Source organism: Salinigranum marinum, from assembly GCF_024228675.1.
Classification (GTDB): Archaea; Halobacteriota; Halobacteria; order Halobacteriales; family Haloferacaceae; genus Salinigranum; species Salinigranum marinum.
In genome coordinates this window covers 1,015,567-1,127,891 of the sequence record NZ_CP100461.1, presented here as the reverse complement: position 1 = coordinate 1,127,891, position 112,325 = coordinate 1,015,567, and the positions used below count along the sequence as shown (strand labels likewise).

The following is a 112,325-nucleotide window of genomic DNA, read 5'->3' as shown; positions in this document are numbered from 1 at the left end:
CGGGCGTCACACGCGATGTCGTGTCACCGCGGATCCCCGCGGTACCGAACAGCTCCATACCGGACCCCACTCGGGGGCTGCACTTATACTGTCGGTCATCGATCACCGGCCCGAGGAGGGGCAGGCACGGGTCGGGCCACGAGGGTTCATTACGCACCGCGCACGAACGAGGGGTATGAGCGAAGCCGACGCGGACGACGACCGGGTTCGCGCACACGTGTTCGTCTCCGGCCGCGTACAGGGCGTCTACTACCGTGCCAGCACCCGCGAGGCGGCGGGTGAACGCGACGTCGACGGCTGGGTCCGAAACCTCGACGACGGGCGGGTCGAGGCGGTGTTCGAGGGACGAGAGGCGGACGTTGAGGCGCTCGTCGAGTGGTGTCACACCGGGAGCGCCGCGGCCGTCGTCGAGGACGTCGACGTGCGCTACGACCCGCCCGAGGGGGAGTCGGGCTTTCGGGTCCGCTGGTGACGGTGAGTCAGTACGCCGCGGCTAGGTACGCGTCGATCTCGTCGACGAGGTCGGGTGCGTACGTCAGAAAGCCCGAGAACCGGCCGTCGTCGCGCTCCTCGGCGAGGAGCGTACACTTGTACTCGTTCGCCCCGTCGCCGCCGTCGTAGACGACGAACCAGGAGCGTTCGATCTCCGGCGCGGCGTCGAGGTGGACGATCGCGGAGCCCACGTCGGGTGGGTGACGGCGACCGTCGGGGGCGGCGTACGCGTGCACGTCGAGCACCAGCGAGAGCCGTGCGTAGACCGCGCGCTGGTCGACGAGCGCACGGACGTGTTGGAAGCCGGCGCGGAGGCGGCCGCGGCGGACGCGCCAGGCACGGTCTTCGATCTCCCGGGTCGCGGCGACCATCCCCCGGCGGTCGGCGGAGGCGAACGTCGTGCACTCCGGCGTCGACAGCGCGGACGTCAGTGCGTCGGTCGCCGATTCGAGCCCCGCGTCGCTCTCGTCGAGCGGGACGACCGAGACGACATCCGTGCCGTCGTGAACCATCGCGGTCGGCCGGTCCGTCCCCTCCTCGACGTCGACGCGGACCCACAGCGGAGCGAAGGCCCGCTCGACCCGATCCACGACCGCCCGCGACGGGGGCGACACGAGCGTCAGGCGACGCTGGGACCGTTCGACCCGGTCGATGATGGCTCCCAGCGACATTCGGTTCGGCTACGGTGAACTGGGAGATAACCGTTCGCGTGCGGGCCGTGGCGGGACGTTACGCGTGGTCCGGGGGGCGTGTACCCGGGTCGTCCTCGCTCACGACGCCGAGTTCGTCGAGCGCGCGGAGGACGACGCGCGCTTGGACCGCCGCTTGCGGTTCGGCGTCAGGGTCGTCGACGACCGACCGACTCCGGTCGACCACTCGACGTTCGAGCGCCGTCTGATCGGGTTCGTCCCGCGTCTCGTTCAACAGCGCCTCGAAGTCCTCGCGGAGCGAGAACGACGCGCGCGCGACGTTACACCGCGACAGCGGTTGCATTCCCATGTCGAGAACGAGTTCGCGGACGAGTTCCCAGTCGCTCTCGCAGAAGTGGATCGAGACCTCCCCGACGATGTCCCGCCACGCGATGGGACCGGAGTTCCGCATCAGCGTCACGGCTCGTGGGGGCAGGTCGAGTCTGGCGACGGTGTCGACGTCGTCGCAGAGACAGCAGGGTTGTTCCGTCCGGCCGGTGTACATACCGGCCCTGAGGACGGAACGGATTAGTGACTTTCGCGGCGAAGGGGAGCGGTAATGGCAGGGTGATGGCGCTCCCGCGGTCGCTCGGGAAGACTGTGGCGCAACGACGTGGCAGGTACTGAGACACACGGTGGGTTGCGGTGGGTCGATGCGTCGTTCACGCCAACTCTTCGTAGTGGGTTATACAATAAAAGCCTTTCGCGAGTTCATATATGAACATTATATATCGTATATACTGTTTTAATCGGCTAAAATTCCCGGCATCACGTGTCGAACGCGTGGTCGGCCAGGTACCGAATCTCCATCGGGAGCCCGACGGCGTCGCGGGGGACCTGCTCGTCCGGGACGGCGGGGACGCGAGCGAGCGGCCCCGCGGCGCTGACGGCGAGCACGAGCGCGTCGAGGACGTCGTCCCGCGCCACGTCCTTCCGCAGGGTCGCGTCGAGCCAGGCCTCGTACGTCCTGTCGACGTCGGGAAGCACGGCGCGGAGACGGTCGAGCCGTTCCGTCCGACCGGCCGCCGTCGCCTTCGACGCCGAGACGGGTCCGTCACCTAGCGTGGCGAAACACAGTTCCGGGTGTGCCTCGACCACGGGCGGGATCGCCCGCGAGGACCGGAGGGTCGCGTCGACCTCCCGGATGCGGGGGACGAGATGCCACGCCTGGATGGAGAGCCCGTAGCCCGTCCGGTCGCGGTTCACCGCCGACGCCGCCTCGTGGTCCCGGGCGTCGAGGACGGCGCGACACGGCGCGAAGAAGACGGTCGACGCGCGAGACCCCAGTCGCTCCCGGGCGGCCTCGTCACACGCCCGGCGGCCGCGCTCGGGGAGGCCGATCGGCATGTCGACGAGCAGTCGGTCGGCCGTCGGGACGGCGTCGACGACGGCCGCGAAGTCCGAGCGGAGCGCGTAGTCGAGCCCCTCGTCGGGGTCGCACGTGACCGCGAACCACCCGCTCGAACAGCCGTCGACGCCGACGTAGCGGGACACAGTGGTTCGGACGAAAGGGGACCGAAAGAGTCTTTGGACGGCCCACGGCTGGACGCGGAACGAGCGGTCGACCGAACGGCCTTTGAGCCGCGACCGAGAGCCTCGCCCATGACACTCCTCGACTCCGATGCCGACGCGCTCGTCGTCGGTATGGTCCACCTCCAGCCCTTGCCCGGTGCGCCCGGCTTCGACGGTGACCGCGACCGGATCCGCGAGCGCGCCGTTTCTGACGCCCGCGCGCTCGCCGCCGGCGGCGTCGACGGCGTGATGGTCGAGAACTTCGGGGACGTCCCGTTCTACCCCGAGTCGGTCCCCACACACGTCGTCGCGTCGATGACCGACGCGGTCGGCCGGGTGGTCGAGGCCGTCGACGTCCCCGTCGGCGTGAACGTGCTCCGGAACGACGCCGACGCCGCCCTCTCGGTCGCGGCCGCAACCGGGGCGTCGTTCATCCGCGTCAACGTCCACGCCGGCGCGCGCGTGACTGACCAGGGCCTGATCGAGGGTCGCGCCCACGAGACCGTCCGACTCCGTTCACGGCTGGCGGCCGACATCGAGATCATGGCAGACGTCGGGGTCAAACACTCCGCGCCGCTGGGCGAGCGGCGGTCGCTCGACGAGTCGGTCGACGACGTCGTGACGCGCGGCCTCGCCGACGCAGTCGTCGTCTCGGGCCGGGGGACCGGCCACGCGGTCGACCCGGCGCGGCTCGAACGCGCCGCGGCCGCCTGTGCCCGCCACGACGCCCCGCTGTTCGTCGGGAGCGGCGTCACCGCCGAGGCGGTCGGCGACTGTCTCGCGCACGCCGACGGCGTCGTGGTCGGGACGGCGCTCAAAGCGGGCGGCGAGACGACGAACGTCGTCGCCGAAGACCGCGTCCGGGCGGTCGTCGACGCCGCTCACGAAGGGTAGTCGCTCCGAAGATCACGCGGCAGCCGTCGGCCGTCAGCCGCGGTCCGTCGGCCGGCCCGCGACGCCGCTACGCCGCGTCGTCTTCCTCGTCCGCGTCGTCCGTCGCATCCTCGTCGTCGACGGGGATCTCGATCTCGATCGGATCCGTCGGTTCGCTCCCGGTCTCGGGGTGGACCCCGTCGACGGCGGGGACGGCGTCGTCGAGCGCCGCCTCGGCCTCGGCGGCGTGGTCGCGTCGCACGCTCCGGGGGCCGAGTTCTGTCTCGACGAGTTCGGCGGCCTGCCGGACCGCCCCGACCGAGGAGAGGTGGCTCGCGCCGACGGTCGCTTTCATCGCCCGTGCCGCACCCCCGCGGAGCACCGTCGGGCCGACCTGCGCGACGGTGCCGTCGCCGACCGAGACGATCCACCCCGGCACCTCGAAGCGGTACTGCTGGAGGTGCGGGCGGAACTCGTCCGGGTCGGCGTCGCGGTCGTGGCGGACGAGCGTGAGGAGGTTGTCGGCGACGACGCGCGCCTCGCGGAGCGCCGCGGAGGCCGACGCCGGCACGGCCTCTCCGTCGGCGTCGACGACCCGGGCGGCGTCGCCCACGACGAACGTCCGGTCGTCGAGTCGGAGATCGCTCCGGACGGGCGGGCGCTCGCCGTCCATCGCGGCGGGACCGCTGATGCCGCCGGTCCACACCAGCGTGTCGTACGCGATCGACCCGGCATCGGTCTCGACGGCGTCGGCGGTCGCCCGTTCGACCGTGGTCCCGGTCCGGACGTCGACGCCCTGTCGCTCCAGTTCGTCGTGGACGGCGCGCTGGAAGTTCTCGGGGAACGACGGGGCGACCGCGCCCAACTGTTCGAGCAGGACCACGTCCACGTCGGCGGCCGCCTCGTCGGCCACCGCCGCGAGTTCGCCCGCGACCTGTACGCCCGACAGGCCCGCGCCGCCGACGACCGCCATCCCGTCGGCGTCGCACGTCTCCGAGAACGACTCGCGGATCGCGCGGGCGTCTTCGACGCGTTTCAGCGGAATCGCGTGCGATTCGAGCCCGGGCAGATCGTAGAACGCCGTCTCCGCGCCGAGACAGACGGCCGCGTAGTCGTAGTCGAGTTCGCCGCCGTCCTCGCCGGAGAGATGGACCACGCCGGCGTCGCGGTCGATCGACTCGACCCGTGCGGTCCGGACCGTGGCGCGATCGAACAGGTCCAGAAGCGGGACCTGGATCACGTCTTCGAGATCGGGGTAGCGGACCAGTCGGTGGAGTTCGTGCTGGACGAGGTGGGTGGGACGCTCGTCGACGACGACGAGTTCGACTTCGGGGGGGAGTCTGGCGTCGAGACGGCGGGCGACGGTGACGCCCGCGTAGCCGGCGCCGAGGACGGCGACACGCATGGGCGAGTAGAGGGACGCGAGGGCAAAGAACGTTTCACGATGGCGGCAGTCCGACTCTCGTTCGAGCGCGTCGTGGGCCGGACGGGAGCGTTTATGTGCCTGCACCGACAGCTACCGGTCATGACCCGAACTGGTCCCCTCCCTCCCTCCGTGAGCGACACGTGGAAGTACGCCCTCGTCGGCGGCCTGGTTTCGATCCCACTCACGACCGTCGGCTACTGGCAGTCAGGGTCGGAGCTGTCGCTGTCGCCGGTGCTTCTCGGCGGGCTCGTCGCCGGCTACCTCGCCAGGCGCGCGACGGGCACCGCCGACGGCGTCGGGGTCCGGGCGGGGCTCGTAGGCGCGCTCCCGGCGCTCTGGATACTGGCCGACGTCCTCGGGGCCGCGTCCGCGCTCTCCGGGCCGGCCTGGTTCGTGGCTGTCGGGGTCGGCTTCACCGGCGCGATCCTCCTCGTCGTCGCCGTCGTCGGCTTCGGTCTCAGCGCGCTCGCGGGCGCGCTCGGCGCGCGAGCCGGGAGTTGGCTCGCCGGGCGCACGGGCCGACGGAGTCCGCCCGCCGCCGGAAACTAACCTCGCCGGCCCTCCGCCCTGCCGCCCGTTAGAACAGCGCCTCCGACTCGTCCAAGACGCGCGCCGGCCCTCCGCCCCACCGCCCGTTAGAACAGCGCCTCCGACTCGTCCAAGACGCGCGCCGGGCCGCCCACCTCCCACACCTCGGTATCGACGCCGCAGTCGGCAACGGCCTCCTCGACGCGGTCGACGTGTTCTTCGGTCGTGTTGACGTACACCGACGCCCCGGTGTCGGTCGAGAAGTAGACCGGGACGTCTGCCGACCGGAGCTCGCGCACCGCGTTGAAGATGGCGATCGTCCGGGGCTGCCAGTACACCCACCCGGCCGGTCCGGTCATCGTCGTCGCCGCCAGCGACAGCGAGTCGTGCTCGGCGAGTTCGAAGGCGCGGTCGAACGCTGCCTCTCGAAGGGCATCGCGCATCTCCGCGATCTGGCCGTGAATGTGTGCCATCCGCGCCTGGAACATGTGCGAGTCGGCGGCCTCCTCGTGGGCCTGTTCGGTCTCCTTGTACGCGGGGACCAGCCCTGTGACGATCCTGAGTTCGGATTCGAGTTCCGTCTCGATGCGCTCGGAGCGACAGTCCTCGTCGTTCAGGCCCGTGTACAGCTGTGAGAACGCCCCGGTGACGGCGCGGGCGGCCGACGACGACCCGCGGCGGGCGACCGTCGAGACCTCCGGACGGCTCAGATCGAGCCCGGCGGCCTCGCAGGCGGCCATCGCGAGCGCGGCGAACCCCGACGACGACGAGCCGAAGCCGACGTTCGACGGGAAGGAGTTCTCCGACTCGACCCGGACCCGGTGGTCGAAGCCGGCGAGGTCGCGGACGTGGTCGACGACGTGTTCGATCCGCTCGGCCCCACGCCCGGCGACGACCTCGCCGTCGATCCGGTACTCGTCCCCGTCGGCGTCGGGGTCGAAGGCGACCGTGGTGCGCGTGTGCGACGGTGCGGTGCAGACGCTGATGCTGTCGTGGTACGGCAGCCGCAACTCGGCGTCCCGCATCCCGTGGTACTTCACGAGCCCCTGGATCGGGTGCGCTCTGGCGGTGGCTTTCATGTATGGGAAGGGATCCGACGCCGGGTTAAACGTCCCGGAACCGCACCGAAGGCTGTCGCTTGACGGGAGAGACGGTCGGAAAACCGGGGCTCAGTCGTCCGCGGGCGTCGGTGTCTCCGCGGTCGATTCGGCTCGGCCTCGCTGCCAGACGTTCGTGACCGAGTCGCCCTCCGGGGGTGTGTGGCTGACGTCTTTCATCCGTGGCGTGGTATATTCTGTCATTGTGCGTCCGAGGTAAGCAGGCAGCTTAATCCTTTCCCGAGTGAACGTATAAGGAATCGATATCATGCCCGGGGATACATACTCACACGCCGTCGGGGTCGAGCGGACACCGGAGGGGCGACGGATCACGGTGTCGCGCGTCGTCGACGCGCCCGCGGACGCAGTATGGGCGCTACTCACGGACACGACCCGGTGGCCAGAGTGGGGTCCGAGCGTCGCCGCCGTCGACTGTCCGACGCGGTTCATCGACGCGGGAACCACGGGGCGGGTGAAGCTCGCCGGCGTCGGGCTCTGGGTGCCGTTCGAGATCGAGTCGTACGCCGACGGGGCGGAGAGACGGTGGACGTGGTCGGTCGCGCGCCTCCCGGCGACCGGCCACCGCGTCGACGCCCTCGGCGACCAGTGTCGCGTGACGTTCGAGATCCCAGCGCTCGCGGCGGGTTACGCGGTCGTCTGTCGGCGGGCGCTCGACCGCATCGCTTCGGTCGCCACGACGCTGGACGACGACTGACCCGAGCTACCGTCAGGTCGGGAGGCGAACGCCACTCTCCGGGGCCTCGGACGGAGAAGGCCACCCGCCAGCGGGCTCACGCCTCAGGGACGAGGACAATGGCGACGATCCCGCCGACCGCGAGCAGGCCGCCGAACCCGAACGCTGCCATCCACGAGACGCTCTCGACGAGCCACCCAGCGGCGACCGGAGCGACGAGCGAGCCCGCGACCGAGAGCGTCAGCAACACCGCGAGGCTCGTCCCGCCCGATTCTGCCGGAGACAACTCCTCGACGTAGACGTAGAAGACGCCCGTCCCCAACTGCGAGCCGACGCCGGCGAAAAGCAGTGCCGCCGCGAACCCAACCACGGACGTGGTGATGGCCGCGAAGACGAGTGCCGGTATCACCACCAGAAACGCCGCGACGATCACCGGACGGCGGCGACCGTCGATCCGGTCGGAGAGCCAGCCACCACCCGGTCGTGCCGCCAGGCCCATCGCGGGCAGGAGTGCCGCGAGCGTCCCCGCGGTGCCGGCGTCGACGCCGATGACCTCGGTGGCGTACGTCGGCATCCACGAGTTGAAGAAGACGAAGAGCGAGTACGCACAGAAGCTGCTCAGGGCGACCGCCAGCACCCGCCGGTCGCCCAGTGCGGCGGCGAACGTCTCCACCGAGAGGGCCGACTCGTTCCTGATGGGCGCGTCGAGCGCCCCGACGAACGGTGGTACTCCACAGACGGCGATGACGGCGTATGCGGCCACGACCCCGCGCCAGCCGATGACGGCTTCGAGCGTCGGACCGGCGGCCTGTGCGAGCGTCACCCCGGCGGGTGCGCTGGCGACGAAGAGGCTCGTCCCGACGGCTCGTCGTGCCGAGGGGAACGACCGACCGACGATGTTGGCGTTCGCCGTCCAGAGGAACACCGCCGTGGCACCACCGACGAACCGTGTCGCCAGAAACGCCGGATACGTCGGTGCGAACAGTCCCGCGACGGCGGCCGCGAGGAACACGAGCACGCCACCCCACACCAGCCGTCGGTTGTCGTACCGGTCCATCAGAAGACCGCCGGGGACTTGCAGCAGCACCCACGCGAAGAAGACGACGCTGATCGACAGCCCCGCCGCGGGCTTGTCGATGTCGAACGCCGCGACGAACGGCGGCATGATGCTCGCGGGGGCGAAGACGTAGGCGTTGAACCCGGTGGCGATCAGGAAACAGCCCGCGAGTACCAGCCACGGGCGCGTCTCCGACGCCGACCCGGTACTCATACAACCGCTCGTCCAGCCGCCGGCAAAACCCCACCGATAACGGCAGACCGTCAGGGCGGCCGTTCGAGGTGGTACCGGTCGCGGGTCGACGCGTAGTAGCCGCCGGCGAGCCGGCCGACAGCGTCGAGTTTCGTCACGTCGAGTTTGCCGTCGACGAGGAGGTCGTCGTCGACGTGGGCGTGGACGACCTCGCCGAACAGCAGGGTCGACCCGCCCAGTTCCATCGACTCGGACAGCGTGCACTCGAACGAGACGTGCGCCTCGGCGACGCGCGGAGCGTCGACGGCCGTCGCCTCGACCGCCGTCACGCCCGCGCGCTCGAACTCGCTCTCGCCGGGGGCGAGCGTCGCCGCCGTCTCGTTCATCGCCTCGACCAGATCGCCCGTGACGACGTTGACGGCGAACGCCTCGGTCGCGAGGACGTTCTCGGGGGTGTCTTTCCTGTCCTCGCCGACGCCGACCGGCGCGACCATGACGATCGGGGGATCGATGGCGACGACGTTGAAGAAGCTAAAGGGAGCGAGGTTCTCGCCGCGCGGCCCGCGCGAGGAGACCCACGCGATCGGTCGCGGGACGACCGCCGCCGACAACAGCCGGTAGGGAGAGCCGAACGTCTCCGGTGGGCCGTCCATCAGTGTTCTCCACCGTCGTCGGCGTACCCCTCGTCGTACGGGTCGATGGCGTCCGAGCCGAGGACCGCTTCGTCGACCGCGAAGCCTGGCCCCATCGTGGCGAGCTCGAAGACGAGGCCGTCGGGGTCGCTGAAGTAGATGCTCTTGAAGTACGTCCGGTCTTTCACCTCGGAGACGCGGATGTCGTGCGCCTGGAGGTGGGCACGCCACTCCTCCAGGGTGGCCTCGTCCTCGACGCCGAAGGCGAAGTGGTGGCTCGCGCCTGGCCCCGGCTGGCCCCGTCCGTGGGGGTACTCGAAGTACGTCACGTTCGTCCCCGGATCGCCCGCCGACGTCGGCGAGAAGTAGTAGTGCGGCGTCCCGGGGTCGTCGTAGTTCTGCGTTCGTTTCACCGTGTGCCACCCGAGGACATCCTCGTAGAACGAACGGGTATCTGACATGTCCGTACAGATGTTCGTCACGTGGTGCAGTCCGGTCGTCGGGGGTGCGTCGGTCATGGGTGTCGTATGGGGGAGGGGTGCAAAAGCGTCGTTCGGTTACAGGCCGATGCCGACCGCGAGGGGCCACTGCGTCCCGCTCACGGCGAGGAAGCCCAGCGCCGTGCCGAGCAGCGCGACGTTCTTGAGGAACTGCGTCATCTCCGTCATCCGTTCCTCCTCGGGGGCGGCCCAGAAGTCGTGCATCTTCGGCGTCGCCACGACGAGGAAGACGACGACGGCACCGGCGGCCAGCGCGGTGAACGCACCGAGGAGGAGGCCGAGGCCACCGAAGAGCAGCATCCCACCGGTGAAGGGCACGGCGAGGTCGGGCGCGGGGATGCCTTTCGCTCCCGCGTACCCCGCCATCGTCTCGGCGTTGACGAAGTGGTTCAGTCCCGTGAAGGCGATGACGGCTCCGAAGAGGACGCGCGCGCCGAGGAAGACGAGCTCCGCGCCGGGCGAGCCGAACAGCTGAGTGCTCTGCAGGACGACATCGGTACTCACAGGGGGTGTGCCTCCGAGTTGGCCGGTTGTTGCGTCACAGGTTAGTCGACGAGCCGGCCAAATATATAAGTTCCCTGACATTGGTGTCACCGGGTAACGCCGATGCCACTGGCACGCTGGGTGAGGCGTCCACCGGCGACTGCTCGTTCGACGCGCCGGGGTTACGAGTTGTCCTCCTCGATCTCGCGCGCCTCTTCGGCTTTCGACGCCGCGATGTCTGCGAGGTCGGTCGCGAGGTCGCTGATCGAGGTCCCGCCGTCAGGAAGCCCGGTCGCGAACTCTTCGAGCTCCGTCGCGAGCGTCTCGAACGCCTCGGCCGCCTCTTGGGCCCGCGTCCGGGCGTTCCGCTCGCTCTCGACCCGGTCGAACCGCTCGGCGTCGTTGAGGTCGACGACGGCCGCCTGTAGCCTGTCGAAGAAGTCGGCGAGCGACTCAAATCCACCGATCTCGGCGTCGAACTGCCCGACCTTGGCCTCGTAGTCCGCGGCGGGAATCGCGGGGACCACGGAGACGTTCTCGGCGCTCGTCTCGTCCTGGATGGTCTGGAGCGGCTGGGCGGCCCGACGACGTCCGTCACGGAGGTCCCTGGCCGCGTTCTCGATCTCCCCCTCTTGTTCGCCGTCGACGGCGTCGCGTGCGCGCTCGGCCTCGTCGAACGCCGCGATGACGCGGCTCTGTGTGTCGACGCTGAGCGAGAGGAACCGCCTCGCCTCCACGATAGCGGCGAGCCGTGGCTGTTGCCGCTCGCTCGCGGACGCGCGGGCGTCCTCGATGTAGTCGTCGGCGTCCGAGAGGTCCCCGATGATCGAAACGCGGGGGAACGACCCGTCCGCGGCGGACACGTCGAGAAGCGAGCCGTCCTCGCTCCCGGCGTACGTGTAGACGGCCTGGTTCAACTCCCTGATGGCCCGATCGAACGCCAGCGCGGCGTTCTCCTCGCGTGCGCTCAGCTCCGGCGTCTCGGTTTCGGTCGGAGCGTCGGTCGCGGTTTCGGTCTCTGTCGCCGTCGGGGTCTCGGTTTCAGTCGGGGTGTCTGTCGCGGGTTCTGTCGTCGTCGTCGCCGTCGTCGTCGTCGTCGCCGTCGGCGTCGCCGTCGAGTCGTTGGAGGGTAGTTGACCGCACCCGGCGAGAAACGCCGCCGAGACGGTGAGGAACGAGCGTCGATCCATGTCCACCCCTCCTGTCGGTGTGCAAATAAGTATACCGCACACGAACGACTCGCGACCGATACTGTCACTGACAGTTCGTCGGGACGACCGTCCCGCGAGGCGTCGACGACGACAGCCGAACGCCCGGCAGCGGCCGGCGTGCCCGTTCGAGCCGTGTTTCCTTCGATAGATACCACACGAAAATACTATACGAGGGCGTCGGAAGAACAACAAACTGAGAGACGATCACGAATGACTGACACATGGGACGCGGCGGGCTACGTCGCGAGTTCGCGCTACCGGCTCTCCGTCTGCGAGTACCTCTCCGAATACGGTCCCGGGTTGCCGTCGGAGATCTCGTCGGACACCGACCTCGCCCAGCCGCACGTCTCCCGGGCGCTGTCGGAACTCCGCGAGCACGACGTGGTCGAACTCCTCGTCCCCGAGTCACAACAGAAAGGACGCCTCTACGATCTCACGGAGACCGGCCGGGTCGCGCTCGACCGACTGACGCGTGGACGAGACGCGGTCGACCTCCGGATCGTCTCCCGCGAGGGGTTTCCGTGCGGCGGGCTCGTCGAGTTCCTCGAGGAGCGCCACGCCGCCGTCGCGCAGGCGGTGGCGACGTACGACGGTGACGTGGCCTACGTTCACTTCCTGGATGGGGAGCCGGCCGACGACCGAACGGCCCCGATCACGCGACTGTGGGAGCACTCGCGTGGAGCCGACGGGCTGAGTTCCGGATCGACGGGCCGACACGAGTTCACCGTCTACGGGCTGGAACACGTCACGCTGGTCGATCTCGTCGTCGACGACCTGCGTGTCGGGATCTCGCTCGACGACGATGCCGACGTCGCGGTGCGGAGCTTCGTCGCGGACGTCGAAGCGCAGCTCCGCAACTGACACCGGCCCGTCTCGGATCCTCGACTCCTCTGGACCGACGGGACTCAAAACCGGAGGTTCACCATGACGAAGACGATCGCGAGCTGCATGAGTCCCTGGAGGCCGCCGAGTTTGGCGTTCCGCATCCCGATCGCTCCGATCAGATCGATGTCGGGTTCGGCGGAGGTCAGCTGCCGGTAGATGCGGATCTCCCCAGGGAGGATGACGCCGAACCCGACGATCGTAAGCAGCGTGACGATCGCCAGCGCGGCGAGGATCCACGGGTCGGCCATCGTGAGCGAGGGCAGGGTGACGAACAGCCCCGCCCCGGACGCGACGATCACGGTGCCGAGAACCGCGAGGGTTCGCGGGTCGGCGAGCGCGTCGAACTGGTAGCCGACGAGGACGACCACCGGAACGAGCGTCGCGGCGCTCATGATCGCGAGCCAGGGATCGGCGTTCGGGAAGTGTCCCAATCGGCGTGCGAGCACGATCCCGCCGACGATCGTGACGGTCGCCAGCACGGGCATCAGGAACGTCATCTTCGGGGTAAACCGACGGAAGAAGCCCGCCCGTCTCTCGGGGTCCATCCCGCCGATCACGGGGCCGACGATCAGCCCGATGAACAGATCGATCCCGGTCCACAGCACGCCCGTCATCACGTGGACGTAGGTGAGATGTCGGACGTCGTTCGAGACGAGCGCCGCGGCGAGCGCGACGATCGGCACCGCGACGGCCCCGCCGGCGAAGGCCGGGTTCGCCTGCCCCGCGAGCCCCCTGATACCTCGAACCGGTCGGTGAGAGACCTCGGCGTCTGCCATAGCGGACGCACGACAGCAAGGGTCTAAATAGTACGGAAGGGCGACGGGTCGCCGTGCGGCCCGGCGTGCGGTGACGACCGGCCCCGGTCGATTCGTGGCCGTGTGCTTTTATACCCCCGAGCGATAGAAGCCTCCATGACTGCCCTGTCGTTCGACGAACACGGTGTCGACGTCGTCTACCAGGGAACCGATTTCCGGCTCGAACGAACGCTCATCGAGGAGGCGACCGGCAAATCCTACCCGGACGTGACCGACCACGAGGTGCTGAAGATGGTCGAAAAGAACCCCGCGCTGTCGGGCGAACCGCGCCGCATCCAGGACATCCTGCGGCGGTAGGTCGACGATCGACGTCTTCCCGTCGGCTCGGCGACGAGCTACGCCGACCGGGTCGACGCGCGGCCCGTGTCCGGCGAGAGCCGACGCAGCCACTCCTCGCCCGCGACGCGGACGATCGAACCGGCGATTTCGGCCCCTCCGGACAGCGGATCGAGCGTCGTCTCCCCGCGTCGCTCGCGGTAGTCGATCGTCAGTTCCCGGACGCGGTAGCCGCGCATCACGGGTCTGAGGAGCAACTCCGCCGAGAGACCCGTGTTCTCCGTCCAGGTCACGTCCTCGATCACTTCCTTGCGGTAGGCCCGCATGCCGGTCGTCGTGTCGCGCAGCCGACGGCCCACGAGCGCGGACGCACAGAGCGCGAACGCCTGGTTGCCCAGACGGTTGAACCGCGGCATCGTCTCCGCGCCGCGCGAGAGGCGGTCGCCGGAGACGACGTCGTACCCCTCGTTGATCGCGTCGAGGAAGTCCGGGAGGCGCTCCATCGGGTAGGTGTCGTCGCAGTCGGTCGTGACGACGACGGGGCGATCCGGCGCGAGCACGGCCTCGCGGACCGCAACGCCGTACCCCTGTGGCTCCTGTTTGATCACGCGCGCGCCGTGGTCGCGGGCAACCGCCGCCGTCCGGTCCGAGGAGCCGTCGACGCAGACGACCTCCGCACGGCCGTCGGTGACGCGGTCGATGTCTTCGAGTACGTGTTCGATAGCGGCTTCTTCGTTGTACGTCCCCATCACCACGGCGACGTCGTCGAAGGTGTACGCGGTCATCGTCCACCGCTTACGCGTGGAGTGATTTGAACTTTTAGGTTCGCCAAAAACAGCTGTCAGCCGTACGACCGGTACCCCTGGCAACACCGCTTTCGAGGGAGTCGGCTCGTTTAATAGTGTGCGAAATAAGCTATATTATATCGAAGGGAAAATCTGAATTATGCTGACTTGACGCTTTTGAGCTGAGAATTTCGTAGCTGATAGTCAGGGAGATCCGGGTGTAACTGCGAGTAGTATTGCTTCCTAGAAGGCTTATCACGTCATACGTCCTCCGTCCGAGACGAGACCTTCGGACGTGACGACTCGCGTCGGGCGCGCGCGAGTGAGTGACGCGGTCGCCACGGGTGCCAGGAGGCCGCACACATGAGTTCAACTGCAACGAAACTACAGGTCCTCGCACTCACGACGCTGCTCGTCAGCTCCGTCTTCGCGGGAAGTATCACCTTCGCTGGGACGGCGAGCGCGCTCGTCACGGGCGCCGTCACGGCCGAGAGCGCGAGCGACGTCCAGGCGTACAGAACGGCGAGCACACAGACGGTCGTGGGGACGGTCACGGTGACCAACGGGAGTTCGGGCAACACCGTCGCCGTCGACGTCCCCGACGGGAACATCGTGAGCGCGACCGGCGTCTCGGTCGACAACGCCGACGTGAGCGCGTCGGACCTCTCGGTCGACAGCCCCACCCGCGTCACGGTCGGCCTCGCCGACACGAACGCGGGCGACGGTGCCGACGAGACGGTCCGGGTGACGGTCACGGTGACGCACAACCTGGCGAACGTCGGCCCCACCGCGGGGCTCGACGCGACCATCTCGGCCGGTGGCCGCTCGGACACGACTCAGTTCGACGTCGTCAGGTACGTCGGCCCCACCGGGCCCGTGGGACGCGTCTTCCTGGGGGACCGCGGTGTCGACCTGACGGGGATTGACGACATCCCGGACGCCGGGGGCGTGACGCTGTTCGGCGTCGCGGGCGACGCCGACGGCGGGATCGCCAACGTCGGCGACGTTCGACGGGCCGACATCACGGAGGCGAACGACTTCCAGCCCGGCGGCTACAGCTTTACGGAACCGGACGGTTCGGTCGGCCTCTCGGTCGTCGAACCGCGCATCACCGAGGCGACGCTCTACCGCGGCAACGGGACGAGCGGCGCCGACGTCACCGGCGGTTCGATCCCCATCACGATCGACGCCCTGACGCTGGCCGTCGAGTTCAACTTCGCCGACGCCGAGGACGTCGAAGTCACCGTCACCGACGAGGACGGCATCGACGTCACGCGACAGCTCACCAGCACGAACCGGATCAGCCAGTCCGGCGGGACCCTGGTGCTCACGGGTGTCGGCGAACTGGACCCCGGCGATTACACCATCGAGGTCGAGGGAGCGGACGACCTCGACGACGTGCGGCTGACCGTCGGGGCCGGGGTCCGTGACGAGGCACAGACCATCTCGCTGGACGAGTCCGCGGTGACCCAGGGCGAGACCGTCGTCGCGACGGTTCGGGGCTCACCCGGCGAGTACGGGCTGGTCCGGATCGACGCCGCCGACCTCGACGCGCTGGCGGCGACCGACGAGAACGCCGAGCGAGTGTTCGCGGCGACGGGCGACGTCCAGTCGCTCGTCGGAACGGACACGCTCGGCGGCACGACCGAGGTCGCCGTCGGTGCGGTGGTCGACCTCGACGACGAGGGCAAGGCGCAGGTCCGCATCGACACCGCGTTCCTCGGCGCGACGACCGTCGACGTCGAGTTCGTGGAGCTCGACGCACCGAACACGGACCCTGGGACCCTCAGAGCCGGCTTCGACGCGAGCGCGGACGACAGCGTCGAACTCGACGTCGACGAGCGGGAGCTCGTCTTCACCGACGACCTCGGCATCGTCCAGATCGGCGAGGAGTTCGTCCTCGAAGGGACGGCTCCCGAGTCCGACGACGTGAAGGCGTACGCCCGCATCGACGACGAGTGGGTGCCGCTCCGCGACGACGACGGCAGCCTCGCCGAGGACGCGGTCGACAGCCAGGGCCGGTTCAGCGTCGAGATCGACTCCGGACAGGTGATCGACATCCCGGACACCTACCGGATCGCGATCGTCGCGGACCCGGTCGCCGACGGCACAAACTACATCGGGAGCGACGAGTCGATCTCGACCGACGTCTACAGCGAGTTCGACACGGCGACCACGACGACGGTTCGGACGGCCGAGGGTGAACTCACGTCCAACGTGTCGTCGTCGTCGATCGCCGCGGACGTCGGCGACGAGGTCGTCCTCTCGGGGACGGCGTTCGGACAGGGCGACTCCGTCCGCGTCTATCTCGTCGGTCCGCGCGGACAGTTCCTCACCGCCGACGGCGGCTTCGGCGCCGAGACCGTTTCCGTGGACGACAACGAGTTCGAAGAGGAGTACGCCACGTTCGAGCAACGCGGCCAGTACACCTTCTTCGTCGTCGGGCAGGGACGGGACGGCGAGTACGGCTCCGACATCGGCTTCGGCGGGGAACTCCGCCGTGGCCTGACGCCCCAGCAGGCGGTCGAGATCGTCAGGGACGAGTACTCGGGTGCGGGCGTCGACGATCCCGTCGTCGAACACTCCGTCGTGGCGGAGAACCCGTCGATCTCGATCGACGAATTCGGCGAGAACGGACAGGTGCTCGCCGAGGAGCTCACGGTGTCGGGGGCCTCGAACCGCGAGGACGGAACGCTCGTCTTCGTCGAAGTGGTCGACGCGGACGACGAGGTCGTCGCCACGGGCGAGGCCGAGGTCGACGGCTCGACGAACCAGTGGGAGACGACGGTCGAACTCTCCGGCGTCGAGACGGGGACCTACACGCTCCGCGCGAGCGACGACGAGACCGACGCCTCCGTCGAGTTCGAGGTGGTCGACGAACTGACCACGCCGGCGGAGACGCCGGCCGACACCTCGACCGAGACGGAAACCGCCGCGCCGACCGACACGCCGACCGACACTGGAACCGATACCCCCACCACGACGGAGTCGCCCACGACGTCGACTGAGTTCCCCGGCTTCGGGGTGGTCGTAGCGCTCGCGGCGCTGCTCGTCGCCTTCCTGCTCGCGCTCCGTCGCGACTGACGGCTGACGGTCGGCGGGTGAGGGCCGATGGTTGGACGGCTTGACGACTGACGAACGACGGGTCGAAGTGGGACCGGGGTCGGGTTAGCTCAGCCCACGGTCGTCCGAGCGGTCCTCCAGCCGTTGCGCCTGGCCGACGAGGTAGTCCATGAGCCCCCGTGCGGCGTCTTCGGCCGCGTCGAGGTCGTCCGTCGACTGGCCGCTGACCCGGACCGAGAGGTCGTACAGGTCCAGTTCGACCGCGGGGACCGTCTCGGTGCCGTTGCCCTCGTCGCCGTCGGTCGCGTGCGCCGGGGGGTCGTGTTCTCGACGGTGCCGAGTCGTCGCTCGTCGTCTCCCTCCTCGTCGTCGACGGCGGCCTCCGGTTCCGTGTCGGTCGTCGCGCCGGAGTCGGTCCCCGCGTGCGCACTCTGATCAGACATACCGCCACCACCGCCGGACGAGGTAAAAATCACTCGGCGGATGCGCCGTCGTCGCCGAAGGCCTGCTCGTCGAGGCGCGCGGTGACGTGGTCCGCGAGCGTCGCGAGGTTCACCGTGTCCTCGCGGTTGTACGAGACGAGCGTGTCGAGCGCACCGTCGTCGCCGCGTTCGTACTGCCGCCAGAGGCGGACGGCGTCCCTCCCCGAGAGGTCCGGTCGGTCTCGGTCGATGCCGATCTCGTTTTCGATGGCTTTGAGCCCGCCCGTCAACCCAACCGAGCGACAGGCGTACATCAGGTCGAGATGTGGGTAGTCGAGATCGACGTCGAACGACGTCTCGAGGAACGGCACGTCGAACCGCGCGCCGTTGAACGTCACGAGCAAGCCGGTGTCGGCGAAGGTCTCTTCGAGCGCCTCGGCGGTGAGGTCGTCGCCACGGACGAGCGTGATTGTCTCGCCGTCGCGGTGGAGCGAGACGGTCGTGACCGCGTCGCGAGCGTGGTTCAGTCCCGTCGTCTCGATGTCGAAGAAGCAGGCGTCGTCGCGGAACGTCTCGTAGAGCCGCCACCGCTCCCCGTCGGGGAACGTCCGGGCGAAGTACGCCGAATCGCGGTCCGACAGGCGGGGGCGTGCCTCCTCGATGAACGCCTCGATGCGCTCGGCGGTCGTCGGTCCCACGCCGTCGACGCCAGCGTGGAAGTCTCCCCACTCCCGGACGCCCTGTCGCCACAGCCGCCGTTCGGTCGTCTCGCCCACGCCGCGAACCGGGATGAAAGAGTTCTCCACGCGCATGCTCGGGAGAAGGGGAGCCGACGGTGGTAAACCCCTCGCTCGGCCGGGAGACGGAACCCGGCCGACGGGCCCAATCCGGTGTCGCCGTGAGGAGAACCCATCGGCCCGCCTCCGGGAACCGATCCGTATCGTGGTCTCCCGTTTATCCGGTGGTGAGCGGTCAGCCACTCGTCGGAGCCGTCGTCGACGCCGCGGTGGCTGATAGATCCGGCTTCGGTGTCGCGACCCACAGTATATGTCCGGTCGCCCCGTTCGACGTCGTATGTGCGGTCGATACACCCTCTTCGCCTCACAGTCGGCGATCGAAGACCGCTTCGACGCCTCGTTCGCCCGGCGGGTCGAGCCACGGTACAACTGTGCGCCCGGACAGCACCTCCCCGTGCTGACGAGCGACGACCCCGACCAGTTTTCCTTCAAGAAGTGGGGGTTGATCCCCTCGTGGGCCGACGACGACTCCAAGTCGTTCATCAACGCACGCGCCGAGACGGTGCGTGAAAAGCGGAGCTTCGCCGAACCCTTCGAGTCCCGGCGCTGTCTGGTGCCCGCCGACGGGTTCTACGAGTGGACCGACCGCGGCGGGAGCAAACAGCCGTACCGCGTCGCGTACGACGACGACCGCCTCTTCGCGATGGCGGGGCTGTGGGAGCGGTGGACGCCACGCGTGCGGCAGACCGGACTCGGGGAGTTCGGCGGTGGTGTCGAAGGCGAAGCCGAGACCGTCGAGACGTTCACCGTCGTCACGACCGAACCGAACGCGGTCGTCTCCGACCTCCACCACCGGATGGCGGTCGTGCTCGATCCGGCGGAGGAGTCGACCTGGCTCCACGGCGACCCCGACGCAGTCGTCGAACTACTCGATCCCGCGCCCGCCGACGACTGGGAGGCGTACCCGGTGTCGACCGCGGTGAACAGCCCGGCGAACGACGGCCCCGAACTCCTCGAAGCGGTCGAGTGAGCCGGTTCTCGTCGGTGTTCTCGGTGGGGAGCGGAGCGGCGCGAGATCGAGCCAATTCGATATAGCGAGATACGATTTACACGTCCGAGGGACGACCGTCGTTCAGGTGAGGAACATGTCGATCTCATAATATAAAACGCGACTGGTCAAAAACTCCCCGTGCTGACCGCCACCCGGCCTCTCGCTCGGCGAATGAGTGCCGCGTGCGGTCGGTCCGGCGATGGGACACTCCCGACGAGTCACGCCCGCTGCCGGAGTGTGTGCGCGCCCACGGTGATCGCGCCCGAATCAGTCCTGGAAGGGTCGATGAGAGCGTCTGTCGAAGGCCAGCATCGCTCCCTCAGGCGCCGCGATGGGACCGCTGCTCGACTCCGTCGCCCGACGGTACAAACGGGTGGATGAGACGCTCTCACGTCGTGTCGTCCTCCGTGGACCTGTTCGCGCTCGCCTGTTCCAGAGCGAGTCACGTCGGACGTGGTTCCCGTTACCCGTAGACGACGAGGGGACGCCGGATAACGGGGTCCGCGCGGTCGGATCCGGACAGGAAGGTCGGCACGCCAGCAGGTGTCGCGCTCGGTTGAACGACCGGAGTTGGTCCGAACGGTCGGCGCTTGGACAGCCCGTTGGCCGCGTGAAGACGGAGGATATCCCCTGGAACACTGGCGAGTCGCTCCTCGAGACGACAGAGGTCACGGCCACGCAGGCAAGCGGACACCAGGCCGTGATGGCACGCGACGGGAACGACGCTCGGTTCGAACCGTTCACGCGAATTCGACACTGTTTCCTACGTTCGACCGGTCGTCTGCTCGTTCGTCTCGGCGTGCGGACGGCAGTTCACGGGGAGAGCAGTGACCCGCGTCCCGGTCAGCCCGTCCGAGTCGTACTTCCCCTCCTGCTCCACACGCCGCCGATTACGGTGGTGTGACGGCTACGCTCGGTCCGCGTTCTCGCAATCGCGCACGGTTCGTGCAGCACGGAGTGACGACCGGCAGGTCGTGTCGGTACACGAGACGCAGACAGACAGCGCTCTGTATCCCCGGCAGGGAGTTCGCGCGTCCCATGAGTGAGAGTCGGTCCCCCGACGGCTCCCAACCCGGATCACTGCTCGGTCCGTGTTGTCCTGCAGTCACTCGTTGACGAACTCGGCCGTACCGAGACACGCTCTCGAGATACCAGCCAGCGGGACGTGGTAACTGCCGAGACCCCCTTTGTCTCCGTCGACCGTCGCGATACGCGCCCGGTTGGCCCGTCTGACTCGGGGGACGAGGCGACCGGATTGTCGGATCAGAGAACTGACCGGAGTCGAGTCGGCTCGGACCGTCTCCCTTGACTCCGGTCGCTTCGAGTGGAGTCGTCGAGTATGAAGTATATCACTGATTAAATCACGTGACAGCCAATTTTTGGGTATTCAAAAAGAGATAACAAGCCCATTCCGCCGCCACAGTAGGTAGTATATCGGAGATAAGATCCCTTATCGCTGTTTGAGGGGGTACTTTGATATCACGCCGGTCCGATGGCCGAACCGTGACCGGAGAAGCCGACTCGGAACGAACCCGTGTGCAGACGTACGTACCGAGGTATCAAAAAGACGTCTGGCAGGACCACGCGGATGACCTCGGCATGACGCAGAGCGAGTTTGTCCGGACGATGGTCCAGGCCGGCCGGCGAGGGTTCCTCTCGAGTGGGGGCCGCGACGGCCAAACACCTGGAGAGGTGTCTTCAGGCCCTGACCCCGGGGGTAAACACATCGAAGAGGCGGTGACAGATCTCCTCGGCCGCGAGGGGCCGCTCGACTGGGACCAGTTGGTCGAGCACCTCACGGCCGACGTGGAGGATCGGCTCGACGACGCGCTCGCCGCGCTGCAGGACGCGAACCGGCTCCGGTACAGCGGACGCGACGGCGGCTACGTCCTGACCGATGAGTGAGACGGCATCGGAACGGCCGATCGACTACTTCCTCCAGGACATGGAGTACTACGGTCGGTCGGATCGGACGCAAGAGGCGTACCGACGGGTCCTCGAGGACTTCGAGGCGTTCCTCGACGGGCGGTCGACGGCGCTCGACGAGGCGACGAACCGCGACTGCATGGCGTGGATCCACCGCCAGCGGGGGAGTGCGGCCGAGAGTACCATCGCGACGTACGCGGCGTACCTCCACCGGTTTTACACGTACATGAACTCGGTCGAGGCGTTCGAGTCGAACCCCATGACGCTGGTGATGGAGGAACTCGACGAACGGATCGAGACGAACCCGACGCGGCGGGACGTGTCGGTGCCCGAGATGCGGTCGTTCGTCGGTAGTATCACTCACCCGCTCGACCGGGCCGTCGTCGTGACGCTTCTGAAGAGTGGCGTCCGGGTCGGAGAGCTCTGCAACCTCGACGTTCGTGACCTCCGACTGTCTGACACCGCCGCGGCAGACGAGTACAGCCTCGGCGGACGACCCCAGCTCGACGGCCGCGGCGACTCGCTGTTCGTCTCGTCGAAACCGACACGCGGGGAGACCACGAACGGCGAGCGCCGAACCGACTCGAACAAACGGGAACGATCGACGGTCGTCCCAGTGGACGACGAACTCGCCACCGTGCTCACGGAGTGGCTCGCGATCCGTCCGGACGTCCGCTCGCCGGCCGAACCACTCTTTGTCCGCACCCGGGACCACTGGGGGACGCGCCTGTCGGCGAAGGCCGCCCGACGGATCGTCGTCAACCACGCCGAGGCGGCGGGGTGGCACCGCACGGGCGGCGGGAGCGACGAGAACGTCACGCCACACTACTTCCGTCACTTCTTCACCACCCATCTCCGCGACCGCACGGGCGACAGGGGCATCGTGAAGTATCTCCGCGGCGACGTCGCGGGCGACATCGTCGACACGTACACTCACAACTGGGGCGACCGCGTCCGGAAGACGTACGAACACCACATCTACTCGCTGTGTTGAGGTCTCGAACTGGCACGCTCTCCCCCCGTCCGTTCCGGTCTGGTAGTCGAACCCTACCGGCACAAATGTCTAAACACCGAACTGTTCGGCGTCCGGCTCCCGACTCGTAAATTGTATATCGCTATATCAATTTGTGGGTCTGAAGTCAGGCACGTCAAGAATAACCGGTTGGATTGACCAGCTCAGAGGAATCTGAGGACGAGATGCCTGCGTCGGAGATTCTGTAGGAACTCTGAGGCCGAGACAAGGAGTGCAGCTAGTACCGCTGCGAAGCCCGCCATTTCAATCCCGCCGCTGCAGCACCCAGCACTATTGGGATGATTACATCCCAGACCGAACTTGGTGGCAGATACTTCGTTTGGAGATACGTGACCAGAATGGGGATGAATGTCTCGACCGTGAAATGGCCAGACGGAGGTCCTGCATCAATCGCTCGGAGGATTGCGTAGAACCCACCACCATACTTGAAGAAGTTCACTGGGCGAGCGAACGGAGCGTTCACCATGTATTTCAGCATTCCCCAGTTCTTACCCATAGACAGAACACCCGTACATTCGGACTAAATCATTCCCCCTCCCCGAAAATGAGTCTCGAATAGGATGCGGGTGAGTCGGAAGAACTGTTCGTGTGGTGATTTTTCAGAAACTTACTACTGATTGGGCTTATACTGAGGTCATATCCCGGACCATGAGTGAAGCAGATATCCACTTCGACTTCTACGCCCACCTCAAGAGCGCAATCAACGAACAACCCAATCGAGGGGCAATCACGTACGGCGACGTACGCGCTGAATACAGCGACGGTATCTCAGGTCGCGCCGACATCGTCGTATTCGACAACAAGGACGACCCCGTCTTCGTCGTCGAAGCCAAGCGTCCCGAGGGCGACGGCTCCCGTGAAACAGACCCGTACGCAGCCGACGTAGTCCGCCAAGCGTTCGGATACGCAGGAGACCTCGGAGCTCCCTTCTTCTGTACCTACAACCAGAAGCGGATGGTCGTCTTCGACGCCTTCGAGGAGGGCGTCCCCCTGCTGGAACGGTCACAGAAGTCCTACATCATCTCCGACCCAGAGGAGTTCGCAGGAACGCTCCTCGACGAAATCGCGCGGCTCTCGGAGGGAGCGCAAAAATGGGACGCCGTAGACGACGTGTTCATCGAGCGAGTGAACACGCTTCACGAGTTCATGGCCCCGCGCGTAGAGGACGAACTCGAAGACCACCTCGAAGAAGACGATAGTTTCCAAGAGGATTTTAGCCAGTGGACGGCGGCACAGGGTATCGAGTACGACCCGAGTGACGAAGACGAGAGCCAAGAAGTTCGACGTGAATTCGCTGAGCAAGCAGCGTACCTGATAATCAACAAGGTCATCTTCTACAAGATACTGGAAGACTCTCCGACGTACTCGCAGGATATCGACCCGCTCGCTCCACGACCGAACCACGTGCAGGATGACCTCGAAGAATACTTCACGCATCTCGTAGAGGAAGTCGATTTCGAGGCCATCTACGAGCATGACGACATATACAGCGAGATACCGCTCGATTCTGTAGAAAGCAAACTCCGTGCGTTCATCAATGAGCTTGATGACTACGACCTTAGCCAGTTCAACAGCGACGTTATCGGGCGCATCTACGAGGGCGTCATCCCCGCTGAGCGGCGGCGAGCCATGGGCGAATACTACACGCCTCCAGCCATCTGTGACTTGATTACGCGGCTAACCATCCAATCATCAGATGATGATGTTCTGGACCCGGCTTGTGGCAGTGGCGGCTTCCTTGTGAGCGCGTATCACCGGCTCCGAAACAACCTTCCTGAATCCACGGGAAGCCACGACCACGTCCTGAGTCACCTCTCTGGTGTCGAAATCAACCGATTCCCCGCGCATCTCACAGCGATTAACCTCGCTATTCAGGACCTCTCCGCATACACAGATGAGGTCGACATCGAAATCAAGGACTTCTTCGACGTGAAGAAGTACCAGCTCCTCGGTGAACGTGAGATGGCAGGGGCGAGCGGGTCGGAAAGCGAAGGCGGTCTCGGAGAGCAACGCGGCGGCTACGACGCTGTCGTTGGAAACCCACCGTACATCCCACAGGACAGCATCGATGACAAGGACAAAGTCCGTGACCACCTCACTAACGCGGAAATCGACGCGGATTACATCTCAAGCTATGCGGACATCTACGCGTATTTCATCACGCATAGCACGGAGTTCCTCTCCGAAGGCGGTGACTTCGGCTTCATCACGAGTGACCGCTGGCTCGACACGCAGTACGGCGAGGACGTTCAACAGTTCATTCTCGACCACTACGAGGTTCGCGCCGTCATCAAATTCGACCGGCAACTGTTCGACGACGCACTGGTCGATAGTAGCATCCTCATCCTCCGCAAACAGAGCGACGAGAGCGAACGAGACTCCAACGTAGCGAAATTCCTACGGATTAAGCAGGAGCTCAGTCTGGACGAAATCGCAGCGGTCGTGGAGCAGGACGAGGAACCGAACAAACTCATCACGAACGACGACTATCGGCTCGTGACTCGGAAGCAAGCGGCCCTCCACCACGAGGCGAAGTGGAACGTCTTCTTCTTCGCGCCTCCGCTCTACTTCGACCTTGACGCTCACGAGAACGTGGTTGACCTCGGTGACATTGCCGAAGTAAGCCGCGGCATCACTACCGGGGCAAACCCCTTCTATTTCGACCATACTGAGGACTTCCACGAACTCGGGTTAGAGCCGTACACCTCTCACGCACTGAAGGCCACTGGTCAGGTAGACACAATCAAAGTCACCGACGAGGACGCCAGTGAATGGAGTATTCTCGACGTTCACGAGTACGTCGACGAGGCAACCGAAGACGACGCTGAATTCGGCACGACAGGCGAGCAACAGGTGAAGGGATGGTTAGAAGAGAATGACCACTCAGCGTTGCTGGAGTATATCGAGTGGGGAGAGGATAATGGATATCACGACCGCCCCACCACGCGAACAAGGGACATCTGGTTCGACCTCGGTAATCTCCCTCGTCCAAAGATTCTCTCGACGATGTTCACGTGGACGACGCATCGAGTCTTCTGGAACAACGCGGACGCGCCGACGAGTGACCAGTTCTACTACGTGGCTCCGCATGGCGACGTAGACCAGAAACTGCTTGGTGGATTGCTGAACTCCCGGGTCGTCTGGCTCTCGAACGAACTGAAGGGCAGACGTGCTGGAGGGCAGGGGATGACGCGGTTGCAGACTAAGGTGTACGAAACTGAACTCTGGAAGGTGCCGAATCCTCGTGAATTTGATGACGAGACGACGGAACGAATCAAATCCGCGTTCGACGACCTCATGGAGGCCGAATTAGCACACGAGGAGCCCACACACAAGGACACGGAGGAGGAAAGGGACAAGTTGGACCAAGCTGTAATGGAAACGTTGGGGATGGGTGACCGCCTCGACGAGCTCAAAGCATCTATTGACGCAATGCTCCAGATGCGTGAAGAGGGTGCTGGAGAATTGACGACGGTTCTTGTCGGTCGGGAAGCGCGGCGCGAGGCAGATTCGAACGTGGTAGAACTCCCCGGTGTCGCAGAGGCCCGCGAGAGTACGACTTTAGACGACTTCTGACTTCGTCGTTCGCCACGGCCTCCTAAGCGTCAGTTCATCTGTGAGGTCGAAGGAAGGGCAATAGGCTCGCTACGAGTCAACTGTCACATGAAACCCCCGTCCGACGGCCCCGAACACGAAGCCAGACAGATTATCGACTCTAAGCTTGCTGACGCCGGATGGGACCGAATAGACGACACAGACACTGATGACACAGGGTATCGAACTGAAGTCATCACAGAGAGCGGAATTCGCTGCGACTACGTATTCTATCTACAGGGCATCGAGGCCATGACTCTCGAAGCGAAACCGCTCGACGAAAGTGCATACGCGCCACTTGAGCAATCTGAAGAGTACGCACTTGACCTTCCCGGACCTGCTGAATTCGGACACGTTCCCTTTGCGGCAGCCACGAACGGGTCGGAAATCCGGTTCCGCGACCTCCGTCCGAACACGTTTCGCGAACGAGAACTCTCACAGTTCTTCTCTCCCGACGAGCTTGAACGGCTCCTATCGAAGGACTACACGAAGGGGCTCGAATGGCTCTCAGACAATCCCGTGGAGACGACAGACTCTGGTCTCCGATATTATCAGAAAGACGCTGTAGAGGCAATTGAAGCGCAACTTGCGGACGGTCGGATGGCAGCACTAATTCACATGGCCACCGGGACGGGGAAGACCAGAACAGCAATCGCCTCTGTTTATCGGTTGCTTCGAAGCGGTCTCGCGACACGCGTCCTCTTTATTCCAGACACGCGAGCGTTGGCAAACCAAGCACACGGGTCGTTCTGCTCGTATAAGACCCCCTCGGGCCAGACCCTTGCCGATGAGTTCGTCGTGACGAATCTTGAGGAGGATGATTCAGACCTTCGAAAAGCCGATGTAGTCGTCACGACGCTCCAGAAAATGTACACGCTCACCGAACGCGACGATTTCGAGCTTCGGATTGGCGATTTCGATGTCATTGTGACTGACGAGTGCCACCGGTCGATTTACAAGAACGATGGCTACGGTGCAGTTCTCAACCTCTTCGATGCGTTCGAAATCGGACTGACAGCAACCCCGACGAAGCGAACTGTTGCCCGCTTCGAAGGGAAGGTCGCGGCACGATATGGATACGAACGTGGTGTGGAAGATGGGTACGTTGCTCCGTTCGATATGCACCGTATTCGAACACGAATCACAATGGAGGGTATCGAGGACAAAGATGGAGTTTTCCACTCAGCGGACACGCTCGGACGGTCATTTCACCCGAAGGACACTCATAGAAAAGTTGCAGAGATATATAAACAGAATTCTGGACCGAAGGACTTGGCACTGGTGTTCGCAGTCAGTCAAGCCCATGCAGAAGAGGTTGTCAAGGACTTCCGAACCGTATTCAACAAGGACGAGGTTGACTGGTTAACTTCGAAACGCCGCAATCAGGACACGGTACTGCAGAACTTCCGCGACCGTCACACCAACCCTCGGATTCTCGTCACGGTCGATATGCTCACCACCGGTGTCGATATCCGCGCACTCAACAATATCATTCTCCTCCGTCCCGTCCAGACCCCCGTTCTCTACAATCAGATGATGGGCCGGGGGACGCGCCAGTACGATGGAAAGACCCACTTCACTATATACGATTGCGTCGGTGCAAGCGAATACTTCGCGGCAGTTCCACCGTTCAATACTGAGACGTGGCCTCCGAATGACCCGACAGACGGTGACCCGACTGAAGGCGGTGGAAACCCACCCGAGTCGGAGTTGGTCATTGTCAACGATTTGGACGAGGTCGTTGAGAACACTCGATTCATTCGCACCCGGAAAGAGATTCTCCCGTATGAGGCCTACCAACTCCGATTCATGGATTTCGTTCAGGATGCTCTCAACGACGATACCGTTATAGCAGCGATTGCGGATACGACACGACCAACGACTGAGGAACAGATAGCTGATGCAGAGGAAGTGCTTGAGGCGCAGGAAGAGAAGTTTTCACTGGACCGCCTCCGGCGCGTGTTCGGTAGCGAGCAGTCCGAACTCATCGATTTCATCTATTGGGGGGTCTCACCCCGCAAGGTCATCTCCACGCCGGAAGACCGCGAGGAGGCAGCTGTAGAACGATTGACGGAACAAGAGTCGGTTTCCGACGAGGAACGTTGGTGGCTACGCATACTCGTCAAGCGAACATCGGTCGAAGAGACGGCACTAACGCGGATTCACTTCACGCATCCCCAGCTTGTGGATGCTGGTGGGTGGCAGTCGGCCGCAGATGCCTTCGGTTCTGACGAGGCTTTGGTTGACGTGTTAGAACGGATTCGTGGCGAGTTGCTCCAACCGGCGTATTGAGGAAATGGGTTTAATCGGATTCTTTGACTGCGGAACTAATGAGTACAGCAGATGAGCGGGAGGCACGTGAAGCGTTTTGGAAAGCGTGTGACCCGCTGAAGGACGATGGTGTCTTCATCGGGGACTATATCGAACAGCTCACAGCACTCCTCTTCCTCAAATCGGTCAAAGAGAGTGACCGCCTGACAGACCTCCAGTCGGAACTACCGCGGGGGACTCGATGGGATGATATTCTTTCGAACGTTGAGTCACTTGACCGTACGTTCCGAATCGACAGTAATGCTCTCGATTATGAGGAAGGACACGAGTACGAGGAGGTATTTGAATATTATAATGACGTTCTTGTTGCGTTGAGGAACGATGGGGATTTTTTCTCGGAAGCATATGAAGGAGTGACGAACAAGTTTCAGAGTTCTTCGAATTTCAAGCGCGTTGTTTACGAAATTGAGGCGATGCCCTTCTGGGAGGGAAACACGCTCGACCCCGATACACTAGGAGCGGCATATGAGGAACTTCTTGGCCGATACGCAAAGGAATCCAAGAGTGGGTTGGGTCAATACTTCACACCGAGGCCGCTCATCCGCACGATGGTCCAAGCGATTGACCCGGATTTTGGTGAGACGATTCATGACCCTGCGTCGGGGACATGCGGGTTCATTACAACCGCGTTTCGACACGTCTACGAGGAGACTGACTCGTTCGCGGACTATTCCTTCGACGAGGTGGCGGACTTCTCCAGTGGTGTAACTGGCGTAGAGCTGGTTCCCCAGACGCGTAGACTGGGCTTGATGAACATGATTCTCCACGACATCCGACCTACTACAATCAAACAGGCAGACTCGCTCAAGCCGACCACGTACGATGACGAGGATATCGATAACGAGTTCGACGTAATCATCGCAAATCCGCCGTTCGGCCCGGGGTACAACAAAAACCTCGATAGCAACGAACAGATTCGCTTCAAGAATCCTCGGGCGATTGAATTCCTCTTCCTTCAACACATAATGGGTCGACTAAATGATGAAGGGCGTGCGGCGGTCATCGTTCCAGAAGGCGTACTGTTCAATGACGATGCTGAGCAACATCGGAAGTTCTTATTGGAGAATTACAACCTCCATACGATTCTTGTCCTGCCACAGAACACGTTCGCCCCGTATACACCTGTTGACACAAATGTTCTGTTCTTCAACCGAGACTCAGGTGGAACGGAGAATGTGTGGTACTACGACCTCCGAAGCACTGAAGAACCTATCAATAAAGCAAATCCGCTGACAGAGGACCACTTCAGGAGATTTGAAGAATTCTATCATTCGGCCTCGCGAGAGGAAAGCGAGTGGGCGTTTCAGGTATCAATAGATGATGTCAAATCCGAAAACTACGCTCTTAATTATTCCTCATACACGGATGCCCCTCCGAGCGTTCCTCGTCCTCCAGATAGTGTGGTCGACGACCTTCAACGACACGTTGACGGGTTACAAAATAACGTCAGCGAACTTGTTCGTGCAATCTCGCACTTCCAAACAGGTGATATAGCGACTCCAGATGACTGGGGGGCGTGCGAATTGAGGGAAGCGGTTGAGTACAAATCGAACCTAACGACACCAAGCGACACGCCAGATAAAGAGTTCACTCTTCTTGACCTCGAAGATGTAGAGTCTCACACGGGGCGTATCATTGGAACAAAGCAGGTGGTCGGGTCAGAAATTGGTTCAAGTAAGCGGCAGTTCGGACCCGGTGACATCCTTTACTGCAAACTTCGACCATATCTCAACAAAGTGGTGTGCCCCGACTTCGAGGGAGTTGCATCAAGCGAACTTCTAGTTCTGGAACCGAAGGAAGGGTTCCTTAAGCAATACATTGCGTACTTTCTTCGGTCTCCAACCGTCTGGAGACAGGCAGAATCACTGATGAAAGGGGCTAATCAGCCGCGCATTAGCAAATCAGACTTGCTCTCATTCACGATTCCAAAGCCACCTCTGGATGAACAGGAGCATATCGTGAACTTGCTGGACCGAGCGACCGGTCATACAGAAGGCTCAGAGACGAATGCAGTACAGGTAAGAGACTACACTGAAGAACTCCGTGAATCCCTCATACATCACGCAGTAAATGGACAATTGCTACGCGACTGAGTGATAAGTGCGCCCGCGGTTCTGGCCCTCAGCGCGAACGAGATTGTACCGCTCCATCTTCCTGAGGTAGTTCCGAACCATCCTATCTGACTTCGGGTCGTCAACGCGGTTACGGTACTCCGCATACAGGTCGCTTGGTTGGATTTCTCCGTAGTCCGTGATGATTTCGTAGAGCACTCGCTGATGCTCAGTCAGAACGTCGACGTTTCGCTTCCGGATTTCCGATTCTGCTTCCGGTACCGCCTCACGAATCACCTCGTCGGGAATTGTATCGAGACCTTGGTGCTCGGCCTGACGTGCCGCCACTCGCAAGACTTCAAGTCCGACTCGTGCATCACCTGCCGCAGTTTCAGCAATCAGTTTCAATTGCGCGTGCGTTATCGCGTCTTCGTGTAGCCCCCAACGAACACGAGGTTCAAGAATACCGATGAGTTCGTCGGTGCCGTACCGTGCAAATTCAATTCGGCTTGCTGCCCTCAGTCGGCTGGAAACACGGGGAGACAGCGGTTCGAAGAGTTCTTGTTCCTGATTAGCGATGAGAATCAGCGTAAGATTCGGTGTCCGGTTCAGTTCATAGAGGACGCTCTTGTCTTCCAGTTGGTCGACTTCGTCGAGGATGACGACATAGGGCGCATCGTTGTATTCTCGTAGACGTTCGAGGAGCTCGTCTTTCGGCGTGGACTGACGATGCACGTTCATGGTCCGACCAATCCCATCGAGTATCCGGTAGAGCGTCTTGAAGCGTGAGTAGTCCTCCCAGCAGTTGACGTACTGGGTGGTGAGGTCAATGACGCTCTCGTGGAGTTTCTCGGTGAGGTACCGGGCAATGCAGGTCTTTCCGGTCCCCGATGGGCCGTACAAGAGTGACGTTTCCCCTTGTTCCCCGTCGGTAACGGGGTCGAGAGCCGCGGAAAGCGTGTTGACCTGATGGGTTCGATGCACGATGTCCTTGGGGACAAACTCCGGCTGGAGCACCCGTGCATCTTGAATCATATTGTCGGTATTCTGATTCCAACGTAATAAGTGGAAGTGGGTGGTTTCCAATTCTTCCAATTGTCTCCGACTCGCTCTGTGGGAGGGTAGTGGCCGTGCTATCGAAGGATTTCCAATTCACCGCCGAACCCTTCCAACTCGGAAAGAATCCGGTCGACAGTGGTCTCCGGACCATCGAATTCAATAGGCGTTCGTTCACCTGTATCGACAGAGACACCCATAGCTGCCTCGTGAATCAGTTCGGCTATTTTCTGACACCCAACGGTCTCCCAGTCATTATCGTACTTGGAGAGGAGACACTCGAACGCCTTTGACTCACCTGCCGCCTCAAAGAGATATCCAACAACAACGGTCTCCCCAGCGTTCGGGGTCGATACAGGGACATGGAAGACGCGAGGTCGCCTGATGTCGGGTCGTTCAGGTCCGATACGAACGAGAGTCTGTTCATCCGAGGGCGTGATTTCGTGTAGCCGGAGAGCAATCGCTGGGGAGATTTCCACAAGATTTCCCATACCTACACCTCACTACATCGCGCTAAAAGAGTTGCTTCAGCGGGGTACGGACGAGGATTTCTGGACCGTGGCGAGGGGCTCAGACGCTCTATTGGAAGTGTGGAAATGACACGCCTTTGCTTACTATCGGATTCGTTCTGGATACTCGTATGGGTAATCTCAGTCCCATTGCGTTCGACATCGAGACCTCGGGATTAGAACCGGGGTCGGTCGTCACAGTCGCAGGCCTGACCACAGATATGGGCTCGTGGCTCGCACTAAACACCACTGGGCGTGAAGCCGACGCCACTCGACTCTCAACCGAGGTTGAGCATGAATCCGGCTCGAACGTCCGTGTGTCCGTCTTTCAAGACGAAGAGCACCTCTTGACCGGGTTGGAGGACTTCGCAACCCGAACCATCGACGGAGACCGCCATTACCTCACTGCGTACAATGGCGAGCGGTGGCGGGGCGGCTTCGACCTTCCGTTCATCCGGAGTGCGTGCCTCCGCCGAGACGTATCATGGCCGTTCCCTGACGTAGCGTACGCGGACACGATGGACATGGTGGACCGGTTCGACACGGGCGATGTCAGCGACCTCGTAGGCGTGTACGACGCGCTAATCGGGAAGGACGACTGTGACCCGTTCGACGACAGCGCAAGTGCCGTGCAAACGCACCGAGACGGCGATTGGGTTCCGTTGTTGTTGCACAACCTCGCCGACATCGAGCGGACACGTGAGCTCGCCGTCCTCGCTGGGCGGTACGTTCCGAAATCAGACTTCCGAATGAAGAATCTCAGTCCCCCCGATGGCTGAATCGGCGACGTAAAGGTCAGTGCGGCAAGTGTTTGTCTGTCATTTCTCGTCGTCTGTTTCTTCGACCTGTTTGTAACGGTCGAGAAGACGCTCTAAGCTGTTCTCGTTTGCCTCTGCGTTTTCTAGTCCTTCGAGATTCTCGAAGATTCTGTGGCGGGCCTGCCCGACGTGTTTTTCATACCGTGCTTTCGCAGATTTGTAGTCTTTGTAGGCCCCTGTCGTACCCATATCTTCCAGTACCAGCCGAAGCGTTGCTCCCTTCGGCGTAAACCGCCACCCCAATTGACCCTCTGGCCCTGTTATTGCGTATTGTTCGAGGAGACCCAGCATTCGCCCCTGCCCCAGTACCTCACTAATCGTGCTTCTCGATGTTGGACACCTTTCGTCGAGTTCGTCCAAGCGGGACCCTTCCGGGTCAAGTTCGCATAGAACGTTGATTGCGGAGTCTTTGAAGAGGTAATCCTCGATAGAGAGGGACATCAACTGGGAATCGCTCGCCCGAGGTTGATAAGATATGAACTTAGGTTCTAATCAAACTCAGATTCTATACATACTGTAACTTGCTGTTACAGCGGGTTCTGGTCGAACTCAGGTTCTGGCTTCCTACCTATCAATCGTGCCGGTCATAGTGGTATCTGAAGTGGAAGAAGTGGAAGCCACACGCCGAAGATTAGGTTTGAATCAAACCTAGCCTCGGCAAGCCAGAAAGCCAATGTCAGACGACGCCTCGGACCCACCAACCACCGCCCCCTCCGATGAGAGCCAGCACTGGGTGGGGCTTTCTCGTGGGGCCGATATTTGGCGTCACCAACTCCCTGATTACCCGTTTGATATTGCCCACGATATCTACATATCAATAGGCGAAACCCCTTCACCTCTCCGAGCCAGCCTGTGGTACGGTAAGCACGAGGAGGAGAACGACAGTGTCAAAGACCTCGTAGCGGCCCTTGAGTTCAGTTCTGCGGTGCCTGATACCCGCGCAAGGTGGCATTACAACTACACGGGGCTACCACCCTTACTACGGGCACATATCCTGCGTGAAGTGATGGGGTGGCGAGAGACGCGTCTTGAACGGTACTTCCAGCAACACCCTGAGATGGCAGTCCAATACGGGTTTGTTGAAACGACCGATAGCGATGTGATTCAGCCAGCCCCGCCAAAACAATCTCGACTCTGGGAGTTGTGGACAGATTCGTTCCCTGAGACGACGAAGGCGTTCTGTCGTGTAGTTGCTAAAGAGGTGGTGCGTGTCGCACGTGAGAACAACATCCCTGCTCCAGACGAGGTGTTCCAACCGGAGGCGACCGCCGCGACAAGCAAGCGGTCGGAAACCCGTCTCATCACAGAGAAAACGGAAGAGGTCTGGCAACAGGCCAAACCGTTCGTCACAGATACGTTCTACTTGAAGCGGGCTGAGAATACGTCGATTCACGAGAATGCGTTCTGGGAGCAGCATGCCTACATGGGGATGCGGGAGAATATGTACGCCCAGAGTGGTCAGCACTCCTTCTTCATCGATTCTCAACGTGACCGAACGCCCAGTGCGTCGAATCACCGTTACCAGATGGGGAAGCTCACTGTCGAAGAAATTCGCTCAATGCTCCACGAAGCCACGCGGATGCTCATCGCCCGCGCTCGGCATAATGCAGAGCTCGTCGGAAAACTCTGGGCGGCCATCGACATCACGAAAGGAAACCCGTGGACTGGCCAAATTGAGCGCGGCGAGGACAACCGCATCACCGAAGACTGGCTTCTCGGCTACAAGGATGGCGAGGTGTATTATCAGTGGGCGACTATCCAGATTGTAGGCTATGATATCCCACTTGTTCTTGATGCGGTTCCGGTCAAGCGTGGGATGAAGCGAGCTGATATCGTGGACAGTCTGCTGGACAACGCACTCGACCTCGTGGACGATATCGAACTCGTGATGATGGACAGAGAGTTCGACAAGAAGGGTGTGAAGGACGCGTGTGAGAAGCATGGTGTCTACTACCTGAACGGCGCACGGAAGTTCCAGTCCGAGAGAGCGACGTGTACGCGGCTTCGTCGGGCAGGGAAGACGGTTCATATCGAAGAGAACCGCGTTGAGGATGGCCCGAACCGTAAGCAAATGTTTCTCCCGTCCAGCAAGGACACCACTCCCGAGACAGAGGACACGGAAGAGCCCCGAGAATCCGATGAGGAGAGGCCGAGTATCCGGGAGGAGATGCGCGAAGAACTCGCCGACCTCGGTATCGGCCTTGAGGAAGACGACGACCGGCATGGGTTCGGGTCAGTCGTAGATGAAGTTCGGGATGACGAGGCGAACAAGCCAACCCCCGGGAACGACGAAGACGTACAGGCGTACGTGCTGTTCGAAACTAACCATCCCAGCGTGACGATAGATGAGGGAGATAGCGAGAAAGAGCGCATCCACATGGTGGAGCGGATGGTTCGCCGGTACCGCCACCGCTGGGGTATCGAGAACGGCTATAAGCAAATCAAGACGTTTCGTGTCCGTACGACGAGCAAACGCCACACGTATCGGTTCTTCAATTTCGCGTTCGCGTGCGTCTTGTACAATGTCTGGCGTCTTGTGGACTTGTTGGTAAAGCTCGCTATCGAGGGCGAGAATGCGACGTATTCGCCGCGTGTGGACGCGAATCAGTTCTTGACGGTGGCGAAGAAGTTCTACGGTCTTGACCCGCCCGACTAGCTCACGTCTCCCCGTGCCCGCTGACTACTGAGCGGCGGCACTGTTCTGTACCCCTTGTTTTCGGCTGAGTTACGCTGGCTTCCTGTACTGGCTGTTCCATTTGCTCTCTCGGGGGTTTAGCACAGTGTGATTTTAGTCGATAGAAACCGCCAGCCAACCGATTATTTGGCCACGTGCCTGCCTTCAGGTGGGTCGCGCGCGCACTCGGGAGTCCGGCATCGAGACCGGGACACGCCGTCGGAGACGGCGGATCGCCCGCTCTTTGCCGAGTAGTCGGGGTCGAGCCGGCGTGACGGCTGGTCGGATCGTGGCATGCTCGTGCCACCCATGCCAAACTTATTTGAGCGCCGTTGCCGACAAATCGCGTATGACAGCCGGACCACCGATCCAGGACCTGCACTTCGCCGACGCACCCTCCGTGACGACGCCGATCCCGGGCCCGAACTCCGAGGCGCTGCTCGCGCGACAGCGCGAGGTCGACTCGAGCGCGGTCGCGTACCCGCGAAGCGTCCCGATCGCGCTCGAGGAGGCGCGAGGGGCGACCATCCGCGACGTCGACGGCAACGTCTTTCTCGACTTCTTCGCCGGCATCGGCGTCCTCAACGTCGGCCACTCGAACCCTTACGTTCTCGACGCGGTCCACGAGCAAACCGAGAAGATCGTCCACACGATCGACTTCCCGACCGAGGCGCGACTGGAGTTCATCGAACGACTGAACGACATCGCCCCTGACGGCCTGAAGGATCACAACAAGATCGTCTTCGGCGGTCCCAGCGGGAGCGACGCGATCGAGGGGTCGATCAAACTCGCCAAACACAACACCGGTCGCACCGCGATGATGGCGTTCGAGGGGTCGTACCACGGTGCCACGGCGGGCGCGTTGAGCCTCACTGGCGGACGGAGCTACACGGAGGGGTACGACCCGATGCTGCCCGACGTGACCCACATGCCGTACCCGTACCCGCTCCGCGAGCGCGGAAACGCCGACGCGGAGAACGCGCGTGCGGTCTGTCCCGCGGCCGACTGCTGTGGCGACCTCTCGTGTGGCCGGGCGCTCGAACGGGTGCAGGTCGCGGTCGAAGACCCCTACGCGGGCCAGGAGAAGCCCGCGGCCATCTGGGTCGAACCGATCCAGGGCGAAGGTGGCGTCGTCGTTCCACCGGCCGGCTTCCTCCAGGGCTTGCGCGACATCGCCGACGACAACGACGTCATGCTGATCTTCGACGAGATCCAGTCGGGCTTCGGGCGGACCGGCGAGTGGTGGGCCGCCGAGTGGCACGGAGTCACCCCCGACGCGATGACGATGGCGAAGGGGATCGGCGGTGCCGGCCTCCCGATCGGCGCGATGATGTATCACGAGGAGTACGATACCTGGGGTCCGGGCGGCCACATCGGGACCTTCCGCGGGAACGTGCCGGCGATGCGCGGCGGCGTCGCGGCGATCGACTACATCGAGTCCCACGACCTGCTCGCCCACGCCGGGGAACTCGGCGACTACATCAGAGGCCGACTCCGCGAAGCCGGCAACGACCACCTCGCCGAAGTCAGGGGGCGAGGGCTGTTCATCGGCGCGGAGTTCCTCGACGGCGAGGGCGAACCGTCGAAAGCAGCGAAGGGAATGGTCGAAGACATTCAGACGTACTGTTACGAGCGCGGCGTCCTCGTCTGGACTGCGGGCCGCCACGGTAACGTCCTCCGGCTGTTGCCCTCGCTCGTCATGACGCACGAACAGGCCGAAGCGGGACTCGACGTCGTCGTCGAGGCCATCGAGGCGCAGGTCGACTGAACCGGGCGACGCTCATCGGCCGGCCGCCGTTCATCCGCGTCGGGAGATCGCCGTTCATCGGCGTCGGGGGACCACCGATGATAAACTCCCGACTCCGATACGAACGAGGACACCCGGCAGTGGTACCGACCCGACTCACTCCCCTTCGAGGTCTTCGGGCTGTGTCCCGATCCCATCGGGCCACCCCGTCGGTCGCGCGGGCGAGGGCCGGGCGTGCTCGCGCTTGAGCACCATCGGCGTCCGTTCGAGGGAGAGCACTTTCGTGTCGTCTTGATTGTACGCCCGCAGTTCGGTGGTGACGATGCCGACGTGGTCGCGCGAGGAGGACTCGCGTTTCTCCAGCACCTCGCTTTCGGCGAACAGCGTGTCGCCGTGGTACACCGGCGCGTGGTGGCGGACGTCGTCGTACCCCAGGTTCGCGGTGGCGTTCGCGGAGACGTCGATGACGCTCATTCCCACGACGAGCGCGATGACGAACGTGCCGTCGACGAGTCGCTCGCCGAACTCGGTCTCGGCGGCGTACGCCTCGTTGAAGTGCATCGGGTTGAGGTTCATCGTCACGTTCGTGAACCAGACGTTGTCGGTCTCGGTCACGGTGCGTCCGTAGGGGTGTTTGTACACGTCGCCGACGGCGAAGTCCTCGTAGAACCGGCCCTGCCAGCCGCTCACCAGTCGGCGTCCCTGCCCGCCCGCGTCGTCCGTCTCGTGGTCTGTCATCGGTAGCCGAGGCCACGACGCCGACCAATACCAAGGTTTGGATGCGCACGGTCGTCCGACCGACTCTCCAGCGTCGACCGGCACGGTACCGAGCGCGCTGTCGGGGCAACAGTGGCGTTCGAGGTCGGACACGCGGGAGCCATACGTTTATCGCCCGGACCCACATACTGGACCTGTATGGCCGCGTTAGCTGCTGATCTCGTCGAGCTGTCGGACCAACAACGCCTCGTCCGCGACAGCGTCCGCGAGATCTGTGACGGATACGACGACGAGTACTGGCGACGGAAGGACACGGCGGGCGAGTACCCCACGGAGTTCGTCGAGGAACTCGGTGCACACGGCTGGTTCGGCGTCCTCGTCCCCGAGGAGTACGGTGGTGCGGGGATGGGAACGCCGGAGACGGTCGTCATGATGGAAGAGATCGCGCGGGCGGGCGGCGGGTTCGCGGCCGCCCAGGCCGTCCACGGCGGCATCTACAATTCGGTGCCGCTCGTCCGGTACGGGAGCGAGGAGCTGAAAGAGGAGATCCTCCCGGCGGTCGCACGCGGGGAGCACGCGATCCAGGCGTTCGGGCTGACGGAGCCGAACGCCGGGTCGAACTCGACCGCCATCGAGACGTTCGCCGAGCGCGACGGCGACGACTACGTGATCAACGGCCAGAAGATCTGGACCTCGCGGGTCGATGCGAGCGACTCCCTGCTCGTGGTCGCCCGGACGACGCCGCTCGACGAGGTCGACAAGCGAACCCGGGGGATATCCATGTTCCTCGTCGACATCGAGGCGGCCGTCGAGGCAGGGAGTCTGGAGTCGAGGGAGATCCCGAAGTCGGCGAGCAACGCGGTCCACGCGTTCGAGCTCTGGTTCGAGGACCTCTGCGTCCCAGCCGAGCGGCTCGTCGGCGAGGAGGGGAACGGCTTCTACCAGGTGCTCGACGGCCTCAACGAGGAGCGGCTCGTCATCGCCGCCGAGTGTATCGGGCTCGGCGAACTCGCCCTCGAGCGGGGCGTCGACTACGCGAACGACCGGGAGGTTTTCGGCCGCCCGATCGGGCAGAACCAGGCGATCCAGCACCCACTGGCCCGTGCGTTCGCGCAGATACAGGCCGCGAAACAGCTCACCTACGCCGCCGCCGACGTCGTCGATAGCCAGCGCGGAACGGCGGTCGGCGCGCGCGCGAACACGGCGAAGTACCTCGCGAGCGAGGCCGCGTTCGCCGCGGCCGACGCCGCGGTCCAGACGCACGGGGGGTTCGGCGTCGCCACCGAGTACGACGTCGAGCGCTACTTCCGCGAGGCGCGACTGACCAGGCTCGTCCCGATCACCCAGGAACTCGCCCTCAACTACCTCGGCGAGAACGTGCTCGGCCTCCCGCGCTCGTACTGATCGCCGCGTCCACGGCCGAAGACGGACGAGAACGCAGGTGCTTCCCGGTGGACGGCAAGCCGTCGAATCCGAGCGAGCGATCGGGAGAGCCGAACGGTGTCGGCGATAATCCGCTCGGCGGACGAGCCCAGAACAGTACAGAGACTCCCGTTCACCCCGGCTTCCGTGCTCCGATGGCTGGGGCCGTCAGCGTTTCCCAAGGCCGAACGGTGTGCGGCCGACCCCGAGCGCGTGTTCCGTGACCGACCCCGCGGCACGGAGTGGGGCCAGGCTTAAGAACCAGGCATCGGTATAGGGACCATCAGATGGTGACGATAGACCACTCGGACGACAACATCCGGTCGGTGGAGCTCTCGTTCGGCATCATCGAACTCGTCCGCGAACACGGGAGGACGACGCTCGCGGAGCTGACGGCCGAGACCGGGCTCGCAAAGAGCACTGTCCACGCTCACCTCGCGACACTCACCGACCTCGGGTTCGTCGTCCGTGACGAGAACGACTACCGGCTCGGGCTGCGGTTCCTCGAACTCGGTGAGGAGGCCCGGAACCACCGGTCGGAGTACCTGCTCGTCCACGACCACGTGAAGACGCTCGCGGAGCGGTTCGACGAACGGGCGCAGTTCATCGTCGAAGAGAACGGCGAGGGGGTGTACGTCTACCGGGAGACGGGGAGCCACGCGGTCCAGACCGACTCGGGCGTCGGTCGTCGCGTCCACCTCCACTCGACCGCGGCCGGCAAGGCGATCCTGGCGAGCCTCCCCACCGAGCGCGTCCGCGAGATCGTCGACGAACGCGGACTGACCGCGGTGACGAAGCGGACGATCACCGACGAGGAGGCCCTGTTCGACGAACTCGACGCGGTCCGCGACCGCGGCTTCGCGTTCAACCGTGAGGAGAACCTCGCCGGCCTCAACGCGGTCGGCGTGCCGGTCCGTGGCGCGAGCGGCGAGGTGTTCGGCGCACTGAGCGTCTCCGGTCCCTCTCACCGGATGAGGGGGGAGGCGCTCGAACGGGAGATCCCCGACCTGATGCTCGGGATGGTGAACGAGATCGAACTCAACCTCGCGTATCCGCAGTGACGACAGCGACGGGTCGTGTCTCACGTTCGTTACACCGATACGCGTGTAATATACCGCCCGGGTCGAGCCGAACGATTTTTTGCGTCGATCCGACGTAAGTCATTGTATAGATCGCTTTTGATCTATCAATCGAAACTTTATATTTAATTTATTTTAGTGAATTTTATTTCTGAGCTTCGACTGAGAACAGCTATTCAATTTATACGACGATAAGCTGATTATATGTAATTCAACCGAAAACGCCGACTCTATAGACTTCTATAGTATTTTATGAAAGAGATCGGGCAGGCGTTCGCTCGGTGGACCGTCTCGGGACTCGGGTGAGGCCACCGGAGGACGGTGGGTCGGCGGCCGTGGTCAGTACCCTTAACCCCCACGCCGCCTTTCGCTGTAGCGTGTCACGCCGCACGACGGCAGGTGTCGACCGACCGCGGGGACTCCGCGTCGCCCTCCGGTCGTACTGGCGGTTCGTGGTCGTACTGTGGTCGTTCCTCCCGCTACTCGTTGCGTACGCGCGCGACTCGCGACGGTTCGTACTGTTCGGTGGTCCACGGCGCGTTACGGACGCCGACCGGCGGCGGCGGGCCGAACAGCTCTTAGAGACGCTTGTGGACCTCGGGCCGACGTTCATCAAGATCGGACAGATCCTCTCGACTCGTCCCGACGTTCTCCCGCGGGTGTACGTCCAGGTGCTCTCGCGGTTGCAAGACCGCGTCCCTCCGGATCCGTGGACGGAGGTCGAACCGCTCGTCAAGGCCGACGTGGGGGCGGTCGCGGAGGCCTTCGACGAGTTCGACACCGAGCCGATCAGCGGCGCGTCGCTCGGACAGGTGTACACGGCGGTGGCCGACGGCGAGCGGGTCGCGGTCAAGGTTCGGCGGCCGGGTATCGTGCGACGGGTGGAGGCGGACCTGCGGGTCATCCGGACGCTGCTGCCGCCGATCGTCCGGTTCGCCCCGCCCGGGCAGGCGTTCACCATGGAGAACCTCGCCGATGAGTTCGAGACGACCATCCGCGAGGAACTCGATTACGGACACGAGGCGGCGATGCTGACGGCGGTCCGGGAGAACTTCGCCGACGACCCCATGGTGCGGATCCCCCGGGCGATCCCGGCGTACTCGACGGACCGAGTGTTGACGATGGAGTACGTCGACGGGACGAAGATCAACGACGTCGACGCGATCGACGAGATGGGGCTCGACAGGGAGGCGCTCGTCCGGCGGCTAGAGGAGACGTACATCGAGATGATCATCGAGCACGGGCAGTTCCAGGCCGACCCCCATCCCGGGAACATCGCCGTCCAGCCCGACGGGACGCTGGTGTTCTACGACTTCGGGGTGACGGGAACCCTCGACGCGCGCACGCAGGAGACGCTGTTCGACTTCTACGTCGCCGTCGCCAGCGACGACATCGAGGCGGTCATCGACGCGTTCATCGACCTCGGCGCGCTCGACCCGACCGTCGACCGACGCTGGATGCATGAGGTGTTCGAGATCGTCTTCGAGAGCCTCCGCGGCGGGGGCGTCGAGGCGTACGAGGTCCGCGAGATCGTCACGCAGTTCCAGGGGACCCTGTACGAGTTCCCGCTCCGGTTGCCCCAGAACCTCGCGCTCATCGTCCGGGTGTCGACGGTGCTCGAAGGCGTCTGTCGCACCCTCGACGACGACTTCGACTTCATCGCCGTCGTCAGCGACTACGTCCGCGAACGCGGCGGGACCGAAGAGAACGTGCGGACGCTCGTCGATCGGTTCGGGGACGACGCCGACGAGATCGTCCGCGGCTTCTTGGGCGCTCCGACCGGGATCGACGACGTCCTCACCGACGTCGACCGCGAGGCCGTCACCGTCGAGATCGACCTCACGGCGCGCAACGTCGCGCTCGACCACCTCGCCAGCCGGGTCGTCTGGGGGGCGCTGTTCGCCGCGGGAGCCCTCTCGACGACCGTACTGTACGTCTTCTCGGACATCCTCGCCGCCGAAGTGACCGCCGTCGGCACGGCGCTTGTCGGCCTCTTCTTCGCCCGCGCGATCCGCCGTGGGCCGGGGGGACTCAGCGTCCAGCCTAGTTTCACGCGGTACAACATGCGCCGCCGTCAGGAGTAGTCGTCGGCGACCCGGACCACCTGTTTGCCCACGTTCTCGCCCTCGAACAGCCCGCGGAAGGCGTCGGGCGCGTTCTCGAGTCCGTCGGTGACCGTCTCCCGGTAGTCGATCTCGCCGGCCTCGACCCACCGCCGGAGGTCCGCGGTGGCGGCCTCGAAGCGCGGAGCGAAGTCACTCACCAGAAAGCCCTCGACGCGGGCGCGGCTCGCGATGAGGCTCCCGAGCTTTCGCGGCCCGACCGGTCGTTCCTCGGCGTTGTAGAGCGCGATCTGCCCACAGACGGCCACGCGGGCGTCGACGTTCAGGCGATCGAACACCGCGTCGGTGAGCGGTCCGCCGACGTTGTCGAAGTAGACGTCGACGCCGTTGGGGGCGGCCTCGGCGAGCGCGGCGTCGTAGTCGTCGGCGGCGCGGTAGTTGACGGCCGCGTCGAACCCGATCTCGTGGAGCCACTCGAGCTTGCGTTCGGAGCCCGCAGTGCCGACGACGCGCGCCCCGGCCATCGACGCGAGCTGTCCCACGACGGAGCCGACCGCGCCCGCCGCCGCGCTCACGACGACGGTGTCGCCAGGCCGCGGTTCGGCGACCTCGCGGGTGCCGAAGTAGGCGGTCCGGCCGGGCATCCCGAGCACGCCGAGCGCGGTCGACGCCGGCAGGTCACCGACGTCGACAGGGGTGAGCGCGTGGGCGGGCGCGGTCGCGTAGTCGGCCCACCGGAGGTTGCCGACGACGAGATCGCCACGGTCGAAGGGCGTCCCGTTCGACGTGACGACCTCACCGACGACGCCGCCTTCGAGCGGCGCGCCGACGTCCCACGGCTCCGCGTACGACTCTCCCGCGCGCATCCGCCCGCGCATGTACGGGTCGACAGAGAGAAACAGCGTCCGAACCAGCGCCTCGCCGGAGCCGGGCTCCGGCAGCGGACGGGACTCGAACGCGAAGCAGTCGTCGGTCGGTGTCCCGCTCGGGCGACGAGCGAGCGTCCACACGCGGTTGTGGTCTGCGGGATCGGACATACCGTCGGATGGACCGACCGGCCCGAGGCTCTTTCGGTCGCGTCTGCCTCGGGAGCCGAATCGAGCGAGGAGTCGGCTCAGACGACCAGCTGGGTCTCGTCTCGTGGTGCCGACAGGAGCCGCTTCGCCTCGCTCGCGGACGGGCGTACCTCGGCCTCGTTCTCCATCAGGACGGTCTCGCTCGGGAAGAGGTGATCGCCGAGCACCAGCCCGTGGTCGCGTGCGGTCGAACCCGTGACGGTGAGGTAGACCCCGAGCCCCGTCTCGGCGATTGCGGCCTCCTCTTCGGCCGGGTCGGCGGGGTAGACGAAGTCGACGTCCTCGATCGCACCCGTCCCGAGGACCGCCTCGACCAGCCGTTCGTACCGCGGGGAGATACAGAGCGGCCCCTCGTACCCGTGGACGAACTCCCGATCGAGGTCGGCACCCGGCGGCAGGATTTCGGGCGTCGCCATCAGGGTGTGGTACACCGTGTCTCCGAGCCCCGAGACGACGCGCACGTCGGACTCCATCGGATCGATTCGGGCGTTCACGTCCGCGAGGTCGGCGATCCCGGTCTCGCCGAGCGCGACGACCTCTTCGAGGACGAGATCCGCGCTTTCGAACCCCAAGGCGAACTCGTGGGTCCGGAGGGCGCGGAACGGTTCCTCGCGTCCGATCAGCTGGAGGCGTACGTCGCCGGCGTCGACGTCGACCGAATCGAAGACGATTCGGCGGGGCATCCCGTCCCTGTCGTCGCGCAGGAGCGTGTACTCCGGGCGCGTGGGATCGGCGAGGTCGCTGTAGTCGGCCAGCCGCTCGTACACGTCACGGTCCGGCTCCGCACGACCCTTCGTGACGCTCTTCTCGTAGCGGAGCGTCGACGAGATCTCGTCAACGATCTCGTCGATGCCGGCGTTCGTGGCGAGGCGTTCGAGCACCGCCTCGAGCGGCCGTCCCTTGCGGGGGACGGCGACGCGCACCGTCGCTGTCATTGTCGGAGTGAGGAGAACCGGTGATAAACCGGTTGTGTTTCCCGACCGCGGGCGCGGAGCGGATCGGTTACGTCCCGTCCGCGGCAGCTTCGCCGGAACCGTCGGAACCGTCGGAGTCGTCGGTCTCGCCGGTCCCGTCCGCGTCGCTCGTCCCGTCCGCGCCGTCGCCCGCCGAGTCACCGCCGGCGATCGTCCCCAGGGCGCTGCCCAGGCTGTCACGGAACGCCCGGAACTCCGCGACCGTCTCGCCCAGGTCGTCCAGGTCATCCTCGAGCGCGGCCACGTCGTCACGCACGGCCACGACGTCCTCGTCGAGCGCCTCGCGCGTCTCCGCGAGGTCGTCGGTGAGCTGTTCCCGCGTCTCGGTGAGATCGTCGGTGAACTGTTCTCGCGTCTCGGTGAGCTCTTCGCCGAGCGTCTCCCGCACCTCGGTGACGTCGCCGTCGAGCGCCGCGAGGTCCTCTCGCACCTCGCCCATCTCGTCGTCGAGGCGCTCGGCCGTCTCTTCGGCCGCCGTCGCGCGTGCGTCGACGTCGTCGAGCCGGTCGTCGACCGCGGCCAGGTGGTCGTCGACGCCGTCGAGTCGGTCGTCGACGCCGCCCAGCCGTTCCGTGATCCCGTCGAGTCGGTCGTCGACCCCGTCGAGACGGTCGTCCTGTTCCGAGACGTCCGCGCGGAGGTCGGTGACGTCTTCCTGGAGGTGGCTCCGGTCGTCGGCGGCCTCGTCCGCGCGCGTCGAGAGCTCTTCGAGTCCCTCCTCGACCGACTCGACGTCCGCGCGGAACCCCTCGATGAGCTCCTCCGCCGTCCCCTCGTCGTCGAGGAACTCTCGGATCCCCTCGGCGTACGCCGCGAGGTCTTCGACCTGGGTCTGGAGCCGGCCGATCCGGAGGTCGAGGCTCCGCGGGATCTCGGCCGGGTCGTCGTTGACGCCGAGGGCATCCCTGAGCGCCGCCACGTCTTCCTCGTCCGCGTCGCCGCGGCGAACCTCCGCGGCGAGCGTCGAGACGACGCTCCCGCCGGCAACGCGGTGGCCGTCGTCACCCTCGGCCGACCCCGAATCCGCGACCGGAGCGCCCTCGTCGTCACCCTCGTCCAGTTCCAGGTCCAGTTCGCCCGTCTCGAGGTCGTCCGTGCCGGCGTCGTCCGTCTCGACTGCGCTCACCGCCGTCGTCTCGACGTCGTCCGTCGACGAGTCGCCCGACCCGTCGAACGGGTGTGGGCTCGACGCGTCCGGATCGCCGGGGGCTTCGTCGTCGGTCGGTGCCGCGTCGTCCGCGTCGTCGCCCTCGTCCTCGTCGAAGTTCAGTTCGATGTCCTCGGGGGGTAGATCCTCAGCGTCGTCATCTGTCGTCGCCTCGGCGTGGTCCGTCGACGAGTCGGCCGCCGTCATCTCGGCGTCGACCGCCGCATCGGGCGTGAGGTCCGGTGCGTCGACGCCGTCGTCCTCGCCCAGTCCCGGGAGCGAGTCACGCTCGCCGGAGAGGACGTCGCGGACGATCTGGTTCGAGTCCTCGCCGAGGACGTCGTCGACGGCACCGCGGGCGTCGGGTCCGGCGTCCGCCTCGGGGAACGACAGCGTCGGTTCGGTCAGGAACGTCGCGGGGTCCGTCCCGTCGAGACGGACGCCGTAGACGGTCGTCGTCGACGCTTCCGGGTCGAGGGTCCGTTCGTACTCGACCCGGTGGCTCTTGTACGCGGTCCAGTTGTCCTTCTCGAAGTCGGGGTGAAACCCGACGTTCTCCATCGGAAACGCCTCCGGAACGGCGTCCGTCAGGCGGATACGGACCGGCTCCGTCGCGGTCGACTCCAGCACGAACTTGATCGCCGGCACCGGAAACTCGTTGGGTTCGAACGACTTCGTCACCGTGACCGGCCCCTCCGTGACCGAGAGCGCGGCGTCGAGGTCGGGATCGGAACTCATGAGACTCAGTTCCGTTAGCTATCACATAAAGTACGTGGGGGCAGGTATCACAGTTGAGACTGCCGGTGCGAGGGGAACGTAACGGGCCGAGCGACGGCCGCGGCGAGCGCTCGGGGCGGACCGGGGCCCTCAGAGGTCGACGCGGTCGCCGATCTCGACGATCTCCAGTTGTTCGGGGTAGGCGAACGAGGCAGTGTGGTGGTGCAACACCGTCGGGTCGGCGGTCATGCCCTTCCACATGTCCCAGTGCGAGGGGAGACAGCGGGTGAGCCGGAGATCCTTCGCGGCGCGGGCGAGTTCGTTCTCGTCGGCGTACCACTTCGTGTGGACGGGTTCGCCGGTCTCTTTGTCGGGGATGTTGCCTTCGGCACCGAACGCGAGGACGCCGAGGTCGATGTCGTACCGTTCGCCGACGTCGACGAACTCCTCGGCCGGCTTGGTGTCGCCGCCGTGGAAGGACGTTCCCCCCGGGTGTTCGATGACGTAGCTCACGGGGTGCGTGGAGTCGGGGTCGTACGACGGCTCGACACTGACGGTGAACTCGCCGACCTCGAACGTGTCCCCCTCCGTGACCTCCGAGAACTGGTCGTCGGTGACGTCCCAGTGTTCGGTCCAGGCTTCCGTCTCGCGGGCGACCGCGAGCGCGTCGTCCGGCCCGTACAGGGTCGCGCCCGTGTTCGCCAGGATGGGTGCCTGGCTCGGGCCGTGGACGTGATCGGTGTGTTCGTGGGTCGCCAAGACGGCGTCCATCTCCGCGACGTCGTCGGGATCGAACGGGACGGGGATCATCCTAACCGTCCGCGGCGGGTCGCCGAGTCCGACGTACGGGTCGATTGCGAGCGTCGTCCCCTCGCTGCCTTTCAGGAAGAAGCCGTTACAGCCGAGATACCAGACGGCGACCGTGTCGGGCGTCGCCTCGCTGACCGCGCGCGGGAGCCAGTCCCCCCAGTCGGATGTGGACATACGCGGGGGTTCGACGGGGGTCCGTCTAAGCGTTGTGGATGCGGAGTCGGTCGGTCGGTGCGGGCGATGTACGTTCCGACCGTGAACGGTGCGAGGCCACCGGTACCGAGCAACCGGTAGGGACGAGAACGAGACCGGAGCCGGCGTGCGACGTACGAGATCAGTCACCGAAGTGGCCCCGCCACTTCGAGCCCCCGCGCGCCTCGTTCGCGAGTGACCGAGCGCCGAGGTCGCTCCGGTGGCGCGGCCGGTCCGACGTCGGTCGGACCGCCGCGCGAGGGATGAGTGAGCGAGCGAACGGAGGTGAGCGAGTGAGCGAATCGGCTGGGGAGGGCGTGGCTCATCGCCGCCCTGGCGACAGCACTCGCTCTGCCTGTCGTTCACGCTTGAACACCGACGATCCGTTCGACCGACACCGATCAGCACGCATCACGAGTTACGTCACCGTTCGATGGCGCGCGTCGCGGTCGCCTTGAACGAGACGACCACGTCGTCGCCCTCCGCGAACGCCATCCGGTCGAGGCTGTTCGTCGTGAGCAGCGCCCGCAGGGGTGTCTCGGTGCCGACGTCGACCGCGACGCGCCCGATGGCCTCGCCGCGCGTCACCGCCGCGACCCGCCCCTCGAACCGGTTCCGGGCGCTCGTCGCGTCGGGTGCGGGTGCCTCGCCGGGGAGTTCGACCGTGACCGCGTCGGCCCGGACCGACACGTCGACCGTCGCTCCGACGACCACGCCTTTCGGCACCAGCGCGAGAACGCGGCCGGGTTCGGTGTCGACCGTCGCCAGTTCACCGTCGCGCGCTCGCACCGCCCCGGTGAACACCGAGAGCGTCGCGTCGGCGACGCCGGCGAACTCCGCCTGGAGCCGGGCGAACCGCGTGAGGAGGTCACGGGCCCTGTCGGTGAGTTCGCTCCCGCCCCCGCCGGCGCCGCCGCGCCGCCGTTCGACCAGCGAGCCGAACGCCTCCTCCAGTTCGACCACGCGCCGCTGTGCGTGGGCGAACGACCGTTCGAGCGCCGTCGCCGCCGCGTTCAGCGAGCCCTGTTCGTCGATGGCGCGCAACAGGGCGGCGTCGCGCGCCTCGAAGACGACGCCGTCGGACTCGATTCGAACCGCGGCGTCGGGTATTCCATCCACGTAGCAGGCTACGACCGCGCCCGATATAGGTGTCCCGACGGTCCGTCGGGCCAGTCGACAGTCCACGACTGCGAGCGCGTCCGAACGGTCGGTCACTGTGAACTATGTTCACACGTTTTATTTACGGTATAATATCGAATCCATAGAGAGTATAGAAGAAAGACATATATCCACCGGGGGCTGATAAGGAGTACCATGCCATCCGAGAAGCGTCGGACGGCCCACTTCGGTCAGATGTCGGAGACGCTCCGCGCGCTGAGCGTCGGCGCGTCGGACGACGTGACGCCGCGACCCGCCTGAATTAACTGGGCGGACCACGACGTCGTCGACATGGGACCGAACTCCGGGGGGGAGAACAGTCCGTGCGGGTGAGCGTCATCGGCGGCAGCGCCGTGGACACTCCCGAGCGATCGACCGCCCGCGAGCTCGGCGTTCGGCTCGCCAACCGCGACCACGTCGTCGTCTGTGGCGGCCTCGGCGGCGTCATGGAAGCCGTCTGTGAGGGTGCTCTGACCGCGGGCGGACGCACCGTCGGGATCCTCCCCGGCGAAGATCCCACGGCGGCGAACGAGTTCGTCGAGACGGCGGTCGCGACCGGGTTGGGTCACGCACGCAACGCGCTCGTCGTGATGAACGGCGACGCGGTCGTGGCGGTCGACGGTGGCGGCGGGACGCTGTCGGAGATCGGCTTCGCCTCCGTCTTCGATCGGCCCGTGGCAGGGCTCGGGACGCACGCGGCCGCGGGCGTCCGTCCGTGTGAGACGCCCACCGAGGCCGTCGACTACATCGAGCGGACGGTCGACGACCGCCGGGAGGGAGCGCTGTGACGGAGTGGAGCGACTGCTGGAAATGTGGCCGGTCGGTTCCCGACGCGGACGGCTGTGCGGCGGATCGTCGCCTGCGCTTCGACGACGGCACCGACGCCGAGCCGGTGCCGTACGGCGCGGGCCACGGCTACCTCACCTACGAGGAGCTCCTGGCGCATTTCGACGAGCGGATCGCGGCCGGACAGTGGGGGCCGCTCTCGACCTCCGAACTCGTCAAGGAACGCGAACAGTTCACGAGCCGCTGGACGGAGGCGGCGTTCGACGACCGGCCGTGTCGCGACTGCGGCGTCGCCGTCGGCGCGTTCCACCACCCGGGCTGTGTGGTCGAGGAGTGTCCCCGGTGTGGGGATCGCTACGCCGACTGCGACTGTGAGACCGGCGAGAAGGCGGCGCTCGACCTGGATTAGCTCCGGTCGAGGCGGTCGCGGACGGACGCCTTCAGGTCGACCACCGGCGAGCCGTCGGCCATGTCGACCCCGCGCACGCGGAGGCGACGGTCGTCGACCGCGAGGACCGTACACTCGGTGAGGCAGACGGGGTTGGGCCGCGCGGGCGACCGCGAGGTGAACACCCCGCGCGAGGGGTCACGGTCGAGCGTCAGGACTGACCGGTCGGCGCGGTCGGCCCACCAGACGATCACGACCGACGGCGCGTCGAACCCCGAAAGCCCCGCCGCGAACTCCTCGCGGACGCGGACGACCCCCTCGGCGTCGCCCTGAAAGCCCTGTGGCGGGGCCTCGCCCGTCGTCTCGAACGGCGTCGATACGGTCCCGATGGGATCACAGTGCATACGATGGATCGACACCAACTGGACAAAAACGACGCGGCGACTGGCGGACTGGGCGCTACCAGGTGCCGTGGAACGTGTCGAACGACAGATCCTCTAAGGGCTTGTTGCCGACGGCGATCTCGTACTCACCGGGGGTGAGCATCGGCTTGTGGAACCGGGGGCCGTCGTCGGTCGTGATGCGCGGACAGCCGGTGTTGACGAAGGCGTCGAAGTCGAAGTTGCGCAGGCGGTCGGGGGTCACCTCGTCCATCGTCACCAGGTAGGCGTCGTCGTTCTCCGCGAGGATCTTCTCGGCCTGCTCCCACCGACCCTGTCCGATCTTGGTGCAGAAGATGACGCCCCACGTCCGGGCGTCCATCGCGCGGTGGACCGCGCCGTAGCGCTGTTTCATGAACTTCTCGGTGTCGGCGATCGTGACGACGTTGTTGACGGGGTCGGCGATGACGACGTTCTTGTCGGGGTGTTCCATCGCCAGTCCCAGCGGGTGGAACTTCCCGCCGCCGACGTACAGCACCTGATCGGCGGGGATGTCGGCAGAGGCGTAGTTACAGCCGAGCACCTGCCCCTCGTGGGTGAGTCGCTCGTCGCCGCGGCGGGTCTGGACGTCGAAGCCACGATCCTCGAGCCACTCGACCATCTCCCCAAACCGGTTCATGTGCTGGGCGGTCGTGACGAGACCTACTTCTCCCTCTTGGAGTTCGTCGACGGCGTCCTCGAGGATCGGGAACGGGTCGACGTTCGAGAACAGCGGGACGTAGATGATCTTCTCGGACTCCTTCATCGGCGAGTGGCCGAAGTGGACGAACACGTCCGTCCGGCGCATCAGGAAGGTGTCGAGGTCGCACGCGCCGTAACACGGCTGCCCGGAAATCATGAACGTGACGTCGTCGGTCAGCGCCCGGAGGTCGTCGGCGACCGCCGGGGCCCGCCGCTTGAGCCCTTCGGGGAACTGGAGTCCGACCTTCGTCGCGCCGCGCTCCTCGACGGCGTCGACGATGCGATCGAGTTCGTAGTCCCACTCTCGGTCGTGTTTCAGGGCCATCCCCGTCTTTCGGAGGTCGCCCTCGGAGTAGGCGTCGTTGCTCATTACCCCTATTTAATTGTCGAGTCGTTTAACGTCGGCGTTTCGTGACGCGGGCGGCGCGGCAGGCCGGAGTTTCGCTGTCGTGCGTTCGCGTCGCACGGGGGTAGAGAGATTAAGTATCGACGCGACGACACACAGCTATGGCCACGGAACAGATCGAGTGTCCCGAGTGCGGCGCGGAGATCGAATCGATGGACCAACTGGAGAGCGAGGAGCTACACGAGATCCACTCGACCCCGAAAGGTGGCATCGGCTACGGTGAGGCGACACGGAACCTCTACCTCTGTAAGAACTGCCGGAAGCCGCTCGGCGTCGGTCGAGGCGACGCCGACTGAGATCGCGACGGTGAAGACGGACCGCTCGACGCCTCAGAAGAGTTGTTATCAGTCATCGATGGCCGTTGCTGCCTCGGAGGCGGCGACGACCGGTACACGGTGACAACAGAGCGTCTCAGTCGTCGATCGGGGTCACGGTCTGCTGGCCGTCGCCGGTCGCGCCCGTCGGGATCACCTGCGAGACAACTTCGATCGTTTGGGGTGCCAGCCGCTCCGAGTAGCCGCCGGCGAAGGCGATCGCGAGCGCCAGCGGCGCGGTGACCCCCTCCTGGATCGGTAAGAGTCCGGTGAACAGCACGAACACTAAGATGAGCGCCGACGACGCGCCGATGAACACCCGTGCGCCGGTGACGAACAGCCCCGGCACCTGGCTCGCGGTCTGCACCGACAGCGGGAAACTCCGGAGGGACCGCATCCCGAAGAGCGACGCCCCGATGACGCCGACGAGCACCACGTAGAGCGCGAAGCCGACGGAGGTGAGATCCGTGGTCGTCAGCGGGCTGACGAGGATCGGCGACAGCCCGAGCTCGGCGGCGAAGGCGACCGCGAGCAGGACCAGGAGGCTGACCGTGCCCTGTACGAGGAGTTGGTTGAACTGTGACTGCAGATACCGCCGCCTGAGCAGGAGACGCTCGTACTGCTGGTGGAGGACGCGCATCGACTCCGCGAGTTCGTCAGCGGTGGGTGGGGCCTTCAGCGTCGACCCGTCGGTGAGGAGTGCGACGACCGCCCGCCGGTGGTTCCCCGCCAGCGTCCCCAGCGCGTCCTCGTAGACGGTCCGTGCCCGTGTGGTGAGGCTGTCGGTGTCCCCCACCGCCTCGGTGACGAACACGGTTAACCGCCGGGCCCCGTGGTACCGTCCCCAGGCTGCTTCGATGTGCCCGCGAGCCAGGAGGCACCGTGCGTCGGAGACGAGGTCCTGGGCGGCCGTCAGGTACGCCTGGGCGCGGGCGGGGTCGTCCGTTTCGGACGTGGCGGAACGCGACTGGTCGAGCCTCGACCCGAGCACGGTCAACTCGGCGTCGAGGGTCGCGAGACGCGTCGACAGCTCGATGTGGCTCGTCTCGCCACGAACGAGCGCGAACACCGCCCGGAACAACGAGTCGGTTCGGTCGGCGGGACGCGGCTCCGCGTCGAGCCCAGTCTCGGCTCCCCCGTCGACGAGCCGACGCCCCGGACCGCCGGTACGGCCGTCTCTCCCCCCTTGGCGAGTCATATCACTCCGTTGAGTGGTACGGGCGCGACGAGCATAGTATCCCGTGGGGACTCGCCAGACAGTCCGCAAATCGGGGGTGACACCGATGTCACTCGGGGGTTCTTGCAGGTCGCCGCCGTATCGATCCGCGATGACAGACCAGCCGCTCGGCACCGACCTGCCGCTCGAGTTCGTCTACCGGCCACCGCCCACGGGTGAGAGCGACCGGCTCGTCGTCGTCCTCCACGGACGCGGCGCGGACGAGACCGACCTGCTCCCGATCGCCGCCGAACTCCCACCGTCACACGTCGTGAGCCTCCGTGCGCCCGACCGGCTCATGGGCGGGTACACCTGGTACGACCTCGACATGCCCGACGGCGACCTCCACCGGAGCCAGCCCGAGCCCGTGGGGTTCCGTCGCAGCCTCGACCGCGCGACGGAGGCGATCGACCGCGCGCGGGAAGAACTCGGGGCCGACGCGGTCGGCCTGCTCGGGTTCTCACAGGGCGCGATCATGAGTACGGCACTGCTGGTGGAGTCGCCGGCGGCCTACGACTGGATCGTGGGGCTCCACGGCTACCTCGCCGCCTCGCACGCGGAGCGCGACGAGGGCCTCGACGGGTGCCCGGTGTTCCTCGGCGCGGGCCGCGCCGACGAGATCATCCCCGAGTCACGGGTCACCGCCGCCGCCGACCGTCTCCGCGAACTGGGGGCAGCAGTCACCTACGAGGCGTACGACGCCGGCCACGGTGTCGCTCGTGACGAACTCGCGGACGTGGTCTCGTTCGTCGAGTCACGGTGACGAGACCGAGACGGTCGTCGCCGGACGCCCGTCGGCGAGGCGCTCGCGAGTGGCGTTCGTTCCCGTCGCGGCGCGCGCGTCGTCGTACCATCCCGGTGGCCGGACCCGTGTGTCGTCGACAGCGGCGTACTCGAACCGGAACCGGACGGTCCGTTCGCTCGTCCCCTCGTCGAGCGTGTACTCGACCGAGAGCGTCGAGACGAATCCGTCGCGGTCGACCAGGGCCGTCGCGGTGTAGTTCGAGACGTCACCGTCGACGGCCGTCGGCCGTCCGGTCGCGACGATGCGGTACATCGAGGGGTTCCAGGAGGGTCGGTCGATCCTGACCGCCGTCGTCGCGAGATACCGGCGGAGGTAGCGACCGGCCCGGTCGGCGTGTGGATCCGAGCCGCCGGCGGTTGCACGGACCGGCCGCCGCTCGTAGGCCGGATCGGTCCCGTTTTCGGCGCGACGGTAGACGGAGTTGCCGTCCGCGTAGGTGGTGTACTGGACGAGCCGCGAGTCGTTTCCGGCGGCGGTGTACCCGACTATCGAGTAGAGCCAAACGTCGTCGTCGACGACGGCGTGTTGCCACGCGGTGTCCCAGCGTCGGTCGCCGTCGAGCGCCTCGGCCCCCGTGTGCCGGGCGATGAACCGATAGGATCGCCCGTCGACCGCTGCCGTGTGGGCCGCCGAGAGCACCCACACGTCGAGGAAGTCGTCGTCGACGCCCGGCGGGTACGTCGCGTTCGCGGATGCGGTGCGCTCGGGCGCGATCCGCTCGGTGGCTGCGACCGCCGGTGGTGCGTCGGTGCCCGTCGCCGTGGTGTCGCCTCCACCGGGCGCCCACGCGCCGGCGGCGGCCGCGGCCACCACGAGACAGACGACGGCGGCGAGGGCCGTGACCGTCGTCAGCTCGGGGCGCGAACGGGCGACAGCGAACCGCGGTGTCACGTCGCCCGCGGCCAGGAGGGTCGCCGTCGGCACGCCCAGATACCGCACGGCGAGCCCGTCGGCGTCGGCCCGCGAGAGCCCGTACAGCAGGCGGTCGGCGAGCTCTCGCGGGCCGACGAGACGCCCCCGTGACGGTTTGCCAGTCGCGACGCCCACGCTGCGTCGACCGGCGCGACCACGACGTCGATCCCCCGGTCGACGGTCGTCGCCGACCGGTCGACGAGACGGGAGCGAACCCTGGCGGCCGCTCTGGCGACCACGCCGGGCTCGGCCCGCGGGAGCACGGAGAGACGCTCGTCACCCCGCGTCGCGACGATCAGGTCGTCGTCGATTTGCGTCTCGTAGCCCCGGGCGGCCCACAGCCCCGCGCAGAAGGCGACGAACTGCCGGCTGTCGAGCCGTCGGAGTCGGCGTTCGACAGCCGCGGTCCGCACCGTCGACGACTGCATCGAACCCACACCACGTGAACGGCACCCACGCACTCGAACGTTTCGTCGGACGCCGCGCCACCGCAGCCGGCAAATTCAATTGTGTCCTCCCCCAAGCGAGTCCATGAGCGTCGAGACGACGAGCCTCGAAGAACTGGGTCGCGAACTCGGAGCGGCCATCGCCGAGACCGACGAGTACGAGCGTTTCGAGGAGGCCAAGGCGGCCGTCGAAGCCGACGACGAAGCGCAGGAACGCATCCGCGAGTTCAACCAGCTCCGCGAGGAGTTCATGTTCGCCCGCCAGACCGGCAACGCGACGCAGGAGGGGATGCAGAAGCTCCAGGAGAAACAGCAGAACCTCCACGACCTGCCGGTCATGGCCGACTACCTCGACGCGCAGTCCGAACTCCAGTCGCGGCTCGAATCGATCAACCAGGCCATCTCCGCGCCGCTCGCGGTCGACTTCGGCGGCGAGGCCGGCGGCTGCTGCCAGGACTGACCGACGCGGGGGCGGTCCCCGGATTCAAATACCATCACGCCGCCAGCGTCGTCTATGCTCGCAGTCGCAGGCGGGAAAGGAGGGTGTGGGAAGACGACCACGGCGCTCGGCCTCGGAGCCGCCCTCGACGGGGAGGCGGTCGTCGTCGACACCGACCGTGACATGCCGAACCTCCACGCGATGGCCGGCGTCGCGCGCGAACCGACGGCCGCCGACGGCGTGGAACCCCAGCGCGTGATCGAAGGCGTCTCGGTGCTTCCCGCACCGCCACCGACGACCAGTGACGCCGAGGTGACGACGGTGTTGTCCCGCGTGGCCGCAGCGACGGACGCGCGCGTCCTCGTCGACTGCCCGGGGGGTGCGGGGCCGGACGCGGCCGCGCCGCTGTCCGCCGTCTCGGACGTGGTGCTCGTCTCGACGGCCTGTGCGCCGGCGCTCCGCGACGCGGCGAAGACGGCCGCGATGGCGCGCGCACTCGGCTGTCGCGTCCACGGAGTCGTCCTGACGCGGACGAGCGCGACCCCACGGGGCGTCGAGTCGTTGCTCGACTGTCGCGTCCTGGGGACCGTTCCGAACGTCGCCGCCCCGGTCCTCACCGACGACCGGGTCCACAGCGCGTACACGACCGTCGCCGAACGGGTGGCCTCGCGCGGGAGGCGGACGGGCGAGCACGATCTCACCACTCAGGGTATCAGATCCGATATCAGTATGACAACTCATATGTGTGACGACGTGTAACAACCCTGTATGACGAAGCGACTTCCGACCGGGATCACCGTCCTCGACAGGCAACTCGACGGCGGCATTCCGGCCGGGAGTATCGTCTTCCTCGGTGCGGATCCAGCGAGCCAGTCGGAGCTCATTCTCTACGAGTTGACCGCCGCACGCGGCACACTCTACCTGACGACCGCGCGCTCGGACCAGGCGGTTCGCGATGCGCTCGACCGCTCGTCGGTCCGCACCGGGAACCCGACGGTTCGCGGCGTCGACGGCGACGGTCCGGTCGACCAGGCACACCGACTCATCCGTGGCCTCCCCGAGGAAGCAAATCTCATCATCGATATCGTCGACGTCCTCGAACGCGTCGAGCCCGCTCGGTATCAGAACTTCCTCAACGAGGTCCAGACCCACATGATCAACACCGGCGGACTCACCGTCCTCCACGGACTGAAGTCCGCGAACCTGCCGCGAAACCGCGGGCTGACGAAACACATGTCCGACATCGTCTTCGATCTCGACACCTCGGTGAGTGGCTCGGAGATCGAGAACCGCCTCGCCATCCCGAAGTTCCGCGGCGGTCGGGCGCTCGACGAGACGATCAAGCTCCGGCTCACCGAGGAAGTCGACGTCGACACCAGCCGCGACATCGCCTGACGCGGTCGGTCGACTCGGACGCGACCCGGACGCGGCTCGGCTCCGACGGCGGTCGACCGGGGAGGGACAGCGCGGACTCCGAGGCGGTGAGGCCACGTCACCGAGATACTCGCGGCGCTCCGAGTCCTCACACGACGAAGGAGGCGAACGTCGCCAGCGTCACGACGACCGTCGTACCGATCCAACTGCGCGGCGAGAGCGTCGACAGCGGACCGCTCCGTTTCGAGAACAGATAGCCGAAGTACGGAACCATCGGCGCGAGCCGCAGCAGCAGCGGCGGGCGCAGGCCGACACCGTACCGGAGTGAGAGGGTGAGCGCGACGGTGCAACCGGCCGCGACGAGGGCGACAAGGAGGTCGTCACGGACGCTCCCGGGGAGTTCCATACGAGCGAGGGCGTAGCCCACCCAAATAACGGATACGATACGCTACGGGCTCGCAACCGGAACGGCGAGCCGAGTCGAACGGTCGGCCGTCGAAGGACGGGGCGTTACTCCTCGTCGAGGTCGGCGTCGAGTTCGTCGGCGATCTCGTCCGCGTCGACGTCGACGTCGTCGAGGGCCTCTTCGATATCCTCGGGGGCCGCACCGCCGCCCATACCGCCCATCATTCCGCCCATGCCGCCCATCATTCCGCCCATCCCGTCGATGGTCTCCTGGACGATGACGCGGTCAAGGTCGAGACGGTTGATGACGTCCTGGGCGATCTGCTGCTTCGAGAAGAGCCACTGCTGGTTCATCGTCATCTGCGGCGTGGCCTCGATGTACAGCGTCTCCTTCTCGGCCGTCTGGAGCTCGGTCTCGTACTCGGGTTCGCTCTCCTCGTCGTCGTCGTCGTCGGATTCGACTTCGACTTCCACTTCTTCTTCGACCTCGTCGGTCTGGATCCAGAGTTCGGGCGTCTGCTGGAGGTACAGCCCCAGGAGGCCCTTGGCCTTGTCCGTGCGATCGTCGACGAGATCGAGGATCTCGTACTCGTACTCGAGGTCCTCACCCGCGAGCGGGTGGTTGAAGTTGACGCGCGCGCGGCCGCCGATGATGGTCTCGATCCGGCCCTGTTCGCCGTCGATCTGGACCTGCGCGCCGGGGTAGCGGTCGTCCTCGTCGATCTTCGAGGCGCTCACCGTGCGGATCTCGTCCTCGTCGACTTCCCCAAAGGCCTCGGCGGCGGGGATGGTCACGGTGCCGGCGTCACCGGCCTCGCCGCCGACGAGCGCGTCGTCGACGGCCTCGAACACGTGGCCCTCGCCGACGATGATGATGCGGGGCTCGAAGTCGTACTCCTCGGTGTCGATGTCGGCCTCCTCGGCGACCTCCTGGTCCGTAGTGTCGACGACCATTCCCTCCTCGTCCTCGTCTTCGTCGGGGATGGTCCGCATCGTGTACGCGAGACGGACGAAGTCGCCGTGCTGGATACCGTGTTCTTCCGCGTCGGCGTCGGTCTCCGCGTCGGCGTCGGTCTCCGCCTCGACCTCGGCGTCGACGTCCGTCGACTCCGCCTGCTGGTCATCGGTCATACCCCAACGGTGAGTCGTCCGACTCTTAAGAATCACGTTTCGGGCCGCGCGCGGCGTTACTCCCGGATCGTCGGCCCCACGACGGAGACCGCACGCGAGACGGGTCGTCGTCGGGAACGGGGAGTCGGAGAACGTCGAAGCGATTGACAGCGGCGTCATCGGCTCGAACTCCCGCGAAGAGCGAGCGATCGAGCCCCCTTCCAGGTCACGCCCGGCCGCTTCGTCGCCCCACGGCCGGAGACGACCACGCTTTTGTCCACGGCTCACCCTCTCGGGGGCGTGTACGAAGTCGAAGTGAAACTGCCCGCCGACCACGCCGGCGTTCGAGAGCGACTCGCGGAACTGGGTGCGGAGTCGCTCGGTACGGTGACCCAGCGCGACACGTACTACGACGCTCCCCACCGCGAGTTCGCCGAGACCGACGAAGCGCTCCGGATCCGCCGCGTACGCGGGGATGACGGGGGAGAGACGCTCGTCACGTACAAGGGGCCGCTCGTCGACGCCGACTCGAAGACGCGCCGCGAACACGAGACGGGCGTCGCCGAGGACGAGACGATGGACGAGATCCTGCGCGCGCTCGGGTTCCGGCCGGCGGCCGTCGTCGAGAAGGACCGCGAACGCTTCCCTTTGGGAGAGTACACGGTCACCCTCGACGCCGTGACCGACCTCGGCGAGTACGTCGAGGTCGAAACCGAGTCGGCCGCCGTCGACGACGCCCGGGAGGGCGTGTTCGCTCTCGTCCGCGACCTCGGCCTCGACCCCGACGACCAGATCAGGACCTCCTACCTCGGGTTGCTCCTCGCGCGGGACGACGCGAACGGGACTGGAGGCGACGACGGCAGAGACGCAGGAGTCGACGTCGGGACGGACACGACGTGAGCGAGCGCGGACAGTGAGGGCAGGGCCGAAGATAATACACCGTGGTAATACATCCGTTCGAGAAACTTTCCGCAAGTTATAGGCGATGGCCGGGTTTATCCTCCCTCAATGACCGAGCGGAACATCCAGATCGAGTCCGTCGACCGGCTCGCGGTGGAAGACCAGCAGGTAGAGATCGTCGAACGGAAAGGTCTCGGCCACCCGGACTCCATCTGCGACGGCATCGCTGAGAGCGTCTCCCGCGCGCTCTCGACGCTGTATCTCGACCGCGTGGGCCACGTCCTCCACTACAACACCGACGAGACGCAGCTCGTCGCGGGGTCGGCCGCGCCGGCGTTCGGCGGCGGCGAGATCCTCGAGCCGATCTACGTCCTCATCGTCGGCCGTGCGACCAAACACTACGTCGACGACGAGGGCACCGAGTACACCCTCCCCGTCGACGCCGTCGCGCTCGAAGCCGCGCGCGACTATCTCAACGAGACCATCCCCGAACTCGAAGTCGGCACCGACGTCGTCGTCGACGTCCGTCTGGGCGAAGGGTCGGGCGACCTCAGAGACGTCTTCGGCGACGACGGCCAGGTGCCGATGGCCAACGACACGAGCTTCGGGGTAGGCCACGCGCCGCTGACCGAGACCGAACAGATCGTCCTCGAAGCGGAGGACGCGCTGAACGGCCGGTACGCCGAGGCCAACCCCGAGATCGGTCCGGACGTGAAGATCATGGGCAAACGCGAGGACGACCGGATCGACCTGACCGTGGCCGTCGCGCTGGTCGACGCCTACGTCGAGGACATGAGTTCGTACAAGGAGGCCGTCGCCGACGTCCGGGCGTTCGTGGCGGACCTCGCGGGCGAGTACACAGACCGGGAGGTCCACGTCGACGTCAACACCGCCGACGACTACGACGAGGGCGCGATCTACCTCACGACTACGGGCACCTCGGCCGAGCAGGGTGACGACGGCTCCGTCGGGAGGGGGAACCGCTCGAACGGGCTCATCACCCCCAACCGGCCGATGTCGATGGAGGCCACCTCGGGGAAGAACCCCGTCAACCACATCGGGAAGATCTACAACCTCCTCTCGACGGAGATCGCTCATCGTGTGGTCGACGAGGTCGACGGGATCCGTGACCTCCGCGTCCGCCTGCTGAGTCAGATCGGCCGCCCAATCGACCAGCCACACGTCGCCGACGTCGAACTCGTCACCGAACCGGGCGTCCAGGTCGGCGACATCGAGGGCGCGGTGGAGACGATCGTCGACCGCGAGCTCGCGGCCGTCACCGAGATCACGGAACGGGTCATCGACGGCGAACTGCGCACCTTCTGAGGCCGGTGTCGTCGCGGTCGGGGGTCGGCCGCCGGCCCACCCGACTCGGTCGTCGCGTGCGAGTAATCAGATCTTTCACCAAGGGACCGCTCTACATACAATATCTACACCTTATATGCGTCTGTAGGCAAGTTTTAACACCCTATTCGACATCAATGTGAACAATGTCAGCAGACGACGCACCCATCACCGACCCCGTTCCAGCCGACGCCAGTGCCGACCCGACCCGCCCGCGCTCCCACGGACTGCCCGAGGACGACTCGGCGACCGCGTCGGGCACGAGGACGCGTCGGACGGCCGCGTACTGCTCGATGCAGCGGACGATGGACGAACTCTCGACGTAATCCGAACGCTCGGCCCAGCCCATCCATTTGGACACGTCACCCCTCTACTCTTCTCCGTCGGTCTCCGTCGACCACGCTCGGCCCGTACTGACTACGCCCAGTACCGCTCCACCAAGGCGGCCGCCGCCTCTCTCGTCTTCCGGTAGTCGCGGCCGCCGTCGGGCGTCCGGACCGCGAACCCGTAGCGGTCGCTGTCGGGGACGTACCAGCGGTCGGGGTAGTCGGCCAGCACCGCCGGGAGCTCCCCGTCGGCGACGGTGTCTGGGTCGCGTCCCCCGTCGCCCGAGGCCATGTGGGCGTTCGGTTCACCCTCGGTCGCGGGGTCGGTGCCGTCCGTGTCGTCCGCGTCGGAACGGTGTTCTCCGTCCGCCTCCAGCGACGGGCCGGTATCCGGTGCCGTGTCGGCCGGTCTCTCGCACAGGAGGGTCGTCTCGACGGCCGGGTGTTCGGGGACGATGCCGCGGTCGTCGCCGGCCTCGTGTGCGGCACGGGCGCGGTCCATCAGGACTTCCTGCGTGCAGACGGTCGACTCGTCCGGGCCGGGCCGGCGCTGGTCGTACGTACCGTCGGCGTTCATCACCCACGCCGACCGGTTGTCCTGCAGACAGAGGTCGAGCACGAATCGGAGCTGTTCGCGGATAGCGGGGTCGGAGACGGGCGCGACCGCCTCGACCCGGTTGTCGAGGTTGCGGGTCATCCAGTCCGCGGAGCCGACGTAGTACTGGGGGTTCCCATCATTCTCGAAGTAGAAGATGCGCGAGTGCTCGAGGAAGCGGTCGACGATGCTGTAGACGTCGACCGTCTCGCTCACGCCGTCGAGGCCCGGTCGGAGCCGGCAGATGTCGCGGATCACGAGGTCGATGTCGACGCCCGCGATCGACGCGCAGTACAGTTCCCGCACGAGGCTCGGATCCTCGAGCGCGTTGGCCTTGATCACGATGCGGGCGCGGCGACCGGCGCGGGCGTGTTCGGCCTCACGGCGGATCAGTTCCGTGAGCCGCCGTCGCATCGTCACCGGCGAGATGAGCAGTTTGCGGAACTGCTCGTCGAGCGAGGGGCCGGTGAAGAAGTTGAACACTTTCACCAGGTCTTGGCCGATGTCGCGGTCCGCCGTGAGCAGTCCGAGGTCGACGTACCCCTTCGCCGTACCGGAGTGGTAGTTACCCGTGGCGACGTGTGAGTACAGCTGGACGCCGTCTGCCTCCTCGCGGACGACGAGTGCGGTCTTCGTGTGTGTCTTCAACCCCACCGTCCCGTAGGCGACGTGGATGCCTTCCTCCTCCAGCGTGCGCACCCACTCGAGATTGTTCTGCTCGTCGAACCGCGCTTTGAGTTCGACCATCACCGCCACCTGCTTGCCGTTGTCGGCGGCGTCGATGAGCGACTGGATCACCTTCGAGTCCGACGCCGTCCGATAGATCGCCGCCTTGATCGCGAGCACGTCGGGATCGTGGGCGGCCTCGTCGAGGAACCGCTGGACCGTGTCGGTAAACGAGTGGTACGGGTGGTGGAGGAGCACGTCGTCACGGCGGATCTCGTCGAAGACGGTGTGGCTCCGCCCGTCGGGCCCCTCCGGCATTCGTTCCGAGTTCGGCAACCGCGGATGCGGGAGCGGCGACCAGTCGTCGAGCTTCAGTTCGGGCCGGTCCAGTTCGGTGAGGGCCATGAACTCGCGGTAGTCGATCGGCCCGGAGACGTCGTACACCTCCCGCTCGACGAGGTCGAGTTCCTCGATCAGCAGATCGCGGATCCGGTCCGGGGCGTCGGCCTCCAGTTCCATCCGGACCGCGGCGGCGAACCGCCGCTGTTCGAGCACCTCTTGGATGACCTCGATGAGGTCCTCCGCGACCTCCTCGTTCCGCCGGACCTCGGCGTTCCGGGTGAGTTTGAAAAGCGCCGTGTCGACGATCTCCACGTTCGGGAGCAGGAGGTCGAGGTTCGCGCGAACGACCTCTTCGAGGAGGACGAACCGGCGTTCGGGGTCGCCGACATCGGCGTCGACCTCGACCAGCCGGGGGCGGTTCTGGGGGATCTTCACCCGGGTGAACGTCGGGTCGGTCTGCCCCGGTTTCCGGGTCAGTACCGCCAGCGATAGCGAGAGGTTCGAGATGAACGGGAACGGGTGGGCGGGGTCGAACGACAGCGGCGTCAGCGTCGGTAAAACGCTCTCTTCGAAGTACGACCGCATCTCCGCTCGCTGGCTCTCCGTGAGATCGTCGTAGTCGGTGACGTGGATGCCGACCTCGGCCAGCGCCGGGCGGACCGTCTCTCGGTAGCACGCCGACTGCCGGTCGAACATCGGGCCGGCGACCTCGTGGACCGCCGTCCACTGGGCAAAGGGGGTACGGCCGTCGGCCGTCCGCTCGGTGACGCCCGCGTCGACCTGCTGTTTCAGGCCGCCGACGCGTTTCATGAAGAACTCGTCGAGGTTCTTGGTGAAGATGGCGAGAAAGCGGACGCGTTCGAGAAGCGGGTTGCGTTCGTCGAGCGCCTCGTGGAGGACGCGCCGCTGGAACGCGAGTTCGGAGAGTTCGCGGTTCAGATACAGCTCGGGGTCGCCGAAGTCGACGTCGGTGTCGGCGGTCGGTGCGGGGGGTGTGTTGCCGTTCTGTGACATGAGCGCGGGGGAGCGAGAGCCGTCAGTTGAGTAATAAGAGGGCTTCAGCACACAAGAGGGTTTATATGAATTCGGAAGTGGGCTACATAGCCCCGGTGAGGGGTACGAAGGCTCGCCTGTGCGGGGCCGTGCGGCGCGGACCGGAAACGCTGAAGCCCGCGGGGAGATAACGTCGACTGTGGTATCCAGCGCGACCGTCGTCGTCGGATACGGCGAGATCGGGATCAAGAGCGCGTCGGTCCGGACGAAACTGCTCGATCGGCTTGCGGTAAACCTCGACGCGGTCCTCGCCGACCGTGGACTCGACGCGACGGTCGAGCGGACGTGGTCGCGACTCTACCTCCACGGGCCGACCGCCGAACTCGACCGGCGTGCCCGGGCCGCCGCCGAGACCCCCGGGGTCGTCTGGGCGCGGCCGGCACGGCAGCGCGAGCCGACCCTCGACAGCATCGCCGAGGCGCTCCGGACGGCCGCGAACCACGCCCGAGACGAGACGTTCGCGATCCGTGGGGAACGCGCGGGACCGACCGACGCGCACCCGTTCACCAGCGCCGACATCGAACGCGTCGGCGGCGACGCCGTGCTCGACGCCGTCGGCGGCACCGTCGACCTCGACGACCCCGACCACTGTTACCGGGTCGACTGTCGCGAGGCGCGGGCCCTCGTCAGCGCCGTCCAGTACGACGGCCCGGGTGGGTTTCCCGTCGGCTCGCAGGGGACCGTCGTCGCGCTCGTGAGCGGCGGGATCGACTCCCCCGTCGCCGCCTGGCAACTGTTGCGGCGTGGCTGCGGTGTCGTGCCGTTGTACGTGGATATCGGGGCGTACGGCGGCGCTGACCACCGCGCCCGCGCGGCCGAGACGGTCCGCGGCCTCCGGCGGCGCGCGCCGAACGCCGACGTCCGCCTCCGGGTCGTCCCCGGGGGACCGGTGGTCGAGCGCCTGGTGCGGGAGGTCGGCGACACGCGGATGCTCTCGCTCCGCCGGGCGATGCTCCGGATGGCCGAAGTCGTCGCCGAGACCGAGGGCGCACACGCCGTCGCGACGGGCGAGTCGGTGGGCCAGAAGTCGAGTCAGACGGGCCCGAACCTCGCGGTCACGGCCGCCGCCGTCGACTGCCCCGTCTACCGACCGCTCTTGACGTGGGACAAAGACGACATCGTCGCCTGCGCGCGTGACATCGGGACGTTCGACGACGCGACGCTCCCCGTGGGTTGTGAGCGCGTCGCGCCGTCGCACCCCGAGACGGCCGCCGCCCGCGCCGCGGTGCGGGCGGCCGAACCGGACGACCTCCTCGACCGCGCGGCCGCCGCCGCCCGCGAGGCGACCGTGGCCGAGGAGGAACCCGGGAGCGACGAGACCTGACAGATCGAAGATGTCGTCCGACCGAACACGAACAGTGCTAACCGAGTCGGATTATTCCACGAGATACGATCTGAAACACGGTGAACGATCACACAAAAATGGATTTACATAGCTGTAGCTCGTACAGGGGAGTATGTCCCACACGAAGCGCCACGTCGCCCGTCCCCGCCCCGGCCCGGACTGGGTCGTTCAGGACGTGCGTCCGTACGCCTCCTGGCGTGAGGGGATCACCGAGTGCGCCGCCTGCGGGGCCGACGTCGACCTGACCGGTACCCACTACGGAATGGAACTCCTGCGACCGGACGACGCGGGCGAGAAACGGAGCGTCGAACGCGAGCGGTTCGTCTTCTGTTCGGCGCGGTGTGTCGATATCTGGCGCCGTGACTGACCGCAACCACTTTACTCGCAGGCGGTCTCCGCCGAGACGTGACGCGGGTCTGTGTCGTCGGGAGCGATGACGTGAACCTCCGGTACGAACTGCTCTCCCGAGAGACGTCGCGGGCCGCGCTGGCGACGTACGACCTCGACGAGCCGTTCGAGAACAGCGTGGCCGTCGACACCGTCAGCCTGGGTGCGGCCGTCTCGCTCCTCAACGATCTGAACTGGTATCTGGTGCGCTTCGCCGACCGGGCGTTCGTCCGCGACCCCTCGATCGACGCCGATGAGTGGCTCTCCCGCGATCTGGCGAGTGCGGTGCGGGACGGACGCCTCGACCCCGACGAGACGGACGAGTACGTCGCGGTGTTCGGCGTCGACGACGGCCGGTTAGTCGAGCCGATGTACGCCTCGCGCATCGACGGCGGACTGCCGGAGTACGACCTCCGCGACGTCGCGGAGACGGTCGTCGTCCGGCTGACGAGCGCGGAGTTCGACGCCGGTTAGTCGGTCTCGGCTCCACTCTCGCCCGACTCTTCGTCGACATCGAACATCCCCGTCGACATGTACCGCTCGCCGCTGTCCCAGTACACCGTCACGACGAGCGGGTCGTCGACACCGCGTTCGAGGAGCCGTTCGGCGACGCGCCGGGCGACGAGGTTCGAGGCCCCGCTCGACTGGCCCACGAGGACGCCCTCCTCGCGCGCCAGTCGCCGGCACTCTGCTTCTGCCTCCTCGATCGTGACCGTCTCGACGTCGTCGAGGAGGTCGACGTCGAGGTTCGGCGAGACGAAGCCGGGGCCCATCCCCTGGAAGTCGTCGATCCCCGGTTCGCCGCCCGAGAGCACGGCGTTGTCGGCGGGTTCGACCGCGACGACCGCCATCTCTGGGAAGGCCTCGCGGAGCCGACGAGCCGTGCCGGTGATGGTGCCGCCGGTGCCGACACCGGCGACGAAGGCGTCGATCTCCCGGCCGTCGACCTGTTCGATGATCTCCGGGCCCGTCGTCCGGTAGTGTGCCTCGGGGTTGGCGGGATTCTCGAACTGTCTGAGTTGGTGCATTCCCTCGGCTTCGAGTTCGTCCGCGCGGTCTTTCGCCGCCGAGATGTCGCCGTCGACCAGTTCGATCGTCGCACCGTACGCCCGCATGATTCCCCGCCGCTCGGGCGACTTCGACGCGGGCATGACGACCGTGAGGTCGTACCCTTTCGCCGCGGCGACCACGGCGAGTCCGATCCCCGTGTTGCCGCTTGTCGGTTCGACGAGGGCGTCGCCGGGTTCGATCTCGCCCGCGTCCTCGGCCGCCTCGACCATCGCCAGTGCCGGGCGGTCCTTGGCGGAGCCGCCCGGATTCTTCGACTCGATCTTCGCCGCCACCGTCGTTCCCGGGGGTGAGGAGACCCGGACGAGCGGCGACCCGATGGTGTCGAGGATGCTCCGGTTCATGTCGTCCGCTACACTACCCGATGGTAAACCGGTGACGGACCCGGCGACGGTGGGGGTTCGACGTCGAGAGGGCGGATTTTATATACTCCCCTCTCCCTTCAACGGGTGAACATGACCGAGCTGTCGGACGGCGCTGTCAGCCTGCGCCCCCAGGAGTCGTCGGTGCTCGTCCACGGCGACCCCTTGGCCGTGGCCGAACGGCCCGAGATCGACGCGACCGCCCGACTCGGGAGCGGTCGAATCGTCACGGCCGACGTCCGGTTCGGACGGCTCCCCGCCGCGGACGACGTGGCTGACGACGTCGTGCTCGTCGGGCCGGCCGAGGCCGGATCCGTCGGCGACGTCCCCGTCTACACGGTCGCCGGGCCGGGGGACCTCACGGGGTACGGGGTGGCGCTCACACAGGTGCTCGGGGACGTCGACGACCCACTGTTCGTCAGGATCGACTCGCTCACGACCCTCCTCCAACACGTCTCGGCCGACGCCGCGTTCCGGTTCATCCACGTCCTCTGTGGCCGGGTCGACCGCGAGACGGCGGTTCTCGCCGCCACCGTCGATCCGGCCGCGCACGACGAACAGACCATCGCCACCATCACCCAGCCGTTCGACATCGCCGTCACGGGCGACGACGGCCAGCGGCGGATCCGTCGACGCGGCTGAACAGGGTTAAGACGCTCGATTCCGAACCCGTGCGTATGAGCCACAGACTGGAGACGATGCGGCCGAACCCGGCCTGGGACGCCGCCTCCTACCCCGAGGTCGTCGAGGCGCTCTCACAGGAGGGTCTCGTGTTCAAGGTGTGGGGCGGCGACTGGTGTAAGGACTGCCGCGCGCAGTTACCCGACTTCGGCGCGGCGCTCGACGCCGCGGCGGTCCCCGACGAGCGGATCGAACACTACCCCGTCGAGAAGCACGACGACGGATCGAAGGCCGGTCCCGGCGTCGACGAGTACGGCATCGAGTTCATCCCGACGGTCGTCGTCGAGCGCGACGGCACGGAGATCGTCCGGTTCGTCGAGGAGGCCGAGGTGCCAGTCGCGGTGTTCCTCGCCGAACGTCTCGCGCCCGACGCGGTCGAAGCCGACGACTGAGCCTCACTCGTTTTCGTCCGCGCCGTCGAACCACGCGAGTGCGTCCTCGACCGTGGACCGCGGCGGCGAACACGAAAAGCCCTCACAGGCGTACACCGTCGGCCCGTCGCGGGCGTCCCGACCCGCCCACACCGCCGGTAGTTCGTCGAGATCCAGCCGTCGAAGCCACGGCTCGATAGCCTCGTCCGTCGCGGGCCGGCGGGCCACCACCGCCCCGGGGAGGTACCGGGTTGCGAGCGTCTCGCGCCAGGCGTCGGGGAGCGAGTCCGCCGCGAGCGTCAGTTCCAGGACGCCGCGGTGGTACGTGTCGGCGGCGAGTGCGAGCGAAACGTGCTCCATCGGGTTCCCCTGGAGGCGGTTGGCGTGCGTCTCCAGGACGCGTTCGGCGACGGTCGAAAACCCGGCGTCGGGCGCGAAGCCGTCGAGGGCGAACAGCAGGTCGACGGTCACGCCGAGCGACGAGGGCGTCGACTGGTCAGACAGTTCCTGCGGACGGGTGACGAGCGTCTCGCCACTTTCGGGCGTGAAGTACAGCGTTTCTTTCCCCTCGTCCCAGAACTCCGCTTCGATCGTGCGGGCGAGGTCGAGCGCGAACGCCAGGTGGTCGACCTCGCCCGTGGTCTGGTAGAGGTCGAACGCGCCGCGGGCGAGGAAGGCGTAGTCCTCGAGGAAGCCCGGTCCCTTCACGTCGCCGTCCTTGTACCGGTGGGCGAGCCCGCTGTCCGGCACCCACAGCCGGTCGCGCACGAACGACAGCGCCTCGCTCGCGCGCTCGGCGTACGCGTCGTCGAGGACCCGCCCGCCCAGGGCGAGCGCCGAGATCGCCATCCCGTTCCACGACGCCAGCACCTTCTCGTCACGGGCGGGACGGGGCCGTCGCTCGCGCGCGTCGAACAGCCGAGCGCGCGCGTCGTCGAGTCGCTCGCGGACGTCCTCGGCCGTCGAGTCGTACTCCTCGGCGAGTTCCGCGAGGCTCGTTGCCAGCGTCAACACGGTCTTCCCCTCGAAGTTGCCGCCGGGGGTGACGCCGTAGCGGTCGCAGACGAGGTCGGCCAGCGTAGCGTCGTCGAGGGCGTCGTGGACCCCCTCTGGCGTCCAGACGTAGTACGTCCCCTCCTCGCCCTCGCTGCGTGCGTCGAGCGTGCTGTAAAAGCCGCCCTCGGGGTGTGAGAGCTCGCGGTCGAGAAAGGCAAACGTCTCGCGGGCGACCTGCGCGTACCGCTCCGTGCCCGTGAGCTGGTACGCGCCGAGGTACGTGCGCGGCAGCAGCGCGTTGTCGTACAGCATCTTCTCGAAGTGGGGGACGACCCACTCCCGGTCGGTGGCGTACCGGTGGAAGCCGCCGCCGAGGTGGTCGTACATCCCGCCGTCGGCCATCGCGTCGAGCGTCTTCGTCACGACCGCCAGACACTCGTCGCGACCGGTGCGGACGTACGAGCGCATGAGGAGTTCGAGCCGCGTGGGCTGGGGGAACTTCGGTCCCGTGGAGCCGAAGCCGCCGTACTCGCGGTCGGCGCTGCGGAGCGCGGCGCTCGTCGCGTTCGCCAGCGCCTCGGTGGAGACCTCGCCCGGGGAGTCGGGCGTCTCCTCCAGTTCGTCGCGCAGGAGTGCGCTCCACTGGTCTGCGCGGTTCTCGATCTCCTCTCGATCCTGTCCCCACGACTCCGCGAGGCGTTCGAGCAGGTCGAGAAAGCCCGGCATCCCCCGGCGTGCCCGTCGGGGGAAGTACGTCCCGACGAAAAAGGGCCGGCCGTCGGGCGTGAGCCACACCGACAGCGGCCAGCCACCCCGGCCCGTCGTGCGCTGACAGATCGTCATGTACACCGAGTCGATGTCGGGTCGCTCCTCGCGGTCGACCTTGATCGGGACGAAGTGGTCGTTGAGGAAGGCCGCGACCTCCTCGTCCGCGAACGACTCCTCCTCCATGACGTGACACCAGTGACAGGCGGAGTAGCCGATCGAGAGGAAGATCGGCACGTCTCGTTCGCGCGCCTCTTCGAGCGCGTCGCCGTCCCACGGCTGCCAGTGGACGGGGTTGTCCGCGTGCTGACTGAGGTACGGGCTCTCCTCCTCGTCGAGTCGGTTGCGGCCCGCGCGTTCGCTCATGGTCGAACCTGGGGCTCGGGCTACCTAAAAGGCGGCCAGTCCGACCGTTGGACCGGCCGCCCGGCGACCGCTCGACTACGGGTCCAGTCGACGGCGTCCGCTGCGCGGTTCAGAACCGTCCACTTCACGGCGTCGACGGTCCCGACCCCCTCGACATGGAGGTCGTCGCGCCGGTACGCCCGGCCGATCTCCCGGCCCGGGGCATCGCTCTCCGCGATCTCGTGAACCGTCCCGCGGTCGGTCTCGATGTCGAGGGTGGCGTCCTCGCGGCCACAGCCGCGGACGTCCTCGACCTCGAGGTTCTCGCCGAGTTCGAAGGAGTACGTCCCCCGGTCGGCGACGCGGAGGTTGACGACTTCGCCCCCGAGTTGGGACACCCCGACCCCGAGGTCGTCGTTCGCCGCCTGTGCGTCGACCCGTTCGAGCGCGGAACGCACGTCGTCCGACGAGTCGTCGCCATCGCCGTCCGATCCGGGCGGCTCCGATGGTGCGCCAGTGCGGGTGACGGTGAGCGTGTAGCGTGCGCTGTTGCCGGCCCACTCGGCGGCACCGTCGATGGGATCAGTCGATCGACGACTTGTCGCGGTGGAGTTCGTCGTACGCCACTTGGTCGACAGGGTTGACGCGGTAGTCGCCGGACTGGTTCGACGCACCGATCGTCGGGCGGAACTGAAACGACGGCTCGTCCCAGCGGGCGTGGTTGTACGGTGCCCACTCCTCGTCCGTGATCGGGTCCTGCACACGCACGGGTCTGACGGTGGGGCTTCGCTCCCAGTGGGCCTGCGTCGTGAGGTCGATAGTGACGTCGATCGTCTCGCCCGCTTCGACGTCGAGCCGGTAGAAGTCCTCGTCGTAGGTAGTGACCGTGAGGTTCTCGTAAGCTCCCTCCGTGAGCGTCGGGGCAGTCCCGCGTGCGTCGTTGTGTTCGAACCGGTCGTCGACTTCGAGGCGGTAGGGTGCACGGGTCGGCCCGTCGTTCCGGACCTCGACGTAGTAGGTGCCGGCACACCGTGCGGTGACAGTCGTGTTTCCGCGCTGGATGGCCCGGTCGGTGCGGACGAGCGCGGAACCCGTGCGCTGCCAGTTTCCGTCGGGATCGACGGTTCTCACCTCGCTCTTCGAGGGATCGTAGACCGTGTACCGGAGGTTGCCGTCGCTGCCGTCGTGGTACAGCGTGACGGGCAGGGGATCCCCGCGGTCGAGGTCGACGGCGTAGATGTCCTCGTCTTCGTCCTCGATCGTCCAGAAGCCGCTCGGCTCGTCGATCTCCGACCCCGGGCTCGTCGACGTGTGCTTGATCGGACGCAGTCCGTGCAGCGTTCGGGGACCGATCTCAGTCGCCCGGTCGAACTCGTCGTTCGGCTCCAACTGAGGGTACGGTGGGGAGGTCTCGTGTCCCATGGCGGCCGGGAACGTGGCAGTCACACAGAGTGCGGCGACGAGACAGACGACGGCGGCGTGACGCGCGTGTGGCATGGTCTCCGTTTCCGGCTTTCCAACAAGTGTGAACGAACCACGTATTCACACATACAGAGATTAAGCGCTCGGTCCGGACGCGTCGGCTGTGTACGCACGTTCGTGGACAGCCTCGCTCGTCCGAAAAGCAACCTTTACACTCCAGTGCTCAACTCCTCCGACTATGACCGAAACCGTACTCTTGGTGGGTGGAGGCGGCCGCGAACACGCGATCGCTCGCGCGCTGGCCGAGGACTGCGAACTGTACGCCTGCGCGTCGAACCGGAACCCGGGGATCGCTCGTCTCGCCGCGGGGACCGAGGTCGTCGACGAGACGGCCGTCGAGGAGATCGTCGCCTACGCCGAGTCGATCGACGCGACGCTCGCGGTCGTCGGTCCCGAGTCGGCGCTCGAAGCCGGGGTGGCGGACGCGCTCGACGACGCCGGGGTGTACACGTTCGGCCCACGGAAGGAGGAGGCGCGCATCGAGACGGACAAGGCGTTCCAGCGGCGGTTCATGCGCGACAACGACATCCCGGGCTGTCCCGCGTTCGAGACGTTCGACGACGTGGAGGCGGCCTGCGACTACATCGACTCGCACAACGGGGATCTCGCGGTCAAGCCCGCCGGCCTCACCGGGGGCAAGGGCGTCAAGGTCATCGGCGACCAGGTCACCGAGGCGGAGGCGAAGGCGTACCTCCGCGAGGAGGCGTACGACCGGGTCGTCCTCGAAGAGCGCCTCGTCGGCGAGGAGTTCACCGTCCAGGCGTTCGTCGCGGACGGCGACGTGCGCGTGACGCCCGCGGTGCAGGACCACAAACGCGCCTACGAGGGCGACGAGGGGCCCAACACGGGCGGGATGGGGTCGTACTCCGACGCGTCGCTCCACCTCCCGTTCATGACCGAGGGCGACTACGCCGCCGCCGTCGAGATCATCCAGGCCGTCGTCGACGCCCTTCCGGAGTACAAAGGTGTCCTCTACGGACAGTTCATGCTCACCGCGGATGGCCCCAGGGTCGTGGAGTTCAACGCCCGCTTCGGCGACCCGGAGGCGATGAACACCCTGCCCGTCCTGCGCACGCCGTTCATCGACGTGCTGACCGCCGCACGCGAGGGCGACTCCCTCCCTGAACTGCACTTCGACGAGCAGGCGACGGTGTGTAAGTACGCCGTTCCCGAGGGGTACCCGACGGACCCCGCCGCCGGTGCGCGCATCAAGGTGGACGAGGAGAGCGTCGGCACCGCCCTCCTGTTCTACGCCTCGGTCGATGAGCGCGAGGACGGCATCTACACCACCACCTCGCGGTCGTTCGCCGTCGTCGGGGTCGGCGACACCATCGAGCAGGCCGAGGGCGTGGCCGACGGCGCGCTCGCCGCCGCGGGCGACGGCCTCCGTATCCGCCACGACATCGGGACGCACGACCTCCTCCAGGCACGGATCGACCACGTAAACCGACTGCGCGGCTGAACGGGCGGCCCACCGGGGTTTTTGCCCGCCGCCGCCGAAGCCGCGGCCGTGACAGACGACGCCGCGGGCGCGACCGGCGACGGCGAGGGTGACGGGACGGACGAGCACGGCAGGGTCGATAGCCGCCACGACCGGCTCACCCGCCACCCGACGGGTGGGCGGGGGAACTCGCTGATGCGGTGGACCGACGCGAAGTCGCCGGTTGCCGTCACGCGGAACTACGCCGTCGTCCTCCTCGCGCGCGTCTCACCGAGCCTACGCCTGAAAAACCGCCTCTTCCGCGCGCTCGGCATGACCGTCGGCGACGGGGTTGCGTGGGGGTTGGAGTCGACGCCGGACGTCTTCTGGCCAGAACTCGTCACCATCGAGGACGACGCCATCGTCGGCTACGACGCGACGCTCCTCTGTCACGAGTTCCTCCAGGAGGAGTACCGGACGGGCGAGGTCCACGTCGGCGAGCGGGCGATGATCGGCGCGGGGGCAGTCGTTTTACCTGGTGTTCGGATCGGCGCGGACGCGCAGGTGGCCGCGAACTCGCTCGTCGACAGGGACGTTCCGGCGGGCGCGACCGTCGCGGGGGTTCCGGCACGGGTGGTGTCGACAGTGGAGCGCGACGACAACGGCGGTGGCGAGGACGGTGCTGTTGACCGCGAGGACGGACGGTACTGACGATGGGGCGCGAACGAGCGACACGGCCGACGAGCATTACCGGCCGGCCGTTCACCACTCGACTTCGTGGCCCGGATCGCCCCGAACCGGTCAGCCCTCGGAGACCGGTTCGGAGAGGTTCTCGCCGAGCGTGGTGTCAGAGGCGTGCTGGAGGCGGACGGCGAACACCGCCCCTTCGGGCTCGTTTTCCTCGACCCAGACGGTGCCGTCGTAGTTGCTGATGATGCTGTCGACGAGGAACAGGCCCAGGCCGGTCCCGTGGTGGACGACATCGACGTCCTCGCGGCCGAAGATGAGGTCTTCCTGCCCCGGCGGGACGCCGGGACCGTTGTCGCTGATCCGGACGACGACGTCGGTCTGACGATCCAGCGCCTCGATCTCGACCCGGGGAACGTCCTTGTCGTTGTGGACGACGGCGTTCTCGAGGAGCGCGTCGAACGCGGCCGGGAGGAGGTCGTCGGCGTACACCCGGACCCCGGGCGTCCGTCCGAGGTCGAACTCCGCGTCGGGGAACCGCTTTCGGGCCGCGACGACTCGTTCTTCGAGCAGCTCCCCGAGCCGAACCGGGCGGCTCTCGGCGTCGTACGACTGCTCCAGGAGGTCCCGGAGGTCCCGGACCTGGTCCGATCGGCCGACGATACGCTCGACCTGGTCTCTGGCCTCCGTGAGCGCCGCGAGCGCCTCGGGATCGTCAGTGTTCTCGCTGGCCGTGTCGAGGTAGCCGTACAGCAGGTTGAGTTCGTTCCGGAGGTCGTGGCGAAGGAGTCGGCTCAGCACCCGCGACGTGCTCGCGTAGCGCCGCTGTTTCGTCGTGTCGACGAACACCGCCACGTACCCTCTCGTCTTGCCGTCGACGACGACCGGGGCGGCCGACCCCCGGCCGTAGACGCGCGTCCCGAACTTCGTCTGCAGGGCGAAGTCACCCCGCCAGGGCTCGCCGCGGACGAGCGTCTCGACGATCTCGTCGATGACGTCCGTCGTCCCGGCGATGATCGACACCGGTTCGTCGATCAGTTCGTCGCGTCCGTACCCCGTGAACGCCCGCCCGGCGCGGTTGACGTCCCTGATGAGGAAGTTCAGATCTGTCAGAAGCATCGGTGTGTCCGCGCTGTGGAGAGCTTCGACGTAGACTGAGTCGCTCAGGGGAGACATGAGACGCGTGCCCGACCGTTTGCGCCGAGAGAGTATAATGCGTGCGCTACACACACCGCAGGAAGAAACTCAGGTTAACAGTACACTCACCGGTTTCGGATCGGTCCGCGGCGTCCCACGGCCGACAGGATTCGTCGTCGCGTCCGGCGTCCCGTGCGTGCCAGGCGGGACGGAGGTCTCGTGCGTCGGGTGGGTCTCGTGCGGTCACCGCGTGGGGTCGGCGGCATCCGTCGCGCTCGGCTCAGTCCGCGCGGAGGGCGAACAGTTCCTCGTAGTAGCTGGTGACGAGGCCGGCGACGCCGCCGACGGCCTCGACCTCGTCGTCGCCCCACTCGTCGTGGGCGGCGACGCCGGCGACGAAGTAGTCCGCAAGGCGAGCGACGTCGGCGGCGGTCGCGTCGGTGCCGTCGAGCATCGCATCGAGTTTGATTCGGTGGGCGCTCGCGGCGGCGTCCATCCAGTTCATCGTCTGGCCGTGGAGCTTCCAGAAGCGGGTCTGGGCGCTCGCGTAGTCGTGGTCGACGTCGACGTGGTCACAGACGTCGCGGAGGTACGCCTCGACGAGTTCCCACCGCGGGTCGGCGAGAACCGGCCCCTCGTGGACCGTCGCGTCGGTGAGAAACAGCGTCTCGTCGAGGTCGCTCTCGGCGGCCGCCGAGGCGAACGCCTCGGCGTTCTCGATCTCGTCTTGGACGAACAGCGCCTCGGCGAAGCGGACGCCCGCGAGGTGGGCCCGCGCGCTGGGGACGTGGGGGAACTCGGCGACGAACGCCTCGCCCATCAGTTCCCGGGCGGTGTCGGCCGCCCGGGCGGCGGCCGTGGCGTCGCCCGCTCGGAGCTGTGCCTCCCGTCCGTCCTGGGCGTAGAAGGCCCGCAGGAGCGTCTCGGCGACGTCGCTCGGGGACTGCGCGTCGTGGGTCGTCGTGTCGGTGCGGCGGACGGTCGTCGTCCGCACGGGTTCGCGTGCCAGAGAGTTGGTAGATTCGGACATGTGTGGGTAGTTCGCGTGCCAGGCGACCCCTGCGGCCAGGGTCGTCACTCACACCGTTCGGGAGGTGATACATAAGTTCAACTCACCAACTATCACGGGTGAAAATGTGTGAAATGTAATATTAATCTGAAAGTCAGTATTTCGATACAGTATTGTACAATAGAGTGTATGGATTATGATTGAATGAATATTCGCGATGATTCGTTAATGGGACGTGAAACGGGAGACTGCACCCGAATATCTGGCGTGGGCGTCATCGGAGCCGCGCGACGCCACGCTCGAACACTTTGTCGTTTGGGAGGATGACCTCCTCCTCGTCAGACTCGACGTGGGTGACGAACAGGTCCATCTCACAGACGATTCCCCGGGTGTCGCCCACGCGGACCTCGTCACCGATGCCGTACGGCTGGTGGAGGAGGAGGTAGATCCCGGCCGCCCCCGACGCGAGCATCTGTTTGAACGCCACCGCGGTGAGGACGATGACCGCGAGGAAGTAGGCCCCGAGCGACACCACGAGCGCGCCGGTCGCGACCCCGATCTGTGAGAGCGCGATGAGCGTCGCGAGGAACAGGACGCTGTACTTCGCCCCGAGTGGTACGACGTCGACTCGTTCGAGTTTGATGCCGCGGAGCTGTTCGGCGACCAGCAGTTCGACCTTGTCGGCGACGACGAGTCCGATGATGAGGATGAGGGCGGCAGCGAACAGTTGCGGGAAGAAGGCGGCGACCGCACCGCCGAGTTGGTCGACGTAGTCGATGCCGACGACCGAAAGCGCGACGAGCACGGCGAGGCCGACGACGAAGTAGCGAGCGAGTCGGGAGAGGATGACGACCGTCGACGTCCCGAAGTCACGCGCGGTTCGCTCGAACGAAGTGCCTTCGATGGCGTCGGGGACGCCCACCCGGACGAGGAGCCGTCTGAGCACCGCGCTCACGAGATAGCCGACGAGGACGCCGAGCACGACGAACGCGAGCGCGACCCACACCTGTGTCGGGACGGCGTTGACCACCTCCGCAGCGGTCTGCATCGTCAGTAGTCCTCCGGATCGATCTCCAGAACGAGTTGACCGCCTTTGAACGCTCGAACGAGCCCGTCGGACTCCGAGAGCACGATGGCCGTCGCGTTCGTATCGCGCGTGATCGCCCCACCGGCCATGTGCCGTGCGCCGAGTCCCTTCGGGATGTCGACGCCCTCCGCGGACGGTTCGAGGTAGCGGTACGCCGAGACGATCTTGCCCGAGTCCGAGATGATAAATGCGCCGTCGAGCCGCGAGAACTCCTTCAGCATGACGTTCACGATCGGATCCCCCACGTGGACGTGAGACTTCTCGAACGGGTTGTACGACAGCGGCCGCGACTTGTTCATCACCTTCCCGGCGTCGCCGACGACGAACAGCGCGCCGACCGGTTTGCCTTTCTGTCCCTTCTTGCCCAGTTCGATCGCCACCTCGAACACGTCGCGGATGACGCCGGGTTCGGCCCGCGAGTGCGTGAAGAGGTCGTACAGCCCCGAGTGCATCGACTCGTCGACGCGCACCCGGACGACCGAGTCCGGATCGCCGTCGAAGACGGCGACGGAACAGGCCAGATCGTCCCCCTCGGCGACGATCCCGCGGTCCATCGCCCCCTCGACACCGAAGCGAATGCGGTCGCGCACGTTCTCGAACGACAGCGGGAGTTCGACGTACGTCTCCGCGTCGACCGCGTTCTGCGGCGCGACGACAACGACCTCGGTTTCGGCGTCGGTGCCTGCGACCTGCTCGTAGAACGAACTGCTCGGCGAGAAGAGGAACACGCCGTCCACGTCCGTGATGAGGTAATCGAGGATCTCCGAGAGGGTCGCCATTGGTCGTAACTCGCCCCCCTGCGGGATAAGGGTTTACGTCGTCGTCATGCGCCCGTCGTGCGAATTCACCCCGGTTCGGACCGGACTCGACCAGGGCCCCCGTCGGTCCCGCCGGCCACGACCCAGGACCGTCTCGCGTGCGCGCGGGCGAGTCGGCGAGTCCACCGTGGCGTCGGTGGCGAACGCGCCCGTTGGCCACCCCTCCCGTGGAGCGCTCCCGCGGGGACGGCGTCGTCCGGTGTCGAGAATCAGGAGTGATAGCCGACAGTGAAACGTTAAATCGCCGCGATGGGACGCTGGAGCGTACGATGACAGACCTCTGGCGTTTCGTGCGGGGAACGAACCACGACGCGGACGGCGAGGGGAACGAGCCACGCGAAGGGACGGGCGAGCCGTCGTCGGGCCGTACGACGACCGCGGACCGGGACGTGCGTGACGCCGGTGGCAGGGACGAGGCGGGTGAGAGAGACCAGTCGACGACTTCGCCGGCCACGGACGGCGGGACCGCCGCACAGGGGCCGCCGCAGACCGAGTCACTGTCCGAGGTGGCGGAGTTGCTCGCGGCGGTCGCCGACGGCGACCTGACCCGACGGATGGACGAGTCACGGGGCTCCGACGAGCGGCGTGCGGTGGCGCGGGAGTACAACCGACTGGTCGATCGCTGGAGCAAGACCGTCACCGAGGTCGAACGGTTCGGCGGGCAGGTCCGCGGGGCGACGGAGGGCGTGGCGACGGGGATGGACGAGGCCAAGGACGCGAGCCGGGCGGTCGCGCGGGCGGTCGAGGACATCTCCGACGGGGCGCGGCGACAACACGACCACATCGAGGACATCACCGGCGAGATGCGGAACCTCTCGGCCGCCACCGAGGAGGTCGCGGCGACGGCCGACGACCTGACGAAGGCGACCGCGGAGGCGACCGACCGGGGGGAGACAGTCGACGCCTCGGCCACCGAGGCCGTCAAGGTGCTGGCCGAGATCGACAACCGGATGGCCGAGGCGCTCGACCGCGTCGAGGACCTCGAAGACGACGTCGAGGAGATCGAGTCGGTCGTCGAGTTCATCACGGACGTGGCCAGTCAGACGCACGTGCTCTCGCTGAACGCCTCCATCGAAGCGGCTCGCGCCGATCAAAACGGTGCCGGCTTCGCCGTCGTCGCGGACGAGGTGAAGGAACTGGCGAGCGAGACACAGCGGGCGACCGACGAGATCACCGCCTCGATCGGTACCATCCGCGAGGGGACCGAGCGGACCGTCTCCGAGATGCGCGACACGCGACAGCGCGTCGAGTCCGGTGCGGAGACGATCACCGACGCGCTCGACGCCATCGCGGGGCTCGTCGACGACCTCGAAGGAGCCAGCGCCAGCATCGAGGAGCTCTCCGACGCGACCGAGTCGCAAGCCGACGCCTCCCAAGGGGTCGTCGAGATGCTCGACGACGTCCGGGAGATCAGCGACGACACCGCCGACGCGGCCGACGACGTGGCGGCGACGGCGCGCGGACAGACGACCTCGCTCGTCGAGGCGGCGACGAGCGTCGAGACCCTCTCGGAACGGACGGCCGCGCTGGACTCGTCGATGAGCGACGTCAGGGTGCGGTCGTCGCGGGCGGCCGCCGACGCGGAGACGACCGTCCGGATGTGGCACGCGATGGGTGGCGCAAAAGGGCTCCTCCTGGAGGAACTGGCGGATGAGTTCGAGGCCGAGACCGGCGTCCCGGTCGAGATGGTCTCGAAGGGGAGCTACCGCGGCACGTTCAACGCGACGATGGACGCGGTCGGCTCCGACGACTCGCCGACCGTGGCACAGCTGTTCGAGATCGGGACGACGCGGGCACTCGACAGCGGCTCGTTCGTCGCCGTCGAGTCGATCCTGCCCGACGACCTGGTCGACAGCCTGCTCGACCCCGTCGCCAACTACTACCGCCACGACGGCCGGCTCTGCTCGCTCCCGTTCAACTCGTCGAACCCCGTACTGTACGTCAACCGCGACGCGTTCCGCACCGCCGGGCTGGATCCCGACGAGCCGCCCCAGACGATCGCCGAGGTGGCGGCCGCCAGCGAACAGCTGGTCGACGCCGGCGTCGTTAGTACTTAGCGTAACTTCTGAAGATAGCCGCCGAGATAATTGTCGATCCAAGAGGCCGCGAAACTTAGCTGGGTCGTGAGCTTCTCGAAGAGCTCGGTGAGGAGAGCGCGGTATTCTGCCGCGCTCTCCACAATCAATGGTGACGCTTCCCATTTCAGACTCTTCCAGACCTGCTCGATCGGATTAAGATCCGGTGAGCCAACGGGGAGAAACACGAGGTCAATCCCAAGCTGATGAGCTCGTTTGCGTGTGTACTCGCACACGTGTGAAGAGAAGTTATCCAAGACGAGCAGAATCCGCTGGCTCGGATTCTGCTCGCGGATCCCTTCGAGACACTCGCAGATTCGCTCTTTCTCCTGAGTAGTCGGGAACTGGAGTACACTCTCACCAGAGAGTGCATAGAACCCGACCGCTGGTGAAGTTAGACGAACCAGCGGTCGGGTAATGTGAGGGTCGTCGACGGTGTAGAGTCGCTGTGAGTTATCCCACGGTTGTGGATGCGATGTGTCGAGAAATCCAAGCACAGTTCCACCGTCCGTCCGGATCTCTTCGTCAACGACCCAGCCTTCCTCGTCGTCTCCGTCGCGTTTGTTGTGCGGCTCATCAGATCCCTCGTCGAACGCGTCGCCGACGCGTTCGTCGAGGATCTCTTCGGCATCCTCTGGCCGTGATGGACGCTTAGTCCGCGGAATTGCGTAGGAGAGGCCGAGCTTTTCGAGGAACGTAGTGAGGTGGCCTGGGTGAAACTCAACGTCGAACTCCTCGTTGATGAGGTGCTGTATCTCCTGTTTCTTCCACGGTTGGCCCTCACGGAGCAGTTCCAAGAGGCGTTCCTGTTGTTCTTCGCCGAGCTTCGGGGGCCTGCCGCCCCCGAAGTTCGGCATCAAAAGTCCGAGGCCACCCTTGTTCCATCGGCGGGCCCAACGTGTTCCTGTTGCGGAGGACCTGCCGACATCGTCGGCAGCGTCCTCCAAGGTCGCACCCTTGTACAACCGCTTGATGAAGATCAGCCGCTCAGTGAGTTTTTCATCTGTAGACTCCGTGAGGAGTCGATCGAGATCGTCCTCACTGAGGTGACGGACGATCTCTTTGCGGCGATCTCCAGACATACCTCAGACATCAGATTCCACCTTCATAACTTCCACTAGGCACTATCGACGCCGGCGTGACGTGGGCGAACTACTCGTGGTTCGTCGAACAGTGGTTCGCGGAGGCCGATCAGCCGCTCGTCGACGCCGACAACGGTCGACGCGGCACACCGACGACGGCGCGGCTCGCGTCCGACGTCGGCTACGAACTGTTCGAGCAGTGGTGGCGACTGGAGCGCGACGGGCTCTACCACAACCCCGGCGTCGAGGCCCGCGGCGAGGCGCGGTCGTGTTTCATCGACGGCGACGTCGCCATGCTCATCGACTCGACCTCCAAGCGCACGGCGGTGGTCGACGGGGCCGCCGAGAGCGGCTTCGACGTGACGATGGGCTACTTCCCGGTGCTCGACGATCGCAGCGGCGTCGTCGTCGGAGGGGCGTCGCTCTGGGTTCCGGCGGACCTGCCCAGAGCCGAACAGGAGGCCGCGGGCCGGTTTCTCGCGTGGCTCGCCCAGCCGGCACAGCAGGTCCGGTGGCACCGCGAGACGGGCTACTTCCCCGTCCACGAGGCCGCGATCGACGACCTCCGCCGCGAGGGCTGGTTCGACGACAACCCTGGCTACGCGACGGCCGTCCGCCAGCTCATGGACACCCGCGACACCCCCGCGACCCGGGGGGCACGGATCGGCTCGTTCGACACCGTCCGCACGCTGGTCGAGGAGGCGTACGTCGACGTGACCCGCGGCCGCGACGTCGAGAGCGCCGTCGACGCGCTGGACGAACAGGTCGAAGCCCGGCTCGGAGAGTACGCCGCCTCAACGTGACGGCGTGTGGCCTCGTGCGGCCGGATCCGGATCGTTGGCTACGCCGTCGCTCGGGCAGAACTATGACCGGATGTGAACGGATCTGAACCGTGCCGAGACGTTCCGGGTCGCTCACTCCGTTCGCTTCCCGGGCTGCGACTCGTCGGAGGCGAATCCGGACGGAACACTCTCACCGGTCACTGACGTTCGCAGGAGAGTGCGTGGGACCGGATTTGAACCGGCGGACCCCTATGGGACAGCGTCCTAAGCGCTGCGCCGTTTCCTGGCTTGGCTACCCACGCGCACCCGCCGCTTCACGCGGCCGAGAATTCAACCCATCGCTTCGAAGCCGACGGTTGGTTTTTATCCGCCCGCGGCGAAGGGCGACCCATGTACCGGGCACGCGACCGTGTGGAGAACGAGGAGTGGCTGGCGCGGATGGACCGCGCGGCCGACAGCCTCGAACTCGGCACCGAGGCTCGCTCCGTCGCCGTCGATCTGTTCCTCTCGCACGTCCCCGACGCCGAGCGGTCGAAGCCCGCGGTCGCGGCGGCGAGCATCTACGCCGGGAGCCTCATCGTCGGGGAGGAACGCTCGCAGTCCCGCGTCGCCACGACGATGGAGGTCTCTCGGCTCGCCGTGCAGACGCGCTGGAAGGAACTCCTCCGCGACGCCGGCTTCCAGCCGCCGGAGTGGTAGGTCGCGGCCTCCGTAGCCCGCCGGTCGTCGATCGCACGCTCAGGCCCGTCGCACGCCCAGCTGTCGCCAGAGCACGTAGTACGTGACCAGCCCGCTGACGATGGCCGCGGTCGCCCCTGCGGGCGCGCCGATGAGCGGTGACGCGTCCGTGGTCGCGCCGATCGCGGCCCGTCGGGCCAGGAGGTGCGTGACGCCGAACCCCACGAACGCGAACGCCGCGAGCCCGACGACGACGCTCCCGGTCGCGGCGAGGGTTTTGGGACGCATACGTGCCTGTACGCCTACCCGGTGGGAGAGCGTTTCGCCGGTGTGGGGTCGAGAGCCCGGGCGTGGGACTGACCACGCTGGCCGGATCGACCGCGGTCGTTGCGGGTCACGAGCCGGATTCGGAGCCGCGGACCGCCGAGCGGCCGTCGCGCTCGGGCGTGGGGTTGCCGTGTTCGTCGATCTCCCCGCGGACGATGCGCGTCGAGGAGATCCGCTCACCGTCGGTGGCCGGGACGTGGTCGACGACCGACACCTCCAGCGGGTCGAGCCCTCGCTCGCGCCTGATCCGGTTGACGGCCTCGGCACCCGACTCGGTCTCGGGCGAGACGACGAGCGCGTCGAACCCGGATTCGGTCGCGATGCCGGTGGGTTCGTCCAGCCGCCTGACCTCGAACTCGCGGCCGTACTCGTCGGCGAGTACGGCGAGTTCGGCTTCGAGGTCGCGCTTGCGTTCCTCGAACGGCCGGACGTAGCGGTCGACGTTCCTGGTCTCCGGCGCGAGTTCGTCGCTCGTGAGCCCGACCGTAACGTCTCCGAGCTCAAACGCGCGCTCGAAGAGGGCACGGTGCCCATCGTGGACCGGATCGAACGTCCCGCCCAGCGCGACGTGCATACCCGGGCGTCGGTGCGCCGCGTCTTAAAATCGACTGCTCCACCAGGGCCGGTCGGTGGCGGGGTCAGCTCACTCCGTCTGGCTCTCGTCCTCGACGGTGATCGTCACGGGCGAGTCGTCGCCGGCGACGTCGGCCCCGCCGAGCCGTCGGTCGAGGTTGAACACGGTGTTGAGTTGGTTTTGGACCTGATCGACGACCCCGTTGACGAGTTCCGAGGGCGCGATGGCCTCGTACTCGTAGGGGTTGTTGCCCGCGCCGGCGCTCTCGCGCTTCCCGCGCGTCACCGTCCCCTCGTCGTGGAGCTCCGCGAGCGCCTCCCGGACCGTGCTCGGATAGAGGCCGGTCCCGTCGGCGACCTCCTCGCTCGTCGACGCCGGATGCTGTCGGAGGTAGACGTAGATCCGTGCGCGCGTCTCCGTGTCGAGCAGCCACGCGAGGAGGTCGACCACGTTCTCGTCGAACCCCTCGACCGCGCGGTCGGCCTCTGCTTCGAGCCGTTCGCGCGCCGCCTTCGCTTTCGCCGTCGGCGACCCGTCGGCACCGTCGACCACGGGCTCGTCGAACTCTTCCATCTCGAGGTCGGGGTCGTCTTTCACCTCGGGCTCGTCGTCGGTGGGATCGAAATCCTCGGGCGGCATCTGTGTTCGTCCGAAGGTCAAAACTACGGGCTGAAAAACCTTTGTGTCGGTCGAGGTCGACGACCAGGGGGAGCCGGTCAGAGCAACAGCGACCGACGGAGGGCTGCCATCCCCTCCTCGTCGTGGATCCGTCGCTGTCGGGCCGAACAGCACTCGCCGTCGAGCACGTCCCGGAGGCCGGAGACGCCCAGTCGGTCGCACTCGGCGTCGACGTGGGTGACGAGATCGACCACGTCCTCGCCGTCGGGGGTGACGAACGACGCATCGCGGCCGTGGCGGATCGCCCGCCACTTGTTGTCGTCGAGGCGCTCCCGCCTGATCTCGGTCCCGGTTTCGCCGTCCTCGTACCGTTCGGCGAGATCGATCACGAGCGCGTGGACGTACTCGGTGAAGGCCGTCACGCGGGCGGGGTCGGTCTGCCCGTCCGGCGTGCGGACCTCGACGGTCCCGTGGCCGGTGTGCGGCCGGACGTCGTACCAGAGCTCGCCGCGGTCGTTGATCGAACCGGTCTCGACCATCTGTCGCTCGAAATCGAGATACGAGTCGAACGAGTCGAAGGCGGTCGGCATGCCCGTGTTGGGGAGCGCCTCGAACACCTTCGCGCGGGCCGATTCGAGCCCGGTGTCGAAGCCGTTCCAGTACGGCGAGTTCGCCGACAGGGCCAGGATCGGGGGGAGGTACCACCGGAGTTCGTTCGCCACCCACGTCGCCTTGTCCGCGTCGTCGACGCCGACGTGGACGTGCAGCCCGGCCGTCGTGTTGCGGTGTTGCGGATACTGGATCCGATCGAGTTGCGCGCGATACCGGGGTTTCTCGGCGTGATCGAGTTCGCGCCACTTCGCCGCCGGGTGGAGCCCTGCGGCGGCGATGCGGTAGCCGTGGGCCTCGGCGTGATCGACGAGCGCCTCGCGGATCGCCCGCACCGTCTCGCCGACCGCGTCGACCGACTCGATGAGCGGCGTCTGTGTCTCGATGGTGAACTTGAACAGTTCGTGGTCGAGGCGGTCTTCGAGCAGTTCGGGAGGGGTCGAACCGTACACCAGATCGTCGATGCCCGACGTCGGCTGTCCGGCCTCGTCGACGATGTAGAACTCCTCTTCGACGCCGAGCGTCCCGAGCCGAGAGAACGCCTCAGACGAGCCGATATCCATCGAAGCGGGCTTCGCTCCCGTCTGTTAAATAAACCGTGGACCGCGTGCGGGCGTCGGGTACGTTCGCTCCTCGACGGACCGCACCGCCACACGGGAATCGGCCGACGCGAGTCGGTCGCGCGGCGACCGGTCGCTCGCGACGACGGTCACCGCGGGCGTGCGACGACGGCGAGGTGATCCTCGTGGTACCGGTCGAGCCGTCGCGTCGCCAAGAGTTCGTACCCCTCGGCGAGCGCCTCCTGCACCCGACCGAACACGTCCTCGGGGGCGGCCGTGACGTCTTCGCTCCGTGCTTTCACCGCCAGGAGAAGCCGGCCGTCGTCGCGCAGGAACCGTCGGTTCCGGAGCGCGACGTCGGCCTGCCCGCGCGTGGCGACGTCCTGGACGAGCAGATCCACCCCGGACTCGACGACGTGTGCGTACGTCTCGGGGCGGCGGGCGTCTTTGAGCAGGGGAAAGAGGTTCGGGCGGGCCGCGGCGACGTCCAGGAGGTCTCGGGTCGGCCGCGGGGCGAACTCGACGGCGTACGTCGGCCCACAGACGTCCGCGACGTGGCTGACCGTCGTCCCCGAGGCGGCCCCGAGATACAGCACGGACCCCCCGCCCACCATCCCCGTCTCCATCCCGAGTGCGAGCATCGCCCCGAGCTTCGAGCGGCCCGCGTCCCAGACGCGCCACTCGCCGTCCGTGGGCTCGCCGTACACCGGTTCACCGCGGGTGACGAGTCGCTCCCGGCCGTCGACGGTCCGCCGCTGAACCCCGGTCGGGAGGGTCACGCGTCGTCACCCTCCGTGGCGTCGGCGCGGGCCCGAATGCGTTCCATCCGCGACGCCAGGTCGGCGTGGAGCGACTCTCGACGCTCGCCGGCGTAGTGGTCCGCTCGGGCGGCCAGCGCTAGCTTCGCGGCGAACGCGCGCGCCGCCGACCCCCTGTCGGCGCGGCGGGTGCCGCGAACGAACTCGTGGGTGAAGATGACGCCGTGCTTGGGTGAGGAGGCGTGGCCGCGGAGATGCGCGAACAGCGCGTCCTCGGCACCGAGCACCTGCACCGTGCCGGCGGGCATCTTCGCCAGCTGTTCGAGCCCGCCGGCGAGGGCGACGAGACGAGCGGCCAGCACGGCCCCGGCCATCTCGGCGAGGTTCGGCGCGACCGTCGGTGCGTGCGTCTCGACGTACGCCCGCAACGCGGCGCGTTCGTCGTCCAGCGCCACGACCCGCGCGGCGAGCGAGACGACCCGCTCTTCGGTCGGATCCGCCGGGTCGCGCGCGGCGACAACTCGCGCGCCCGCGAGGCCGGTCCCGACGTCGTCGAACAGCGAGCCCGCCCACTCCTCGACCCGTTCGGCGAGTTCGTTCGCCGTTCGCGCGGCGTCGTTCATGGCGCGGATCGCGTGTTTCAACTGTTGGTCATCTGCTCTTTCTCGTTCTCTGACTTCCGCCTCCGTCGCGCGAATCGCCGCCTCGTGAAGCCGCTCGTAGTACTGTTCTTCCGAGTCGACATATCCGGCCTCGACGGCCACCGCTGGCCAGTTTCGGGGTTCGTCGGCTTCGCCGTCCGAGATCGCTGCGGCGGCGGCATCGAGATCCTCGCGATCGATGTTCTCGAACCAGCCCGCTCCCCTCGGGGCTGTCTCGTCAGTCATACGTGGAGTCTCTCCCCGCGCGTGTAAATCCGTCCCGGTACTGGCGGCCGAGAGCCGGTCGGTCGACGGAGTCCGCGTTGAGGCCTCGGAACGGCCTGTCGCGGTCCAGACGGTTCCCGTAGTGGGGTGGTCACAAGTGAGCGCTCGTCTAGCCCACCGACGAGTGTCAGGACCACCCTCAGGGAACGAAAGACGCTCGTACCGAGATAGACCGGTCGTGCCGACTGATACTCCGTGGTGAATTCGACGGGCTCTCTGAGAGTCACATGCACTTATTTGTCAAGTTTTTCTGCTATTTATTAAAATAGACACAACATATTAGCCCTCAGACCGCATCTTATAGAAAAATGGCAGAACGCTCGGATTCACCGCTCGACTTCGGGATCATGTGCGGCGGGGACGTCTTTCAGGACTGGCAAGCGAAGTGCATCGGTCGGCTGTTGGAGATGGAAGGCGTCAACCTCCGCCTCTTGATCGTCGACGGCCGGGATCCGAGAGGGAACGTCTCGCGGTTTCTGGACGCGGTGTCTCGTTCCGGAGCACCGACTGCGGTCTCGAAAGCCGTCTGGCAGATCCACCAGGACTACCTGACCAGTCGTCCGCCGGCCAGACGGAAAGTCGATCTGACGCGGCTCCTCGACGGCGTGGACAGGGTCCACTGTACGGTGGAGCGGGAGGGCTTCTCGGAGTACTTCCCGCCGGACGACATCGAGTCCATCGAACGGTACGACTTGGATTTCGTCTTGCGGTTCTCGTTCGGGATCATACGAGGTCGGATCCTGACGGTCCCCACGTACGGGGTGTGGTCGTTTCACCACGGTGACGAACGGAGATACCGGGGGAGTCCGGCCGGCTTCTGGGAGATATACAACGACGACCCCGTCACCGGGGCGATCCTGCAGCGGTTGACGGACGAACTCGACGGTGGCGTCGTCCTGAAACGCGGTCGTTTCAAGACGATACCGCAGTCGAGAGAGCAGAACCTGAACAAACTGTTGTACGCGACCGCCGGCTGGCCTGCGCAGGTAGCGACCGACATCCTGAACGGGAACGTGGACGCCACTGGCGGGGAGCAATCGAACACCGACGCACCGATCTACACGGCTCCGAACCCGCATCAGTTGCTCGGATACCACCTGAAGCGGGCGGGGTGGTACCTACGATCCCGGTTCAAGACGAACGAGCGTCGGACGATCGGACTGACCGACACGGAGGTGGAGACGATCGGGGAACGTGGGCTAGCAGACCTCCAGTGGTTCCCCGCTCGGTCTGGGGACGGATCCGTGGGGGATCCGTTCGTGACCGAGATCGGCGACGACGTCGTCGTCTTCTTCACGGACTACACTCACCCGGATGCCGGCGGGAGGATATCGTACTGCAAATACGAGGACGGAGCGATTCTCTCGGACGTCCACCACGCCTTCGAGGGCGAGGGTGACGTTTCCTACCCGTACGTCCTCCAAGTTGACGGGAGGCACTTCGTCGTCTCCGAGACGCGTGGCCGAGACGGGATCCACCTGTACGAAGCGGTGGAACCCGGCCAGTGGGAGTTCGTGAAGACGCTGGTTCCGGGCACACGGGGAGTCGCCCCCACGCTGTTCAGACACGCCGACAGATGGTGGCTGTTCTTCACGAAACGGAACGCGCTCCCGGACACGAACCTGTACGTCTGGTCGGCGGAGACGCTGTTCGGAGCGTGGCGGCCACACGAGAACAACCCGGTCAAGACCGACGTCCGGGGTTCGCGGCCCGCGGGGAAGCCGTGGATCGAAGCAGGGCAGGTGTACAGGCCCGCGCGGGACTATGCGTCTCCTGGAAGCGCCATCACGGTGAACCGAATAACCGAACTGTCTGAGGAGACGTTCGAGGAGGAGACGTGTTACAGCCTGTCCCCCGGCGAGGAGTCACCGATCGAAGGTGGAGTGCGCACCATCTCACACTGTAACGGCGTCGTCGCCATCGGCGGTACCGGAGTCGTTCCACCGACTCCCGACCCGCGCTCGCCGAAACGCGAGGCGAACGTCGATTGGACACGGAGTCAGGGAACACTGACCCGGTGGTCGGAGGACGCTCGGACCGCCACCCATCGGATCGTGTCACGCTTCGGTGGGTAACTGAATATCACGACTCGTGACAACACTTAACATAGACACTCCCGTATGTGAGAACGATGTCCGAACGGCCGTCGTACGTGTGTCGAGAGTGTGAGGCACCCGTGAGCTCCGGATCGTACCGGGCTACGTGTCCAGAGTGTGGCGGCACGCTCCGGCCCAAAGCATACGCTGGCAGCCACGAGCGGACGACCGTAACACCGAACGACCGTGTGTGACCCCCGATCGGCGGCCCACACGGTGTGATCCGATCGGATCGACAGGTTACTTGCGTCGGAGGTCCTGAGCTACGCGTATGACGACGGGCTTCGACAGGCGGACCGAACACGGAAGCGACGATCCGGGGGCGATCCGGAGCATCGCCGTCACCGTCGACGACGTCGTGACGGCGCTGGAGGCTCGCCAGCGAGGGGATACGGAGGCGGTGCTCCGCGTGACGCCGCCGTTCGCCGGGCGGATGCGCGCACGCCTGCACGTCGTCAGTGGTGAGGGCGCGTCCGACGGCGGGGCCGAACCGATTCACTTCCGGCCGGAGCGGTTCGTCGACCCCGACGTGTCGTCGGTCCCGACGGTCGACGAGACGGCGGACGAGCTCCGAGCGCGCGGCGAGTACTCGGTCGACGACCACCGGGCGTTCCACGCGGACGTGGTCGAGTCGTGGCGGGAGACCGTCCGGGAGGCGCTCGTGGAGCAGGTGACCGTCGAGACGGCCGCGGCGAGTCACGCGGTCACGGTGAAGTATCTCGACGGCCAGCGTGAGTAGGGCTTTTGTCCATCCGTCGTTTCGGTAGGGGCGTGAGTACGAACACCACCGGCGACGAGTACAGCCGTGGTCGCGAGGTGGAAGAGCGACAACAGCGCCAGCCGGCGGTGAGCCCGCTGTACCGGCCGATCATCATCGTCGTCTGGGCCATCGGCGTCGTCATCGCGTTCGTGATGACGCTGTTCAGCAACGCCGCGGCGACCACGCTGTGGGTCGTGCTCATCTCACACCTGTTCCTCGCCGGACTGGTCCGCCAGGACATCAACTCCATCCGCAAACAGGGCGTCGAGTGGGGGCTCTCGCGGCACGTGTGGTTCGCCGCGACGCTCGTGTTCCCGCTCGTCGCGCCGCTGTACTACGTGTACAGCGGTCGGATCGTCAGCCGCGAGAACGAGCGTCGGAAGCGACGGCAGGGGATCGAGACCGACGGAACCGGCGGAACCGACGGAACCGACGGAACCGACGCCGACAACATCGACGACGCCGACCCCGCGTGACCGGGCGGTACTGTTTTCTTCCCAGCGGGCCGAGTAGTGACAGTGAGGCTACACCAACGCCGCGGACTGGCGCTGGTCCTCGTCTGTCTCGCCACCACGAGCGGCTGTCTCGGCGTGTTCTCCGCCGGTGTGACGACGTTCGAGGCGGCACCGGCGGACGTCGGTGACGGGGCCGCCGCCGAGACGGGGTTCGAGCGGAACGGGACGCGCGACAGCGTCGTGACACGGCAACTGGGCCCCGAGAGTGCCTCGAAGACGGTGCGCGTGGTCAGCAAGGTCACGACGTACGAGAAGCCGCTCGAGATCCCGCGCTTGGGAAGTGTTCGGCTCGGCATCTTCAGCGTCATCTCGACGCCTGCAGTCGAAGTCGCCGGGCAGACGTTCAACCCGATCGGGGAGTACTCGAACGACCGACTCGTCGACCTCGTCACGGACCGGTTCGGGTCGTTCTCGGGCCTCGAACGGGTGCGTTCACGCCAGGTCGTCGTTCGCGGGACCGAGACGACCGTGACGACGTACGCCGCGACGACGACGGCGCGGGGGCAGGAGGTCCCCGTCTTCGTCCACGTGACGAGGCTCCGTGACGGCGACGACTTCCTCGTCGGGATCGGCGTTTACCCCCGAGCGCGGGAGCAGCGAGCGGAGATCACGACGCTCCTGCGGGCGATCGAGCATCCCGCCGAGGCGTGACCGCCGGGCGGGACGCGGCGTTCCGACACGACGGACGCGGGCAACGCTTTTTCATCCCGCTCCGGTGGTACCGAGCATGAACCACGTGCAGGCGGCCGGAGCGCTCCTCTTGATCGCGGGTGTCGCCGGCTACGTGATCGGCGTCCTCGCGTCGTATCCGGGCCGAGGATTCAGTGTCGCGGGCGTGATGGTCGGGATCACGCTCCTCGCGGTCGGGGGTGTGTTCCGGTGACGGTCGGAGCAGTCGTCTACGCGCCCGAGGGCGTCGACGCCTACGACGACCTCCAGGCGGCCCGCGACGCCGACGGCACGACGTGGGTTCGCGCGTCGGCCGCCTCCCCGGCGGAACTCGACCGGGTCGCGTCGATATTCGGGATCCACCCGCTCTCGATCGAGGACGTTCGAGGTGACGTCCGACCCAAGACCGAGGAGTTCCCCTCGCACACGTTCGTGCTGGTGAAGACCGCGGCGTTCAGCGGCGGCGAGACGACGTTCGGTGAGGAGATCACGACACAGCAGGTCGGCCTGTTCGTCGGGCGGGACTGGCTCGTGACGATGTCGACGCGGGAGGTCGACGCGGTCGAGCGCGTCTGGGAGGCCGTCGAACGCGAGGACGCGCGCGTGCTGCGACTCGGTCCCGATTTCGCGGCGTACCGCGTCCTCGACCGGATCGTCGACGACTACTTCGTGGTGCTCGACGAGACCGAAGACCTCATCGAGGAGGTCGAAGACGGCGTGCTCGCGGGACCGAGCGAAGACGTTTTGATCTCGCTGAACGACGTCAGACGCGACCTCCTCTCAATCCGGAAGGTACTGTGGCCGACCCGGGAGGCCGCCGCCGTGTTGGCGCGTGGCGACCCCGACTACGTCCGCGAGCCCACCGAGAAGTACTACCGCGACGTCTACGACCACCTCGTCCAGCTCGTCGACCTCACCGAGACGTACCGTGAGCTCGCCCGGGGGGCGCGTGACATCTACCTCAATTCCCTCTCGCAGTCGACCAACGAGGTGATGAAGACGCTGACGGTCGTCGCGACGCTCCTGCTCCCGCTCACGTTCGTCGTCGGCGTCTACGGCATGAACTTCTCCGCCGGGCCGTACAACATGCCCGAACTCGGCTGGCGGTTCGGCTACCCCGCGGTCATGATCGGGATGGCCTCGGTCACGCTCGTCCTGCTCGTCTACTTCCGCCAGGAGCGGTGGCTGTGACCACCGCGCTCGGGAGTCCGGGAAGATTTGGGTGAGAGTTCGGCAAATCCTCTTTAGTGTTCACTCAAATCTACGTGCGGAGGCGCACCGGAGACACTACCCCGATCGCTGTCAGCTCCGCGCTGACCGCCCCTTCACCGTGAGTCGCCGTCGGCGAAACAGATATAACGCGCTTCCGCTTCGGCCCAACGCCAGTGACACGAGACCCAGACGCGAACGCTCCGCTGCCGTGCTTCGGTTTCCTCCACACACATCGAGCAAAGGTTTATATACTTTCGGAACTTACCAATGGTAAGGAGACGGTCCCCGGATCTCGCGTTATCTCTCTCCCGGCCGAGCCCGTCCCAGTACCCACCCCAACATGAGCGATACCACACTCCGAACCTTCAGTACGGATCACGAGACCGACCTCGACGTCGCCGCAGGCGAGGGCGAACGAGAGGACGAACAGACGCGAGTCTGCCCCGAATGTGGCGGTAGCCTCCGATTCGACGACGGCGAGACCGTGTGTGCCGAGTGCGGCCTCGTCGTCGAGGAGACTAACATCGATCACGGCCCCGAGTGGCGGGCGTTCGACTCGACGGAGAAAGACCAGAAGTCACGCGTCGGTGCCCCCACGACGAACATGATGCACGACCGGGGGCTGTCGACGAACATCGGCTGGCAGAACAAGGACGCCTACGGCAACTCCCTGTCGTCCAGCCAGCGCGAGCAGATGCAACGGCTTCGCACCTGGAACGAGCGCTTCCGCACGCGCGACTCGAAAGAGCGAAACCTCAAGCAGGCGCTCGGCGAGATCGACCGCATGGCCTCGGCGCTGGGACTCCCGGAGACGGTCCGCGAGACCGCGTCGGTGATCTACCGCCGAGCGCTCGGTGAGGATCTCCTCCCCGGTCGCTCGATCGAGGGCGTCGCGACGGCGTCGCTGTACGCCGCGGCCCGACAGGCCGGCACCCCCCGCTCGCTCGACGAACTCGAGGTGGTCTCGCGCGTCGACAAGATGGAGCTCACCCGGACGTACCGCTACATCGTCCGCGAGCTCAAACTCGAGATCGAGCCCGCCGACCCCGAGCAGTACGTCCCGCGGTTCGCCAGCGACCTCGGCCTCTCCGACGAGGCCGAACGGCGCGCGCGCGAACTCCTCCGGAACGCCAAGGGCGAGGGGCTTCACTCGGGTAAATCCCCGGTGGGACTCGCCGCCGCCGCGGTGTACGCCGCCGCGCTGTTGACCAACGAGAAGGTCACCCAGTCGCAGGTGTCGGAGGTCGCGAACATCTCCGAGGTGACGATCCGCAACCGGTACAAGGAACTGCTCGACGCCGAGGATGCCGGCGTCCTCGCCTGAGCCGAGCACCCCGACCACTCCCGCCCCGCCACGCGCCGCTCGGAGTGGGCCCACGCAACGGCCCCACACAACCTTTATTCACCCGTACTGTGACATAGAAACCCATGGTCGAGGCCTTCGTTCGACTGCTATGCCCGGAGTGCAAGAAGGACTGGGAGACGAAACCGACCGACCTCCCCGGTCTGCGGCAGAACTTCTCCTGTCCCGGCTGTCACGCCACGCGGCGACTGGCGGAGTTCATGCGAACGGAGTACGACCTGGACACTCTGAAGCAGTTGCGGTAGGGGCCTCGGTTCGGTGCCGAGCGGATCAGTTGTCCGGGACCGTCGAGAGCGCGCCGCACGCGTCACACTTCAGCATCGCCGCGCCGTTCTCGTCGACGAGCCGCGTGTCCGGGAGCCCACACTCCGAACAGCGGACGAAGCCGTCGACGTACGCGTCGAGTGCGTCCGCGATGCGGGACTGTTTGAACGAGCCGGTGAGCCGGGCACGACCGCTCTCGTCGATCCGCGCGGCCGTCCCGAGCTCGGACTGGAGGAACTTCAAGACGTGCGTCCCGTCGCGGTCGAGGCGGTCGAGCGTCGCCTGGAAGTTCTCGTAGACGGTGACGTTCCCTTCCGGCCGGACGTCCGGCTCCGGCACCTCGTACCGGGAGCCGGCGTCCCCGATGTCGGGTGCTCGGTCGAGCCCGCGGTCGAGTGCGTCATCGTAGTCCATATCCCACGGGGAGTGAGCGAGGACAAAAATGTTCACGACCGCGCCGGAGGACGTGTCAGTCGGTTTTTTTAACGGTTCCTGATGGTCGTGTTAACGGGGTGCACCAACTGTATGTTAACGCGACTCAAGATAATAATATAATCCCTCGGTGGTAACGTGGGTTTGCTCATGAAGAAACAGGAGCTCATCCACCTGCACGGTCTGCTATCCGAGGTACGAACGCAGATGGAGGCATGGGAGAGCACCGAACTGGACGTTTCCGAGTACGAGACGATGGGTGTCAGACCGACATCGATCCACCGCTCGAAGACAGATCACAAGGCGGCCGTGTTCGAGATCGCGAACGGGATCACGACCGCGATGGAAGAAGCAGAACCCGACCGCGTGGCCCCAAGGGCCGACTGAACGACTTCTCGAAATCCCCTGTGATTCGACCGCTATCAAGACCGCCCAGTCAGCGGCAGCGCGGTCGCCCACACCCAGTTCGGGGCCTGGACTCAGTTGTCCTCGACGAGGTCCTCGAACTCGGGGATGAGGTCGTCTTCCCCGCTCTCGTTCCCGTCCTCATTCGACCCGCCGCTCTCGGCGGTCGACTCCTGCGCCGTCTCGTCCTCGGACTCGTCGGGGAGCGGATCGACGCGGAGGATCTTTAGCGGAATGTTCTGGAGTCGCGTCCCGATCTCCTTGCGGGCGATCCGGGCGGCGTGTTCCTCCCGTTCGACGTTGAAGACGCGCATCTCGAGTTCGAGCGCGACGAGCGCTTCGTCGGCGGCGATGAACGCGGGCGGCATCGTCTCGCCCGACGGCGACGTCCGTGAGCCCATCTCGATCTCGACGTAGTTGAGGTCGGGGTTGAGCATGTCACCGGTCTTCGAGATGGCGATCCGGATCGCCTCGTCTTCCGTCTCGACGTCGTACACCGGAACGGCGGCCTCGACGACGACTCTACAATCCATATCGGATAGTGTCGCTCCGTCTTCAAGAAGGTTCTCCCGGGGCGGAGGGTCGGGCGAAGCCGGGGACGAGGCGGCCGAGCGCGTCGCTCAGGCCGAAAGGTCGCCCTCGGCACGGAGGTAGTAGAAGACGTACGTCTGCGCGTAGCCGGCGTAGCTGCCGCCGAACCGCTCGCGGATCGCACGCGACGTGTCGGCGTAGGAGCCGCGGTCGCAGTCGGGGTAGTAGTCGGCGATCGCGGTCTGGATCCACGTGTCGAGCGGGACCGCTTCGAGAAAGCCCAGCGAGAAGAGGAGGACGCAGTCGGCCACCTTGTCTCCGACGCCGACGAACCGGGTGAGGTACTCGCGGGCCGCCTCGTACTCGTGGCCGGCGGCCGTCGCCGGGTCGGCCTCGCCCTCGGCGACCATCTCGGCCGTCCGCTGGACGTAGGGCGCGCGGTAGCCCAGCTTCAGTTCGCGGAGGTCGGCCTCCGTGGCGGCCGCGAGCTGGTCGGGCGTCGGAAACGCGTGGTACGTGCGTCCGTCGACCGCGACGGTGTCGCCGAACGCGCGGGCGAGTCGCCGCTGCATCCCGTGGATGCGCGCGACGCGCATCTGCGCCGAGCAGATGAACGAGATCAGACAGGCGAACGGCGGATCGCGCACGAGCCGCATTCCGCGGTAGCGGTCGTACGCCCGCCGGAGGAGCGGCAGCTCCGGCGTGGCGTCGAGGATCGCGTCGAGGTCGTCGTCGAGGCGGAGGAGGTGGGTCAGCACCGGGACGGGATCCGTCGTCGCCTCCCACTCCAGTGCCCCGTCGTGCTGGCGGACTCGAACGACCATGCGCTCCTCGCTCACGCCGTCGATGGGCGGGACGCACGTCTCGTACCAGGCGTCGCCGCCGTGGGCGTGCAGCGAATCGTACATGCCGCCGTCGGCGCGGTCCCAGAGGTACGACTGGCCGCTCTCCAGCGTCGCCTGCAGGTCGAACAGGCCGACCTCCGAGAGCGGGATCGCTCCCGTTTCGAACGTGGCGGACTCGCCTTCCATCGGCGGAAGCGAGGGAGTGTGGGCTGTTGTCGGTTTCGGTCCACACCGGAGGGCCCGGGAGAGCGTCCCGCCGGCGAACGTGCGAGACCGAGCGGCTCCGAACAGCCGCGGTAACGTCGGCGTCGGAGGACCCGAGAGCGACGAGAGCTTCACGGGCGGGTCGCGTTCACCGGGAGCGCGACGCCACGCGCCACCGCGACCGTCGCGGGCGGCGGGCGAGGCCGGGCCACTGTAGACCGCGCGTCGCGGACGAACGAATCCGGCCCCGGCGCAGGGGGCGTCAGAACCGCGTCAGCGGCTCCAGTTCCACGCCGACCTCCTCGCGGTAGTCGCGAGCGGCGACGTAGACGAGCACCCCGACCGTCTCCCAGCCGACGAGCGCCGGGACGACGCTCCGCAGCGGGTCGACCACGAGCGGATCGGCCGCCGGGCCGGCCACGGTGGGTCCCACGCGGGTGTAGCCGAGGACGACCGCGGGGTCGAGCGTGAGCGACTGCCAGAGCAACAGCCCCGCGAGTCCGGCACCGGTGAGTCCGGTCAGCGCCAGCAGGCGCGGTGGGGGCCGGAACTCGCTGGCGGCGTACAGCTCCGGGTTGACGACCGGGAGGGCGGCCGTCGTCAGCCCGTGGGCGACGTAGAGGGCGAGCAGGCCGGGGACGGCGAGGTAGAGCGCGACGAAGGCGGCGTCGGCGGCGACGAGCCCCGCGGCGAGCCCGAAGACGACCACGCACGCGAGGTCGGGTGCGCCGAAACGGTTGGTGTGTGCGAGGGGTGGGATCACCTCGCCGAGCCCGGCCAGCGCGCGTGTCGCGGGCCACGAGAGCGTGACGAGGGCGGCGAGCGTACCGGCGACGATACCGGGTGGGAGGAGCAGGGCGGTGGCGACGCCGAGCCCCGAGGCGGCCGCGTCGACGAACGGGGCCTGCGCGAAGACGAGTCGGGGCCAGGGGATGACACCGAGGGTGACGAACGCCATCGCGGTGGCGAGCAGTCCCGCGGCGGCGACCCCCGAGACGAGGGCACGGGGGAGCGTCGTCCTGGGGGAGCGGACCTCGCCGGCCAGCGCCGCGATGGCCTCGAACCCGACGAAGCCGAACAGCGCGACGAGCGTCGCCCGCCCTACCGACAGCACCGGGCGTTCGCGCAAGGTCGGGGTCGGCAGGAGGGGGAAGAAGTTGCCCAGCACGACCGCAGTCAGCCCCGCCGCCACGAGGACGACGAGAAAGAGAGTAAAGCCCGCCGAGAGGACGAGGCCGAGCCGGCCGACGGCGACCGGCCCGACGAGGTGGACGACGAGGAGGCCGCCGAGGAGCGCGAGCGCGACGACGCCGTCCGGCGCGGGCAACGGAACGAAGCCGGCGAGGTACTCCGCCAGGAGCGCGACGAGGGCGGCGTAGGCGGCTGGTTTGGGCCAGATGGCGAGGAAGCCGAGCGCGCGCGAGCGCCACGTCCGCGAGAGGTGGAGGTAGCCGCCGCCACCGCTGTCGCCGAGCGGCCCCGAGAGGAAGACCGCGTAGCCGACGCTCAGCGCGAGTCCGCCGGCGGCAGCGAGGAGGAACGCGAGCGGCGTCGCCGGGCCGGCGAGGTTCTCGACCCGATCGGGGACGTACAGCGCGCCCACCCCGAGCAACGCCCCCGCCACGACGGCGAGCGCGTGACGCATCGACAGCCGGCGGTGTCTGCCAGCCATGCGCGGGGCGACGGCTCCCGGGGCGATATAACCTCGGTCCGGACAGTCCGTAAGGGTGAGAACGCTCCGGCCGCGACCAGTGCGACCACCGCTGGGGGCAGGTCTGGGAAAGAGTCAGGCACGTGGCCATACGAGGTGAGCCCATGTCCGTCGAGACGGCACACGCGATGGCGGTCCGCGAGCGCGACCCGGGTGGTGACGAGCGTGGATCGGAGTCGTGCGGTCGCCGCCCGGGTGGTTCCGCCGCAGGGTCGACGCCGTCTGCCCGGAACTCGGGCTCTCGGCGGAGACGCGCGCGGCGCTCGACGACCGCCGGCGGGAGCTGCGGATGCAGGGACTCTGCGAGGCGGGCGCACACAACGCCGCGTGGGCCGAACTGGCTGTCGACGACCGCTACCGGGCGCGCTTGCGGAGCGGCTCGACAAAAGAGCAGGTCCCGGCCCTCGCCTCACGGGTGGGGCCGGTCGTGCTCGCGACCGATCGCCGGCCGGGGCTCCGGTGTCACCGTGAGGTCCTCGCCGCGACGCTCGACGCGCGGCGCGACGGCCCGTGACGCCTACCGGTTGCGGCTGACGGGGAACTTCACGCGGTCGGGATCGTCGTTGAACCGTTCGAGGATGCGTTCGTAGAGGACGTTTCTGGTTCGAGCGCCACGCCGCGGGTGGACGAGATAGCGGAGGCGGAGTTCGACCCAGGACTCGGTCTGGACGACGTTCACCGTGGGACGGTCCTGTACTTCGAGTTCGACGGCGGTCTCGTCGAGTCGCTTGCGGTAGGTGGCGATCTCGCGGGCCATCGCGTCGCCGAGGTAGTCGTCGGCGACCTCGATCATCGTCTCGCGGGCGAACGCGAGGTCGGTCTCGTACGCCACCTGGATGGAGAGTTCGTTCCAGACGTGGTGGACGAGCGCGCTGTAGTTGACGATCTGTGAGGAGAGCACGACGCTGTTCGGCACGGTGACGACCCGGCCGGAGGGCTGGTGGGTCGAGACGAGGTCGCCGTTGACCTCCCAGAGCGTCGTCACGAGGAAGTCGACCTCGATGACGTCGCCCTTCGACTCCTCGATCTTCACCCGGTCGCCGACGGCGTACGGCCGCTTCAGCATGATGTACACCCAGCCCAGGAGCGAAAGGAGGGGCTGCTGGAGGGCGAACGTGATCGCGAAGCCGACCACCCCGAGCGAGAGCAGGACGCCGACCCACTGCTCCGTGATGACGCCGAGCACGGAGACGAGCGCGCTCACTCCGAGGACCAGCCGGAGGACGTTCCGCACGTCGTGGACGCGCCGCTTCGTGAACCGGTCGGTGAGAACGCGGATCACGATGACGTAGACCCCGTAGAAGCCGAGTGCGGTCGCGGCGACGAGCAGCAGCTTCACCAGCACGACGTCGGTCGAGAGCGCCGTCGTGGGGAAGCGGTTGGGGAAGGGACGGGCGGCCTGTACGTAGCCGGCCACGAGCGCGAGGATCGCGGCGACGGCGAGCGAGGCGTAGCCCAGTCGACGGGTCACGGCGCGGAGGTCGGGGGCGCGGGTCAAAACAGTACCGACAGAGTCGATGGGGCTCTCGCGGTCCGCCCCGGGCGGAGGCGGTCGGCGACGACTGCGGAGAGGACCGGACCGTCACGGACACTCGTTCGTTCGCGGGGAACCCCGGACGGCGCCGACGGCCGAAGCGAGGCGATCACTCTCGAATCCGACATCGGTCCGAGGCGAACGAGTCAGACGACCATCTGGAGCGCTTGGCGGATGTGGAACCGGACTTCGGGTTCGGTCGATTCGGCTAACGCCCGCTCTAGCTGCTCTCTGACGGCCGTTCGTGGCGGGTCGATCGTGGCACTCGCGGTCATACTACGAGTGTGGTTCACACCGTATATAACCCTATGTTGCAGAGTATGATAACTGGTAACCAATTAACGTGGCCCGGGCGATGAGTTAACGAACGTCTGTCGTGAGTTCAAGAATTACTGGATTCGACGACAGTACGGCGCGTCACTGCAGGGAAGTGCCGGGGCGACCGACGACACGAAGAGTCGGCAGGGTGCGGTCCAGACGTCGGTGCGCCTCAGCGGATGTAGATGTCCGTGAGGCTCGCGAGTTCGTCGGCGACGTCGTCGGCGAACCCCTCGCGGGTGACCCGCCAGCGCCAGTTGCCTTCGGCCGTGCCGGGCGTGTTGAACCGGGCGTGTGAGTCGAGGCCGAGGAGGTCCTGCATCGTCGTGAACGCCAGGACCGCCTCGGAGTTCCAGACGGCTTCGATCACCGACCAGTGGATCTCCGAGCCGTCGACGCCGAGGTTGTAGTGGAGACACTCCCGCTGGCGCTCCCCGAGGTCCTCGTAGTAGCCGACGAGGGTGTCGGTGTCGTGCGTCGAGGTGTAGCCGACGACGTTGTCGGGGTAGTGCATCGGCTGGTACATGTGACCGGCCTGGCACCAGTCGGCGTACTGCGGGACGCGCATGCCGGGGAACTCGAACCGGTCGCGGAGTTCGACGAGGCCCTCGTCGAGGAAGCCGAGGTCCTCGACGACGAACGGGAGTTCGCCGAGTTCGCGCTCGACGGTCTCGAAGAAGTCGTGTCCGGGGGCGTCGACCCACTGGCCGTCGCCGGCCCACTCGGAATCGGCTGGAATGGCCCAGTACTCGTCAAACCCCTTGAAGTGGTCGATTCGGGTGACGTCGACGAGGTCGAACAGCCGGCGGAGGCGGGCGAGCCACCAGTCGTACCCCTGCTCCCGGAGGTGATCCCAGTCGTACAGCGGGTTGCCCCAGCGCTGGCCGTCGTCGTTCTGCGGTGGAACGCCCGCGACGACCGTCGGTTCGTTGTTCTCGTCGAGTCGGAAGGCGTCGGGCGCGGTCCAGACGTCGGCGCTGTCGAGCGCGACGTAGATGGGGAGGTCGCCGACGAGTCCGACGCCGCGGTCGTCGGCGTACTCGCGGAGGGCGTGCCACTGTCGGTCGAAGACGAACTGGACGAACTCGTGGTAGGCGATCTCCTCGGCGAGTTCGTCGCGGTAGCGGTCGAGGGCGTCGGGGTCACGCGTCTTCACTTCGTGCGGCCACGTCGTCCAGAGCGACCCCTCGAACTCGTGTTTGAGCGACATGAACAGGGCGTAGCCGTCCAGCCAGTGGGCCTCGCGGTCGCAGAACGCGCGGTAGTCGTCGCCGGGCTCGAACCGCTCGAACGCCGTCCGGAGGCGGTCGCGCTTGAACGACGCGACGCGGTCGTAGTCGACACTGTGTGCGTCGAACTCCTCGCCGGTGAGTTCCGCGTCGGTGAGCAGGCCGTCGTCGGCGAGGCGGTCGAGGCTCACGAGGAGCGGGTTCCCCGCGAACGCCGAGAAGGACTGGTACGGAGAGTTGCCGTGGGCTTGCGAGGTCGGCCCGAGCGGGCAGAACTGCCAGAGCGACTGGTTCGCACGGTCGAGGAAGTCGAGGAAGTCACGTGCGCCGCGTCCGAGGTCGCCGATGCCGTGCGGGCCGGGAAGTGACGTGACGTGCAAGAAGACGCCACCCTGCCGCTGGAATCTCATGTCACCGGGTGGATAGCGCGCGACATTAAGCGTGTGGGGTCGGGCCGCTGGACCGTCCGCGCTCGACACTCTCGCCGTCCGTACATTCTCCGTCGACTGAGAAACAGTATTACCCACTGGTGGAGTGCGAGTACGCAGAGACCCCATGGACACGGACCCACCTAGCGGTGGAGCCGAGCGTGCGGCCCCCGACAAGGGCGCGGCTCCGCATGGAAGCGAGCCCGGAGGCGGGGCGGAGCCGACGGCGGGCGGAGCCGACCGCCTCTCGACCGGCATCGACGGCCTGGATACGGTTCTCGACGGGGGCTTTCTCGCGGGCTATCACTACCTGGTTCGCGGGAGCCCGGGGGCCGGCAAGACCGTCCTCGGCTGGCACTTCCTCGTCGCCGAGGGGGGTGCGGACGCGCTCTACGTCGCGTTCGAAGAGCGCCCCGAGAAGATCAGGCGCAACGCCGCGTCGCTCGGAATCGATCTCGACGCCGTCACGATCTTGGATCTGAGCCCCGAGTCGCGGCTCTTCGCCGCCGGCGAGGGCTACGACGTCTTCACCACGGCGGCCGTCGAACACGAGTCGCTGACCGACCGGGTCCGAGGACGGATCGACGCCGAGGAGCCCCGGCGCGTGCTCCTCGACCCCGTGACACAGCTTCGGTATCTGTCGCCGGACGAGTACCAGTTCCGGCGCGAGTTGCTCTCGCTCATGGGGCTGCTGACGGACCGTGGCTCGACGGTGCTTTTCACCTCGCAGGCGTGTTCGGAGACCCCCGACGACGACCTCCAGTTCCTCGGCGACGGGGTGATCGAACTGTGCCGGCGAGGCGGCGGCCGACTGCTCCGCGTCCCGAAGTTCCGCGGGTCGGAGACGGCCGCGGGCGGCCACACCGTGACGGTGGGCCGGGGCGGGATGACCGTCTATCCGCGGGTGGTGGCCGAACGCGAGCGGCGGCCGTTCACCCGTCGGCTCGCCTCGTCGGGCGTTCCCGAACTCGACGAGCTCCTCCACGGCGGCGTCGAGCGGGAGACGACGACGCTCCTCAGCGGACCGACCGGCGTCGGGAAGACTACGGTCGGGTCGCTCTTTCTGAAGGAGGCGGCCAGCCGTGGACACCACTCGATCCTCTATCTCCTCGAAGAGAAACGCGGGACGTTCGTCGAGCGATGTCGGTCGATCAACGTCCCGGTCGCCGAGATGATCGACCGGGGATCGCTCGACGTCGTGGACGTGACGCCCGCCGTGATGACCGTCGGCGAGTTCCTCGGTCGGGTCCAGGCCGGCCTCACCGACGACACCCAGTTCGTGATGATCGACGGGATCCAGGGCTTCGCGAAGCTCGCGAACGGCTCGGCGGACCTCGAGGAACTGTCGGCGCTCACGAGCCTGCTGACGGCGCGCGGCGTCACCGTCGTGCTGACGGACGAGATGCCGAACGTCGTCGGGGAGTTCCGCCCCACGAAGTCCGGCGAGACGGCGATCGCGGACAACATCGTCCTCATGCGCTACGTCGAGTTCGGCGGCGAGATCCACCGGGCCATCGGCGTGTTGAAAAAGCGGACGAGCGACTTCGAGCGCCGCCTCCGGCAGTTCGAGATCACGGAGTACGGCGTCAGCGTCGGCGATCCACTCGAGGGACTCTCCGGCGTGCTCACCGGCGACCCACGCTGGGTCGGCACCGATCCCGAGCGTGAAGAGGTGCTGTGAGCGTGCGAGAGGCGTGGACGGCGTGTTCGCGCGTCCGAGGCGACCGGTGTCACTCGACGCCGGGCGGCCGTCGGAGGTAAGACGTGTGGGGCTCGCCCGGGCGGACGTGGCAGGCCGGGGACGCGGAACACGAACAGGCCTCGCCACCGCCGGTCGACGACTTCGCGCCCGTGTCGAGGGCCACGCCCGTCTCCCGGATCCTCCTACTCGTGGCCCACGACCGGAACCGGACCCTGCTCGCCGACTGGTTCGACGACAGTCCGAGATACGACGTCGTCGACGGGATCGCCGCACTCGGCGACGGGCCCGCGGGTGCGTCCGACGAGACAGCTCCCAACGGCTCGGGATCGGGCACGTCGGCTGCAAGATCGAACAGCGGCGTCCCCCCGGAGTGGCAGCGGTCCGACGGTGACGGCGGTGACAGCGACAGCGGGGACGCCGCCGGGCCCGGTAGGGACGCCGCCGAGCCCGGGAGCACGAAAATGATCACCGCACTCGGCGAGGCGACCGTCGATCTCTGTCTGGTCGACTTCGCCGCGCTCGGACGCTACGGGGCGCAGTTGGAGCGACGCATCGAACGGGACCGTCCACTCCCGCTTCCGTGCCTGCTGCTCGCGTCCGAAGCCGCCGGACGCCGGTTCTTCGCGGCGGAGCAGGGGCACGAACGGAGTCACCTCGTCGACGACGTCATCACGACGCCGGTCGAACCGGCGCTGCTCGACCGGCGCGTCCGGGCCTACCTCGGTCTCAGACGGCAGGCGTCCGAACTCGACCGCCGCCACGAGCAGCTCTCGTTGCTCGCGCAGGTGCTCAGACACGACATCGCGAACGCCGCGACGGTCGTCACCGGGTGGGGAGAGGTGCTCCGCGGGGAGGTCTCCCCCGACGGGGTCGAGGCACTCGAACGCGTGCTCCGCGGCGGCCAGCGGATCACGGAACTCGTCGAGAACAGCCGCGATCTCACGAAGCTGATCGAGGCGGGCCACGACCTCGAAACGGAGGCGCTGGCGCTGGGACCGATCCTCCGGACGGAGGTCGACGCCATCGAGCGGGCCCACGCGTCGACGACACAACGGGTGACGGTCGATCTCGACGCGCCGCCGTCGACGGTCGAGGTGGTCGCCGGCGGGATGCTGCCCTCGGTGTTCGCGAACCTGCTCTCGAACGCGGTCCGCCACGGCGACACCGAGACGGTCGAGATCAGCGTCGCGGTCGAGAGCGGTCCCAGCGAGGTCGTCGTCCGCGTGACCGACAACGGCCCGGGCATCCCCGACGAGCAGAAAGAGCGCGTCTTCGAGCCGGCCACGAAGCGCGGCGACAGCCCCGGCGACGGGCTGGGGCTCTCGCTCGTCAGACGGCTCGTCGAGTCGTACGGCGGCCGGGTCTGGTTCGAGGACGCCGGCGGCGGGGCCGTCGCGTGCGTCGCGCTCCGCCGCGTCGACGCCCGATGAGCGCCCGACTGCGCGTTCGTGGGGCTTCGACGGGGGCGACGCGCTACGACTCCGCCGACGGGAAGCGAGCGCGCCGGCGCGCGAGGAGCCACCAGCCGGCGACGCCGACCGCGGCACCGATGGCGTTCGCTACGGCGTCGGCCCCGGAGGCGGTCCGCCCGGGGACAAACGACTGGGCCACCTCGACGCCGGCTCCGAAGACGGCGACGGCGACCACCACGGCGACCAGCGCGGGCACGCGGCGGCCCCAGCCACGCGTCGCGGCCGCGAGCCCCGCGACGACTGCGTAGCTGGCGGCGTGAACCCACTTATCCGCCCCGACCCCCAGCGGGGCGACGACTGATGCCTCGCTTGCGGTCGTCGGGGCGGGGAGGAGCGAGCCGACGAGGACGACGGCGGCCGCCACGAGGACGACCGTCGCGCCGAGAGGACGACCGTCCCCGGCGGGGAAGACACGCATGGAGGCACAGAGGCGCTCGACGATATAAATCGTCGGCGTGTCGTGGTACTCGATCGCACGGGTCGTGACACGGAGCGACACTATTTCGCACGCAGACGGCCTCCCGGACGGCCTTCCGGCCGGCCTCGCGTACACGTCGGGGGCGCGTCGGTTCCAACAACACTTAATCTCCGGCCTCGTTTTCCACGACGTATGAGTGATATCGTGGTGACCCTCCCGGACGGTTCCGAACTGGAACTCGAGGAGGGATCGACGGTGCACGACGCCGCGTACGCCATCGGACCGGGGCTCGGCGACGACACCGTCGCGGGTGTGGTCGACGGCGACCTCGTCGACAGGGCCGATGAGTTACACGACGGCGCGCGGCTCGTCATCGTCACCGACCAGTCCGACGAGTACCTGCGGGTGCTCAGACACTCCGCCGCGCACGTCTTCGCCCAGGCGCTCCAGCGACTTCACCCCGAGGCGAAGCTGGCGATCGGGCCGCCGACGGACGACGGCTTCTACTACGACGTCGCGGGTGTCGATCTCGACGAGGACGACCTCCGGGAGATCGAAGCGGAGATGGCGGAGGTCGTCGACGCCGACTACCCGATCGAGCGCGTCGAACGCCCTCGGGAGGAGGCGCTCGCGCTCTACGAGGACAACCCGTACAAGCGCGAGATCCTCGACACCGAGGCGGCCGACGAGGACCCCCTCTCGTTTTACGTCCAGGACGACTGGCAGGACCTCTGTAAGGGTCCGCACGTCTCGTCGACGGGCGAGATCGGCGCGTTCACCCTGCTAAACATCTCCTCGGCGTACTGGCGCGGCGACGAGGACAACGAGCAACTCACGCGCGTCTACGGGACGGCGTTCGAGGCCGAGTCCGAACTCGAGGAGTTCCTCGCGATGCGCGAGGAGGCCAAAGAGCGCGACCACCGCAAGATCGGCCAGGAGCTCGACCTCTTCTCGATCGCCGAGGTGACGGGCCCCGGGCTCCCTCTCTATCATCCCAACGGGAAGCGGATCCTCAACGCGCTGTCGAACTACGCCGAGGAGCTGAACCTCGGTGCCGGCTACGACCCCGTCGAGACGCCCCACCTCTTTCGAACCGAGTTGTGGAAGCGCTCGGGCCACTACGACAACTACGTCGACGACATGTTCCTCCTCGACGTGAACGACGAGGAGTACGGGCTGAAGCCGATGAACTGCCCAGGGCACGCGACCATCTTCGCCCAGAAGAACTGGAGCTACCGCGACCTCCCCATCCGCTACTTCGAGGATGGTAAAGTGTACCGGAAGGAACAGCGGGGGGAACTCTCGGGGCTGTCGCGGGTGTGGGCCTTCACGATCGACGACGGCCACATCTTCTGTCGCCCCGACCAGATCGAAGACGAGATCAATCTCATCATCGACTCGATCCTCACCGTCTTCGATACGTTCGACCTCGACTACGAGGTGGCGCTGGCGACCCGGCCCGAGAAGTCGGTGGGCAGTGACGAGATCTGGGAGCACGCCGAGTCCCAGCTGGAGTCGGTGCTGAACGACCAGGGCATGGACTACAAGCTCGAAGCGGGCGACGGGGCCTTCTACGGCCCGAAGATCGACTTCGCGTTCGAGGACGCCCTGGGGAGAAACTGGGACGGGCCGACGGTCCAGCTCGACTTCAACATGCCCGACCGGTTCGATCTCTCCTACACCGGAGAGGACAACGAGGAGCACCAGCCGGTGATGATCCACCGCGCGCTGTACGGGAGCTACGAACGGTTCCTGATGGTCCTGACCGAGCACTTCAACGGAAAGTTCCCGTTCTGGCTCGCGCCCGAACAGGTCCGCATCCTGCCGATTAGCGACGATCAGATCGGCTACGCGAAGAAGCTCCGCCACGAACTCGGCGAGTTCCGCGTCGGCGTCGAGGACCGCTCGTGGACCCTCGGGCGGAAGATCCGCGAGGCCCAAGAGGACCGAGTCCCGTACATGCTCGTCGTCGGGAGCGACGAGGCCGAGGCCGGGACGATCTCCGTCCGGGACCGGAAAGAACGCGAACGACAGGACGTCTCGGTCGAGGCCTTCGGCGACCACCTCCGCGACGAGGAGGCCGAAAAGCGGCCCGAGCCGGACTTCCTCGCCTGAGGCTCCCGCCACGACACACACCCGACACACACGATCACGAACACGATGCAACAGTATCTCGATCTCGTCTCCGGCGTCCTCTCGTCGGGCACGTACAAACCCAACCGAACAGGTGTCGATACAATCGCCGGCTTCAGCCGGCACTACACCGTCGACCTCCGGGAGGGCTTTCCGCTCTTGACGACCAAGGACCTCTCGGGCTTTCGGTGGAACTCGCTCGTCCACGAGGTGCTGTGGTACCTCTCGGGGGAAGAACACGTCCGTGAGCTCCGGAAAGAGACGGGTATTTGGGACGCGTGGGCGGACGAGGAGGGCCGACTCGACACCGCCTACGGCCGCTTCTGGCGGCGGTTCCCGGTCCCCGACGACTCCCAGCGGCTGCCGGGGGAGTCCTGGCCCGACGACGCCCACCGGTGGGTTTCGAACGGCGAGTTCGACCAGCTCCAGTACGTCGTCGACAGCCTGAACGAGCGCCCCAACTCCCGCCGACTGGTCGTCAACGCGTGGCACCCCGCCAACGCCGCCGTCTCGACGCTCCCGCCGTGTCATTACACCTTCGTGTTCAACGTCCAGGGCGACCAGCTGAACTGCCACCTCACCCAGCGGTCGGGTGACATCGCCCTCGGGATCCCCTTCAACGTCGCCGCCTACGCGATGCTCACGCAGGCGGTCGCCGCGCAGACGGGGTTCGAGGTCGGCACGTTCGGCCACACGATCGTCGACGCGCACGTCTACTGCGGGGCGGGCGATCGGGGACGCTGGTACGGCGACAACCTCGACCGACTGCAGTCGCGGCTCGACGCGATCGACGCCCGCGAGGACTACCGAGCAGTCCGCGAGTGGGTCGAGGCCGAGGCACCGCCCGAGGCCGAAGGCGAAGCGCGGTACGATCACGTCCCCGGCCTGCTCGAACAGTGCGCGCGCGAGCCCCGGTCGCGGCCGGTTCTCGACATCGCCGACGAACCGCTCGACGACCTGACCGCCGACGACATCGTGCTCCGAGGGTACGACCCCGCACCGGGGATCCGCTTCGCCGTGGCCGAGTGAGATGAGCGACGCAACCGACACACGGGTCACGTTCGTCCTCGTCGCGGCCGTCGCCGAAAACCGCGTCATCGGTCGGGGGGGAGAGATGCCCTGGCACCTCCCGGCCGACCTCCGACACTTCAAGGAGACGACGACCGGCCACCCGGTGGTGATGGGCCGACGGACGTACGACTCCATCGCGGCACAGCTCGACGGCCCCCTCCCCGAGCGCCACAGCGTCGTCCTCTCGTCGCGCGACCTCGACCTCCCCGAGGGGGCGACGGTCGTCGACTCCGTCGACGCGGCGCGTCGCGCGGCCGGACGCGCCGCCGCGCGCATGGGCGTCGACACGGTGTACGTCGTCGGCGGGGAGACGGTGTACGAGCAGTTCCTCCCGCTCGCCGACGGGCTGGTGCTCACCGAACTCCACGACGCGTACGAGGGTGACACCGTCTTTCCGGTGTACGACCCCGGCGAGTGGATCGAGGTCGACCGCGACCCACACGACGGGTTCGACTTCGTCAGCTACGAGCGCGCCTGATCGCGCGCGTGCACCGCCGAAACGTTTGATTCGCTCCCCCGACAACCAGTGGCATGGCCCTTGTCTCCCCCGCGGCGGTCCGGCGCCAGCTGCGCCGCCTCTCCGACGCGCGGTTCGTCGCGTTCGTCGACGCGCTCTGGGCCGCCCGCGGGGTCGAGACGGCGGTTCGTGGGGACCGTACCGTCGAGGCACGGCACGACGGGCGCGTCGAGACGCTCAGAGCCGTCACCGGGCGGCGGGCCCCGTCCGACGCGGCCGACACGGACGTACTGGTGCTCTCGCGGCCGGCGTCGGAAGTGCGAGGAGTCGACGAACACCCCGGCAGAGTCGTCGACGCGGACGACCTCCACGCGATGCTGTTGTACGCCGTGTCGCGGTCGGCGGCCGACGACCTCTGCCGGCGGTTCTTCGACTGGCCGCTGTCGGCCGCGGGCCCCCCCGACCGATCGATCGCGGTCCGCGTGCCCGAGTCCTCGGCGCCGCTCGTCGTGGGGCTGCTCGGGATCGTCCTGATCGTCGCCGGTGTCTTCGGCGGCTCGGCGGTCTACACCGACGACGCGGCGGTGTTCGGGGCTCCCGACTCGGCCGGGAGCGACGCGAGCGACGTGGTCGAGACGGCCGACCCGCCGACGACCCGAACGCCGCTCGGGACCGAGTCAGCCTCGTTCGAGTCCACGACGTTCCCCCCGGGGATCGGCCCGGGCGGCGTCGACGACGAGGCGATCCTCGCGGACAGCCACGCCGCGGCGGTGACGGGGCGATCGTACCGGCTGACGATCACCCACCGCGAGTACGTCAGCGGCCGACCGAACGCCTACCGCCGCGAGACGGTGTTCGTCGCCTCGCCGACCGAGTACCGCACCGAACTGGACGGGGCCGGCGAACTCCGCCGTCCCGACCTCGTCGTCTCGGGCGTCGAAGCGTTCGCCGACGGCGGGACCCGGTACGAACGCCGCGTCGTCGCCGGCGAGGTCGAGCCGGCGGGCACGGTCGACGTGACGCCGGTCCGCGGCATCCGCAGTGACGAGGGACGGTACGCCGACCGCGTGGAACGGTACGTCGAGTGGTATCTCTCGGTCTCGGAGTCGGCGATCATCGACAGCTTCGAGCGCGGCGGCACCAGCTACTACTGGATCCGCCTCGGGAGCGACCCCTACCCGGGCGTGGCGAACTCCACGGGGAGCGCGGTCGTCGACGAGGACGGCGTCGTCCACGAGATCAGACGACGGTACGACCACCCCGACGAGGGGAACGTTTCGGCCGTCGTGACGATCCGCTACACCGACTTCGGGACGACCACGGTACAGCCGCCTGCGTGGCACGACGCTAGCCCCGCGGGGACGGAGAGCGACCCCCCGACGAGCGCCGACAACGAGACCACGACGCCACAACCGACCGTGGCGCCGCAACCGACCGTCACGACCGCCACCCCACAGCCGACCGTCACGACCGCCACCGCGACGACAACAGGTCGCCGTACCGACGAGTAACGGTGTTCTCGGCGGTTCCGGTCGTCGGTACCGACACACTTCGGTGGAAGACGTATCCCCATCGGCGGCGAACGGGGAGCATGACCTCGCCCTCCGGTCCGGGCACAGACCCCGGGTCGTTCCCCGAGGCCTCCGTGTACCGACTCGCGATGGAGTCGCTCCCCGACACCGCGTTCGTGGCGACGCGCGACGGGAGCGTCCGGTGGGTGTCGCCGAACGTCGCCGAACTCCTCGGGCGGGACGCGGCGACCGTCTGCGAGACGGAGACCGTCGCGTCGCTGTTCGGTCCCGAACTGGTCGCCCCGCTCGCCCCGAGCGAGGAACGCCTCGACGACCACCCCGCGGTCGTCACCGACGCCGACGGCGTCGAGCGTCACCTGCTCGTGACGGTGCGGCGACTGACGCCCGGACGCGACACCGCCGATCGCGCCGAGCCGGCGGACGCGAGCGCGGCCGACGGCGAGAGCGGGGATGAAGACGAGCGGGGACGAGCGGCGCTGTTGTACGCCTGCCGCGACGTCACCGAGGTCGAGCGGCTGGAGCGCGAACTCGACGAAATGCTCGACCGGATCACGGACGGCTTCATCGAGCTCGACACCGAGTTCAGGATCAGTTCTGCCAACGACCACGCGGTCGAGATGTTCGGCACCCCCCGATCGGAGCTCGTCGGCAGTCGGCTCTGGGACTTTTCGCCTGCCCCCGAGTCGACTGAGTCGTTCTCCGCCTTCCCGGAGGCGCTCCAGACTGGGGAGCCGGTGTCGTACGAGACGTACTTCGAGCCGCAGGACCGCTGGTACGAGGCGCGTGCGTACCCCTCGGAGACCGGACTCTCCGTGTACTTCCGCGACATCTCGGCGCGCGTCGAGCGCAAGCGATCGCACGCGGAAATCGAGTCGCGGTTCCGCGCGCTGTTCGAGGGGACGCTCGACGCGCTCGTGCTCGCCGACGACGACGGGCGGTATCTCGACGTCAACCCCGCGGCCTGTGAGCTGTACGGGCTCCCCCGTGAGGAACTCCTCGGCAAGACGGCGGGGGATTTCGCCCCCCAGGAGTTCGACTTCGACGCGGCGTGGGATGCCTTCCTCGACGTCGGATCGATGCGCGGGGAGTTCGAACTCGTCCGACCGGACGGAGAGGTGCGGATCACGGATTTCTCGGCGCAGGCGAACATCCGGCCGGGGGAGCATCTCTCGATCCTCCGCGACATCACAGAGCGCGTCGAGCGGGAGCGTCAGCTCGAGATTCAGCGGGACGAACTCGCGCATCTGGCGCACATCAACCGCCTCGTCCGAGAGGTGAATCGAGCGATCGTCGGCGCGGACACCCGGACAGAGGTGCTCTCGGACGTCTGCCAGCGGCTCGTCGCCGCCGACGTCTACCGTCACGCGATCGTCGCCACCGAGACGACCGGCGGGCGGTTCGAGGTCACCGCGGCGGCCGGGCTTTCGGCGACCGCGGCCACCACGGTCGTCGGGACGTTCGAACGGGAACTCATCACCGCCGCCCGGCGCGTGACGTCAGTCGTCGCCCCGCCGCCGGAGGACCTGCGGGACGCTCAGTCCGAACACGAGGGCGTCGACGTCGGCGTCTTCGGCTGTTTCCCCCTGGCGTACGCCGGGATGGTCCACGGCGTGTTGCTCGTCGGTGCGGACCGGACCGACGGGTCGCCGGTGCTCGTCGGCGGCGAACAGCATATCCTCGACGACCTCGGCGAGACGGTCGGGAAGGCGATCACGGCCGTGACGGCCCGTCGGCTCCTCCACGTCGACGAGGTGGTCTCGCTGGAGTTCACTGTCGGCGACGCCGACGACGTGTTCAACGAACTGAGCCGGGCGCTCTCGGCGACGGTGACCGTGACGACGCTCGTCCCGCTGTCCGACGGGCGACACACCTGTTATCTCACCGTGACGGAGCCGGACGACGAGCGCGACGACTGGGATCACGACGAGGTTCGGCGGACCGTCGAGGCCGTCGACGCCGTCGACGGCTGTCGGGTCGTCTCGACGAACGACGCGCTCCGGCTGGAGGTGCGCGTCGCGGACAGTTCGCCCGCGCTCGTCCTCGAACGACAGGGCACTCACGTCCGCACGCTGTCGTCGGCCGACGGCAAGGGGCGGCTCGTTGTCGAACTGCCGACGGAGTCGGACGTGCGACGGCTCGTCGCCAGGGTGAGCGACGACTACCCCGAGACGACGCTCGTCCGCAAACTGCAGGAACGCCGGTCGGGCGGGACGAACGGAGCCATCGGCGATCGGGTCGCCGACGCCGGCGGCGACACGGCCCGCCCGCTCACCGAGAAACAGCTCGCCGCGCTCCGGGCGGCCCGGGCGGGCGGTTACTACGACTGGCCGCGCCGCGGGAGTACGGCACAGGAACTCGCCGAGGCGCTCGGCGTGGCCCCCGCCACCTACCACCAGCACCTCCGTGCGGCCGAAGGAAAGCTCGTCGACGCCTTCTTCGAGGGTTGACGTTGACCTGCGGAATCAGCCGAGGCTGCCTTCCATCTCCAGTTCCACCAGCCGATTGAGTTCGACCGCGTACTCGATCGGGAGCTCCCTCGTGATGGGCTCGATGAAGCCCGAGACGATCAGCTGCTTGGCGTCGTCGTCGCCCAGCCCGCGCGACTGGAGGTAG

Annotated in this window: 111 protein-coding genes, 1 tRNA gene and 2 pseudogenes (2 of these 114 only partly in view); 56 read left to right on the top strand and 58 right to left on the bottom strand. The window is 66.7% G+C overall.

From position 1 onward, the window contains the following. On the bottom strand, positions 1-58 hold the 5' end (the start) of the coding sequence (locus tag NKJ07_RS05515) for a phosphohexomutase domain-containing protein (RefSeq protein ID WP_318569584.1). It extends 1,316 nt beyond the left edge of the window; only the first 58 of its 1,374 coding nucleotides appear in the window; it begins with the start codon at positions 56-58; its stop codon lies off the left edge, out of view. Positions 59-175: 117 nt separating this feature from the next. Here NKJ07_RS05515 and NKJ07_RS05510 point away from each other — a divergent pair, with 117 nt between their 5' ends. Next, complete coding sequence (locus NKJ07_RS05510; protein WP_318569583.1) at positions 176-472, top strand: acylphosphatase; 297 nt, start codon at positions 176-178, stop codon at positions 470-472. Positions 473-479: 7 nt separating this feature from the next. Here NKJ07_RS05510 and NKJ07_RS05505 read toward each other — a convergent pair whose 3' ends face one another. The 3 genes from NKJ07_RS05505 to NKJ07_RS05495 all read right to left on the bottom strand — a co-directional run bounded on the left by NKJ07_RS05505 (position 480) and on the right by NKJ07_RS05495 (position 2,675). Next, positions 480-1,163, bottom strand: coding sequence for a DICT sensory domain-containing protein (locus NKJ07_RS05505; protein ID WP_318569582.1), 684 nt, complete (start codon positions 1,161-1,163; stop codon positions 480-482). Positions 1,164-1,221: 58 nt separating this feature from the next. After that, entirely contained in the window at positions 1,222-1,686 is a 465-nt protein-coding gene (locus NKJ07_RS05500) for a DUF7960 family protein (RefSeq protein WP_318569581.1), read from the bottom strand. Positions 1,687-1,949: 263 nt separating this feature from the next. Further along, on the bottom strand, positions 1,950-2,675 hold the full coding sequence (locus tag NKJ07_RS05495) for a DUF429 domain-containing protein (RefSeq protein ID WP_318569580.1): 726 nt from the start codon (positions 2,673-2,675) through the stop codon (positions 1,950-1,952). Positions 2,676-2,783: 108 nt separating this feature from the next. Here NKJ07_RS05495 and NKJ07_RS05490 point away from each other — a divergent pair, with 108 nt between their 5' ends. Beyond that, positions 2,784-3,587 carry a BtpA/SgcQ family protein gene (locus NKJ07_RS05490; RefSeq protein WP_318569579.1) on the top strand — a complete coding sequence of 268 codons (804 nt, stop codon included), beginning with the start codon at positions 2,784-2,786 and terminating at the stop codon, positions 3,585-3,587. A gap of 253 nt (positions 3,588-3,840) precedes the next feature. On the opposite strand, the pseudogene NKJ07_RS05485 reads toward NKJ07_RS05490, so the two are convergent. Beyond that, positions 3,841-4,971: pseudogene (locus NKJ07_RS05485) on the bottom strand (NAD(P)/FAD-dependent oxidoreductase); the annotation flags it as partial. A gap of 120 nt (positions 4,972-5,091) precedes the next feature. Between NKJ07_RS05485 and NKJ07_RS05480 the strand changes: the two are divergent. Continuing rightward, positions 5,092-5,541: a DUF5518 domain-containing protein gene (locus tag NKJ07_RS05480; protein WP_318569578.1), complete on the top strand. Its 450-nt coding sequence runs from the start codon at positions 5,092-5,094 to the stop codon at positions 5,539-5,541. 86 nt (positions 5,542-5,627) lie between these two features. On the opposite strand, the gene mvaD is transcribed toward NKJ07_RS05480, so the two are convergent. Continuing rightward, positions 5,628-6,599 (bottom strand): phosphomevalonate decarboxylase MvaD, encoded by a 972-nt coding sequence (mvaD, locus tag NKJ07_RS05475; protein ID WP_318569577.1) that lies wholly within the window; start codon positions 6,597-6,599, stop codon positions 5,628-5,630. Between the two features lie 90 nt (positions 6,600-6,689). Beyond that, the gene (locus NKJ07_RS05470; RefSeq protein WP_318569576.1) at positions 6,690-6,821 is read right to left on the bottom strand and encodes a DUF7989 family protein; all 132 of its coding nucleotides are present in this window, start codon (positions 6,819-6,821) and stop codon (positions 6,690-6,692) included. Between the two features lie 64 nt (positions 6,822-6,885). On the opposite strand from NKJ07_RS05470, the gene NKJ07_RS05465 reads away from it, so the two are divergent. After that, entirely contained in the window at positions 6,886-7,332 is a 447-nt protein-coding gene (locus tag NKJ07_RS05465) for an SRPBCC family protein (RefSeq protein WP_318569575.1), read from the top strand. Positions 7,333-7,408: 76 nt separating this feature from the next. Here NKJ07_RS05465 and NKJ07_RS05460 read toward each other — a convergent pair whose 3' ends face one another. From NKJ07_RS05460 to NKJ07_RS05440, 5 genes are all read right to left on the bottom strand, one after another. Continuing rightward, positions 7,409-8,581 (bottom strand): MFS transporter, encoded by a 1,173-nt coding sequence (locus tag NKJ07_RS05460; RefSeq protein ID WP_318569574.1) that lies wholly within the window; start codon positions 8,579-8,581, stop codon positions 7,409-7,411. 50 nt (positions 8,582-8,631) lie between these two features. Further along, entirely contained in the window at positions 8,632-9,213 is a 582-nt protein-coding gene (locus NKJ07_RS05455) for a flavin reductase family protein (protein ID WP_318569573.1), read from the bottom strand. After that, positions 9,213-9,710, bottom strand: coding sequence for a VOC family protein (locus tag NKJ07_RS05450; RefSeq protein ID WP_318569572.1), 498 nt, complete (start codon positions 9,708-9,710; stop codon positions 9,213-9,215). Before NKJ07_RS05450 ends, NKJ07_RS05455 begins: the two co-directional genes overlap by 1 nt. Positions 9,711-9,749: 39 nt before the next feature. Further along, positions 9,750-10,196: a DoxX family protein gene (locus NKJ07_RS05445; protein WP_318569571.1), complete on the bottom strand. Its 447-nt coding sequence runs from the start codon at positions 10,194-10,196 to the stop codon at positions 9,750-9,752. Between the two features lie 161 nt (positions 10,197-10,357). Further along, complete coding sequence (locus NKJ07_RS05440) at positions 10,358-11,365, bottom strand: hypothetical protein (RefSeq protein ID WP_318569570.1); 1,008 nt, start codon at positions 11,363-11,365, stop codon at positions 10,358-10,360. Positions 11,366-11,596: 231 nt separating this feature from the next. Here NKJ07_RS05440 and NKJ07_RS05435 point away from each other — a divergent pair, with 231 nt between their 5' ends. Continuing rightward, positions 11,597-12,247, top strand: coding sequence for a winged helix-turn-helix domain-containing protein (locus tag NKJ07_RS05435; protein WP_318569569.1), 651 nt, complete (start codon positions 11,597-11,599; stop codon positions 12,245-12,247). 44 nt (positions 12,248-12,291) lie between these two features. On the opposite strand, the gene NKJ07_RS05430 is transcribed toward NKJ07_RS05435, so the two are convergent. Continuing rightward, complete coding sequence (locus NKJ07_RS05430; RefSeq protein ID WP_318569568.1) at positions 12,292-13,047, bottom strand: hypothetical protein; 756 nt, start codon at positions 13,045-13,047, stop codon at positions 12,292-12,294. A gap of 135 nt (positions 13,048-13,182) precedes the next feature. On the opposite strand from NKJ07_RS05430, the gene NKJ07_RS05425 reads away from it, so the two are divergent. Next, complete coding sequence (locus NKJ07_RS05425; RefSeq protein WP_318569567.1) at positions 13,183-13,383, top strand: DUF5800 family protein; 201 nt, start codon at positions 13,183-13,185, stop codon at positions 13,381-13,383. 38 nt (positions 13,384-13,421) lie between these two features. On the opposite strand, the gene NKJ07_RS05420 is transcribed toward NKJ07_RS05425, so the two are convergent. Further along, a complete protein-coding gene (locus NKJ07_RS05420) occupies positions 13,422-14,147 on the bottom strand; it encodes a dolichyl-phosphate hexose transferase (RefSeq protein ID WP_318569566.1) in 726 nt (241 codons plus the stop codon). Between the two features lie 363 nt (positions 14,148-14,510). Here NKJ07_RS05420 and NKJ07_RS05415 point away from each other — a divergent pair, with 363 nt between their 5' ends. Next, positions 14,511-17,231, top strand: a complete 2,721-nt coding sequence (locus NKJ07_RS05415; RefSeq protein ID WP_318569565.1) for a PGF-CTERM sorting domain-containing protein — start codon at positions 14,511-14,513, stop codon at positions 17,229-17,231. A gap of 84 nt (positions 17,232-17,315) precedes the next feature. Here the strand turns inward: NKJ07_RS05415 and NKJ07_RS24575 are convergent. Then, positions 17,316-17,477, bottom strand: a pseudogene (locus tag NKJ07_RS24575) (DUF8002 family protein); the annotation flags it as partial. A 205-nt stretch (positions 17,478-17,682) separates the two neighbouring features. Beyond that, positions 17,683-18,444: a ribonuclease H-like domain-containing protein gene (locus NKJ07_RS05405; RefSeq protein WP_318569564.1), complete on the bottom strand. Its 762-nt coding sequence runs from the start codon at positions 18,442-18,444 to the stop codon at positions 17,683-17,685. 262 nt (positions 18,445-18,706) lie between these two features. On the opposite strand from NKJ07_RS05405, the gene NKJ07_RS05400 reads away from it, so the two are divergent. The 3 genes from NKJ07_RS05400 to NKJ07_RS05390 all read left to right on the top strand — a co-directional run bounded on the left by NKJ07_RS05400 (position 18,707) and on the right by NKJ07_RS05390 (position 22,340). Beyond that, positions 18,707-19,399, top strand: coding sequence for an SOS response-associated peptidase (locus NKJ07_RS05400; RefSeq protein ID WP_318569563.1), 693 nt, complete (start codon positions 18,707-18,709; stop codon positions 19,397-19,399). 1,524 nt (positions 19,400-20,923) lie between these two features. Then, a complete protein-coding gene (locus NKJ07_RS05395; protein ID WP_318569562.1) occupies positions 20,924-21,325 on the top strand; it encodes a DUF5805 domain-containing protein in 402 nt (133 codons plus the stop codon). After that, entirely contained in the window at positions 21,318-22,340 is a 1,023-nt protein-coding gene (locus NKJ07_RS05390; RefSeq protein ID WP_318569561.1) for a tyrosine-type recombinase/integrase, read from the top strand. The genes NKJ07_RS05395 and NKJ07_RS05390 overlap by 8 nt, the downstream gene beginning before the upstream one ends. Before the next feature lie 256 nt (positions 22,341-22,596). Here NKJ07_RS05390 and NKJ07_RS05385 read toward each other — a convergent pair whose 3' ends face one another. Next, positions 22,597-22,875, bottom strand: coding sequence for a hypothetical protein (locus NKJ07_RS05385; RefSeq protein WP_318569560.1), 279 nt, complete (start codon positions 22,873-22,875; stop codon positions 22,597-22,599). Between the two features lie 152 nt (positions 22,876-23,027). On the opposite strand from NKJ07_RS05385, the gene NKJ07_RS05380 reads away from it, so the two are divergent. The 3 genes from NKJ07_RS05380 to NKJ07_RS05370 all read left to right on the top strand — a co-directional run bounded on the left by NKJ07_RS05380 (position 23,028) and on the right by NKJ07_RS05370 (position 30,397). Further along, positions 23,028-25,955 carry an N-6 DNA methylase gene (locus tag NKJ07_RS05380; RefSeq protein ID WP_318569559.1) on the top strand — a complete coding sequence of 976 codons (2,928 nt, stop codon included), beginning with the start codon at positions 23,028-23,030 and terminating at the stop codon, positions 25,953-25,955. A gap of 87 nt (positions 25,956-26,042) precedes the next feature. Beyond that, positions 26,043-28,265 carry a DEAD/DEAH box helicase family protein gene (locus tag NKJ07_RS05375; RefSeq protein WP_318569558.1) on the top strand — a complete coding sequence of 741 codons (2,223 nt, stop codon included), beginning with the start codon at positions 26,043-26,045 and terminating at the stop codon, positions 28,263-28,265. 38 nt (positions 28,266-28,303) lie between these two features. Beyond that, positions 28,304-30,397, top strand: coding sequence for an N-6 DNA methylase (locus NKJ07_RS05370; protein WP_318569557.1), 2,094 nt, complete (start codon positions 28,304-28,306; stop codon positions 30,395-30,397). Here the strand turns inward: NKJ07_RS05370 and NKJ07_RS05365 are convergent. Both NKJ07_RS05365 and NKJ07_RS05360 read right to left on the bottom strand, forming a co-directional pair. Next, entirely contained in the window at positions 30,386-31,390 is a 1,005-nt protein-coding gene (locus tag NKJ07_RS05365; RefSeq protein ID WP_318569556.1) for a Cdc6/Cdc18 family protein, read from the bottom strand. The genes NKJ07_RS05370 and NKJ07_RS05365 overlap by 12 nt on opposite strands. 98 nt (positions 31,391-31,488) lie before the next feature. After that, positions 31,489-31,902, bottom strand: a complete 414-nt coding sequence (locus tag NKJ07_RS05360) for a hypothetical protein (protein WP_318569555.1) — start codon at positions 31,900-31,902, stop codon at positions 31,489-31,491. Positions 31,903-32,051: 149 nt separating this feature from the next. Between NKJ07_RS05360 and NKJ07_RS05355 the strand changes: the two genes are divergently transcribed. Next, positions 32,052-32,699 carry a hypothetical protein gene (locus NKJ07_RS05355; protein ID WP_318569554.1) on the top strand — a complete coding sequence of 216 codons (648 nt, stop codon included), beginning with the start codon at positions 32,052-32,054 and terminating at the stop codon, positions 32,697-32,699. Between the two features lie 39 nt (positions 32,700-32,738). On the opposite strand, the gene NKJ07_RS05350 is transcribed toward NKJ07_RS05355, so the two are convergent. Beyond that, the gene (locus tag NKJ07_RS05350; protein WP_318569553.1) at positions 32,739-33,179 is read right to left on the bottom strand and encodes a hypothetical protein; all 441 of its coding nucleotides are present in this window, start codon (positions 33,177-33,179) and stop codon (positions 32,739-32,741) included. Positions 33,180-33,411: 232 nt separating this feature from the next. On the opposite strand from NKJ07_RS05350, the gene NKJ07_RS05345 reads away from it, so the two are divergent. Together NKJ07_RS05345 and NKJ07_RS05340 are read left to right on the top strand one after the other, a co-directional pair. Further along, positions 33,412-35,394, top strand: coding sequence for a transposase (locus NKJ07_RS05345; RefSeq protein WP_318569552.1), 1,983 nt, complete (start codon positions 33,412-33,414; stop codon positions 35,392-35,394). Positions 35,395-35,761: 367 nt separating this feature from the next. Further along, positions 35,762-37,180, top strand: coding sequence for an aspartate aminotransferase family protein (locus NKJ07_RS05340; RefSeq protein ID WP_318569551.1), 1,419 nt, complete (start codon positions 35,762-35,764; stop codon positions 37,178-37,180). Positions 37,181-37,315: 135 nt separating this feature from the next. Here NKJ07_RS05340 and NKJ07_RS05335 read toward each other — a convergent pair whose 3' ends face one another. Continuing rightward, on the bottom strand, positions 37,316-37,897 hold the full coding sequence (locus NKJ07_RS05335) for a MaoC family dehydratase (protein WP_318569550.1): 582 nt from the start codon (positions 37,895-37,897) through the stop codon (positions 37,316-37,318). A gap of 177 nt (positions 37,898-38,074) precedes the next feature. On the opposite strand from NKJ07_RS05335, the gene NKJ07_RS05330 reads away from it, so the two are divergent. The 3 genes from NKJ07_RS05330 (at position 38,075) to NKJ07_RS05320 (ending at position 42,461) form a co-directional block, all read left to right on the top strand. Then, entirely contained in the window at positions 38,075-39,280 is a 1,206-nt protein-coding gene (locus NKJ07_RS05330; RefSeq protein ID WP_318569549.1) for an acyl-CoA dehydrogenase family protein, read from the top strand. A 305-nt stretch (positions 39,281-39,585) separates the two neighbouring features. After that, positions 39,586-40,359, top strand: coding sequence for an IclR family transcriptional regulator (locus NKJ07_RS05325; protein WP_318569548.1), 774 nt, complete (start codon positions 39,586-39,588; stop codon positions 40,357-40,359). Between the two features lie 395 nt (positions 40,360-40,754). Then, positions 40,755-42,461, top strand: a complete 1,707-nt coding sequence (locus NKJ07_RS05320; protein WP_318569547.1) for an ABC1 kinase family protein — start codon at positions 40,755-40,757, stop codon at positions 42,459-42,461. Here the strand turns inward: NKJ07_RS05320 and NKJ07_RS05315 are convergent. The 5 genes from NKJ07_RS05315 to NKJ07_RS05295 form a co-directional block, all read right to left on the bottom strand. Further along, positions 42,452-43,477, bottom strand: coding sequence for an NADP-dependent oxidoreductase (locus NKJ07_RS05315; RefSeq protein WP_318569546.1), 1,026 nt, complete (start codon positions 43,475-43,477; stop codon positions 42,452-42,454). The two genes, NKJ07_RS05320 and NKJ07_RS05315, sit on opposite strands and share 10 nt — an antisense overlap. 77 nt (positions 43,478-43,554) lie before the next feature. Then, a complete protein-coding gene (locus NKJ07_RS05310; protein ID WP_318569545.1) occupies positions 43,555-44,451 on the bottom strand; it encodes a phosphoribosyltransferase HisG-related protein in 897 nt (298 codons plus the stop codon). A 67-nt stretch (positions 44,452-44,518) separates the two neighbouring features. Further along, positions 44,519-46,375 (bottom strand): hypothetical protein, encoded by a 1,857-nt coding sequence (locus NKJ07_RS05305; protein WP_318569544.1) that lies wholly within the window; start codon positions 46,373-46,375, stop codon positions 44,519-44,521. A gap of 129 nt (positions 46,376-46,504) precedes the next feature. Continuing rightward, positions 46,505-47,338, bottom strand: coding sequence for an MBL fold metallo-hydrolase (locus tag NKJ07_RS05300; protein WP_318569543.1), 834 nt, complete (start codon positions 47,336-47,338; stop codon positions 46,505-46,507). 441 nt (positions 47,339-47,779) lie between these two features. After that, positions 47,780-48,475, bottom strand: a complete 696-nt coding sequence (locus NKJ07_RS05295; RefSeq protein ID WP_318569542.1) for a TOBE domain-containing protein — start codon at positions 48,473-48,475, stop codon at positions 47,780-47,782. 362 nt (positions 48,476-48,837) lie between these two features. On the opposite strand from NKJ07_RS05295, the gene NKJ07_RS05290 reads away from it, so the two are divergent. Both NKJ07_RS05290 and NKJ07_RS05285 read left to right on the top strand, forming a co-directional pair. After that, on the top strand, positions 48,838-49,302 hold the full coding sequence (locus NKJ07_RS05290; RefSeq protein WP_318569541.1) for a TIGR00725 family protein: 465 nt from the start codon (positions 48,838-48,840) through the stop codon (positions 49,300-49,302). Beyond that, the gene (locus NKJ07_RS05285; RefSeq protein WP_318569540.1) at positions 49,299-49,709 is read left to right on the top strand and encodes a hypothetical protein; all 411 of its coding nucleotides are present in this window, start codon (positions 49,299-49,301) and stop codon (positions 49,707-49,709) included. The genes NKJ07_RS05290 and NKJ07_RS05285 overlap by 4 nt, the downstream gene beginning before the upstream one ends. Here the strand turns inward: NKJ07_RS05285 and NKJ07_RS05280 are convergent. Further along, entirely contained in the window at positions 49,706-50,092 is a 387-nt protein-coding gene (locus NKJ07_RS05280; RefSeq protein WP_318569539.1) for an SAM-dependent methyltransferase, read from the bottom strand. The two genes, NKJ07_RS05285 and NKJ07_RS05280, sit on opposite strands and share 4 nt — an antisense overlap. Positions 50,093-50,147: 55 nt before the next feature. Continuing rightward, positions 50,148-51,179, bottom strand: coding sequence for a diphthamide biosynthesis enzyme Dph2 (gene dph2 / locus NKJ07_RS05275; RefSeq protein ID WP_318569538.1), 1,032 nt, complete (start codon positions 51,177-51,179; stop codon positions 50,148-50,150). Positions 51,180-51,316: 137 nt separating this feature from the next. On the opposite strand from dph2, the gene NKJ07_RS05270 reads away from it, so the two are divergent. After that, positions 51,317-51,511: a hypothetical protein gene (locus NKJ07_RS05270; RefSeq protein WP_318569537.1), complete on the top strand. Its 195-nt coding sequence runs from the start codon at positions 51,317-51,319 to the stop codon at positions 51,509-51,511. Between the two features lie 115 nt (positions 51,512-51,626). On the opposite strand, the gene NKJ07_RS05265 is transcribed toward NKJ07_RS05270, so the two are convergent. Beyond that, positions 51,627-52,727: a hypothetical protein gene (locus NKJ07_RS05265; protein WP_318569536.1), complete on the bottom strand. Its 1,101-nt coding sequence runs from the start codon at positions 52,725-52,727 to the stop codon at positions 51,627-51,629. A gap of 130 nt (positions 52,728-52,857) precedes the next feature. Between NKJ07_RS05265 and NKJ07_RS05260 the strand changes: the two genes are divergently transcribed. Then, entirely contained in the window at positions 52,858-53,508 is a 651-nt protein-coding gene (locus tag NKJ07_RS05260) for an alpha/beta hydrolase (RefSeq protein ID WP_318569535.1), read from the top strand. Here NKJ07_RS05260 and NKJ07_RS05255 read toward each other — a convergent pair. Next, entirely contained in the window at positions 53,500-54,597 is a 1,098-nt protein-coding gene (locus tag NKJ07_RS05255) for a hypothetical protein (protein ID WP_318569534.1), read from the bottom strand. The two genes, NKJ07_RS05260 and NKJ07_RS05255, sit on opposite strands and share 9 nt — an antisense overlap. Positions 54,598-54,993: 396 nt before the next feature. Here NKJ07_RS05255 and NKJ07_RS05250 point away from each other — a divergent pair, with 396 nt between their 5' ends. The 3 genes from NKJ07_RS05250 to NKJ07_RS05240 are packed head-to-tail and all read left to right on the top strand — an operon-like array spanning position 54,994 to position 56,742. Beyond that, positions 54,994-55,368, top strand: coding sequence for a YlbF/YmcA family competence regulator (locus NKJ07_RS05250; RefSeq protein WP_318569533.1), 375 nt, complete (start codon positions 54,994-54,996; stop codon positions 55,366-55,368). A 54-nt stretch (positions 55,369-55,422) separates the two neighbouring features. Next, positions 55,423-56,106, top strand: a complete 684-nt coding sequence (locus NKJ07_RS05245) for a MinD/ParA family ATP-binding protein (protein WP_318569532.1) — start codon at positions 55,423-55,425, stop codon at positions 56,104-56,106. Positions 56,107-56,115: 9 nt separating this feature from the next. After that, the gene (locus tag NKJ07_RS05240; RefSeq protein ID WP_318569531.1) at positions 56,116-56,742 is read left to right on the top strand and encodes an RAD55 family ATPase; all 627 of its coding nucleotides are present in this window, start codon (positions 56,116-56,118) and stop codon (positions 56,740-56,742) included. Between the two features lie 127 nt (positions 56,743-56,869). Here the strand turns inward: NKJ07_RS05240 and NKJ07_RS05235 are convergent, their stop codons facing one another. Both NKJ07_RS05235 and NKJ07_RS05230 read right to left on the bottom strand, forming a co-directional pair. Further along, entirely contained in the window at positions 56,870-57,127 is a 258-nt protein-coding gene (locus NKJ07_RS05235) for a DUF8049 family protein (RefSeq protein WP_318569530.1), read from the bottom strand. Positions 57,128-57,231: 104 nt separating this feature from the next. Then, positions 57,232-58,257, bottom strand: coding sequence for an FKBP-type peptidyl-prolyl cis-trans isomerase (locus NKJ07_RS05230; protein WP_318569529.1), 1,026 nt, complete (start codon positions 58,255-58,257; stop codon positions 57,232-57,234). 279 nt (positions 58,258-58,536) lie between these two features. Here NKJ07_RS05230 and cyaB point away from each other — a divergent pair, with 279 nt between their 5' ends. From cyaB to NKJ07_RS05215, 3 genes are all read left to right on the top strand, one after another. After that, a complete protein-coding gene (gene cyaB, locus NKJ07_RS05225; RefSeq protein ID WP_318569528.1) occupies positions 58,537-59,136 on the top strand; it encodes a class IV adenylate cyclase in 600 nt (199 codons plus the stop codon). A gap of 108 nt (positions 59,137-59,244) precedes the next feature. Next, positions 59,245-60,462, top strand: a complete 1,218-nt coding sequence (locus NKJ07_RS05220; protein WP_318569527.1) for a methionine adenosyltransferase — start codon at positions 59,245-59,247, stop codon at positions 60,460-60,462. A 164-nt stretch (positions 60,463-60,626) separates the two neighbouring features. Continuing rightward, positions 60,627-60,806, top strand: a complete 180-nt coding sequence (locus NKJ07_RS05215; RefSeq protein ID WP_318569526.1) for a hypothetical protein — start codon at positions 60,627-60,629, stop codon at positions 60,804-60,806. Between the two features lie 91 nt (positions 60,807-60,897). Here the strand turns inward: NKJ07_RS05215 and ppk1 are convergent, their stop codons facing one another. Then, positions 60,898-63,423, bottom strand: a complete 2,526-nt coding sequence (gene ppk1 / locus NKJ07_RS05210; RefSeq protein WP_318569525.1) for a polyphosphate kinase 1 — start codon at positions 63,421-63,423, stop codon at positions 60,898-60,900. Between the two features lie 178 nt (positions 63,424-63,601). Between ppk1 and NKJ07_RS05205 the strand changes: the two genes are divergently transcribed. The 3 genes from NKJ07_RS05205 (at position 63,602) to NKJ07_RS05195 (ending at position 65,668) form a co-directional block, all read left to right on the top strand. Continuing rightward, positions 63,602-64,786 (top strand): tRNA sulfurtransferase, encoded by a 1,185-nt coding sequence (locus NKJ07_RS05205; protein WP_318569524.1) that lies wholly within the window; start codon positions 63,602-63,604, stop codon positions 64,784-64,786. 133 nt (positions 64,787-64,919) lie between these two features. Beyond that, complete coding sequence (locus NKJ07_RS05200; RefSeq protein WP_318569523.1) at positions 64,920-65,174, top strand: hypothetical protein; 255 nt, start codon at positions 64,920-64,922, stop codon at positions 65,172-65,174. A 38-nt stretch (positions 65,175-65,212) separates the two neighbouring features. After that, the gene (locus tag NKJ07_RS05195; RefSeq protein ID WP_318569522.1) at positions 65,213-65,668 is read left to right on the top strand and encodes a DUF5804 family protein; all 456 of its coding nucleotides are present in this window, start codon (positions 65,213-65,215) and stop codon (positions 65,666-65,668) included. On the opposite strand, the gene NKJ07_RS05190 is transcribed toward NKJ07_RS05195, so the two are convergent. Next, positions 65,665-66,606 carry a PLP-dependent cysteine synthase family protein gene (locus NKJ07_RS05190; protein ID WP_318569521.1) on the bottom strand — a complete coding sequence of 314 codons (942 nt, stop codon included), beginning with the start codon at positions 66,604-66,606 and terminating at the stop codon, positions 65,665-65,667. The genes NKJ07_RS05195 and NKJ07_RS05190 overlap by 4 nt on opposite strands. Positions 66,607-66,717: 111 nt before the next feature. Between NKJ07_RS05190 and NKJ07_RS05185 the strand changes: the two genes are divergently transcribed. Both NKJ07_RS05185 and NKJ07_RS05180 read left to right on the top strand, forming a co-directional pair. Next, entirely contained in the window at positions 66,718-67,266 is a 549-nt protein-coding gene (locus tag NKJ07_RS05185; protein WP_318569520.1) for a DUF7504 family protein, read from the top strand. 35 nt (positions 67,267-67,301) lie between these two features. Beyond that, complete coding sequence (locus NKJ07_RS05180; protein ID WP_318569519.1) at positions 67,302-67,697, top strand: thioredoxin family protein; 396 nt, start codon at positions 67,302-67,304, stop codon at positions 67,695-67,697. 3 nt (positions 67,698-67,700) lie between these two features. On the opposite strand, the gene NKJ07_RS05175 is transcribed toward NKJ07_RS05180, so the two are convergent. From NKJ07_RS05175 to NKJ07_RS05165, 3 genes are all read right to left on the bottom strand, one after another. Beyond that, a complete protein-coding gene (locus NKJ07_RS05175; RefSeq protein ID WP_318569518.1) occupies positions 67,701-69,803 on the bottom strand; it encodes a thioredoxin domain-containing protein in 2,103 nt (700 codons plus the stop codon). A 20-nt stretch (positions 69,804-69,823) separates the two neighbouring features. Further along, entirely contained in the window at positions 69,824-70,240 is a 417-nt protein-coding gene (locus tag NKJ07_RS05170; RefSeq protein WP_318569517.1) for a hypothetical protein, read from the bottom strand. A gap of 124 nt (positions 70,241-70,364) precedes the next feature. Further along, positions 70,365-71,279 (bottom strand): hypothetical protein, encoded by a 915-nt coding sequence (locus tag NKJ07_RS05165; RefSeq protein ID WP_318569516.1) that lies wholly within the window; start codon positions 71,277-71,279, stop codon positions 70,365-70,367. Positions 71,280-71,442: 163 nt separating this feature from the next. On the opposite strand from NKJ07_RS05165, the gene purD reads away from it, so the two are divergent. Together purD and NKJ07_RS05155 are read left to right on the top strand one after the other, a co-directional pair. Continuing rightward, on the top strand, positions 71,443-72,726 hold the full coding sequence (gene purD / locus NKJ07_RS05160) for a phosphoribosylamine--glycine ligase (protein WP_318569515.1): 1,284 nt from the start codon (positions 71,443-71,445) through the stop codon (positions 72,724-72,726). Positions 72,727-72,774: 48 nt separating this feature from the next. Beyond that, the gene (locus tag NKJ07_RS05155; RefSeq protein WP_318569514.1) at positions 72,775-73,395 is read left to right on the top strand and encodes an acyltransferase; all 621 of its coding nucleotides are present in this window, start codon (positions 72,775-72,777) and stop codon (positions 73,393-73,395) included. 90 nt (positions 73,396-73,485) lie between these two features. On the opposite strand, the gene NKJ07_RS05150 is transcribed toward NKJ07_RS05155, so the two are convergent. The 4 genes from NKJ07_RS05150 to dacZ form a co-directional block, all read right to left on the bottom strand. Beyond that, positions 73,486-74,490 (bottom strand): PAS domain-containing sensor histidine kinase, encoded by a 1,005-nt coding sequence (locus tag NKJ07_RS05150; protein WP_318569513.1) that lies wholly within the window; start codon positions 74,488-74,490, stop codon positions 73,486-73,488. Between the two features lie 298 nt (positions 74,491-74,788). Continuing rightward, positions 74,789-75,586, bottom strand: coding sequence for a hypothetical protein (locus tag NKJ07_RS05145; RefSeq protein ID WP_318569512.1), 798 nt, complete (start codon positions 75,584-75,586; stop codon positions 74,789-74,791). Between the two features lie 205 nt (positions 75,587-75,791). Next, positions 75,792-76,565 (bottom strand): mechanosensitive ion channel domain-containing protein, encoded by a 774-nt coding sequence (locus NKJ07_RS05140; RefSeq protein WP_318569511.1) that lies wholly within the window; start codon positions 76,563-76,565, stop codon positions 75,792-75,794. A 2-nt stretch (positions 76,566-76,567) separates the two neighbouring features. Then, the gene (dacZ, locus tag NKJ07_RS05135; RefSeq protein ID WP_318569510.1) at positions 76,568-77,383 is read right to left on the bottom strand and encodes a diadenylate cyclase; all 816 of its coding nucleotides are present in this window, start codon (positions 77,381-77,383) and stop codon (positions 76,568-76,570) included. 308 nt (positions 77,384-77,691) lie between these two features. Between dacZ and NKJ07_RS05130 the strand changes: the two genes are divergently transcribed. Further along, positions 77,692-79,479 (top strand): extracellular solute-binding protein, encoded by a 1,788-nt coding sequence (locus NKJ07_RS05130; RefSeq protein WP_318569509.1) that lies wholly within the window; start codon positions 77,692-77,694, stop codon positions 79,477-79,479. Here the strand turns inward: NKJ07_RS05130 and NKJ07_RS05125 are convergent. Next, the gene (locus tag NKJ07_RS05125) at positions 79,476-80,579 is read right to left on the bottom strand and encodes an IS630 family transposase (RefSeq protein ID WP_318569508.1); all 1,104 of its coding nucleotides are present in this window, start codon (positions 80,577-80,579) and stop codon (positions 79,476-79,478) included. The two genes, NKJ07_RS05130 and NKJ07_RS05125, sit on opposite strands and share 4 nt — an antisense overlap. A 56-nt stretch (positions 80,580-80,635) precedes the next feature. Here NKJ07_RS05125 and NKJ07_RS05120 point away from each other — a divergent pair, with 56 nt between their 5' ends. Further along, entirely contained in the window at positions 80,636-81,382 is a 747-nt protein-coding gene (locus tag NKJ07_RS05120) for an extracellular solute-binding protein (protein ID WP_318569507.1), read from the top strand. 197 nt (positions 81,383-81,579) lie between these two features. On the opposite strand, the gene NKJ07_RS05115 is transcribed toward NKJ07_RS05120, so the two are convergent. Beyond that, positions 81,580-81,663: transfer RNA gene (locus NKJ07_RS05115), tRNA-Leu, on the bottom strand. 88 nt (positions 81,664-81,751) lie between these two features. On the opposite strand from NKJ07_RS05115, the gene NKJ07_RS05110 reads away from it, so the two are divergent. Next, on the top strand, positions 81,752-82,060 hold the full coding sequence (locus tag NKJ07_RS05110) for a transcription initiation factor IIB family protein (RefSeq protein WP_318569506.1): 309 nt from the start codon (positions 81,752-81,754) through the stop codon (positions 82,058-82,060). Positions 82,061-82,099: 39 nt separating this feature from the next. Here NKJ07_RS05110 and NKJ07_RS05105 read toward each other — a convergent pair whose 3' ends face one another. The 6 genes from NKJ07_RS05105 to NKJ07_RS05080 form a co-directional block, all read right to left on the bottom strand. After that, positions 82,100-82,327 carry a hypothetical protein gene (locus tag NKJ07_RS05105; RefSeq protein ID WP_318569505.1) on the bottom strand — a complete coding sequence of 76 codons (228 nt, stop codon included), beginning with the start codon at positions 82,325-82,327 and terminating at the stop codon, positions 82,100-82,102. A 106-nt stretch (positions 82,328-82,433) separates the two neighbouring features. Continuing rightward, complete coding sequence (locus NKJ07_RS05100; RefSeq protein ID WP_318569504.1) at positions 82,434-82,940, bottom strand: phosphopantetheine adenylyltransferase; 507 nt, start codon at positions 82,938-82,940, stop codon at positions 82,434-82,436. A gap of 69 nt (positions 82,941-83,009) precedes the next feature. Next, positions 83,010-83,579, bottom strand: a complete 570-nt coding sequence (locus NKJ07_RS05095) for a winged helix-turn-helix domain-containing protein (protein ID WP_318569503.1) — start codon at positions 83,577-83,579, stop codon at positions 83,010-83,012. Positions 83,580-83,656: 77 nt separating this feature from the next. Beyond that, a complete protein-coding gene (locus tag NKJ07_RS05090) occupies positions 83,657-84,730 on the bottom strand; it encodes a glutamate--cysteine ligase (RefSeq protein ID WP_318569502.1) in 1,074 nt (357 codons plus the stop codon). A 146-nt stretch (positions 84,731-84,876) separates the two neighbouring features. Then, positions 84,877-85,506 (bottom strand): fibrillarin-like rRNA/tRNA 2'-O-methyltransferase, encoded by a 630-nt coding sequence (locus tag NKJ07_RS05085; RefSeq protein WP_318569501.1) that lies wholly within the window; start codon positions 85,504-85,506, stop codon positions 84,877-84,879. Beyond that, positions 85,503-86,372 (bottom strand): NOP5/NOP56 family protein, encoded by an 870-nt coding sequence (locus NKJ07_RS05080; RefSeq protein ID WP_318569500.1) that lies wholly within the window; start codon positions 86,370-86,372, stop codon positions 85,503-85,505. The genes NKJ07_RS05085 and NKJ07_RS05080 overlap by 4 nt, the downstream gene beginning before the upstream one ends. 347 nt (positions 86,373-86,719) lie before the next feature. On the opposite strand from NKJ07_RS05080, the gene NKJ07_RS05075 reads away from it, so the two are divergent. The 8 genes from NKJ07_RS05075 to NKJ07_RS05040 all read left to right on the top strand — a co-directional run bounded on the left by NKJ07_RS05075 (position 86,720) and on the right by NKJ07_RS05040 (position 93,271). After that, entirely contained in the window at positions 86,720-88,486 is a 1,767-nt protein-coding gene (locus tag NKJ07_RS05075) for a glucosamine inositolphosphorylceramide transferase family protein (protein ID WP_318569499.1), read from the top strand. Between the two features lie 292 nt (positions 88,487-88,778). Continuing rightward, complete coding sequence (locus NKJ07_RS05070) at positions 88,779-89,246, top strand: DUF8009 family protein (RefSeq protein WP_318569498.1); 468 nt, start codon at positions 88,779-88,781, stop codon at positions 89,244-89,246. A gap of 32 nt (positions 89,247-89,278) precedes the next feature. Continuing rightward, complete coding sequence (locus NKJ07_RS05065; protein WP_318569497.1) at positions 89,279-89,743, top strand: hypothetical protein; 465 nt, start codon at positions 89,279-89,281, stop codon at positions 89,741-89,743. A gap of 42 nt (positions 89,744-89,785) precedes the next feature. Next, positions 89,786-90,433, top strand: a complete 648-nt coding sequence (locus tag NKJ07_RS05060; RefSeq protein WP_318569496.1) for a DUF6517 family protein — start codon at positions 89,786-89,788, stop codon at positions 90,431-90,433. A gap of 76 nt (positions 90,434-90,509) precedes the next feature. Then, positions 90,510-90,665: a hypothetical protein gene (locus NKJ07_RS05055; protein WP_318569495.1), complete on the top strand. Its 156-nt coding sequence runs from the start codon at positions 90,510-90,512 to the stop codon at positions 90,663-90,665. Beyond that, entirely contained in the window at positions 90,662-91,642 is a 981-nt protein-coding gene (gene corA, locus NKJ07_RS05050) for a magnesium/cobalt transporter CorA (protein WP_318569494.1), read from the top strand. Before NKJ07_RS05055 ends, corA begins: the two co-directional genes overlap by 4 nt. A gap of 361 nt (positions 91,643-92,003) precedes the next feature. Beyond that, positions 92,004-92,987 (top strand): transcription initiation factor IIB, encoded by a 984-nt coding sequence (locus tag NKJ07_RS05045; RefSeq protein ID WP_318569493.1) that lies wholly within the window; start codon positions 92,004-92,006, stop codon positions 92,985-92,987. Between the two features lie 104 nt (positions 92,988-93,091). Beyond that, positions 93,092-93,271 (top strand): DUF7836 family putative zinc-binding protein, encoded by a 180-nt coding sequence (locus NKJ07_RS05040; RefSeq protein WP_318569492.1) that lies wholly within the window; start codon positions 93,092-93,094, stop codon positions 93,269-93,271. Between the two features lie 25 nt (positions 93,272-93,296). On the opposite strand, the gene NKJ07_RS05035 is transcribed toward NKJ07_RS05040, so the two are convergent. After that, entirely contained in the window at positions 93,297-93,704 is a 408-nt protein-coding gene (locus NKJ07_RS05035; RefSeq protein WP_318569491.1) for a translation initiation factor IF-2 subunit beta, read from the bottom strand. 168 nt (positions 93,705-93,872) lie between these two features. Here NKJ07_RS05035 and NKJ07_RS05030 point away from each other — a divergent pair, with 168 nt between their 5' ends. Continuing rightward, the gene (locus tag NKJ07_RS05030) at positions 93,873-94,109 is read left to right on the top strand and encodes a UPF0058 family protein (RefSeq protein WP_318569490.1); all 237 of its coding nucleotides are present in this window, start codon (positions 93,873-93,875) and stop codon (positions 94,107-94,109) included. A gap of 92 nt (positions 94,110-94,201) precedes the next feature. Here NKJ07_RS05030 and NKJ07_RS05025 read toward each other — a convergent pair whose 3' ends face one another. The 3 genes from NKJ07_RS05025 to NKJ07_RS05015 form a co-directional block, all read right to left on the bottom strand. Further along, a complete protein-coding gene (locus tag NKJ07_RS05025) occupies positions 94,202-94,660 on the bottom strand; it encodes a DUF555 domain-containing protein (RefSeq protein WP_318569489.1) in 459 nt (152 codons plus the stop codon). 87 nt (positions 94,661-94,747) lie between these two features. Further along, a complete protein-coding gene (locus NKJ07_RS05020) occupies positions 94,748-95,689 on the bottom strand; it encodes a DNA-3-methyladenine glycosylase family protein (protein WP_318569488.1) in 942 nt (313 codons plus the stop codon). A gap of 280 nt (positions 95,690-95,969) precedes the next feature. Beyond that, the gene (locus tag NKJ07_RS05015; protein WP_318569487.1) at positions 95,970-97,379 is read right to left on the bottom strand and encodes an APC family permease; all 1,410 of its coding nucleotides are present in this window, start codon (positions 97,377-97,379) and stop codon (positions 95,970-95,972) included. A 217-nt stretch (positions 97,380-97,596) separates the two neighbouring features. On the opposite strand from NKJ07_RS05015, the gene NKJ07_RS05010 reads away from it, so the two are divergent. Then, entirely contained in the window at positions 97,597-97,932 is a 336-nt protein-coding gene (locus tag NKJ07_RS05010) for a hypothetical protein (protein ID WP_318569486.1), read from the top strand. Between the two features lie 3 nt (positions 97,933-97,935). On the opposite strand, the gene NKJ07_RS05005 is transcribed toward NKJ07_RS05010, so the two are convergent. From NKJ07_RS05005 to malQ, 3 genes are all read right to left on the bottom strand, one after another. Further along, positions 97,936-98,889 (bottom strand): mechanosensitive ion channel family protein, encoded by a 954-nt coding sequence (locus NKJ07_RS05005; RefSeq protein ID WP_318569485.1) that lies wholly within the window; start codon positions 98,887-98,889, stop codon positions 97,936-97,938. A gap of 209 nt (positions 98,890-99,098) precedes the next feature. Then, positions 99,099-99,227 carry a hypothetical protein gene (locus tag NKJ07_RS05000; RefSeq protein ID WP_318569484.1) on the bottom strand — a complete coding sequence of 43 codons (129 nt, stop codon included), beginning with the start codon at positions 99,225-99,227 and terminating at the stop codon, positions 99,099-99,101. Positions 99,228-99,442: 215 nt separating this feature from the next. Continuing rightward, positions 99,443-100,909 (bottom strand): 4-alpha-glucanotransferase, encoded by a 1,467-nt coding sequence (gene malQ, locus NKJ07_RS04995; protein ID WP_318569483.1) that lies wholly within the window; start codon positions 100,907-100,909, stop codon positions 99,443-99,445. A 145-nt stretch (positions 100,910-101,054) separates the two neighbouring features. Here malQ and NKJ07_RS04990 point away from each other — a divergent pair, with 145 nt between their 5' ends. After that, positions 101,055-102,608, top strand: coding sequence for an ATPase domain-containing protein (locus NKJ07_RS04990; RefSeq protein WP_318569482.1), 1,554 nt, complete (start codon positions 101,055-101,057; stop codon positions 102,606-102,608). Positions 102,609-102,691: 83 nt separating this feature from the next. Next, the gene (locus NKJ07_RS04985; protein WP_318569481.1) at positions 102,692-104,059 is read left to right on the top strand and encodes an ATP-binding response regulator; all 1,368 of its coding nucleotides are present in this window, start codon (positions 102,692-102,694) and stop codon (positions 104,057-104,059) included. Between the two features lie 43 nt (positions 104,060-104,102). On the opposite strand, the gene NKJ07_RS04980 is transcribed toward NKJ07_RS04985, so the two are convergent. After that, positions 104,103-104,519, bottom strand: coding sequence for a VanZ family protein (locus NKJ07_RS04980; RefSeq protein ID WP_318569480.1), 417 nt, complete (start codon positions 104,517-104,519; stop codon positions 104,103-104,105). A 192-nt stretch (positions 104,520-104,711) separates the two neighbouring features. Between NKJ07_RS04980 and thrS the strand changes: the two genes are divergently transcribed. The 5 genes from thrS (at position 104,712) to NKJ07_RS04955 (ending at position 112,159) form a co-directional block, all read left to right on the top strand. After that, on the top strand, positions 104,712-106,634 hold the full coding sequence (gene thrS, locus NKJ07_RS04975; protein ID WP_318569479.1) for a threonine--tRNA ligase: 1,923 nt from the start codon (positions 104,712-104,714) through the stop codon (positions 106,632-106,634). 45 nt (positions 106,635-106,679) lie between these two features. Further along, positions 106,680-107,681: a thymidylate synthase gene (gene thyA, locus NKJ07_RS04970; RefSeq protein WP_318569478.1), complete on the top strand. Its 1,002-nt coding sequence runs from the start codon at positions 106,680-106,682 to the stop codon at positions 107,679-107,681. 1 nt (position 107,682) lies between these two features. Further along, on the top strand, positions 107,683-108,201 hold the full coding sequence (locus NKJ07_RS04965; RefSeq protein ID WP_318569477.1) for a dihydrofolate reductase: 519 nt from the start codon (positions 107,683-107,685) through the stop codon (positions 108,199-108,201). A 53-nt stretch (positions 108,202-108,254) separates the two neighbouring features. Next, the gene (locus NKJ07_RS04960; RefSeq protein WP_318569476.1) at positions 108,255-109,691 is read left to right on the top strand and encodes a hypothetical protein; all 1,437 of its coding nucleotides are present in this window, start codon (positions 108,255-108,257) and stop codon (positions 109,689-109,691) included. A gap of 80 nt (positions 109,692-109,771) precedes the next feature. After that, positions 109,772-112,159 (top strand): bacterio-opsin activator domain-containing protein, encoded by a 2,388-nt coding sequence (locus NKJ07_RS04955; RefSeq protein WP_318569475.1) that lies wholly within the window; start codon positions 109,772-109,774, stop codon positions 112,157-112,159. A 15-nt stretch (positions 112,160-112,174) separates the two neighbouring features. Here the strand turns inward: NKJ07_RS04955 and sufB are convergent, their stop codons facing one another. Next, on the bottom strand, positions 112,175-112,325 hold the final stretch of the coding sequence (gene sufB / locus NKJ07_RS04950) for a Fe-S cluster assembly protein SufB (protein WP_318569474.1). 1,283 nt of this gene lie beyond the right edge of the window; the window shows 151 of its 1,434 coding nt (coding positions 1,284-1,434); its start codon lies beyond the right edge, outside the window; it ends in the stop codon at positions 112,175-112,177.

Bases quoted from the DNA above. Each gene is read 5' to 3' on its own strand.
- NKJ07_RS05510 (WP_318569583.1), top strand. From the start codon at position 176: ATGAGCGAAGCCGACGCGGACGACGACCGGGTTCGCGCACACGTGTTC.
- NKJ07_RS05505 (WP_318569582.1), bottom strand. From the start codon at position 1,163: ATGTCGCTGGGAGCCATCATCGACCGGGTCGAACGGTCCCAGCGTCGC.
- NKJ07_RS05500 (WP_318569581.1), bottom strand. From the start codon at position 1,686: ATGTACACCGGCCGGACGGAACAACCCTGCTGTCTCTGCGACGACGTC.
- NKJ07_RS05490 (WP_318569579.1), top strand. From the start codon at position 2,784: ATGACACTCCTCGACTCCGATGCCGACGCGCTCGTCGTCGGTATGGTC.
- NKJ07_RS05480 (WP_318569578.1), top strand. From the start codon at position 5,092: ATGACCCGAACTGGTCCCCTCCCTCCCTCCGTGAGCGACACGTGGAAG.
- mvaD (WP_318569577.1), bottom strand. From the start codon at position 6,599: ATGAAAGCCACCGCCAGAGCGCACCCGATCCAGGGGCTCGTGAAGTAC.
- NKJ07_RS05470 (WP_318569576.1), bottom strand. From the start codon at position 6,821: ATGACAGAATATACCACGCCACGGATGAAAGACGTCAGCCACACACCC.
- NKJ07_RS05465 (WP_318569575.1), top strand. From the start codon at position 6,886: ATGCCCGGGGATACATACTCACACGCCGTCGGGGTCGAGCGGACACCG.
- NKJ07_RS05460 (WP_318569574.1), bottom strand. From the start codon at position 8,581: ATGAGTACCGGGTCGGCGTCGGAGACGCGCCCGTGGCTGGTACTCGCG.
- NKJ07_RS05455 (WP_318569573.1), bottom strand. From the start codon at position 9,213: ATGGACGGCCCACCGGAGACGTTCGGCTCTCCCTACCGGCTGTTGTCG.
- NKJ07_RS05450 (WP_318569572.1), bottom strand. From the start codon at position 9,710: ATGACCGACGCACCCCCGACGACCGGACTGCACCACGTGACGAACATC.
- NKJ07_RS05440 (WP_318569570.1), bottom strand. From the start codon at position 11,365: ATGGATCGACGCTCGTTCCTCACCGTCTCGGCGGCGTTTCTCGCCGGG.
- NKJ07_RS05435 (WP_318569569.1), top strand. From the start codon at position 11,597: ATGACTGACACATGGGACGCGGCGGGCTACGTCGCGAGTTCGCGCTAC.
- NKJ07_RS05430 (WP_318569568.1), bottom strand. From the start codon at position 13,047: ATGGCAGACGCCGAGGTCTCTCACCGACCGGTTCGAGGTATCAGGGGG.
- NKJ07_RS05425 (WP_318569567.1), top strand. From the start codon at position 13,183: ATGACTGCCCTGTCGTTCGACGAACACGGTGTCGACGTCGTCTACCAG.
- NKJ07_RS05420 (WP_318569566.1), bottom strand. From the start codon at position 14,147: ATGACCGCGTACACCTTCGACGACGTCGCCGTGGTGATGGGGACGTAC.
- NKJ07_RS05415 (WP_318569565.1), top strand. From the start codon at position 14,511: ATGAGTTCAACTGCAACGAAACTACAGGTCCTCGCACTCACGACGCTG.
- NKJ07_RS05405 (WP_318569564.1), bottom strand. From the start codon at position 18,444: ATGCGCGTGGAGAACTCTTTCATCCCGGTTCGCGGCGTGGGCGAGACG.
- NKJ07_RS05400 (WP_318569563.1), top strand. From the start codon at position 18,707: ATGTGCGGTCGATACACCCTCTTCGCCTCACAGTCGGCGATCGAAGAC.
- NKJ07_RS05390 (WP_318569561.1), top strand. From the start codon at position 21,318: ATGAGTGAGACGGCATCGGAACGGCCGATCGACTACTTCCTCCAGGAC.
- NKJ07_RS05385 (WP_318569560.1), bottom strand. From the start codon at position 22,875: ATGGGTAAGAACTGGGGAATGCTGAAATACATGGTGAACGCTCCGTTC.
- NKJ07_RS05380 (WP_318569559.1), top strand. From the start codon at position 23,028: ATGAGTGAAGCAGATATCCACTTCGACTTCTACGCCCACCTCAAGAGC.
- NKJ07_RS05375 (WP_318569558.1), top strand. From the start codon at position 26,043: ATGAAACCCCCGTCCGACGGCCCCGAACACGAAGCCAGACAGATTATC.
- NKJ07_RS05370 (WP_318569557.1), top strand. From the start codon at position 28,304: ATGAGTACAGCAGATGAGCGGGAGGCACGTGAAGCGTTTTGGAAAGCG.
- NKJ07_RS05365 (WP_318569556.1), bottom strand. From the start codon at position 31,390: ATGATTCAAGATGCACGGGTGCTCCAGCCGGAGTTTGTCCCCAAGGAC.
- NKJ07_RS05360 (WP_318569555.1), bottom strand. From the start codon at position 31,902: ATGGGAAATCTTGTGGAAATCTCCCCAGCGATTGCTCTCCGGCTACAC.
- NKJ07_RS05355 (WP_318569554.1), top strand. From the start codon at position 32,052: ATGGGTAATCTCAGTCCCATTGCGTTCGACATCGAGACCTCGGGATTA.
- NKJ07_RS05350 (WP_318569553.1), bottom strand. From the start codon at position 33,179: ATGTCCCTCTCTATCGAGGATTACCTCTTCAAAGACTCCGCAATCAAC.
- NKJ07_RS05345 (WP_318569552.1), top strand. From the start codon at position 33,412: ATGTCAGACGACGCCTCGGACCCACCAACCACCGCCCCCTCCGATGAG.
- NKJ07_RS05340 (WP_318569551.1), top strand. From the start codon at position 35,762: ATGACAGCCGGACCACCGATCCAGGACCTGCACTTCGCCGACGCACCC.
- NKJ07_RS05335 (WP_318569550.1), bottom strand. From the start codon at position 37,897: ATGACAGACCACGAGACGGACGACGCGGGCGGGCAGGGACGCCGACTG.
- NKJ07_RS05330 (WP_318569549.1), top strand. From the start codon at position 38,075: ATGGCCGCGTTAGCTGCTGATCTCGTCGAGCTGTCGGACCAACAACGC.
- NKJ07_RS05325 (WP_318569548.1), top strand. From the start codon at position 39,586: ATGGTGACGATAGACCACTCGGACGACAACATCCGGTCGGTGGAGCTC.
- NKJ07_RS05315 (WP_318569546.1), bottom strand. From the start codon at position 43,477: ATGTCCGATCCCGCAGACCACAACCGCGTGTGGACGCTCGCTCGTCGC.
- NKJ07_RS05310 (WP_318569545.1), bottom strand. From the start codon at position 44,451: ATGACAGCGACGGTGCGCGTCGCCGTCCCCCGCAAGGGACGGCCGCTC.
- NKJ07_RS05305 (WP_318569544.1), bottom strand. From the start codon at position 46,375: ATGAGTTCCGATCCCGACCTCGACGCCGCGCTCTCGGTCACGGAGGGG.
- NKJ07_RS05300 (WP_318569543.1), bottom strand. From the start codon at position 47,338: ATGTCCACATCCGACTGGGGGGACTGGCTCCCGCGCGCGGTCAGCGAG.
- NKJ07_RS05280 (WP_318569539.1), bottom strand. From the start codon at position 50,092: ATGCACTGTGATCCCATCGGGACCGTATCGACGCCGTTCGAGACGACG.
- dph2 (WP_318569538.1), bottom strand. From the start codon at position 51,179: ATGAGCAACGACGCCTACTCCGAGGGCGACCTCCGAAAGACGGGGATG.
- NKJ07_RS05270 (WP_318569537.1), top strand. From the start codon at position 51,317: ATGGCCACGGAACAGATCGAGTGTCCCGAGTGCGGCGCGGAGATCGAA.
- NKJ07_RS05265 (WP_318569536.1), bottom strand. From the start codon at position 52,727: ATGACTCGCCAAGGGGGGAGAGACGGCCGTACCGGCGGTCCGGGGCGT.
- NKJ07_RS05260 (WP_318569535.1), top strand. From the start codon at position 52,858: ATGACAGACCAGCCGCTCGGCACCGACCTGCCGCTCGAGTTCGTCTAC.
- NKJ07_RS05250 (WP_318569533.1), top strand. From the start codon at position 54,994: ATGAGCGTCGAGACGACGAGCCTCGAAGAACTGGGTCGCGAACTCGGA.
- NKJ07_RS05245 (WP_318569532.1), top strand. From the start codon at position 55,423: ATGCTCGCAGTCGCAGGCGGGAAAGGAGGGTGTGGGAAGACGACCACG.
- NKJ07_RS05240 (WP_318569531.1), top strand. From the start codon at position 56,116: ATGACGAAGCGACTTCCGACCGGGATCACCGTCCTCGACAGGCAACTC.
- NKJ07_RS05235 (WP_318569530.1), bottom strand. From the start codon at position 57,127: ATGGAACTCCCCGGGAGCGTCCGTGACGACCTCCTTGTCGCCCTCGTC.
- NKJ07_RS05230 (WP_318569529.1), bottom strand. From the start codon at position 58,257: ATGACCGATGACCAGCAGGCGGAGTCGACGGACGTCGACGCCGAGGTC.
- NKJ07_RS05220 (WP_318569527.1), top strand. From the start codon at position 59,245: ATGACCGAGCGGAACATCCAGATCGAGTCCGTCGACCGGCTCGCGGTG.
- NKJ07_RS05215 (WP_318569526.1), top strand. From the start codon at position 60,627: ATGTCAGCAGACGACGCACCCATCACCGACCCCGTTCCAGCCGACGCC.
- ppk1 (WP_318569525.1), bottom strand. From the start codon at position 63,423: ATGTCACAGAACGGCAACACACCCCCCGCACCGACCGCCGACACCGAC.
- NKJ07_RS05200 (WP_318569523.1), top strand. From the start codon at position 64,920: ATGTCCCACACGAAGCGCCACGTCGCCCGTCCCCGCCCCGGCCCGGAC.
- NKJ07_RS05190 (WP_318569521.1), bottom strand. From the start codon at position 66,606: ATGAACCGGAGCATCCTCGACACCATCGGGTCGCCGCTCGTCCGGGTC.
- NKJ07_RS05185 (WP_318569520.1), top strand. From the start codon at position 66,718: ATGACCGAGCTGTCGGACGGCGCTGTCAGCCTGCGCCCCCAGGAGTCG.
- NKJ07_RS05180 (WP_318569519.1), top strand. From the start codon at position 67,302: ATGAGCCACAGACTGGAGACGATGCGGCCGAACCCGGCCTGGGACGCC.
- NKJ07_RS05175 (WP_318569518.1), bottom strand. From the start codon at position 69,803: ATGAGCGAACGCGCGGGCCGCAACCGACTCGACGAGGAGGAGAGCCCG.
- NKJ07_RS05165 (WP_318569516.1), bottom strand. From the start codon at position 71,279: ATGCCACACGCGCGTCACGCCGCCGTCGTCTGTCTCGTCGCCGCACTC.
- purD (WP_318569515.1), top strand. From the start codon at position 71,443: ATGACCGAAACCGTACTCTTGGTGGGTGGAGGCGGCCGCGAACACGCG.
- NKJ07_RS05150 (WP_318569513.1), bottom strand. From the start codon at position 74,490: ATGCTTCTGACAGATCTGAACTTCCTCATCAGGGACGTCAACCGCGCC.
- NKJ07_RS05140 (WP_318569511.1), bottom strand. From the start codon at position 76,565: ATGCAGACCGCTGCGGAGGTGGTCAACGCCGTCCCGACACAGGTGTGG.
- dacZ (WP_318569510.1), bottom strand. From the start codon at position 77,383: ATGGCGACCCTCTCGGAGATCCTCGATTACCTCATCACGGACGTGGAC.
- NKJ07_RS05130 (WP_318569509.1), top strand. From the start codon at position 77,692: ATGACAGACCTCTGGCGTTTCGTGCGGGGAACGAACCACGACGCGGAC.
- NKJ07_RS05125 (WP_318569508.1), bottom strand. From the start codon at position 80,579: ATGTCTGGAGATCGCCGCAAAGAGATCGTCCGTCACCTCAGTGAGGAC.
- NKJ07_RS05110 (WP_318569506.1), top strand. From the start codon at position 81,752: ATGTACCGGGCACGCGACCGTGTGGAGAACGAGGAGTGGCTGGCGCGG.
- NKJ07_RS05105 (WP_318569505.1), bottom strand. From the start codon at position 82,327: ATGCGTCCCAAAACCCTCGCCGCGACCGGGAGCGTCGTCGTCGGGCTC.
- NKJ07_RS05100 (WP_318569504.1), bottom strand. From the start codon at position 82,940: ATGCACGTCGCGCTGGGCGGGACGTTCGATCCGGTCCACGATGGGCAC.
- NKJ07_RS05095 (WP_318569503.1), bottom strand. From the start codon at position 83,579: ATGCCGCCCGAGGATTTCGATCCCACCGACGACGAGCCCGAGGTGAAA.
- NKJ07_RS05090 (WP_318569502.1), bottom strand. From the start codon at position 84,730: ATGGATATCGGCTCGTCTGAGGCGTTCTCTCGGCTCGGGACGCTCGGC.
- NKJ07_RS05080 (WP_318569500.1), bottom strand. From the start codon at position 86,372: ATGACTGACGAGACAGCCCCGAGGGGAGCGGGCTGGTTCGAGAACATC.
- NKJ07_RS05075 (WP_318569499.1), top strand. From the start codon at position 86,720: ATGGCAGAACGCTCGGATTCACCGCTCGACTTCGGGATCATGTGCGGC.
- NKJ07_RS05070 (WP_318569498.1), top strand. From the start codon at position 88,779: ATGACGACGGGCTTCGACAGGCGGACCGAACACGGAAGCGACGATCCG.
- NKJ07_RS05055 (WP_318569495.1), top strand. From the start codon at position 90,510: ATGAACCACGTGCAGGCGGCCGGAGCGCTCCTCTTGATCGCGGGTGTC.
- NKJ07_RS05045 (WP_318569493.1), top strand. From the start codon at position 92,004: ATGAGCGATACCACACTCCGAACCTTCAGTACGGATCACGAGACCGAC.
- NKJ07_RS05040 (WP_318569492.1), top strand. From the start codon at position 93,092: ATGGTCGAGGCCTTCGTTCGACTGCTATGCCCGGAGTGCAAGAAGGAC.
- NKJ07_RS05035 (WP_318569491.1), bottom strand. From the start codon at position 93,704: ATGGACTACGATGACGCACTCGACCGCGGGCTCGACCGAGCACCCGAC.
- NKJ07_RS05030 (WP_318569490.1), top strand. From the start codon at position 93,873: ATGAAGAAACAGGAGCTCATCCACCTGCACGGTCTGCTATCCGAGGTA.
- NKJ07_RS05025 (WP_318569489.1), bottom strand. From the start codon at position 94,660: ATGGATTGTAGAGTCGTCGTCGAGGCCGCCGTTCCGGTGTACGACGTC.
- NKJ07_RS05020 (WP_318569488.1), bottom strand. From the start codon at position 95,689: ATGGAAGGCGAGTCCGCCACGTTCGAAACGGGAGCGATCCCGCTCTCG.
- NKJ07_RS05015 (WP_318569487.1), bottom strand. From the start codon at position 97,379: ATGGCTGGCAGACACCGCCGGCTGTCGATGCGTCACGCGCTCGCCGTC.
- NKJ07_RS05000 (WP_318569484.1), bottom strand. From the start codon at position 99,227: ATGACCGCGAGTGCCACGATCGACCCGCCACGAACGGCCGTCAGAGAG.
- malQ (WP_318569483.1), bottom strand. From the start codon at position 100,909: ATGAGATTCCAGCGGCAGGGTGGCGTCTTCTTGCACGTCACGTCACTT.
- NKJ07_RS04990 (WP_318569482.1), top strand. From the start codon at position 101,055: ATGGACACGGACCCACCTAGCGGTGGAGCCGAGCGTGCGGCCCCCGAC.
- NKJ07_RS04980 (WP_318569480.1), bottom strand. From the start codon at position 104,519: ATGCGTGTCTTCCCCGCCGGGGACGGTCGTCCTCTCGGCGCGACGGTC.
- thrS (WP_318569479.1), top strand. From the start codon at position 104,712: ATGAGTGATATCGTGGTGACCCTCCCGGACGGTTCCGAACTGGAACTC.
- thyA (WP_318569478.1), top strand. From the start codon at position 106,680: ATGCAACAGTATCTCGATCTCGTCTCCGGCGTCCTCTCGTCGGGCACG.
- NKJ07_RS04965 (WP_318569477.1), top strand. From the start codon at position 107,683: ATGAGCGACGCAACCGACACACGGGTCACGTTCGTCCTCGTCGCGGCC.
- NKJ07_RS04960 (WP_318569476.1), top strand. From the start codon at position 108,255: ATGGCCCTTGTCTCCCCCGCGGCGGTCCGGCGCCAGCTGCGCCGCCTC.
- NKJ07_RS04955 (WP_318569475.1), top strand. From the start codon at position 109,772: ATGACCTCGCCCTCCGGTCCGGGCACAGACCCCGGGTCGTTCCCCGAG.